Origin of the sequence: Streptomyces sp. NPDC101194, assembly GCF_044767885.1 — a bacterium.
In the GTDB taxonomy this organism is placed as follows: domain Bacteria; phylum Actinomycetota; class Actinomycetes; order Streptomycetales; family Streptomycetaceae; genus Streptomyces.
Genome location: NZ_JBIWOS010000011.1, coordinates 54614 through 167752 on the forward strand (window position 1 = coordinate 54614; position 113139 = coordinate 167752).

102 protein-coding genes, 3 pseudogenes and 2 riboswitches (2 of these 107 only partly in view) are annotated in these 113139 nt (G+C 70.6%); of the genes and pseudogenes, 52 read left to right on the forward strand and 53 right to left on the reverse strand.

What is annotated here, in order from left to right:
• On the forward strand, window positions 1-701 hold the 3' end of the coding sequence (locus ACIRP2_RS31820; RefSeq protein ID WP_404256372.1) for an amidohydrolase family protein. 832 nt of this gene lie to the left of the window's left edge; the window shows 701 of its 1533 coding nt (coding positions 833-1533); its start codon lies beyond the left edge, outside the window; its stop codon occupies window positions 699-701.
• A gap of 163 nt (window positions 702-864) precedes the next feature.
• Here ACIRP2_RS31820 and ACIRP2_RS31825 read toward each other — a convergent pair whose 3' ends face one another.
• Window positions 865-1830, reverse strand: a complete 966-nt coding sequence (locus ACIRP2_RS31825; protein ID WP_404256374.1) for a pirin family protein — start codon at window positions 1828-1830, stop codon at window positions 865-867.
• A gap of 167 nt (window positions 1831-1997) precedes the next feature.
• Here ACIRP2_RS31825 and ACIRP2_RS31830 point away from each other — a divergent pair, with 167 nt between their 5' ends.
• Together ACIRP2_RS31830 and ACIRP2_RS31835 are read left to right on the forward strand one after the other, a co-directional pair.
• A complete protein-coding gene (locus tag ACIRP2_RS31830; RefSeq protein WP_404256376.1) occupies window positions 1998-2366 on the forward strand; it encodes a tetratricopeptide repeat protein in 369 nt (122 codons plus the stop codon).
• Window positions 2367-2796: 430 nt separating this feature from the next.
• Window positions 2797-3306, forward strand: coding sequence for a GNAT family N-acetyltransferase (locus ACIRP2_RS31835; protein ID WP_404256378.1), 510 nt, complete (start codon window positions 2797-2799; stop codon window positions 3304-3306).
• Between the two features lie 108 nt (window positions 3307-3414).
• On the opposite strand, the gene ACIRP2_RS31840 is transcribed toward ACIRP2_RS31835, so the two are convergent.
• Window positions 3415-4188, reverse strand: coding sequence for a CbtA family protein (locus ACIRP2_RS31840; RefSeq protein WP_404256380.1), 774 nt, complete (start codon window positions 4186-4188; stop codon window positions 3415-3417).
• Between the two features lie 28 nt (window positions 4189-4216).
• The gene (locus ACIRP2_RS31845; RefSeq protein ID WP_404256382.1) at window positions 4217-4432 is read right to left on the reverse strand and encodes a CbtB-domain containing protein; all 216 of its coding nucleotides are present in this window, start codon (window positions 4430-4432) and stop codon (window positions 4217-4219) included.
• 3 nt (window positions 4433-4435) lie between these two features.
• A riboswitch (adenosylcobalamin (AdoCbl) riboswitch) is annotated at window positions 4436-4584 on the reverse strand.
• A 108-nt stretch (window positions 4585-4692) separates the two neighbouring features.
• Here ACIRP2_RS31845 and ACIRP2_RS31850 point away from each other — a divergent pair.
• The 3 genes and pseudogenes from ACIRP2_RS31850 to ACIRP2_RS31860 all read left to right on the forward strand — a co-directional run.
• Entirely contained in the window at window positions 4693-5322 is a 630-nt protein-coding gene (locus ACIRP2_RS31850; protein WP_404256384.1) for a histidine phosphatase family protein, read from the forward strand.
• Window positions 5323-5332: 10 nt separating this feature from the next.
• Window positions 5333-6799, forward strand: a pseudogene (gene metE, locus ACIRP2_RS31855) (5-methyltetrahydropteroyltriglutamate--homocysteine S-methyltransferase); the annotation flags it as partial.
• A 201-nt stretch (window positions 6800-7000) separates the two neighbouring features.
• Window positions 7001-7861 (forward strand): annotated as a pseudogene (locus tag ACIRP2_RS31860) (family 16 glycosylhydrolase); the annotation flags it as partial.
• Window positions 7862-8034: 173 nt separating this feature from the next.
• Here ACIRP2_RS31860 and ACIRP2_RS31865 read toward each other — a convergent pair.
• A complete protein-coding gene (locus ACIRP2_RS31865; RefSeq protein WP_404256386.1) occupies window positions 8035-9477 on the reverse strand; it encodes a dihydrolipoyl dehydrogenase family protein in 1443 nt (480 codons plus the stop codon).
• Between the two features lie 115 nt (window positions 9478-9592).
• On the opposite strand from ACIRP2_RS31865, the gene trxA reads away from it, so the two are divergent.
• Window positions 9593-9964, forward strand: a complete 372-nt coding sequence (gene trxA / locus ACIRP2_RS31870) for a thioredoxin (RefSeq protein WP_351084371.1) — start codon at window positions 9593-9595, stop codon at window positions 9962-9964.
• Between the two features lie 73 nt (window positions 9965-10037).
• On the opposite strand, the gene ACIRP2_RS31875 is transcribed toward trxA, so the two are convergent.
• Window positions 10038-10343, reverse strand: a complete 306-nt coding sequence (locus ACIRP2_RS31875) for a hypothetical protein (protein WP_404256389.1) — start codon at window positions 10341-10343, stop codon at window positions 10038-10040.
• 63 nt (window positions 10344-10406) lie between these two features.
• Window positions 10407-11429 (reverse strand): LacI family DNA-binding transcriptional regulator, encoded by a 1023-nt coding sequence (locus ACIRP2_RS31880; protein WP_404256391.1) that lies wholly within the window; start codon window positions 11427-11429, stop codon window positions 10407-10409.
• Between the two features lie 268 nt (window positions 11430-11697).
• On the opposite strand from ACIRP2_RS31880, the gene ACIRP2_RS31885 reads away from it, so the two are divergent.
• Complete coding sequence (locus tag ACIRP2_RS31885) at window positions 11698-12165, forward strand: type II toxin-antitoxin system PemK/MazF family toxin (protein ID WP_404256393.1); 468 nt, start codon at window positions 11698-11700, stop codon at window positions 12163-12165.
• Here ACIRP2_RS31885 and ACIRP2_RS31890 read toward each other — a convergent pair.
• Complete coding sequence (locus ACIRP2_RS31890; protein ID WP_404256395.1) at window positions 12150-12986, reverse strand: TIGR02452 family protein; 837 nt, start codon at window positions 12984-12986, stop codon at window positions 12150-12152. The two genes, ACIRP2_RS31885 and ACIRP2_RS31890, sit on opposite strands and share 16 nt — an antisense overlap.
• Before the next feature lie 148 nt (window positions 12987-13134).
• Here ACIRP2_RS31890 and egtA point away from each other — a divergent pair, with 148 nt between their 5' ends.
• Genes egtA through egtD form a run of 4 tightly spaced genes read left to right on the forward strand, consistent with a single transcriptional unit; the run spans window position 13135 to window position 17514 of the window.
• A complete protein-coding gene (egtA, locus tag ACIRP2_RS31895; protein WP_404256397.1) occupies window positions 13135-14451 on the forward strand; it encodes an ergothioneine biosynthesis glutamate--cysteine ligase EgtA in 1317 nt (438 codons plus the stop codon).
• Complete coding sequence (gene egtB, locus ACIRP2_RS31900; RefSeq protein ID WP_404256399.1) at window positions 14448-15800, forward strand: ergothioneine biosynthesis protein EgtB; 1353 nt, start codon at window positions 14448-14450, stop codon at window positions 15798-15800. Before egtA ends, egtB begins: the two co-directional genes overlap by 4 nt.
• On the forward strand, window positions 15800-16555 hold the full coding sequence (egtC, locus tag ACIRP2_RS31905; RefSeq protein WP_404256401.1) for an ergothioneine biosynthesis protein EgtC: 756 nt from the start codon (window positions 15800-15802) through the stop codon (window positions 16553-16555). The genes egtB and egtC overlap by 1 nt, the downstream gene beginning before the upstream one ends.
• The gene (egtD, locus tag ACIRP2_RS31910) at window positions 16552-17514 is read left to right on the forward strand and encodes an L-histidine N(alpha)-methyltransferase (protein WP_404256403.1); all 963 of its coding nucleotides are present in this window, start codon (window positions 16552-16554) and stop codon (window positions 17512-17514) included. The genes egtC and egtD overlap by 4 nt, the downstream gene beginning before the upstream one ends.
• On the opposite strand, the gene ACIRP2_RS31915 is transcribed toward egtD, so the two are convergent.
• The 3 genes from ACIRP2_RS31915 to ACIRP2_RS31925 all read right to left on the reverse strand — a co-directional run bounded on the left by ACIRP2_RS31915 (window position 17457) and on the right by ACIRP2_RS31925 (window position 20609).
• A complete protein-coding gene (locus tag ACIRP2_RS31915) occupies window positions 17457-18344 on the reverse strand; it encodes a lysophospholipid acyltransferase family protein (protein ID WP_404256405.1) in 888 nt (295 codons plus the stop codon). The two genes, egtD and ACIRP2_RS31915, sit on opposite strands and share 58 nt — an antisense overlap.
• Window positions 18341-19159, reverse strand: coding sequence for a GNAT family N-acetyltransferase (locus ACIRP2_RS31920; protein ID WP_404256407.1), 819 nt, complete (start codon window positions 19157-19159; stop codon window positions 18341-18343). Before ACIRP2_RS31920 ends, ACIRP2_RS31915 begins: the two co-directional genes overlap by 4 nt.
• Window positions 19160-19352: 193 nt before the next feature.
• Window positions 19353-20609: an extracellular solute-binding protein gene (locus tag ACIRP2_RS31925; protein WP_404256409.1), complete on the reverse strand. Its 1257-nt coding sequence runs from the start codon at window positions 20607-20609 to the stop codon at window positions 19353-19355.
• A gap of 201 nt (window positions 20610-20810) precedes the next feature.
• Between ACIRP2_RS31925 and ACIRP2_RS31930 the strand changes: the two genes are divergently transcribed.
• The gene (locus tag ACIRP2_RS31930; RefSeq protein WP_351084395.1) at window positions 20811-21026 is read left to right on the forward strand and encodes a dodecin; all 216 of its coding nucleotides are present in this window, start codon (window positions 20811-20813) and stop codon (window positions 21024-21026) included.
• A gap of 234 nt (window positions 21027-21260) precedes the next feature.
• Here the strand turns inward: ACIRP2_RS31930 and ACIRP2_RS31935 are convergent, their stop codons facing one another.
• A complete protein-coding gene (locus ACIRP2_RS31935; protein WP_404256412.1) occupies window positions 21261-21749 on the reverse strand; it encodes a hypothetical protein in 489 nt (162 codons plus the stop codon).
• 13 nt (window positions 21750-21762) lie between these two features.
• Complete coding sequence (locus tag ACIRP2_RS31940; protein WP_404256414.1) at window positions 21763-22131, reverse strand: hypothetical protein; 369 nt, start codon at window positions 22129-22131, stop codon at window positions 21763-21765.
• A 576-nt stretch (window positions 22132-22707) separates the two neighbouring features.
• Here ACIRP2_RS31940 and ACIRP2_RS31945 point away from each other — a divergent pair.
• From ACIRP2_RS31945 to ACIRP2_RS31955, 3 genes are all read left to right on the forward strand, one after another.
• Window positions 22708-24078 carry a polysaccharide pyruvyl transferase family protein gene (locus ACIRP2_RS31945; protein ID WP_404256416.1) on the forward strand — a complete coding sequence of 457 codons (1371 nt, stop codon included), beginning with the start codon at window positions 22708-22710 and terminating at the stop codon, window positions 24076-24078.
• A 219-nt stretch (window positions 24079-24297) separates the two neighbouring features.
• Window positions 24298-26721 (forward strand): excinuclease ABC subunit UvrA, encoded by a 2424-nt coding sequence (gene uvrA / locus ACIRP2_RS31950; protein WP_404256418.1) that lies wholly within the window; start codon window positions 24298-24300, stop codon window positions 26719-26721.
• A 238-nt stretch (window positions 26722-26959) separates the two neighbouring features.
• Window positions 26960-28723 carry a glycosyl hydrolase family 18 protein gene (locus ACIRP2_RS31955; RefSeq protein WP_404256420.1) on the forward strand — a complete coding sequence of 588 codons (1764 nt, stop codon included), beginning with the start codon at window positions 26960-26962 and terminating at the stop codon, window positions 28721-28723.
• A 72-nt stretch (window positions 28724-28795) separates the two neighbouring features.
• Here the strand turns inward: ACIRP2_RS31955 and ACIRP2_RS31960 are convergent, their stop codons facing one another.
• Genes ACIRP2_RS31960 through ACIRP2_RS31970 form a run of 3 tightly spaced genes read right to left on the reverse strand, consistent with a single transcriptional unit; the run spans window position 28796 to window position 32197 of the window.
• On the reverse strand, window positions 28796-29542 hold the full coding sequence (locus ACIRP2_RS31960) for a succinate dehydrogenase/fumarate reductase iron-sulfur subunit (RefSeq protein WP_356479051.1): 747 nt from the start codon (window positions 29540-29542) through the stop codon (window positions 28796-28798).
• On the reverse strand, window positions 29539-31488 hold the full coding sequence (locus ACIRP2_RS31965) for a fumarate reductase/succinate dehydrogenase flavoprotein subunit (RefSeq protein ID WP_404256423.1): 1950 nt from the start codon (window positions 31486-31488) through the stop codon (window positions 29539-29541). The genes ACIRP2_RS31960 and ACIRP2_RS31965 overlap by 4 nt, the downstream gene beginning before the upstream one ends.
• 1 nt (window position 31489) lies before the next feature.
• A complete protein-coding gene (locus ACIRP2_RS31970; protein WP_404256425.1) occupies window positions 31490-32197 on the reverse strand; it encodes a succinate dehydrogenase in 708 nt (235 codons plus the stop codon).
• A gap of 95 nt (window positions 32198-32292) precedes the next feature.
• Between ACIRP2_RS31970 and ACIRP2_RS31975 the strand changes: the two genes are divergently transcribed.
• Entirely contained in the window at window positions 32293-33183 is an 891-nt protein-coding gene (locus ACIRP2_RS31975) for a LysR family transcriptional regulator (protein WP_404256427.1), read from the forward strand.
• A gap of 49 nt (window positions 33184-33232) precedes the next feature.
• Here ACIRP2_RS31975 and ACIRP2_RS31980 read toward each other — a convergent pair whose 3' ends face one another.
• From ACIRP2_RS31980 to ACIRP2_RS31990, 3 genes are all read right to left on the reverse strand, one after another.
• Window positions 33233-35407 (reverse strand): putative bifunctional diguanylate cyclase/phosphodiesterase, encoded by a 2175-nt coding sequence (locus ACIRP2_RS31980; RefSeq protein WP_404256429.1) that lies wholly within the window; start codon window positions 35405-35407, stop codon window positions 33233-33235.
• The gene (locus tag ACIRP2_RS31985; protein WP_404256431.1) at window positions 35404-36222 is read right to left on the reverse strand and encodes an SAM-dependent methyltransferase; all 819 of its coding nucleotides are present in this window, start codon (window positions 36220-36222) and stop codon (window positions 35404-35406) included. The genes ACIRP2_RS31980 and ACIRP2_RS31985 overlap by 4 nt, the downstream gene beginning before the upstream one ends.
• Before the next feature lie 424 nt (window positions 36223-36646).
• On the reverse strand, window positions 36647-36826 hold the full coding sequence (locus tag ACIRP2_RS31990; RefSeq protein ID WP_404256433.1) for a hypothetical protein: 180 nt from the start codon (window positions 36824-36826) through the stop codon (window positions 36647-36649).
• Between the two features lie 900 nt (window positions 36827-37726).
• Here ACIRP2_RS31990 and ACIRP2_RS31995 point away from each other — a divergent pair.
• The 3 genes from ACIRP2_RS31995 to ACIRP2_RS32005 all read left to right on the forward strand — a co-directional run bounded on the left by ACIRP2_RS31995 (window position 37727) and on the right by ACIRP2_RS32005 (window position 39355).
• Window positions 37727-37858 (forward strand): hypothetical protein, encoded by a 132-nt coding sequence (locus tag ACIRP2_RS31995; protein ID WP_351084420.1) that lies wholly within the window; start codon window positions 37727-37729, stop codon window positions 37856-37858.
• A gap of 14 nt (window positions 37859-37872) precedes the next feature.
• Window positions 37873-38640 (forward strand): hypothetical protein, encoded by a 768-nt coding sequence (locus ACIRP2_RS32000; RefSeq protein ID WP_404256435.1) that lies wholly within the window; start codon window positions 37873-37875, stop codon window positions 38638-38640.
• Window positions 38641-38821: 181 nt separating this feature from the next.
• Window positions 38822-39355, forward strand: a complete 534-nt coding sequence (locus ACIRP2_RS32005) for a hypothetical protein (protein ID WP_404256437.1) — start codon at window positions 38822-38824, stop codon at window positions 39353-39355.
• 140 nt (window positions 39356-39495) lie between these two features.
• On the opposite strand, the gene ACIRP2_RS32010 is transcribed toward ACIRP2_RS32005, so the two are convergent.
• Window positions 39496-40335, reverse strand: coding sequence for a polysaccharide deacetylase family protein (locus ACIRP2_RS32010; RefSeq protein WP_404256439.1), 840 nt, complete (start codon window positions 40333-40335; stop codon window positions 39496-39498).
• A gap of 165 nt (window positions 40336-40500) precedes the next feature.
• Between ACIRP2_RS32010 and ACIRP2_RS32015 the strand changes: the two genes are divergently transcribed.
• The 3 genes from ACIRP2_RS32015 (at window position 40501) to ACIRP2_RS32025 (ending at window position 43368) form a co-directional block, all read left to right on the forward strand.
• Window positions 40501-40962: a universal stress protein gene (locus ACIRP2_RS32015; RefSeq protein ID WP_404256441.1), complete on the forward strand. Its 462-nt coding sequence runs from the start codon at window positions 40501-40503 to the stop codon at window positions 40960-40962.
• 109 nt (window positions 40963-41071) lie between these two features.
• Entirely contained in the window at window positions 41072-42520 is a 1449-nt protein-coding gene (locus ACIRP2_RS32020) for an amino acid permease (RefSeq protein WP_404256443.1), read from the forward strand.
• A 278-nt stretch (window positions 42521-42798) separates the two neighbouring features.
• On the forward strand, window positions 42799-43368 hold the full coding sequence (locus ACIRP2_RS32025; protein WP_404256445.1) for a sigma-70 family RNA polymerase sigma factor: 570 nt from the start codon (window positions 42799-42801) through the stop codon (window positions 43366-43368).
• Here ACIRP2_RS32025 and ACIRP2_RS32030 read toward each other — a convergent pair.
• Window positions 43302-43499 carry a zf-HC2 domain-containing protein gene (locus ACIRP2_RS32030; protein ID WP_404256447.1) on the reverse strand — a complete coding sequence of 66 codons (198 nt, stop codon included), beginning with the start codon at window positions 43497-43499 and terminating at the stop codon, window positions 43302-43304. The genes ACIRP2_RS32025 and ACIRP2_RS32030 overlap by 67 nt on opposite strands.
• A 125-nt stretch (window positions 43500-43624) precedes the next feature.
• On the opposite strand from ACIRP2_RS32030, the gene ACIRP2_RS32035 reads away from it, so the two are divergent.
• Window positions 43625-44137 (forward strand): hypothetical protein, encoded by a 513-nt coding sequence (locus ACIRP2_RS32035; protein ID WP_404256449.1) that lies wholly within the window; start codon window positions 43625-43627, stop codon window positions 44135-44137.
• 19 nt (window positions 44138-44156) lie between these two features.
• Here the strand turns inward: ACIRP2_RS32035 and ACIRP2_RS32040 are convergent, their stop codons facing one another.
• The 10 genes from ACIRP2_RS32040 to ACIRP2_RS32085 form a co-directional block, all read right to left on the reverse strand.
• The gene (locus ACIRP2_RS32040; RefSeq protein WP_404256451.1) at window positions 44157-45377 is read right to left on the reverse strand and encodes a sensor histidine kinase; all 1221 of its coding nucleotides are present in this window, start codon (window positions 45375-45377) and stop codon (window positions 44157-44159) included.
• Window positions 45374-46855 carry a cation acetate symporter gene (locus tag ACIRP2_RS32045; RefSeq protein ID WP_404256453.1) on the reverse strand — a complete coding sequence of 494 codons (1482 nt, stop codon included), beginning with the start codon at window positions 46853-46855 and terminating at the stop codon, window positions 45374-45376. The genes ACIRP2_RS32040 and ACIRP2_RS32045 overlap by 4 nt, the downstream gene beginning before the upstream one ends.
• The gene (locus ACIRP2_RS32050) at window positions 46852-47214 is read right to left on the reverse strand and encodes a hypothetical protein (protein WP_361444668.1); all 363 of its coding nucleotides are present in this window, start codon (window positions 47212-47214) and stop codon (window positions 46852-46854) included. Before ACIRP2_RS32050 ends, ACIRP2_RS32045 begins: the two co-directional genes overlap by 4 nt.
• A 65-nt stretch (window positions 47215-47279) precedes the next feature.
• Window positions 47280-48032, reverse strand: a complete 753-nt coding sequence (locus ACIRP2_RS32055) for a LytR/AlgR family response regulator transcription factor (protein WP_404256455.1) — start codon at window positions 48030-48032, stop codon at window positions 47280-47282.
• 282 nt (window positions 48033-48314) lie between these two features.
• The gene (locus ACIRP2_RS32060; RefSeq protein WP_404256457.1) at window positions 48315-49175 is read right to left on the reverse strand and encodes an Fpg/Nei family DNA glycosylase; all 861 of its coding nucleotides are present in this window, start codon (window positions 49173-49175) and stop codon (window positions 48315-48317) included.
• 36 nt (window positions 49176-49211) lie between these two features.
• A complete protein-coding gene (locus tag ACIRP2_RS32065) occupies window positions 49212-50066 on the reverse strand; it encodes an amidohydrolase family protein (RefSeq protein ID WP_404256459.1) in 855 nt (284 codons plus the stop codon).
• Window position 50067: 1 nt separating this feature from the next.
• Window positions 50068-50379: an L-rhamnose mutarotase gene (locus tag ACIRP2_RS32070; RefSeq protein ID WP_383077148.1), complete on the reverse strand. Its 312-nt coding sequence runs from the start codon at window positions 50377-50379 to the stop codon at window positions 50068-50070.
• 1 nt (window position 50380) lies between these two features.
• A complete protein-coding gene (locus ACIRP2_RS32075; protein WP_404256461.1) occupies window positions 50381-51370 on the reverse strand; it encodes an aldo/keto reductase in 990 nt (329 codons plus the stop codon).
• A 145-nt stretch (window positions 51371-51515) separates the two neighbouring features.
• Window positions 51516-52898, reverse strand: coding sequence for a wax ester/triacylglycerol synthase family O-acyltransferase (locus ACIRP2_RS32080; RefSeq protein ID WP_404256463.1), 1383 nt, complete (start codon window positions 52896-52898; stop codon window positions 51516-51518).
• Between the two features lie 120 nt (window positions 52899-53018).
• On the reverse strand, window positions 53019-55085 hold the full coding sequence (locus ACIRP2_RS32085; protein WP_404256465.1) for a SpoIIE family protein phosphatase: 2067 nt from the start codon (window positions 55083-55085) through the stop codon (window positions 53019-53021).
• Window positions 55086-55346: 261 nt separating this feature from the next.
• Between ACIRP2_RS32085 and ACIRP2_RS32090 the strand changes: the two genes are divergently transcribed.
• Window positions 55347-56714 (forward strand): FAD-dependent oxidoreductase, encoded by a 1368-nt coding sequence (locus ACIRP2_RS32090; RefSeq protein ID WP_404256467.1) that lies wholly within the window; start codon window positions 55347-55349, stop codon window positions 56712-56714.
• 94 nt (window positions 56715-56808) lie between these two features.
• Here the strand turns inward: ACIRP2_RS32090 and ACIRP2_RS32095 are convergent, their stop codons facing one another.
• Window positions 56809-57858: a chitinase gene (locus ACIRP2_RS32095; protein WP_404256790.1), complete on the reverse strand. Its 1050-nt coding sequence runs from the start codon at window positions 57856-57858 to the stop codon at window positions 56809-56811.
• 261 nt (window positions 57859-58119) lie between these two features.
• On the opposite strand from ACIRP2_RS32095, the gene ACIRP2_RS32100 reads away from it, so the two are divergent.
• The 6 genes from ACIRP2_RS32100 (at window position 58120) to ACIRP2_RS32125 (ending at window position 64497) form a co-directional block, all read left to right on the forward strand.
• The gene (locus ACIRP2_RS32100; protein ID WP_404256469.1) at window positions 58120-59175 is read left to right on the forward strand and encodes an iron-siderophore ABC transporter substrate-binding protein; all 1056 of its coding nucleotides are present in this window, start codon (window positions 58120-58122) and stop codon (window positions 59173-59175) included.
• An 11-nt stretch (window positions 59176-59186) separates the two neighbouring features.
• Window positions 59187-60224 carry a FecCD family ABC transporter permease gene (locus ACIRP2_RS32105; protein ID WP_404256471.1) on the forward strand — a complete coding sequence of 346 codons (1038 nt, stop codon included), beginning with the start codon at window positions 59187-59189 and terminating at the stop codon, window positions 60222-60224.
• Window positions 60221-61285, forward strand: a complete 1065-nt coding sequence (locus ACIRP2_RS32110; protein ID WP_404256473.1) for a FecCD family ABC transporter permease — start codon at window positions 60221-60223, stop codon at window positions 61283-61285. The genes ACIRP2_RS32105 and ACIRP2_RS32110 overlap by 4 nt, the downstream gene beginning before the upstream one ends.
• Before the next feature lie 383 nt (window positions 61286-61668).
• On the forward strand, window positions 61669-62523 hold the full coding sequence (locus tag ACIRP2_RS32115; RefSeq protein WP_404256475.1) for a YndJ family protein: 855 nt from the start codon (window positions 61669-61671) through the stop codon (window positions 62521-62523).
• On the forward strand, window positions 62520-63044 hold the full coding sequence (locus ACIRP2_RS32120; RefSeq protein WP_404256477.1) for a DUF1990 family protein: 525 nt from the start codon (window positions 62520-62522) through the stop codon (window positions 63042-63044). Before ACIRP2_RS32115 ends, ACIRP2_RS32120 begins: the two co-directional genes overlap by 4 nt.
• 37 nt (window positions 63045-63081) lie before the next feature.
• Entirely contained in the window at window positions 63082-64497 is a 1416-nt protein-coding gene (locus ACIRP2_RS32125; protein WP_404256479.1) for a lipase maturation factor family protein, read from the forward strand.
• A gap of 12 nt (window positions 64498-64509) precedes the next feature.
• Here ACIRP2_RS32125 and ACIRP2_RS32130 read toward each other — a convergent pair whose 3' ends face one another.
• The 10 genes from ACIRP2_RS32130 to ACIRP2_RS32175 form a co-directional block, all read right to left on the reverse strand.
• Window positions 64510-66876 (reverse strand): alpha-L-fucosidase, encoded by a 2367-nt coding sequence (locus ACIRP2_RS32130; protein WP_404256481.1) that lies wholly within the window; start codon window positions 66874-66876, stop codon window positions 64510-64512.
• Between the two features lie 140 nt (window positions 66877-67016).
• A complete protein-coding gene (locus tag ACIRP2_RS32135) occupies window positions 67017-68366 on the reverse strand; it encodes an ammonium transporter (RefSeq protein ID WP_404256483.1) in 1350 nt (449 codons plus the stop codon).
• 47 nt (window positions 68367-68413) lie between these two features.
• Entirely contained in the window at window positions 68414-69379 is a 966-nt protein-coding gene (locus tag ACIRP2_RS32140) for an urease accessory protein UreD (RefSeq protein ID WP_404256485.1), read from the reverse strand.
• Between the two features lies 1 nt (window position 69380).
• Window positions 69381-70001, reverse strand: coding sequence for an urease accessory protein UreG (gene ureG, locus ACIRP2_RS32145; RefSeq protein WP_404256487.1), 621 nt, complete (start codon window positions 69999-70001; stop codon window positions 69381-69383).
• A gap of 29 nt (window positions 70002-70030) precedes the next feature.
• Window positions 70031-70801, reverse strand: a complete 771-nt coding sequence (locus ACIRP2_RS32150; protein ID WP_404256489.1) for an urease accessory protein UreF — start codon at window positions 70799-70801, stop codon at window positions 70031-70033.
• A gap of 7 nt (window positions 70802-70808) precedes the next feature.
• A complete protein-coding gene (gene ureC, locus ACIRP2_RS32155) occupies window positions 70809-72533 on the reverse strand; it encodes an urease subunit alpha (RefSeq protein WP_404256491.1) in 1725 nt (574 codons plus the stop codon).
• Window positions 72533-73024 carry an urease subunit beta gene (locus ACIRP2_RS32160; protein WP_404256493.1) on the reverse strand — a complete coding sequence of 164 codons (492 nt, stop codon included), beginning with the start codon at window positions 73022-73024 and terminating at the stop codon, window positions 72533-72535. Before ACIRP2_RS32160 ends, ureC begins: the two co-directional genes overlap by 1 nt.
• Complete coding sequence (locus ACIRP2_RS32165) at window positions 73021-73872, reverse strand: cobalamin biosynthesis protein CbiX (RefSeq protein ID WP_404256495.1); 852 nt, start codon at window positions 73870-73872, stop codon at window positions 73021-73023. The genes ACIRP2_RS32160 and ACIRP2_RS32165 overlap by 4 nt, the downstream gene beginning before the upstream one ends.
• 5 nt (window positions 73873-73877) lie before the next feature.
• Complete coding sequence (locus ACIRP2_RS32170) at window positions 73878-74183, reverse strand: urease subunit gamma (protein ID WP_404256497.1); 306 nt, start codon at window positions 74181-74183, stop codon at window positions 73878-73880.
• A 61-nt stretch (window positions 74184-74244) separates the two neighbouring features.
• Window positions 74245-75207 carry an urea transporter gene (locus ACIRP2_RS32175; RefSeq protein ID WP_404256792.1) on the reverse strand — a complete coding sequence of 321 codons (963 nt, stop codon included), beginning with the start codon at window positions 75205-75207 and terminating at the stop codon, window positions 74245-74247.
• Between the two features lie 199 nt (window positions 75208-75406).
• Between ACIRP2_RS32175 and ACIRP2_RS32180 the strand changes: the two genes are divergently transcribed.
• On the forward strand, window positions 75407-75874 hold the full coding sequence (locus ACIRP2_RS32180; RefSeq protein ID WP_404256499.1) for a fluoride efflux transporter FluC: 468 nt from the start codon (window positions 75407-75409) through the stop codon (window positions 75872-75874).
• Window positions 75874-76248 carry a fluoride efflux transporter FluC gene (locus tag ACIRP2_RS32185; protein WP_404256501.1) on the forward strand — a complete coding sequence of 125 codons (375 nt, stop codon included), beginning with the start codon at window positions 75874-75876 and terminating at the stop codon, window positions 76246-76248. Before ACIRP2_RS32180 ends, ACIRP2_RS32185 begins: the two co-directional genes overlap by 1 nt.
• Window positions 76249-76338: 90 nt before the next feature.
• Here ACIRP2_RS32185 and ACIRP2_RS32190 read toward each other — a convergent pair whose 3' ends face one another.
• Both ACIRP2_RS32190 and ACIRP2_RS32195 read right to left on the reverse strand, forming a co-directional pair.
• Window positions 76339-76515: a hypothetical protein gene (locus ACIRP2_RS32190; RefSeq protein ID WP_351081417.1), complete on the reverse strand. Its 177-nt coding sequence runs from the start codon at window positions 76513-76515 to the stop codon at window positions 76339-76341.
• 344 nt (window positions 76516-76859) lie between these two features.
• Window positions 76860-78344: an SDR family NAD(P)-dependent oxidoreductase gene (locus ACIRP2_RS32195; protein ID WP_404256503.1), complete on the reverse strand. Its 1485-nt coding sequence runs from the start codon at window positions 78342-78344 to the stop codon at window positions 76860-76862.
• Between the two features lie 273 nt (window positions 78345-78617).
• On the opposite strand from ACIRP2_RS32195, the gene ACIRP2_RS32200 reads away from it, so the two are divergent.
• From ACIRP2_RS32200 to ACIRP2_RS32210, 3 genes are all read left to right on the forward strand, one after another.
• Window positions 78618-79886 carry a PP2C family protein-serine/threonine phosphatase gene (locus ACIRP2_RS32200; protein WP_404256505.1) on the forward strand — a complete coding sequence of 423 codons (1269 nt, stop codon included), beginning with the start codon at window positions 78618-78620 and terminating at the stop codon, window positions 79884-79886.
• The gene (locus tag ACIRP2_RS32205) at window positions 79883-81508 is read left to right on the forward strand and encodes an ATP-binding protein (protein ID WP_404256507.1); all 1626 of its coding nucleotides are present in this window, start codon (window positions 79883-79885) and stop codon (window positions 81506-81508) included. Before ACIRP2_RS32200 ends, ACIRP2_RS32205 begins: the two co-directional genes overlap by 4 nt.
• 99 nt (window positions 81509-81607) lie before the next feature.
• The gene (locus tag ACIRP2_RS32210; protein WP_404256509.1) at window positions 81608-82063 is read left to right on the forward strand and encodes an ATP-binding protein; all 456 of its coding nucleotides are present in this window, start codon (window positions 81608-81610) and stop codon (window positions 82061-82063) included.
• A 227-nt stretch (window positions 82064-82290) separates the two neighbouring features.
• Here the strand turns inward: ACIRP2_RS32210 and ACIRP2_RS32215 are convergent, their stop codons facing one another.
• A complete protein-coding gene (locus tag ACIRP2_RS32215) occupies window positions 82291-84900 on the reverse strand; it encodes a PA14 domain-containing protein (protein ID WP_404256511.1) in 2610 nt (869 codons plus the stop codon).
• 1139 nt (window positions 84901-86039) lie between these two features.
• On the opposite strand from ACIRP2_RS32215, the gene ACIRP2_RS32220 reads away from it, so the two are divergent.
• From ACIRP2_RS32220 to ACIRP2_RS32235, 4 genes are all read left to right on the forward strand, one after another.
• Window positions 86040-86285: a hypothetical protein gene (locus ACIRP2_RS32220; protein WP_404256513.1), complete on the forward strand. Its 246-nt coding sequence runs from the start codon at window positions 86040-86042 to the stop codon at window positions 86283-86285.
• A complete protein-coding gene (locus ACIRP2_RS32225) occupies window positions 86272-86748 on the forward strand; it encodes a Clp protease N-terminal domain-containing protein (protein ID WP_404256515.1) in 477 nt (158 codons plus the stop codon). Before ACIRP2_RS32220 ends, ACIRP2_RS32225 begins: the two co-directional genes overlap by 14 nt.
• 201 nt (window positions 86749-86949) lie before the next feature.
• On the forward strand, window positions 86950-88110 hold the full coding sequence (locus ACIRP2_RS32230; RefSeq protein ID WP_404256517.1) for a serine hydrolase domain-containing protein: 1161 nt from the start codon (window positions 86950-86952) through the stop codon (window positions 88108-88110).
• Between the two features lie 287 nt (window positions 88111-88397).
• Complete coding sequence (locus tag ACIRP2_RS32235; RefSeq protein ID WP_404256519.1) at window positions 88398-90044, forward strand: APC family permease; 1647 nt, start codon at window positions 88398-88400, stop codon at window positions 90042-90044.
• A gap of 51 nt (window positions 90045-90095) precedes the next feature.
• Here ACIRP2_RS32235 and ACIRP2_RS32240 read toward each other — a convergent pair whose 3' ends face one another.
• Window positions 90096-90776: a (2Fe-2S)-binding protein gene (locus ACIRP2_RS32240; protein WP_404256521.1), complete on the reverse strand. Its 681-nt coding sequence runs from the start codon at window positions 90774-90776 to the stop codon at window positions 90096-90098.
• 234 nt (window positions 90777-91010) lie between these two features.
• On the opposite strand from ACIRP2_RS32240, the gene ACIRP2_RS32245 reads away from it, so the two are divergent.
• Window positions 91011-92258, forward strand: coding sequence for a DMT family transporter (locus ACIRP2_RS32245; protein ID WP_404256523.1), 1248 nt, complete (start codon window positions 91011-91013; stop codon window positions 92256-92258).
• Here the strand turns inward: ACIRP2_RS32245 and ACIRP2_RS32250 are convergent.
• Window positions 92228-93562, reverse strand: coding sequence for a peptidoglycan DD-metalloendopeptidase family protein (locus tag ACIRP2_RS32250; protein WP_404256525.1), 1335 nt, complete (start codon window positions 93560-93562; stop codon window positions 92228-92230). The two genes, ACIRP2_RS32245 and ACIRP2_RS32250, sit on opposite strands and share 31 nt — an antisense overlap.
• 288 nt (window positions 93563-93850) lie before the next feature.
• Window positions 93851-94741 (reverse strand): sigma-70 family RNA polymerase sigma factor, encoded by an 891-nt coding sequence (locus tag ACIRP2_RS32255; protein ID WP_404256527.1) that lies wholly within the window; start codon window positions 94739-94741, stop codon window positions 93851-93853.
• A 73-nt stretch (window positions 94742-94814) separates the two neighbouring features.
• Between ACIRP2_RS32255 and ACIRP2_RS32260 the strand changes: the two genes are divergently transcribed.
• From ACIRP2_RS32260 to ACIRP2_RS32275, 4 genes are all read left to right on the forward strand, one after another.
• A complete protein-coding gene (locus tag ACIRP2_RS32260; RefSeq protein WP_404256529.1) occupies window positions 94815-95567 on the forward strand; it encodes an FMN-dependent NADH-azoreductase in 753 nt (250 codons plus the stop codon).
• Window positions 95568-95748: 181 nt separating this feature from the next.
• Complete coding sequence (gene gndA / locus ACIRP2_RS32265) at window positions 95749-97191, forward strand: NADP-dependent phosphogluconate dehydrogenase (protein ID WP_404256531.1); 1443 nt, start codon at window positions 95749-95751, stop codon at window positions 97189-97191.
• A 336-nt stretch (window positions 97192-97527) separates the two neighbouring features.
• Window positions 97528-98598, forward strand: a complete 1071-nt coding sequence (locus ACIRP2_RS32270; RefSeq protein ID WP_404256533.1) for a Dyp-type peroxidase — start codon at window positions 97528-97530, stop codon at window positions 98596-98598.
• Complete coding sequence (locus tag ACIRP2_RS32275; RefSeq protein WP_404256535.1) at window positions 98598-99395, forward strand: family 1 encapsulin nanocompartment shell protein; 798 nt, start codon at window positions 98598-98600, stop codon at window positions 99393-99395. Before ACIRP2_RS32270 ends, ACIRP2_RS32275 begins: the two co-directional genes overlap by 1 nt.
• Window positions 99396-99402: 7 nt before the next feature.
• Here the strand turns inward: ACIRP2_RS32275 and ACIRP2_RS32280 are convergent, their stop codons facing one another.
• Window positions 99403-100815 carry a M64 family metallopeptidase gene (locus ACIRP2_RS32280; protein WP_404256537.1) on the reverse strand — a complete coding sequence of 471 codons (1413 nt, stop codon included), beginning with the start codon at window positions 100813-100815 and terminating at the stop codon, window positions 99403-99405.
• A 315-nt stretch (window positions 100816-101130) separates the two neighbouring features.
• On the opposite strand from ACIRP2_RS32280, the gene ACIRP2_RS32285 reads away from it, so the two are divergent.
• The 3 genes from ACIRP2_RS32285 to ACIRP2_RS32295 all read left to right on the forward strand — a co-directional run bounded on the left by ACIRP2_RS32285 (window position 101131) and on the right by ACIRP2_RS32295 (window position 103793).
• Window positions 101131-102522: a tetratricopeptide repeat protein gene (locus tag ACIRP2_RS32285; protein WP_404256794.1), complete on the forward strand. Its 1392-nt coding sequence runs from the start codon at window positions 101131-101133 to the stop codon at window positions 102520-102522.
• Window positions 102523-102858: 336 nt separating this feature from the next.
• Entirely contained in the window at window positions 102859-103347 is a 489-nt protein-coding gene (locus ACIRP2_RS32290) for a MarR family winged helix-turn-helix transcriptional regulator (RefSeq protein ID WP_404256539.1), read from the forward strand.
• A 2-nt stretch (window positions 103348-103349) separates the two neighbouring features.
• On the forward strand, window positions 103350-103793 hold the full coding sequence (locus ACIRP2_RS32295; RefSeq protein WP_404256541.1) for a hypothetical protein: 444 nt from the start codon (window positions 103350-103352) through the stop codon (window positions 103791-103793).
• Between the two features lie 364 nt (window positions 103794-104157).
• On the opposite strand, the gene ACIRP2_RS32300 is transcribed toward ACIRP2_RS32295, so the two are convergent.
• From ACIRP2_RS32300 to ACIRP2_RS32315, 4 genes are all read right to left on the reverse strand, one after another.
• Entirely contained in the window at window positions 104158-104784 is a 627-nt protein-coding gene (locus ACIRP2_RS32300) for an aspartate/glutamate racemase family protein (RefSeq protein ID WP_404256543.1), read from the reverse strand.
• 33 nt (window positions 104785-104817) lie between these two features.
• Window positions 104818-105180 (reverse strand): GNAT family N-acetyltransferase, encoded by a 363-nt coding sequence (locus tag ACIRP2_RS32305; RefSeq protein ID WP_404256545.1) that lies wholly within the window; start codon window positions 105178-105180, stop codon window positions 104818-104820.
• A 30-nt stretch (window positions 105181-105210) separates the two neighbouring features.
• Window positions 105211-105636 carry an aspartate 1-decarboxylase gene (gene panD, locus ACIRP2_RS32310; protein ID WP_376279597.1) on the reverse strand — a complete coding sequence of 142 codons (426 nt, stop codon included), beginning with the start codon at window positions 105634-105636 and terminating at the stop codon, window positions 105211-105213.
• Window positions 105637-105978: 342 nt separating this feature from the next.
• Window positions 105979-106101, reverse strand: coding sequence for a hypothetical protein (locus ACIRP2_RS32315; protein WP_404256547.1), 123 nt, complete (start codon window positions 106099-106101; stop codon window positions 105979-105981).
• A gap of 129 nt (window positions 106102-106230) precedes the next feature.
• Here ACIRP2_RS32315 and ACIRP2_RS32320 point away from each other — a divergent pair, with 129 nt between their 5' ends.
• A complete protein-coding gene (locus ACIRP2_RS32320) occupies window positions 106231-108222 on the forward strand; it encodes a protein-arginine deiminase family protein (RefSeq protein WP_404256549.1) in 1992 nt (663 codons plus the stop codon).
• A 780-nt stretch (window positions 108223-109002) separates the two neighbouring features.
• Here ACIRP2_RS32320 and ACIRP2_RS32325 read toward each other — a convergent pair.
• Window positions 109003-109164, reverse strand: a pseudogene (locus ACIRP2_RS32325) (LLM class flavin-dependent oxidoreductase); the annotation flags it as partial.
• Between the two features lie 455 nt (window positions 109165-109619).
• Here ACIRP2_RS32325 and ACIRP2_RS32330 point away from each other — a divergent pair.
• From ACIRP2_RS32330 to ACIRP2_RS32340, 3 genes are all read left to right on the forward strand, one after another.
• The gene (locus ACIRP2_RS32330) at window positions 109620-110471 is read left to right on the forward strand and encodes an NmrA/HSCARG family protein (RefSeq protein ID WP_404256551.1); all 852 of its coding nucleotides are present in this window, start codon (window positions 109620-109622) and stop codon (window positions 110469-110471) included.
• A 572-nt stretch (window positions 110472-111043) separates the two neighbouring features.
• A riboswitch (cobalamin riboswitch) is annotated at window positions 111044-111196 on the forward strand.
• Window positions 111197-111234: 38 nt separating this feature from the next.
• Complete coding sequence (locus ACIRP2_RS32335; protein WP_404256553.1) at window positions 111235-112221, forward strand: ABC transporter substrate-binding protein; 987 nt, start codon at window positions 111235-111237, stop codon at window positions 112219-112221.
• Window positions 112218-113139 carry the 5' portion of a FecCD family ABC transporter permease gene (locus ACIRP2_RS32340; protein ID WP_404256555.1) on the forward strand. Its footprint extends 134 nt past the window's final position, so only the first 922 of its 1056 coding nucleotides appear in the window; the start codon lies at window positions 112218-112220; its stop codon lies off the right edge, out of view. The genes ACIRP2_RS32335 and ACIRP2_RS32340 overlap by 4 nt, the downstream gene beginning before the upstream one ends.

Consider the following 113139-nt stretch of genomic DNA (forward strand, 5'->3'; position numbering starts at 1 on the left):
CCAGCTTCGAGCGCTACGCGAGCTGGTTCCGGCAGGTGCACGCGGTGGAGTGGCGGGCGGTGCGGACGTACGACGTCGGCCGCACCCGCGCCCTCTTCGACCGGCTCGCCGCCAACGGCACCCGCGTCACACCGACCCTCACCGTCCACCACTCCTTGGAGCGCCCCGACCAACTCCCGTCCAATTCAACAGAGTTCAGGTATCTTCCCGGATGGATGACCGACTACTGGCCCATCATCTGGTCCGCCCTCACCGCCGGCCGCACCGCGCAGGACACCGCCAGAATCCATCAGATCTACGAGCACCGGCTGCGCCTCGTCGCCGAGCTCCACCGGGCCGGCGTGCAGTTGCTCGCCGGCACCGACACCGGCACCGGCTACGCGGTCCCCGGCTTCTCCCTCCACCACGAGCTGGAGCTGCTCGCCGAGGCCGGACTGCCCACCCGGGACGTCCTCCGCGCCGCGACCACCGCGCCCGCTCGGATGCTCGGCCTGCCCACCGACCGCGCCGACCTGCTGGTCCTGGACGCGGACCCGCGCACCGACATCCGTCATACGCGGCGGATCGATTCCGTCCTGGTCGCGGGCCGCTACCTGGACCGCGAGGAACGCCTGAGCCTGCTGGCCGACGTGGCGCGCGCCGCCGCCGCGAGCGAGCCCCCGGCCGCGGGGGCTGCGGCCCCCCACATCTGCGTCCACTGATCGCCCGGGGGGTCGGCACGTGCCGGATCAGACCTGGCCGCAGGCGCCGGCATCCGCAGGCACCCACCACATGAGGAGTCGGACCACGCCGCACCCGCCCGAGCCCCTTCGCCGTTGCGGCGCAGGGGCTCGGTGACGGCGCGTGGCGGGGGCCACCGGCGGGTCAGCGCACCCGACCCCGCGGTTTCAGCGCCACCGGCGGGAGTTCGGGGGCGGGCAGGCGGTCGCCGTCGTAGCCCTTCACCTCACCGAAACGGGACGTCTCCATCCAGGCCTGCCGGGCCTCCTCGATCTCCTCGTGGGAGCGCCCGATGAAGTTCCACCACATCACGATCTCCTCCTCGAAGGGCTCGCCGCCGAGCAGCATGAGACCCGCGTCGGTGTCCGCGCGCAAGGGAAGTCCGGAGCGCCCGCAGCCGAGGTAGAGCATGGAGCCGGGCAGCACGGGTACGCCGTCGACCTCGGCCTGGCCGGACATCGAGAGCACCGCGTACTCGAAGTCCGGATCGAGCGGCAGGCGGGCCTCGGCACCGGCGGACAGGGACACGTCGGCGCCGACGATCGGGGTGTAGGCGGTGCCGGGCGAGGTGGCGCCGTCGAGCTCCCCCAGGATCAGGGTCGCGGTGAGGCCGGGCGCGGTGACGGTCGGGAGTTCGGTGTGGTGCTGGAAGTGCGGTTCGACGTTCCGGTGGGGCTCCGGCAGGGCGACCCAGAGCTGGGCGCCGTGGAGAAACCTCGCATGGGACTTCGGGCTCTCCTCGGAGTGGCTGATGGCGCGGCCGGAGGTCATCAGTCCCAGCTCGCGCGGGCGGATCGTCCGCAGGCTGCCGAGGCTGTCCCGGTGCAGGACCTCGCCGTCGTGCAGCCAGCTGACCGTCTGCAGACCCATGTGCGGGTGGGGCGGTACCTGCATCCCTGGTTCGCCGGCGATGTCGTCGGGGCCGTAATGATCGACAAAGGCCCAGGCGCCGACCATTCTGCGGCCCAGGTTGGGCAGCAGCCTGCGGACCTCGGTGGACTCACCCAGCTGGACGTGGCGCGGGGTGAGGAGTTCCCGTACGGGCTCGGCGACGACGAAGCCCCGTCCTCCGCAGACGGAGAGTGCGGCCTGGCGATCGAGATTGCTCATGGCGCTCAACCTATTCCCGCACGGGCCCGGGGGTGCCGGTACCCACGCCGATATTTTAGTGGAATTTTCAACCAGAGTGCCGTGTTCGGGTGGGTGAAGCGTGACCGAGCGCATGGCGCGGTCGGCAACAGGGCGGGTCCGGGGACGGTCCGTGAAGGAGGAGTCAAGTGAGCGACACTTATTTCGAGTTCGGGACGGCCGCCGAGCGTTGGGACCGTGCGCAGATGTTCTTCGAGGCGAAGGAGTACATGACCGCGGCCCGGATTCTGGAAGGGCTGGTCGAGGAGGAGCCGGAGCAGGTCTCCCCGCGTCTGCTGCTGGCCCGGACCTACTACCACTCGGCGCGGCTCGGCAGGGCCGAGACGGAGCTGCGGGCGGTCCTGGAGCGCGACCCGGTGGAGCCCTATGCCCGGCTGATGCTGGGGCGCACGCTCGAGCGCCAGGGGCGGAGCGCGGAGGCGACCGGTCATCTGCGGATGGCGGCGGCGTTCTCCGGGGACTTCGACTTCGACCGTGACCGGAGGACCGGCGCCTGACGGTCGCAAGGGGTCTCGGCGGTCGCGAGGGCGTTCGACGGACGGTTCGGCCATTCCGTCAGGAGGGCGCCCTCGGCCGCGGTGACTGCCGGGTCGGACGACTGTCGCAGCCGTGCGTTCACCCGGGCCTCGGTGCCTGCGCCGGGCCGCGGACGCGGTGACCCCGTGTCGTCCTTGTCCGCGGAGGTGTGGGACACGTCCCGGGTGAGGACCGCGGCGTGCACGGCGTCGCGGCCCCGCCGCGACATGCTCGCGTCACCGAAGGCGGGGGCGGGCGACGAGCATCGGCCGCCATCCGCAACAGCGCTGCGCCCAGCGCTCTCCCGGGCCCGCGAGACCGCGCGCAGGACCCCGTCACGCTGCCCTGCGGACACCCCTCCCCGACAATCCGGATGCCGTGCGCCCGCTCCGCGTGATAGTCCACTCGGTCATGACCGACCTTGAGACTCCCCGCCTCCTGCTCCGTCCGATGAGCGCCTCCGACGCCTTGCAGGTGATGGCCGGCACGCCGGGCGAAGGTGCCCGCTGGGCGCCGGGGTACCCGCCCGCAGGCGAGACGGCTGCGGCCGAGCGCTTCCTCGACGCCTGCGCGACGACGGGGGATCCGAGCCCCTTCGGCTCGTACGAGATATGTCGCCGTGAGGACTCCGTGGTGATCGGCGGGCTGGGGTTCCATGGCGCCCCGGACGAGAACGGGCACGTCACGATCGGCTACGGCCTCGTTCCCTCGGCCCAGGGAAAGGGATACGCCTCCGAGGCGCTGCGTGCGCTGCTGCTGTTCGCCCGCGAACAGGGGGTGGTCTGCGTCCACGGTGACACCGACCGGGACAACCTCGCGTCGCAGCGCGTCATGACAGCCGTCGGCATGCGCCTGGAGAGGGAGGACGCGCGGCTGAAGTACTACCGGATCGATTGGGGCCGACAGGGCGAGGAGCAGTGAGTACACGTCCGTCCGTTTCCGGTTGCGGGCGCGGCGGGCAGGACGGCGGAACCCGCCGGGAGGCTCCCGGCGGGTTCCGATATCCGCTGGTGGTGAGTGGTTCGCCGGTCAGCCGGCTGCGGCGGCGACCCGGTTCGTCGTACCGTCTCCCGTGGCGACGGTGTCGGCCCTCGGTGCGAGAAGCCGTTCCGTCAGGTGGCCGAAGACGAGACCGAAGGTCACCCAGAGCGTGGCCTGTACCGCGAGGGTGGCGAGCCGGAACTCCCAGAGCAGGGTGGCCGGGAAATCCTTTCCGACCTCGTTGAACGAGGGCAGGAACGCGTAGGCGACCCCGATCACGACCGCATAGGCCGCCGATGCGGTGACCGTCGCGTTCCAGTTGCCCAGGCGTGGAGCCAGCCGCTTGCCGAGGATGACGGCGGCGACCGCCAGCAGCACGCTGAGGGCGACCATCAGGAAGAACAGGGCCGTACGGCGGCCGATGGTGTCGGGGTTGCCGACGGCCGGCGGGTTGGCCGGGTACTTCAGGAAAGGCACGATGTACACGGCCAGCAGGGCGGCACCCGCGATCAGGGCGGCTGTGGCCCGTGGACCGAATCGGCCGATCCGGCCGAGGGCGTAGCAGAAGACGAGGGCGGCGATCCCCCCGATCGCCACGCCGAAGACGAGCACACCGGTGGCGAGACCCGCGGTGGACTGCACGGTGCGGCTGACGAGCTCCTCACCGCCGCCGTGGTCGTGGCTGTGCGACTCCTCGAGGGCGATGGCCGCGTCCACCAGGGACTCGCCGAGCAGGTACGCGACGAGCAGTGCGAGCGCGCCCGCAACGAGGCCGGCCAGCATGCCGCGGACGAGCAGGGCTCTGACAGATATGGAGTTCATGAGGTCTTCCCCTGGATCGGACGGTACGTCAGTGACAGGGGAAACCGAGGAGGTGGCGGCCGTCGTGGACCCACTCGTGGACACCTTCGCCGGAGATGACCGCGGTGGCGCCCTGTTCCGCGCCGACGAAGTACAGCAGTACGAGCATGAGGACGCCGAAGAAGACCGCCCAAGGGGCGATGGACTTCAGGGAGATGGGGGTGATCGCCGGTACGGCGGTGGCGGGGACAGCACTCTGTGCCATGGCAGAACCTCCTGAGGGAACACGCGTCCCGATCGTGGTGCCTGAGACGAAGGTGCCGGGTCTGACTTCCCGTACGGGTACGGGTTCACAGTGGCGCGACCGTGCCGGATTCTCACCGGACTTCCGTCACACCTTCGTCATGCTCGTCGGACGATACTCCCTGGGCGCGGACAGGGCCACGGTGCCGTCGGCGGAACCGCGACGCCGGCATGCCATGGTGATGCACACGAGAGGCCACAGTTCAGGGGGTTGACCGGGTCATGACGGTACAGGTGATGTTGATCTCACCGGCGCTCAACGCCGCGCTCCGCGAGGCCCGCGTCGACGACGATGCCCCGCTGGACGCGGCCGGGGTCCGGCAGGCCCGCGCCGCCACCGCGGCGGTGCCCCCGGCCGACCGGTATGTGCGCGGGCCGTCCGAACGGTGTGCCGGGACGGCCGACGCGCTGGGGTTGCGCGCCGGTCTCGAACCAGCGCTCCGCGGCTGGGACATGGGCCGCTGGAGCGGGCGGAGACTGGCCGAGGTGAGCGACAGCGAGCCGGACGCGGTGTCGCTCTGGATGAGCGATCCTTCGGCGGCTCCGCACGGCGGCGAATCGTTGCTGGAGTTCTGCGCCAGGATCGGCCGCCTGCTGGACGCACTTGGGTCCGGGGACGGCGAGGAGGGCGGCCGTGTGCTGGCGGTCGTCGAGCCTGCCGTGGTACGGGCGATGGTCGTACGGGCGCTCGCGCTGCCGGAGGAGGCGTTCTGGCGGCTGGATGTCGCCCCGCTCACCCTGACCGGGCTCAGCGGCCGCTCGGGACGGTGGAACCTGCGCTGCGGTCGGCCGCTGTCCCCCGCTCCGCGGAGCCGGCCTCCTCGGTCCGCCACCACTCGCCGGGACAACTGAGGTGCAGGGGGCCGCGGTCGGCGGTCTGCCGGGCAAGCGGCTGGTCGCCGGAGTCGTCGACGGCCGCAACGTATGGATCGACGACCACCAGCGGTCCCTGGCCACGCTCGGCACCTTGCTCGGCCTCGCCGACCGGGTCGATGTCGCGGCCTCCTGCTCCCTGCTGCACGTTCCCCTCGATGTGGGCGCGGAGCGCGAACTCGATCCCCAGGTGGCCCGCTGGCTGGCCTTCGCCCGGCAGAAGTCCGCCGAGATCGCCACCCTGGCCAAGGGACTCGCACAGGGCACGGACGCGATCGCCGCCGAACTCGCCGCAAATCGCGCCGATCTGGCCTCGCGCAACCGATCGGTGCTCACCCACGACCCGGCAGTACGGGCACGGGCCGCGGCCGTCACGGAGCGCGACGTGCGCCGCGAGGCGTCGTATCCGCGGCGGGCGGCGGCACAACGCGAGCGACTGCGGCTTCCTCCGCTGCCCACGACCACGATCGGTTCGTTCCCCCAGACGTCCCAACTGCGCACCGCACGCGCCGATCTGCGGGCCGGGCGCATCGACAGCGCCACGTACGACGAGCGCATCGCGGCCGAGATCCAGGAGGTACTGGCCTTCCAGGAGAAGGCGGGCATCGATGTACTGGTGCACGGCGAGCCCGAACGCAACGACATGGTGCAGTACTTCGCCGAGCGGCTCACCGGTTACGTCGTCACCCGGCACGGCTGGGTCCAGTCGTACGGCACACGGTATGTCCGGCCGCCGATCCTGGCCGGGGACGTCTCCCGCCCGGAACCGATGACCGTCCGCTGGACGGCGTACGCGCGGTCGCTCACCGATCGTCCGGTCAAGGGCATGCTCACCGGCCCCGTCACCATGCTCGCCTGGTCGTTCGTCCGTGACGACCAGCCGCTGGGCGAGACCGCCCGCCAGGTCGCCCTCGCACTGCGGGACGAGGTGAACGACCTCGAGACCGCGGGTGGTTCCGTCATCCAGGTCGACGAGCCCGCCCTGCGCGAGACACTGCCGCTGCGGGCCGCCGACCGCGCCGGGTACCTGCGCTGGGCCACGGAGTCGTTCCGGCTGGCCACCAGTGGCGTCCGTCCCGAGACCCGGATCCACACGCACATGTGCTACGCGGAGTTCGGCGACATCCTCCGGGCCATCGCCGACCTGGATGCCGATGTGATCAGCCTGGAGGCGGCCCGCTCCCACATGCGGGTGGCCGACGAGCTGGCATCGGCCGGCTATCCGAGGGAGGTCGGTCCCGGCGTGTACGACATCCACTCCCCGCGGGTGCCGAGCACGGCCGAGGCGGTCGCTCTGCTCCGTAAGGGACTCGAAGCGATTCCGGCCGAACGGCTGTGGGTCAATCCCGACTGCGGTCTGAAGACGCGGAGCCGGCCCGAAGTGCGCGCCTCGCTGGAGAATCTGGTCTCGGCGGCGGTCGAGGTACGGGCGACGGTGGCCGGCACCGCCCACTGAGCCGCGGCGCGGCCCGGGGCGGGCGCCCGCCCCGGGCCGCGCAGAGCACATCTCCGTGCAAGAAGTGTGGTCCGTACCAAAGCCTTGACAGTGTGTTGGTTCACTTCTTAAATCGCATACGAACGAAGCCTTCTCCCCGCCCCCCACAACGAGGATTTGTCATAGGCATGACATTCCTCGATCCGCACGGGAAGGACCCCCATGAATTCCCCCCACCTCACCCGGCGCCTGCTGGTGTCCGCCCTCTCCGCACTCGCCCTCGTCTCGGCCTCCTCCGGTCCCGCGGCCGGGGTGTCCGTCCCCGAATCGCGGGCCACCGCCGCGGCGGGCTCGTTCACCGACGACTTCGACGGCCCCGCGGGCTCCGCCGTCGACGGTGCGAAGTGGCAGATCGAGACCGGCGACAACGTCAACAACCATGAACGGCAGTACTACACGGCCGGGAACGACAACGCGGCACTCGACGGCCAGGGCCATCTGGTCATCACCGCACGCCGGGAGAATCCGAACAACTACCAGTGCTGGTACGGCAGGTGTGAATACACCTCGGCACGGCTGAACACATCGGGCCGGTTCACCCGGACATACGGGCATGTCGAGGCCCGGATGAAGGTCCCGCGCGGACAGGGCATGTGGCCCGCCTTCTGGATGCTGGGCGACGACATCGGCCAGGTCGGCTGGCCCGATTCGGGCGAGATCGACGTCATGGAGAACGTCGGCTTCGAACCGTCCACGGTCCATGGGACCCTGCACGGCCCCGGCTACTCCGGCTCCGGCGGGATCGGCGCCGCGTACACCCTGCCCGGCGGCCAGGCGTTCGCCGACGACTTCCACACCTTCGCCGTCGACTGGGCCCCGGACTCGGTGACCTGGTCGGTGGACGGCAACGTCTACCAGCGGCGCACACCCGCCGATCTCGGCGGCAGCACCTGGGTGTTCGACAAGCCCTTCTTCCTGATCCTCAACCTCGCGGTCGGCGGCTACTGGCCGGGCGACCCCGACGGCGGCACCTCGTTCCCGCAGCAACTCGTCGTCGACCACGTACGGGTCACCACCAGCGATCTCCGGCCGCCGGTCTGACCGACCCACCCGGCTCGCCCGCCGGTCACCCCGTGTCCTCGCCGGCGGTTCCCGGCCGCGCCGGCGGCGGGGCGACCGTCGGGGACGCGCCCCGGCCGATGTACGCGCCGCCGCACGGCGCGTACATCGGCGCGTCGCCCCCGTCCGGCCGGAGCTCACGCGTCCCGGTACGTCTCCAGCAGGCGCAACCAGATCTCGCTGATCGTCGGATAGGAGGGGACGGCGTGCCACAGCCGGGCGATGGGGACCTCGCCCGCGACCGCGACCGTCGCCGAGTGCAGCAGCTCACCGATGCCGGGGCCGACGAAGGTGACACCGAGCAGGATCTCCCGGTCGAGGTCCACGATCATGCGGGCACGGCCCCGGTAACCGTCCGCGTACAGGCCGGAGCCCGCCACCGCGGCGAGGTCGTGGTCGACGGCGCGCACACGGTGTCCGGCCCGCTCGGCCTCGGCGAGGGTGAGACCGACCGAGGCCGCCTCGGGGTCGGTGAAGACGACCTGGGGAACGGCCGCGTGGTCGGCGGTGGCGGTGTGGGAGCCCCAGCGGTCGGTCTCCAGGTGCGGGGCGCCCGCCGCGCGGGCGGCGATCGCGGCGCCCGCGATGCGTGCCTGGTACTTGCCCTGGTGCGTGAGGAGCGCGCGGTGGTTGACGTCGCCGACCGCGTAGAGCCAACTGGTGCCGTCGACACGGCAGCTGTCGTCGACGGTGAGCCACGAGCCGGGTGCCAGACCGACCGTTTCGAGACCGAGGTCCTCGGTGCGCGGGGCGCGGCCGGTGGCGAAGAGGATCTCGTCGGCCTCGATGCGTTCACCTCCGTCCAGCTCCACGACGACCGGCCCGTCGGGGGCCGTACGCCGTACGGAGGTGGCGGAGACCCCGGTACGGATGTCGGCGCCGGCCTCCGTCAGCGCCCGCGCGACCAGCTCTCCCGCGAAGGGTTCCATCTTCGGCAGGAGCCCCTTGCCGCGGATCAGCATCGTCACGCGGGATCCGAGGGCCTGCCAGACCGTGGCCATCTCGGTCCCGACCACGCCTCCTCCGACGATCACGAGGCGGCCGGGCACCTTCTTGGCGCTCGTCGCCTCCCGGCTGGTCCAGGGACGTGCCCCGTCGACGCCGGGCAGGGCCGGTACGACGGCACTGCTGCCGGTGCAGACGGCGACGGCATGCCGGGCGGTGAGCCGGTGCTCAGTGCCGTCGGGGGCGGTGACGGAGACGGCCTTCTCGCCGGTGAGCCGGCCCCGGCCGCGGTAGAGGTCCGCTCCGATCCCCTCCAGCCAGGCGACCTGCCCGTCGTCCTTCCAGTGCGAGGCGTAGTCGTCGCGGTGGGCGAGGACCGCCGCCGTGTCCAGCGGTCCTTGTACGGCGTCGCTGAGGCCCGGGACATGGCGGGCGTCGGCGCGGGCGACGACCGGGCGCAACAGGGCCTTGCTGGGCATGCAGGCCCAGTACGAGCACTCGCCGCCGACGAGTTCCGTCTCGACGACCGCCGTGCTCAGTCCGGCGGCCCGCGCCCGGTCGGCGACGTTCTCGCCCACCGGACCCGCTCCGATCACCACGACGTCGTACTCGGCGTTAAGGGAAGCATCTGTCATGAGGACAGTTTGATCACAGGTGTGCGCGGTGGCCACATGGGCAGGCGGAATAGCGCAGGTCCGAGCACCGTTGTGCCGGACAGGTCCGAGCCGGTACAGGAAGAGGTAACAGAGCATGAGCACCGTAGAGCTCACCAAGGAGAACTTCGATCAGGTCGTCAGCGACAACGACTTCGTCCTGATCGACTTCTGGGCTTCCTGGTGTGGCCCGTGCCGGCAGTTCGCGCCGGTCTACGACGCCGCTTCGGAGCGCCACGACGACCTGGTCTTCGCCAAGGTCGACACGGAGGCGCAGCAGGAGCTGGCGGCGGCCTTCGAGATCCGCTCCATTCCCACGCTGATGATCGTCCGGGACAATGTGGCCGTGTTCGCACAGCCCGGCGCGCTGCCGGAGGCCGCGCTGGAGGACGTCATCGGGCAGGCCCGGAAGCTGGACATGGACGAGGTCCGCAAGTCCATCGAGGAGCAGCAGAAGGAACAGAAGTAGGCTCCGCGCGCAGCAGCGGGGTGAGGGGCCCGGTCGACTGCCGGGCCCCTTTCCACGGCCGGAAGCTGCCCGGTCAGCCGTCCGCGTCGATCTCGGCGTCGTTCCGGCTGTTCCTCCCCGCACCCTGCTCCTTGATCCGGACCGAGAGGCCGTAGTCCAGCTCGGCACCGTCGACCAGCAGGGCCTCGACCGTGTGGGTCGTCGTGTCGATGTCCGCCACGATGCCTTCGCCCGCATACCGGGGGTAGCCCGATGCCCCCGTCTCTCCGGTCGCCTCCACGACCGCCGAACGGATGGCACCACCGGGCTCGACGGCGTCGGTGGTGTCCTCGGCGAATCCGGGGACCAGCAGGATCTCGTAACTCTGCGGATGGCTCATGGTCCTGACGCTAGGCAAGCGGCGCGTGGTGCGCACGTTGCCGCTCCGTGCGGATACGGCTCCTCAGCTGGACTCGCGGTGGACGGCTCCGGCCCGCAGCAGGTCGTAACGCGCGGGGGCGCCGCCGGGGTGCCGCACCAGTCGGTCCACGAGGTCCGCGAGCGGCTCCGCCGTGGCCAGCTCCATCCGCACGGTGCTGAGCCGGGGCCGCAGCAGTCTGCCGAGCATCAGGTCCTCGGCGCCGACCACGGCCGCCTCGCGGGGCACCTCGACACCCGTGTCCTGAAGGGCTCGCATCAGGAGCATCGCGTACTCGTCGTTGTACGCGAACACGGCGTCGAGGCCCAGGGAGCGCCAGCGGGCGGCCAGCCGGGCCGCCGACTCCTCCTCGTACCGCAGCGGCAGCGGTTCGATACGGGCTCCGTGGTTCCGAGCCGCCTGCCGGGCCCCGGCCAGCCGGGACTCGGCGAACAGGCCGAGGCCGGATTCCTCCGGCACGACCACGCCGATGCGACGCCTGCCGCGCTCCAGCAGATGTCCGATCGCCCGGCTGCCGACCTCCCGCTGGTCCACGACCAGCGCGTGGGCACCGTCCACCGGCCGCGGGCCGAGCGTGATGACGGCCTTGGCTCCCGACCGTCTGAGTACCGCTATGCCCTGCGGGGTGAGGGCGATCGTGCCGGGCACGATGACGGCGACGGGGCGGAGCTCGGCCCAGACGCGGGGTGCGTCGTCGGCGTCCAGGCTCGTACTGCCGTACTGGACGACGGTGTAGTCCAGGCGTCGCAGCCCTGATTCCAACTCGTGGAAGAAGTGCTGGTGGAGCGCCCCGGCGGGGAGGTTCACGGTGGGCAGCAGCACCATGCGGGTGTGCCCGGCACGCAGGCTTCGGGCCGCCGCGTGCGGTACGTAGCCGAGTTCGGTGGCCGCCGCCCTGACCCGGCGGCGGGTGGTCTCGCTGATCCGTACGGTCGCGTTGTTGTTCAGGACGTACGACACGGTGGCCCGCGAGACCCCGGCGAGCCGTGCCACATCGGCACTGGTCGGAACGGGGCCTTCGGTGGGCTGGTTCGGTAACTGGCTCATGGCGTCGGGCAGTCTTCCAGACTCGTGCCCCATGGGTACGCGCCGGGGCATGGATGACCTCTTGATGACGGGCGGAGCGGGGCGACGGCATGCCGGACCGGCCTGCCGCCCTCGGCGCGGGCGGTGCTTGCGGTGACGGACGATCAGCGCGGCGGTGGTGACGGCGCGTCCGGCGCGGGCGGGGCTTCCGTCGCTCACGGTCCGGGCCCGGTGTCCGCACCCCGGACCCGCTCCATGGGTCGGGCCGTACAGGTCCTACGGTGGGGGGATGACCCTTCAGCACCGTGACGACAGCACCGACGCTGCGGCCGAGTTCCCCGGCCGTACCGGCCCGACGGCGACGTGTGAGGCCGAGCCGCACGAGGTGGGCCCGGTCCGCACCTCGTACGCACCCGACCGGGACGGCGACCCCGATCCCGGCGAGATCGTCTGGACATGGGTCCCGTTCGAGGAGAACGACGGGCGCGGCAAGGACCGCCCCGTGCTGGTCGTGGCCCGCGAGGCGGCGGGCACACTGCTCGCCGTACAGCTGTCGAGCAAGCAGCACGACCGGGACCGCGAGTGGGTGGCGCTCGGGGCCGGACCGTGGGACAGCTCGGGCCGCCCGTCCTGGGCCGATCTGGACCGGGTACTGCGGGTGCACGAGGACGGGATGCGGCGCGAGGCGTGTGCGCTGGACCGCAACCGCTTCGATCTGGTCACCGACCGCCTGCGGGAGCGCTACGGCTGGCGCTGACCGCCGAAAGTCCGGATGAAGGCGGACCGGGTGGCGGATTCGGGGCTCCGGTCGAGGATGCCGAAGACGATCTGCTCGAAGTGCCCGTCGAACCGGCCGCCGTCGAGGAGCAATGCCCGGAACGCACCGGCCACCTGCGCCGGATCGTTGCGGAACACACCACACCCCCAGGCGCCCAGCACCAGTCTGCGGTACCCGCGCACGGCCGCGACCTCCAGCACCCGTTCGGCCCGCGCCGCGAGCGCGGCGGGAATGCGGTGGGCCTCCTCGGGGGTGCGGCTGCGGATGACCCCGGCGTTGGGCGCCGGAGAGGTGAGGAAGCCCGCGGTGTACGGGGTGTCGAGCAGTCGGCCCCGGTCGTCGCGGAACACCGGCACGCCGGGGGAATGAATCACCCGGTCGGTGTAGAAGGCGCTGCGTTCGGCGCGGTGGTGGGCGTAGTACTCGGGGGCGCGCAGCAGCGTGGCGTACAGGGCCGAGCCCCGGCACAGGGCCTCCTCCTGGGCCTGCGCGCCGTTGAGGTATCCGCCTCCGGGATTGCGGGCGGAGGCGTAGTTCAGAACGGCGATCTTGCCCGGCCCCTCGCCGGTCATCCGGCGTGCCGCGCACAGGCTGCTCTCGTCGGTGACCTCGACGACCGGGGTGCGGTCGGAGTCGAGCGCCGCGACCGGTATCGGCTCGGGCCCGTACAGCCTGGTCCCCGAGAGTGCGGCGGTCAGCGCACGCTCGATGCTCACCTCACGCCCCTCCGGCGTGCGGTAGCGGCCGGCCGCCACGATGGCCTCGGTCTCTCGCGCGATGCCGCGCAGTCGTGCGCTCATCGGCGCTCCCCCGTGTGGTGCATACGGGGCATGCTCGGCGCTCCGGCGGCATGGATGCAACCGAATTTGTGACGCACGAGGGCACTCTTGTGCGATCCCCTCGTAAGGGTTTGGCTGGGACGGACGAACCAGACAAGGAGGCCCCGGCATGTCATCCGACACACCCGGCCACGGTCCGCCCGGCCAGGCCCCGCCCCTCGGCGAGGACGCGACGGAGGACTTACTTCGCTGCATCTGTTTCAAGACCGGACCGCCCCGGACGGTCGGCGTCGAACTCGAATGGCTCATTCACCACCGGGATCGCCCCGGCGTCCCCGTCCCCCACCACCGTCTCGACGCGGCCGCCGCCATCCTCCGGGCCCTGCCCCTGAGCGCGGCGCTCACCTTCGAACCCGGCGGCCAGCTGGAGCTCAGCTCGCGCCCCGCCGACTCCCTGATGGCGTGCATCGACGCCACCGCCGCCGATCTCGCCTCCGTGCGTGACGCCCTGGACCGGGTGGGTCTCGTACCGGTGGGGCTCGGCCTCGACCCGTGGCATCCCCCGCGCCGTCTTCTGCACGAGCCCCGCTACGACGCCATGGAGGTCTCGCTCGACCGGTCGGGACCGGCCGGCCGCGCCATGATGTGCACCACCGCATCCGTCCAGGTCTGCTTGGACGCGGGAGAGGAGGAACCCGGTCCGCTCGGCTACGCGCGGCGCTGGCAGCTGGGTCATCTGCTGGGCGCGGTGCTGGTCGCGGTGTTCGCGAACTCTCCTCTCCGGTGCGGGCGCCCGACGCCCTGGCGGTCCACCCGCCAGCACCTCTGGGCCGACCTCGACCCATGGCGGCCGCTGGCACCGTCCGGTCACCTGCCGCCCCGCGACGCCTGGGCCGCTCATGTCCTGGACACACCGGTGATGTGCATCCGGCAGGACGAGGGACCGTGGGCCGTACCGGAGGCTCTGACCTTCCGCGAGTGGATCCGTACCGGCGCGCCGAGACCGCCTGTGCGCGACGACCTCGACTACCACATCAGCACGCTGTTCCCGCCCGTTCGCCCACGCGGACATCTGGAGCTGCGCATGATCGACGCGCAGCACGGCCCGGACGGGTGGCTGGTGCCGCTCGCCGTCACCACCGCCCTGTTCGACGACCCGGAGGCCGCCGAGACCGTGTACCGCACCGTCAAACCACTGGCCGAGACGGCGGGGCCGTGGCCCGCGCCGCGCAATCCGCTCTGGACCGGCGCCGCCCGCGACGGCCTGACCGATCCCGAACTGCGGGCGGCGGCCACCGTCTGTTTCCGGCTCGCGCTGGAGGCGCTGCCCCGGATGGGCGCGAGCACGGCGGTGCAGGAGGCGGTGGCGGACTTCAACGACCGCTACGTCGCCCGGGGCCGATGTCCCGCGGACGATCTTCCGAATCTGCTCGCGCCGGGTGCGGCGGGCGGCTCGGGCCACCACGTCGAGGGGCTCCTCTCATGACCGACTCCCCCACACCCGCTCCGTCCGGCCCCACCGGACCGGACGAGGCGGACACCGAGGCGCTCCGGCGGCGTGCACTCGCCGCACTGCTCACCGCGCGCGAACGCACCACGCTTCTCACCGACAGCGTGGACGACCATGAACTGACCTCCCAGCACTCTCCGTTGATGTCCCCCCTGGTGTGGGACCTCGCGCACATCGGCAATCAGGAGGAGCTGTGGCTGCTGCGCGCGGTGGCCGGGAGGGAGGCGATGCGTCCGGAGATCGACGGGCTGTACGACGCCTTCGAGCACCCCCGGGCGACCCGCCCCTCGTTGCCGCTGCTGCCGCCCGCGGAGGCCCGCTTCTACGCCGCGGAGGTGCGCGGACGCGCACTGGACGTCCTCGACGGCACGGCGCTGCACGGTGATCGTCCGCTGGTGCGGTCCGGATTCGCCTTCGGCATGATCGCCCAGCACGAACAGCAGCACGACGAAACGATGCTGATCACCCATCAGCTGAGATCCGGCCCAGCGGTCCTGACCGCACCACTGCCTCCCGCCCCCACCGACGCGACGGAGCTCGCCACCGAGGTCCTGGTTCCCGGCGGTCCGTTCACCATGGGCACGTCCACCGAGCCCTGGGCGCTGGACAACGAGCGCCCCGCCCATGTGCGCGACGTACCGGGCTTCTTCATCGACACGACGCCGGTCACCTGCGGCGCGTACCAGCGGTTCATCGAGGACGGCGGCTACACCGAGGAGCGCTGGTGGGCCCCCGAGGGGTGGGCGATGGTCCGTGAGCACGAACTGACCGGTCCGTTGTTCTGGCACCGGGACGCCGGCCAGTGGCTGCGCCGTCGCTTCGGAGTGACCGAGGTCGTACCGGGGAACGAACCGGTGCTCCACGTCAGCTGGTACGAGGCGGACGCGTACGCCCGGTGGGCGGGACGCCGGCTGCCCTCGGAGGAGGAGTGGGAGAAGGCGGCACGCCATGACCCGGCGTCGGGGCGTTCGCTGCGCTATCCGTGGGGCGACGAGGACCCGACCCCCGAGCGGGCCAACCTGGGCCAGCGCCATCTGCGACCCGCTTCCGCCGGGGCGTACGCGGCCGGTCGGTCACCGCTCGGCGTGGGGCAGTTGATCGGTGACGTGTGGGAGTGGACGTCGAGCGACTTCCTGCCCTATCCGGGCTTCTCGGCGTTTCCGTACCGCGAGTACTCCGAGGTGTTCTTCGGCCCGGCCCACAAGGTGTTGCGCGGTGGTTCGTTCGCCGTGGACCCGGTGGCGTGCCGGGGCACGTTCCGCAACTGGGACCTGCCGGTGCGGCGCCAGATCTTCTCCGGTTTCCGTACCGCGAGGGATCTCTGATGTGTCGTCATATCGCCTACCTGGGGCCCCCGGTCGCTCTGGGCGAACTGCTGACACGCCCGCCCCACGGTCTGGTGCGTCAGTCCTGGGCGCCGAGACACCAACGGTACGGGACCGTCAACGCCGACGGTTTCGGTGTCGGCTGGTACGCGGACGGCGATCCGGTGCCCGGACGCTACCGGCGCGAGGGTCCGGTCTGGGGCGATCAGACATTCGCCGACCTGGCCAGAGTGGTGCGCAGTCCGGCGCTGCTCGCCGCGGTGCGCGACGCCACCGAGGCGGGCGCCGACGGCGAGGCGGCCGCCGCGCCGTTCGCCGACGGGCGGTTGCTGTTCAGCCACAACGGTGCGGTGAGGGGCTGGCCCGGCTCGGTGGCACCGCTCGCCGCCGCACTGCCCCCGGCCGAACTGCTCACGCTCACCGCCCGCTGCGACTCTGCCCTGGTCTGGGCCCTCGTACGGCACCGTCTCGCCGACGGTGACGAACTGCCGCAGGCGGTGGCCGACACCGTGCTCGACGTGGCGGCGGCGGCGCCGGAATCGCGGCTGAATCTGCTGCTCACCGATGGCACGGCGATCGTGGCGACGGCCTGGGGCGACACCCTGTGGTACCTCGCCGATCCCGGCCTGCGCACGGTCGTCGCCTCGGAGCCGTACGACGACGATCCGCACTGGCGCGCGGTCCCCGACCGGACGTTGCTGACCGCGACCCGCGCCGAAGTCCTGCTGACCCCGCTCAAGGAGCCCGCCGAGTGAGTCCCTTTCTGCTGACCCGCACCCTGCCGGTGGACGCCACGGACGCGGCGCTGCGCGCCGATGTCCTGCACGGTCTGACCCGGCGACCGAAGACGCTGCCGCCCAAGTGGTTCTACGACGCGCACGGCAGTGAACTGTTCGAGGAGATCACCCGGCTTCCCGAGTACTACCCGACCCGCGCCGAGCGCGAGATCCTGATCGACCGTGCCCGGGAGATCGCCGGGGCGTCCGGGGCGCGGACCCTGATCGAGCTGGGTTCGGGATCGTCGGAGAAGACCCGGCACCTGTTGGACGCGTTGCCCGAGCTGCGCAGCTACGTGCCGGTCGATGTGAGCGAGAGCGCGCTGCGCGGAGCCGCCGAGGCCCTGCTCGCGCAGCGGCCCGGCCTCTCCGTGCACGCCCTGATCGCCGACTTCACGGGCGGTCTCGCGTTGCCGGGCACCCCGGGGCCGCGGCTGATCGCGTTCCTGGGGGGCACGATCGGCAATCTTCTGCCCGCCGAGCGTTCGGTGTTCCTGAAATCGGTGCGGTCGCTGCTTTCCCCGGGCGACGCGCTGCTGCTCGGCACGGATCTGGTGAAGGACGAGGAGGTGCTGGTCGCCGCGTACGACGACGCGGCCGGGGTGACTGCCGAGTTCAACAGAAACGTACTGAGGGTGGTGAACCGGGAGTTGGGCGCGGACTTCGATCCGTCCGGCTTCGACCACGTGGCGCTGTGGGATCCGGAACGGGAGTGGATCGAGATGCGGCTCCGGGCCCGCGAGGCACTCACGGTGAAGATCCCGGACCTGGATCTCGTGGTGTCCTTCGAGGCCGGTGAGGAGTTGCGTACGGAGGTGTCGGCCAAGTTCCGCAAGGAGGGCGTGGGGGCCGAACTCGCTGCGGCCGGACTGCGGATGGATCAGTGGTGGACGGATTCCGCGGACCGGTTCGCGCTGTCGTTGGCGACGGCGGTCTGAGCGAGCCGGGCCAGGGCACGGCGGTCCGGCCCGCTGCCCGCCGGGATCGGCGGCAGGACGCAGATCTCGGCGGTCAGCCCCGCCGCCGTCACCACCCGCCACAGTGAGGCGGCCAGCGGATCGTCGCCGACGAAGGCGGCCGCACCGGCCGGAGCGTTGTGCTCCGCCGGTGCGGGGCCGTCGTGACCGATCGACCGGGCGCCGGCCGAGCCGCACGGCGGCGGGGTGCGATAGCTGATGCGTACCGGCCGGACGGTGGCGTCCGCGTCGATCGCGGCCTGGAACACGGCGGGTCCGAACCTGCCGCCACCGCGCCCGCACCAGGTGGTGCCCTCCGGGAAGACGACCACCCGTGAACCACCGCGCAGCGCCGCCGCGATGCGGCCCACCGTCGCGGGCAGCGCGCGGAACCGGTCGCGTTCGACGAAGAGCGTGCCGCCTGCGGCGGCGAGCCGGCCGAGCAGCGGCCAGTTGCGTATCTCGCTCTTGGCCAGCATCCGGCCGGGAAACACGGTCGCGACGAGCGGGATGTCCAGCCACGAGATGTGGTTCGCGACGACGAGCGCGCCCGGTGCGACCGCCTCGGGCGCGCCGACGACCCGCACATGCACTCCGAAGGCCCGCACGACCCCGTACGCCCAGCGCCGGATCAGCCTCTCCCGCGATGCCGCGCCGAGCATCAGCGCGAACGGGGCACCCAGCGCCCCGGCCAGGACGAACGCGCACCCGGCGAGCAGCAGGGCCACGGCCGCCGGCCGGCCGCGCACGCGGCCGTCGTGACCGGCGCAGGCGAGCGGGGTGCAGGGTGCAGGGTGCAGCCAGGGGTTCATCGCAGCGGGGCGAGGGCGAGGAAGTGACGCAGATAGCGGGGGTCGGTGCGGCGCAGCGACAGCAGCACGTACAGGTCGGCGACGTTGAAGTCCGGGTCGTACGCGGGGGCACCGCAGACCCATGCGCCCAGTCGCAGGTAGCCGCGGAGCAGCGGCGGGAGGGTGGCGAGGCCGGTGGGCACCGCTCCCTCTTCCGCGGCTCCTGCGGGGGTGTACTGCCAGAGGCGGTGCGGAGTGACCCAGTGGTCCTCGGGTGCCAGGTGCTTGGTGCGTACGGTCTCCCACGCCCCGGCCGCCGCGACGCCGCCGTCGGCGAGGGGGATCGAGCAGCAGCCGGCCAGCCAGTCGTGCCCGGTGCGTTCCATGTAACGGGCGAGTCCGGCCCAGATCAGCGCGATGACGGCGCCGTCCCGGTGGGCGGGGTGGACGCAGGACCGGCCGACCTCCACCAGGTCGTCGCGGATGGAGCCGAGCCGTCCGAGGTCGAACTCGCCCTCCGCGTACAGACGCCCGGCGATCCGGGCCCGGTCGGGCGGCAGCAGACGGTAGGTGGCGACGACGTCTCCGGTGGTCTCCTCCCGTACCAGCAGGTGGTCGCAGTACGCGTCGAACGCATCGCTGTCCAGCCCGGGTTCCGCTCCGTCCAGCCTGGCGCCGAGCTCACCGGCGAACACCTGGTGGCGCAGGCGCTGCGCGGCGCGCACCTCGTCCTGGTCCACGGCGAGGGACACCCGGTAGCGCGCCGGGGCGGGAGGGACGGGCTGCGCGGGAACGACGGGGGCGGCGGGGAGGGAGGTGACGGGCAGCGCGTTCATGACGGTCTCCGGGGACGGATCGGCAAGGGCGGCCGCCGGGCCGTCGCGCTGCTGCGAAGGCCCGGCCCCTTACTTCTTCCGTGACCGGCTGGATTCGACGTGACCGCATGGGAGAGCCGGGATGTGCGAAGGCTGAATCCCCGGTGTGCCCGGCCGGGGACCGGGTTCCCGCCACGGACCGGAGCAGCGCGCGTCAGCCGCCCGCGAGCTGTTCGGTGATCTTCTCAGACGCCGCCTTCGCCGCCGCCTGCGGGTCGCCGCCCTCCAGGACCGCCGTCATGTACGGCTTGATCGGATTGACGGCCTCGACATCCGCCCACTGCGGCGCGTTGGGGGTCGCACGTCCCTTCGTGGCTCCCCGGGCCATCGCCGCGGTGCCCTCCTGTCCCACGATGACACGTGCGAGACCGGGCTTGTTGGGCACGTAGCTCATGGCCTTCGCGAGCTCTTCCTGCCACTTCCGGCCGGCGAGCGCCTTGATCACGTCGATGCCCGCGGCACGCCGGCTCGCCTTCTCCGGCACGATCAGATCGGATCCGCCGGTGAAGACGGAGCCGGGAGACTTCGCGGTCTTGCCGGGGATCGGGAAGTAGCCCAGCTTCCCCTTGAGTTCAGGGTTCAGCTGCTCGATCTGCGCGGCGGCGCCGGGCACCGAGATGATCTGCGCGACGTCGCCCTCGGCGAAGACCTTGGCCTGCGGAGGTCTCTCCTCGTCCGCGTTCTTGGGGCCGTCACCGAGCGCCTGGAGCTGCTTGTAGAAACTCATGCCCCTGAGCGCGCCGGGGCTGTCCAGGGTGCCCTCCCAGCTGCCGCCCCTCTCCTCGGCCAGTTCGCCGCCCTCGTCCCAGATGAATCCGGCGAGGACGTACCAGTTCTGGCCCGCGAGGTAGATGCCCTGATTGCCGTTCCGGTTCAGCTGGGCGCTGTCCGCCATCCACTCGTCCCGGGTCTTCGGCGGGCTGGTGATGCCTGCCTGCTCGAAGAGGTCCTTGTTGTAGATCACCACTCGATTGGCCGCGTACCAGGGGATGCCGTACTGGACGCCCTCGATGCTGCCCGGGTCGGCGAGACCCGGCAGCCATTCCTCGCTGCCGAGGTCGCGCACGGACTCCAGAGTGAGGTCGCTCAGCCCGCCGCTCTCCGCGTACTGGGAGACCTGGGTGTTGCCGACTTCGATGACGTCCGGGGTGTCCTTGCCCTTGAGCGCATCGACGACCTTCGGGCCGATGCCGCTCCAGCTCTGGATCTTGAACTCCAGTTCGATGGAGGGATGCTCGTCCCGGTAGGCCTTCGTGAAGCGCTCCAGGAAATCGGCGGACACGCTGTCCTTCATCAGCCAGATCGTGACCTTCGTGCTGCCCGAGGCCTCCGAGCCCGAGACGAAGCCGCATCCGCCCAGCGCGAAGGTGGAAACGAGCGCGACGGCTCCGACGAGTATGCGGTTCTTCACCAGGTTCACCTTCTGCGAAACGGCACGACGAATTCCAGGACCCGGTGTGGGGGACTGCGGGCGGCGCTCGCACGGGCGTGGCTGGATTTTGGTATGGACCATTGGTTTGGTCAAGGCCCGTTCATCCCGCATTCCGCGCACCGACCCCTCGCGCACCCGGTTCGGGTGGGGCACCGTGGTAAAGAGGAGAGGAGACATAGCATGTCGAATCACACCTATCGGGTCACCGAGATCGTGGGAACCTCCCATGAAGGCGTCGACGACGCCATCCGCAGAGGCATCGCCAGAGCTTCGGAAACGTTGCACAATCTCGACTGGTTCGAGATCACGCAGGTTCGCGGAGAGATCAAGGATGGCCGAATCGAGCACTACCAGGTGGGCCTGAAAGTGGGCTTCCGACTCGACGAACCGAGCTGATCGGGCGCGACGGCATCACGAGGGCGCCACGACCGCAGCGGCCCGCCTCGGGCCGGTTCCGCGGGACGGGGTCGGGCACGCGGCACCGCGCAGCCGGCCGCGAGACTTCCGGTACGCCGTGCACCCCGCCCGGACAGGCGGGTTCAGGCACCCGATGCGCACGCGCCGGCCCTGCGACCCCGCTGCCGCGCACGGCACCAGCACCCCCGTCCACCACAGCCGGTCACATCGGATTCAGGTTCGGCCCTCACGCTCCTGTGCGTCCTTCAGGGCGGGCGACACCTGCGCCCAACGGGCCCGCACCACGGCGAATCCGGCCCGCTCCGCAGCGTCGCAGACGAGTTCGTCGTCGTCGACCAGCATCCGCACCTCACGTTCCCGGCCCAGCCGTCGCAGGATCTCCAGCTTGGTGTGCCGGGCGGGCCTGCGGTCGTCGTTGCGGCGCATGTACAACCGCCCCTCGGGCAGGCCCTGTTCCGCCAGCCATGCCACGGTGTCGTGACGGCACCGTTCCGGTCGACCGGTGAGATACCTGATCTCGCAGTCCTCGGCACTGCTCAGCACCAGCCGGACACCTTCGGGCAGCGGCGGGTCATCGACGGCGGCGGAGAAGAAGCCGTTCCAGTCGCGCCGGGATCCCTCCAGATAGTGCTGCCGGTGACCGCTGTCGGCGAGCGTGCCGTCCAGGTCGAATACGGCCAGGGGCCGGTGGTCGCTTCTCACACCCCTCAGCAAATCAGACCAACGCCACCATCAGCAGCACCAGCACGACCACACCGGCCACCACCGCGGCAACCCGCAGGGACCGGTTCCCCGACCGGATCGGGACGACCTCCGGCCCGTCGCGTCCGGGGAAGACGTGGAAGACACGGCCGGGATCGTCGGGAACGGCGACCGCGGCCGATTGCAGCCAGCCGATGTCGACACGTCCGGCCACCTCGTCCCGGCGCGGCGTCAGAGCCGATTCGACCGCGTGGAGATGGGCAGGGTCCAGCCCTTCGGGCAGCGAGGCACCGGCCGAGCCCGGAGTGACCCGCTCCCACGCGCCGGCGAGGTCGGCCCGCTGCCGGAAGCGCAGCGGCGGCGCCGACGCCGGCAGTTTCAACGAGTACCGGTCGGGGCCTGCCCGACCGATCCCCCCGTCCAGAAGGTGACCGGACCCGTGCCGTCGCGCCGGTGGTGCGCCGTCGATCTCCCACCCGAGCAGACCGGGCAGACCCGGAAGCCCGTGTCATCACACGTCGGACACCTCTTGACGCCCCATCCCTGACATTCCGGATAAGTGGTGCGGAGCTTGCGACATTTCACCCAGGCGGTCCGACCGACAGCGGGCCTCTCCCGCGTCGACTCGGACGGCGTTCGGTCCTCGCGGCGTTCGCCGGTGCCTTCGCACCAGGTGCACGGTTCGACGCCCTCGCAGGCCGGGCACACCGGGCCGATGTCGCGGAGGGCAGCGCACGGCGGGGCCGCCCGGCACTCAAGGGGGCGTCAGAAGAGCGTCCCCGACGCCCTGCGGGACGAGCCCGAGGAGTCGGACCCCGACACGCACGCCCGTTCGCGCGCGGATGTGTGATCATGTACTCACGTTCCGCGCAGAACGTAAAAGGTTGTACAGGATGCGCATGGAACCAAAAGCATTCGTAAAGCTATATTCAGCTTTGTGGCATCCAACGTTAATCATGTGAAGCGAATACTCCTGCGTTCAGGGAAGAGCCCCTACGACGTCGTCCCTGTCGAGCGCGCTCTCCACGAGGACGTGTTCGCCACCAACTCGGGCAACCTGATCTTCAGTGATGCCGCCCACAAGATTTTGGAGACGCCGCGTTCGGAAGTGGTTTCGAACGGCATCACCACCAGAGTCGCCGACGCCGACCGCATCAACAGCGAGTACGACGTCTTCGTCATCCCGCTCGCCAACGCCTTCCGGCCGTCCTTCGAGCGCCAGCTGGAGCGTCTGACCCAGCTCATCTCGAAACTCAAGATCCCGGTCGTCGTGCCGGGCGTGGGTGCCCAGACCGGCGTCAACTACTCCGCCGACCGGCTGCGTCCCATGCAGTCCACGGTCTACGCGTTCGTCTCCGCCGTGCTCGACCACAGCGCCTCGATCGGCGTGCGCGGGGAGTTCACGGAGCGGTATCTGCGGGACATGGGCTTCCGTGACGTGGACGTCATCGGCTGCCCCTCGATGTTCCTCCACGGCACCAGGCTCGACATCCGGGAGAGCGGCCGTGCGCTCGGGCCCGACTCGCGGATCTCCGTCAACGGATCCCACGACGCCATACGGAAGCACAAGCTCGGGCGGATCATCAACCGCGCCCACACCCGCTACCCCCATCTCCGTTTCATCGGCCAGAACCTTTCCGAAGCACGTCAGCTGCACTGGCGCGACATGTCCCACCAGAACGCCTCGCTGACCGACATCCCCACCCATCCCGACCACCCCATGTACCGGGAGGACAAGGCCCGCGTCTATGTCGACCCGTCCGCCTGGATGGACGACCTTCGGGGCTTCGACTTCTCCTTCGGCTCCCGGATCCACGGCAACATCGCGGCACTGCTGGCCGGCACGCCCGCCACCGTGCTCTGCGGCGACTCCCGGACGCTGGAGCTGTGCCGCTACTTCGACATCCCGCACCGGATGCTCGCCAAGGCTCCCTCCGATCTCGACCCCGCCGATCTCTACGCCGAGGCCGACTTCGGACCGCTGACACGCGGCCACCAGGAGCGGTTCGACCGGTTCATGAACTTCCTGGACAAGAACGGCCTGGAGAACACCTTCACCCACGGGGACGGCGGTGCGGCCTTCGAGGCACGGATGAGCGCACTGGCCTTCCCGCCGGGCATCCGCCCCTGGGTCGGCGCCGACGCCGCCACGATGAGCGCGCGCCTGGGCTGGCTCCAGTCCCAGCTGACGGACCTCACCGAGCAGAACAACCAACTCAAGCGGAAGCTCACGAAGAACTCCTCGGTGCCGGTCCAGCGCTCCACGTACCAGCGGGCCCGCAGCGTCGTCGGGCGGCCCATCAAGCGCGCGCTGCGTCCGTCCCGCTGAGGCCCTTCGTCCCCGTCCACCCCTGTTCCGTCGGCGGGCGACGGGAGGGACGGAGTGTGTCCGTCGTCGGGGGCCGGTCCGTTCAGGGCCGGCCTCCGACCTCTGCGGGCCCGTGCCCGGCGGCCTCGGCCGCCCCCGGACCGCGTCCGGAGCCTAGAATCGGAGTGTTTGCCCCCAGGCTGCCGCCTCTGCCCCGATCCGTACGGAGTCCACGCGCCCATGTCCACCCCCCACGATCCGTACGTCCGGGTGCGCGGCGCCCGTGAGCACAATCTCCAGGACGTCTCGGTCGACATCCCGCGCGACACCCTCACCGTGTTCACCGGCGTCTCGGGCTCCGGGAAGTCCTCCCTCGCGTTCGGCACGATCTATGCGGAGGCCCAGCGCCGTTACTTCGAGTCCGTCGCCCCGTACGCCCGCCGGCTGATCCATCAGGTCGGTGCTCCCGCGGTCGGCGAGATCACCGGACTGCCGCCCGCCGTCTCACTGGAGCAGCGCCGTTCGGCGCCCGGTGCCCGTTCCTCGGTCGGGACGGTCACCACACTCTCCAACTCCCTGCGCATGCTGTTCTCGCGCGCCGGGAACTACCCGCCGGGTGCCGACCGGCTGGACTCCGATTCCTTCTCGCCGAACACCGCCGCCGGAGCATGCCCCGAGTGCCACGGTCTCGGCCGCATCCACCGCACCACCGAGGAACTGCTGGTCCCCGACCCCTCGCTGTCGATCCGGGAGGGCGCGATCGCCGCCTGGCCGGGGGCCTGGCAGGGCAAGAACCTGCGCGACGTGCTGGACGCGCTCGGCCATGACGTCGACCGCCCGTGGCGCGAGCTGGACGCCGCGGACCGGGAGTGGATCCTGTTCACGGATGAGCAGCCGGTGGTGACCGTCCATCCGGTGCGGGACGCGGGACGCATCCAACGCCCCTACCAGGGCACGTACATGAGCGCCCGCCGTTATGTGCTGCACACCTTCGCGGATTCCAAGAGCCGCACGCTGCGCGCCAAGGCCGAGCGCTTCCTGACCAGTGCCCCCTGCCCGGTCTGCGGGGGCGGCCGGCTGCGGCCGGAGGCGATGGCCGTCACCTTCGCCGGCCGTTCGATCGCCGAACTGGCCGCGCTCGCGCTCACCTCTCTCGCCGAGGTGCTGCGCACGGCGGGCGGGAGCGACACGGCGCGGGTCCTGACGGCGGATCTGCTCGCCCGGATCGAGACGGTCACCGAGCTCGGCCTCGGCTACCTCAGCCTCGACCGCACGGCTCCGACGCTGTCCTCCGGCGAGCTGCAACGGCTGCGCCTCGCCACCCAGCTGCGTTCCGGCCTGTTCGGTGTCGTGTACGTACTGGACGAGCCGTCGGCCGGTCTGCATCCGGCGGACACCGAGTCGTTGCTGGGGGTGCTGGGCCGACTGAAGGAGGCCGGGAACTCGGTCTTCGTGGTGGAGCATCAGATGGACGTGGTGCGCCGGGCGGACTGGCTGGTCGACGTGGGTCCGCTGGCCGGTGAGCACGGTGGCAGGGTGCTGCACAGCGGTCCGCCGGCCGGGCTCGCGGAGGTGAGGGAATCGGCGACCCGACGCTTCCTCTTCGATGACGGGCCCGCTCCGGTGCGGCGGGTGCGCACACCGTCGGGGTGGCTGAAACTGAACGGCGTCGACCGCCACAATGTGCGAGGGGTGGACGCCGAGTTCCCGCTGGGGGTGTTCACCGCCGTCACCGGCGTCTCGGGGTCCGGGAAGTCGACCCTGGTCGGTCAGGTCCTGGCCGGTGTGCTCGCCGACCGGCAGGTCTCCGCCACCTCGGGTCCACCCGCGGAGCTTCCCCCGCCCTGGTGCGCGTCGGCGGAGGGGCTGGAGGCGGTGGACCGCCTCGTGCAGGTCGACCAGAAGCCGATCGGCCGCACCCCCCGTTCCAATCTCGCCACGTACACCGGGCTCTTCGATGTCGTGCGGAAGCTGTTCACCGAGACGGACACGGCGCGCGAACGCGGCTACAAGGCGGGGCGGTTCTCCTTCAACGTTCCGGGCGGACGGTGCGAGACCTGCCAGGGCGAGGGTTTCGTCTCCGTCGAGCTGCTCTTCCTGCCCAGTACGTATGCGCCCTGCCCGGACTGTCACGGTGCGCGGTACAACCCGCAGACCTTGGAGGTCACCCTGCGCGGCCTGGACATCGCGCAGGTCCTGGATCTGACGGTGGAGTCGGCGGCCGGCTTCTTCGCCGCCACGCCCGCCGCCGAGCGCAGTCTGCGGACGCTGCTCGATGTCGGACTCGGCTATCTGCGGCTCGGTCAGCCGGCCACGGAGTTGTCGGGCGGCGAGGCTCAACGGATCAAGCTGGCCGCCGAACTCCAGCGCACGCGCCGTGGCCACACCCTGTATCTGCTGGACGAGCCGACGACCGGACTGCATCCCGCCGATGTCGAGGTGCTCATGCGGCAGTTGCACGGACTGGTCGACGCGGGCAACACCGTCGTGGTCGTGGAGCACGACATGGCGGTGGTGGCGGGCGCCGACCGGGTGATCGACCTCGGTCCCGGAGGCGGCGACCAGGGCGGCCGGATCGTGGCAGCGGGATCGCCCACAGAGGTCGCGCGCGCGGAGGGCAGCCGCACCGCGGCGTACCTCAGGGCCTCCCTGCATCTGAACTGATAGCCCAACTCCTTTTCTCCAGTGGCGAGTTGCCGTATCAGGCAAGCAATGGGAAATGAAAAGGCAAAGAGCATTGACCGAAGGCTGGTCCAGACCAATTATGGGCATGCCTCACGGCCGCTCCATGCCGTGCGGCATGTGACCCCCGGCCGGGAATCACAGGAACGGGCCGCGCCCTCGACCGGGCGCGGCCGAGCCGTGCGATCCGCCCGTTGTCTCACCCCGCTGGGAGCACCCCATGAGACGTCCAAGAACACTCGGCGCAGTCCTGAGTGTCCTGGCCACGACCATCGCCTCCGCCGGTCTGGTCCTCGGATCAGGTGTCGGCGCCGAGGCCGCCACGACCGCCGCCACTCCTCTGCCCGCGCATGTCTTCGCCCCGTACTTCGAGGCGTGGAACGGCGACAGCCCGGCCGCACTCTCGCAGGCGTCCGGTGCCAAGTACCTGACCATGGCCTTCATCCAGACGGAGGCCCGCGGTTCCTGCACCCCTTACTGGAACGGCGATGCGAGCACCCCCATCGCCCCGTCCGAATTCGGCGCCGACTTCACCACCATGCGGTCGCGCGGCGGCGATGTGATCCCGTCGTTCGGCGGATACACGGCCGACAACGGTGGCACCGAGATCGCCGACAGCTGTACGAACGTCGACTCCATCGCGGCGGCGTACGAGAAGGTCATCACGACCTACGACGTGTCCCGCCTCGACATGGACATCGAGGACAACTCGCTGGAGAACAGCGCCGGTGTCGACCGCCGCAACAAGGCGATCAAGAAGGTCCAGGACTGGGCCGCCGCCAACGGCCGCTCGGTGCAGATCTCCTACACCCTGCCCACCACCACGAGCGGCCTCGCGGACAGCGGTCTGGCGGTGCTGAAGAACGCGGTGTCCAACGGCACCAGGGTCGACGTGGTGAACCTGATGACGTTCGACTACTACGACGGCGCCTCGCACAACATGGCACAGGACACGCAGACGGCGGTCACCGGTCTGAAGGGCCAGTTGGCGGGCCTCTACCCGTCGAAGACCGACGCCCAGCTGTGGGGGATGACCGGCATCATCGAGATGCCCGGCATCGACGACTACGGTCCGGCCGAGACCTTCACCACGGCCGACGCGACCTCGGTCTACGACTGGGCCGTCGCCAAGGGCGTCAGCACCCTGTCGTTCTGGGCGCTCCAGCGTGACAACGGAGGCTGCCCCGGCACCGGGGGCAGCGACACCTGTTCCGGGATCTCCCAGGACACCTGGTACTTCTCGCACACCTTCGCGCCGTTCACGAGCGGCGCCGGTCCGGTGACGGACGACTACTCGGTGGCCGTCGCACCCGGTTCGGCCACGGTCGCCCCCGGTGGCTCCACCACGGCGACCGTGAACACCGCGGTCACCTCCGGCAACGCCAGCACCGTGGCGCTGACGGCGAGCGGGGCTCCCGCCGGCGTGACGGCGACGCTCAGCCCGACCTCGGTCACCGCGGGGGGTACATCGAAGCTGACGGTCAGCGCGTCGGCGTCCGCGACTCCCGGCACGTACAAGATCGACGTGACCGGTACGGCGGGTGCGCTCAGCCGTGCGGCGGCCCTCACCCTGACGGTGTCGGGTCCGGGCGGCGGCACGGGCGCCCTGGTGAACGGCGACTTCGAGACGGGTTCGCTGAGCCCTTGGACCTGTGAGTCCGGTGGCTCGGTCGTCTCCACCCCGGTCCACGGCGGTTCGCACGCGCTCGCGGCGGCGGCCACCTCGTCGCGGACGGGCGAGTGCACTCAGACGCTCACCCTGGCCCCCCGCACCACGTACACGCTGAGCGGCTGGGTGCAGGGCTCCTACGGCTACCTCGGTGTACGGGGTGACGCCTCGGCGAGCACCTGGGGCTCGTCGAGCGGCTACGCCAAGCAGTCGGTGGCGTTCACCACGGGGTCGACCGGGGCGGTGACCGTCTATCTGCACGGCTGGTACGGGCAGGGCACGGTCTACGGCGACGACCTCGCCGTGACGTCCTGACCCGGCGGGAGGACTGAGACTTCCCGGCCCCGGAGGTGGGCGGCCTCCGGGGCCGGGAACTCGGCCGTCCTCTCAGCGGCGCACCTTGCGGGTCGCCCGCAGCCATTCCTTGTTCATGGCCGAGATGGACGGCAGTGGAATGCCCTTCGGGCAGGCCGTGGCGCACTCCCCGGTGAGGGTGCAGCCCCCGAAGCCCTCGCTGTCCATCTGCCCGACCATGTCGAGGACCCGGGTCTCGCGCTCGGGAGCGCCCTGCGGCAGGACATTGAGGTGGTTGATCTTCGCCGAGGTGAAGAGCATCGCCGAGCCGTTGGGGCAGGCCGCGACACAGGCGCCGCAGCCGATGCACTCGGCGTGCTCGAAGGCGAAATCGGCGTCCGGCTTGGGCACCGGTGTGGCGTGCGCCTCGGGGGCGGTGCCGGTCGGGGCGGAGATGTACCCGCCCGCCTGGATGATCCGGTCGAAGGCCGAGCGGTCCACCACCAGGTCCTTGACGACCGGGAAGGCCGAGGCGCGCCACGGCTCGATGTCGATCGTGTCGCCGTCCTCGAAGGACCGCATGTGGAGCTGGCACGTGGTGGTGCGCTCGGGGCCGTGGGCGTCGCCGTTGATGACGAGGCTGCAGGCGCCGCAGATGCCCTCGCGGCAGTCGTGGTCGAAGGCGACGGGGTCGTCGCCGGCGAGGATGAGTTCCTCGTTGAGGGTGTCGAGCATTTCCAGGAACGACATGTCCTGCGAGATGCCGTCCACCTCGTAGGTGGACATGGCGCCGGGGGCGTCGGTGTTCTTCTGGCGCCAGACGCGCAGGGTGAGCTTCATGCGTAGCTCCGCTGGGTGGGGTGGACGTACTCGAAGACGAGGTCTTCCTTGTGCAGGACGGGTGCCTCGCCGGTGCCGGAGAACTCCCAGGCGGCGGCGTAGGAGAACTCCTCGTCCCGACGGGCGGCTTCGCCGTCCGGGGTCTGCGACTCCTCGCGGAAGTGGCCTCCGCAGGACTCGGCGCGGTGCAGGGCGTCGAGGCACATCAGCTCGGCGAGCTCCAGGTAGTCGACGATGCGGTTGGCCTTCTCCAGCGACTGGTTGAACTCGTCGCCGGTGCCGGGCACCTTGATGCGGTGCCAGAACTCCTCGCGGATCTGCGGGATCCGGTCGAGTGCCTGGCGCAGCCCCTCCTCGGTGCGGGACATTCCGCAGTGCTCCCACATGAGTTCACCGATCTCGCGGTGGAAGGAGTCGGGGGTGCGGTCGCCGTCGACGGAGAGCAGCAGGTTCAGCCGGTCCTCGGTGTCCGCGACGACCTCTTCGACGGCGGGGTGCGAGGCGTCGACCTCGTCGTGGTGGGGGTTTCGGGCCAGGTAGTCGTTGATGGTCGACGGCAGGACGAAGTAGCCGTCGGCGAGGCCCTGCATCAGCGCGGAGGCGCCGAGGCGGTTGGCGCCGTGGTCGGAGAAGTTGGCCTCCCCGATCGCGAACAGGCCCGGGATCGTGGTCTGGAGGTCGTAGTCGACCCAGAGTCCGCCCATCGTGTAGTGCACGGCGGGGTAGATCCGCATCGGGGTCTCGTACGGGTTCTCCGCGGTGATCCGTGCGTACATGTCGAAGAGGTTGCCGTACTTCTCCTCGACCTTGGCCCTGCCCATTCGCCGGATGGCTTCCGCGAAGTCCAGGTAGACGCCCTGTCCGCCGGGGCCGACGCCGCGTCCCTCGTCGCAGACGTTCTTCGCCGCGCGGGAGGCGATGTCCCGGGGGACGAGGTTGCCGAAGGCGGGGTAGATGCGCTCCAGGTAGTAGTCGCGCTCGTCCTCGGGGATCTCGTTCGCGGGGCGGTCGTCGCCCTTCGCCTTCGGCACCCAGATCCGGCCGTCGTTGCGCAGCGACTCGCTCATCAGGGTCAGCTTGGACTGGTGGTCGCCGGTGCGCGGGATGCAGGTGGGGTGGATCTGGGTGAAGCAGGGGTTGGCGAAATAGGCGCCGCGGCGGTGTGCGCGCCAGACTGCGGTGGCGTTGGAGTTCATGGCGTTCGTCGACAGATAGAAGACGTTGCCGTAGCCACCGCTGGCCAGGACGACCGCGTCGGCGAAGTAGGTGTCGATCTTCCCGGTGACGAGATCGCGGGCGACGATGCCGCGGGCCCTGCCGTCGACGACGATCAGGTCGAGCATCTCGGTACGCGCGTGCAGTTCGACGTTGCCCGCGGCGATCTGCCGGGACAGCGCCTGGTAGGCGCCGAGGAGGAGCTGCTGTCCCGTCTGGCCGCGGGCGTAGAAGGTGCGGGAGACCTGGACGCCGCCGAAGGAGCGGTTGTCGAGGAGCCCGCCGTACTCGCGGGCGAAGGGGACGCCCTGGGCGACGCACTGGTCGATGATCTCCACGGAGATCTGGGCGAGCCGGTGCACATTGGACTCGCGGGCCCGGAAGTCGCCGCCCTTGACCGTGTCGTAGAAGAGCCGGTGGATCGAGTCGCCGTCGTTGCGGTAGTTCTTCGCGGCGTTGATACCGCCCTGCGCGGCGACCGAGTGGGCGCGGCGGGGCGAGTCCTGGAAGCAGAACTGGACGACGTGGTAACCCTGTTCGGCCAGTGTCGCGCCGGCCGAACCACCGGCCAGGCCGGTGCCGACGACGATGACGGTGTGCTTGCGGCGGTTGGCCGGGTTGACCAGCTTGGCCTGGAAGCGGCGGGTGTCCCAGCGTTCGGCGACGGGGCCTTCGGGGGCCTTGGTGTCGACGACGGGCGCGCCCGTCTCGTAGTGCGAGTAGTCGGACATGTCAGCTCACGACTCCGGTCATGACGGCGACGGGTACGGAGATGAAGCCCACCGTCAGCACCAGTGCGAGGACGTTGGCGATGGTCTTGAGGACGCGTTCACGGGTTGCCCTGCCCGCGCCGAGGGTTTGGGCGGCACTCCAGAATCCGTGCTGCACATGGAGTCCGAGGGCGAGCATGGCGACGATGTAGATCGTGTTGCCGTACCAGGTGGAGAAGGTGTCGATGACGTTCTGGTACGGGTGCCCGGGCTGGAACCCGCCGGAGTGCACGGTGCCCGTCGTCAGGTCCAGGATGTGCCAGACGATGAACAGGGCGAGGATGATCCCGCCCCAACGCATGGTCCGGGTGGCGTAGCCGGCGCGCGGCTTCTTGTGGACGTACTTGGCGGGGCGCGCCCTGATGTCGCGGCGGCTCAGCTGGTACGCGGAGACGGCGTGCAGCACCACGGCGAGGACGAGCACGACGCGGACGATCCACAGGGCCCACTCGTAGTGCAGGAAGGGCTCCCCCATGGTCCGCAGCCAGTGCGCGTAATGGTTGAACTCGCCGGACCCGAAGAAGATCTTCAGGTTCCCGACCATGTGGACGACCAAGTAGAGGAGCATGATCAGGCCGCTCACGGCCATGATCGCCTTCTTGCCGACGGACGAGTCCCAGAGCGTACGCGTCATGGACGGCCGTCGGTCCGTCCGTGTTGCCAATGCCATGGACACGACGCTAGGGCCGAACGGCCCCATCAGTCCAAGACATGGTGCGGCTCATGTTCATAGGCTTTGACTATCGCCGCCGTTAGGCTGCGTGTATGCAATTCCAGCAGCTGATGTATTTCGTGGCCGTGGCGGAGACCCGCCACTTCACCCGTGCCGCCGAGGAGGTGCACGTCTCGCAGCCCTCCCTCTCCCAGCAGATCAGAGCGCTGGAGAACGAGCTGGGGGCGGAGCTGTTCAGCCGGGCCCGCGGCAACATCACCCTCACCGACGCGGGCGAGGCCCTGCTGCCGCTGGCCCGCCGCATCCTCGCGGACGCCGATACCGCACGCCACGAGGTGCAGGAGCTGGCGCAGCTGCGCCGGGGCCGGGTCCGGCTCGGCGCGACACCCAGCCTCTGCACCGGCCTCCTGCCCGACGTGCTGCGCGCCTTCCACGACCGGCACCCGGGGATTCAGCTGCTGCTGGAGGAAGGCGGCTCGCTGGACCTCGTACGGGAGCTGGCGCGCGGCGCACTCGATCTCGCCCTGGTCGTGCTGCCACTGCCCGCCGCCTCCCCCGCGCTCACCACGGTCGAGCTGCTCCAGGAGGACCTGGTCGTGGTCTCGTCGGCGCGGGCGCCACGGCCCGGCCGGGGCGGGAGCGTACGGATCGCCGACCTCCAGGGTGAATCCCTGGTGATGTTCCGGCACGGCTACGACCTGCGCGAACTGACGGTCGCGGCCTGTCGCGCGGAGGGCTTCGAGCCGTCGTTCACGGTGGAGGGAGGGGAGATGGACGCGGTGCTCGGCTTCGTCCGGGCGGGGCTCGGGATCGCGGTGGTGCCCAGCATGATCGCCGTCCGGGCCGGCCACGACCTGCGGACCACACCACTGGCCCGGCCGGGGCTGCGGCGCACGATCGCACTCGCGCACCGCAGCGATGTGGCGCCGCCGCGCGCGGCACGCGAGTTGCAGAAGGTGCTGCTCGCCAGCCGGACGGGCTGATCCGGCCCGTCCGGCCTTCGAGAACGGCGCCGGCGCCCTCCCGCGTCCCTCACACCGCGTCGGCCAGCAGCAGTGAGTGGATCCGGTCGGGCGCTCCGGGCCGGGCGTAGTACCACCCCTGTGCCGTGTCGCAGCCCAGATTCCGCAGCTGCTCCGCCTGGGCCCCAGTCTCCACGCCCTCCACCGTGACCGCGAGGTCCAGGCTGTGCGCCAGCGAGACGATCCCCTCGACGATCTTCATGTCGACCGGGTCCACCGGATGCTGCTGCATTCCCCGGGTGAAGGAGCGGTCCAGCTTGAGCACGCTCACCGGGAGCCGGCGCAGGTTGGCCAGATTCGAGTACCCGGTACCGAAGTCGTCGAGCGCTATGTCGACGCCCATCTCGGACAGTTGCCGAAGCGGCTTGAGCAGATCGTCGTCCGCGCCGATGAGCGCGGACTCGGTGACCTCGAGGCACAGCGCCCCGGGGTCGAGCCCCGACCGCTCCAGTACGTCGACGGTCTCGGCGACCAGCCTCGGGTGGTGCAGCTGCGTCGGCGACAGGTTGACGTTGATTCGCAGCGGACCGCCGTCGCTGTGCCGCTCCTGCCAGAAATTGGCCTGACGCACGGACTCCTCCAGCACCCAGCGGCCGAGCGGCACGATCAGCCCGGTGTGCTCGGCGAGCGGGATGAACCGGTCGGGACCGAGCACCCCGTGCTGCGGGTGGCACCAGCGCACCAACGCCTCCGCACCGTGCACCGAGCCGTCGCCCAGATGTACCAGCGGCTGGTACTCGATGAAGAACTCACCGCGCTCCAGGGCCGCCGGCAGGGCGGTGGTCAGCCCGTGCCGGGTGATGGCACGCGCGTCCGCCTCGGCGTCGGCGAGCTCGAAGCGGTTGCCGCCCGCCGACTTGGCCCGGTACATCGTGATGTCGGCGCTGCGCAGCACCTCGGCGGCGCTGCGTTCGCCGGCGGGCCCCTCGACGACCCCGATGGAGCCGCGCACGGTCAGCTCACGGCCTTCCAGGCGGATCGGGGTGCTGAGCACGCCGAGGATCCGGCAGGCCAGCTCGTCGACCTCCGTCCGGGTGTCGGGGCCCGTGGTCAGGGCCACGAACTCGTCGCCGCCGAGCCGTGCCACCATCTCGCCGGGCGCCGTCGCGCAGCTCTGCAGCCGGTCGGCCACCTCGACCAGCAGCCGGTCGCCCGACGCGTGACCGAGGCTGTCGTTGATCGCCTTGAAGCCGTCGAGATCCAGGTAGCACAGGCCGAAGCGGCTGCCGTCGTCCGCTGAGAGCGCTTTCTCGAGCCGCTCGAAGAACAGCGTCCGGTTGGGCAGGCCGGTGAGCGCGTCGTGGGTGGCCTCGTACCGCAGCCGCAGGTTGAGCAGCCGACGCTCCGTGGTGTCCTCCAACAGCGCCAGTTGATACTCCGGTCTGCCCTCGGAGTCGCGCAGCAGCGACACCGTCAGATTGGTCCACAGGACCGTGCCGTCGTTGCGGTAGTAGGGCTTCTCGACCCGGTAGTGCTCGCGTGCGCCGCGTACCAGCTCGTTGTAGTACTTCCAGACCTGCGGCGAGTCCTCGGGGTGGACCCATTCGTTGATCTTGTGGCTGCGCACATGGTGCTCCAGCCCGCCGAACATCCGGGTCAGGGTGTCGTTGACCTCCAGCACATTGCCGTCCAGGTCGGCGATCCCGATGCCGATGGCCGCGTCCTTGAAGACGGCACGGAAGCGCGCCTCGGTGGCGTGCAGGGCCTGCTGGGCATTCGAGCGGGCGGTGAGTGCCGAACGGGCGATGGCCTCCTGCTCGGCGAGGGTCCGCTCGCGCAGCGCCCGGGTGAAGCCGGCCGCGAGGGCGTGCTGCGTCCGGGCGCAGCGGGCTCTGCTGTCCTCGGTCGACAGCGGCGTCTCGCCGTTGCCGCCGCAGTAGAGCACGAGGTAGGAGTCGACCACACCGAGCGTGCTGCTGAGCGCCTCGGGATCCGTGCAGTGTGCGGCGACGAGGGCGGCTCCCACCTCGCTCGCGGGCGCCGCGTCGAAGGGCCACGCGTGCAGGATGTCGCTGAGTGCACGGGCCAGCGGCAGCAGATGCTGTTCGAATTCCGGGCGCGTCATGGAGGTCGCCGTCGACGGGAAGATGGCCCGGCTCCAGATCGTGGCGAATCTCCGGAGCCGGTCCTCGGGGCCGTCGGGCTCCGTGTCGGGCGCTCCGGACGACTGGGCGGGAATGCTCACGCCTTGCGTCCCACTCCCGCGAAGCCCGAGAAGGCGAATGGGTCCTCGTGCTCCGGCGCCAGAGGGGTGTCGGGGCGCCAGTTCGGCATCGCCACGAGGCCGGGCTCGACCATCTCGTACCCCTCGAAGAACCGGCTGATCTCGTCGCGCGAACGCATGACCAGAGGGTTGCGGATGCTCTTGTAGACGCCGACCGCGCCGCCCGCCTCCTCCTGGGTGAGCGGAATCCCCTCGTACGACGCGTGGGTGATGACGACGAGGCTGCCGGGGGCCAGTGCCTCGCGCAGTTCGGTGAGCGCGCTCCGCGGGTCGTCTGAGTCCTCGATGAAGTGCAGTACGGCGACGAGCAGCAGAGCCACCGGACGCTTCAGGTCCAGCAGTTCGGAGATCTCCGGGTTCTTCACGATCTCCCGCGGGCGGCGCAGATCCGCGGCGGCGACCACCGCCCGGTCGTTGCCTTCGAGTACGGCCTGGCTGTGCGCGACCGCGACGGGGTCGTGATCGACATATGCCACCCGGGCCTCGGGGTCGGCCGCTTGCGCGACTTCGTGCACATTGCCGAAAGTCGGTATTCCGGAGCCGATGTCCAGGAACTGGGTGATGCCCTCACTCACCGCATATCGCACCGCCCTGCGCATAAAGGCGCGATTCGCCTGCATGATCTTGGGGAGTCCCGGCATGAACTCCATCGCCTTGCGAGCCGCTTCCCGGTCCACCTCGAAATTGTGCGATCCGCCCAGATAGAAGTCGTACATGCGAGACACGCTCGGCACAGTGATGTCGATGCCTTGCGGTGCCCAGGCGGGACGCTCCATCGATGTCTCCAACAAGTCGCCACGGCGATCCGGCCATGTTCATGGTCAGTGTTGTCCAGAGGCTACTGATCGACCGCCAGGAGAGCGAGCGGAAACGGAAATTAGCCGTCCGTTATTGGTCACACACCAGTGGCATGTGCGATCGGCCTGTCGCTACGTGTGACATTCGGCGACGAACCGGCCGCACAGAGGCACTTCGGGATACTCGGGGGGCGCCCGCAGTTCGGCGTCGACGGCACCGCGTACCATGTACCCCCGGCGCCTTGCTTGTTGGCGTCCGATCCGACTTCACCTCGCCCGTGAAGGTATGGACCTGACAGCAGCCGATGGCTCGTCCTGCGAGTGCGCCGGGTCGATTGAAAGCCGCAAAACCCTTGGTGGTGATGCCATTGCCGTCATTCATCACCAATGAAGCAACAACCGGTCACTTCCGCCGACGGGAACCCGCGCGGGCCGACTTCATCGGCTGCGCGACATCCTTCTTGAAGTGCCGGACCCCGTTGCCGCGCCTGTTCACGACAATCGCTTCGAGTTCCGGATCCTTCGGCGCCGAAAGCCCCACGAGTTCACCGGGTTCGGCGCCGGCCGGGCCCTCGGTGTCCACCGCGCGTCCTTCTCCTGGTCCGACACGGACATGAACCGACTGTCGCCCGCCTCCTGCCGCCGAAGGTTGTCCCGCAATACCCGGCGGGCGTACTACGACAGCGACGACGACTCGCCGCGTCGTCGCACCATCCGAATACCTCCGGTGCGCGGACACCCCTCCGCCTTGCGATGCACCGCGTCCGGCGCCACGCGCCCATCCACCAGGGATCACGGCCCGGACCTCGGGCGTCGCCGCCCGGCGCTACGCCTCCGCCCGGCCCGACCGCGCGCCTTGGCACGCGAGGGGGCGTCCGACGTCCTCATCCACGAGACGTTCCACCCGGACGCACGACAACTCCCCTTCTCCCCGGACAGGTTGTGACGCGCGGTCGCTCATCCACGGCTCCGGGGACGGATGGCGCCTCCCGCTTTGTCCAACGCGTTCCCAGAATTTCCGCGAGCCGCAAACATCCGGCGCTCCATGTCCCCACCATCAGGGGAATCCGGTCCGCCCCCGGCGTGTGCCGCGACGGGCCGGAACATGCTCCCCGTCGTGTACGGATCACTCATAGGACGGCTCGCGGCGGCCGTCGCACTCCTCTGGCTGCTGACCGCCCCGGCACCCGCGGTGGCGGACGACTGCGCGTACGCCTCCATCGGGGAGGACAGCGGGAGTTCGGCGGTCGCCGTGACGGGCGACGGCCACTGCCACGCGGGCCCGATGCCCGAGCCGACCCCACCCCCCAGACCCGCGCCTCCACCTCCTCCGCCGCCGCCTCCTCCGCCGCCGCCTCCTCCGCCGCCTCCTCCTCCGCCGCCGCCGCCGACCCACGCGCCACCGCCTCCGAAACCCGCGCCACCACCCCCTCCGCCCTCACCCTCACCCTCCGTACGCTCCACGCCTCCCGCGCCACGACCCGTGGCGCTTCCCACCTACCGCAAGCCGCCTCGCAAGGTCCCGCGCCGCGGCACCTCCCTGGTCACGCTCACCCTCATGATCACGGCCCCCGCGGTGTTCGCGGTCGCCGTACTGCGTCCCCGCTCCCGATGACCTTCGGAGAAACCATGTCGGAATGGCTTGTTCTCGCCCTCGCCATGATTGCGGCCAGCGCCGTCGTCCTGACCATCGCGGTACTCAGCAACCGCCGAATCGCGGACGACGACGACCCGTCCGAGACGCCTGACGTCATCGAGTACATGACGATGATGATCGGCGTGGTCTACGCGATCGTGCTGGGCCTCGCCATCGCGGGCGTCTGGGAGGGACGCAGCGCCGCCCAGGAGTACGTACGCCTGGAGGCCCAGGCCCTGCACGAGGTGAAGGCCCGCTCCGCCGTCTACCCGGCCGAGGTGCGTACGCGCATCCGCAACGATGTCGACGCCTACGTCCGTCACGTCCTCCACGACGAGTGGCGGTCCATGTCGGACCACGGCACCCTCACCGACGAGGGGGCCCGGCTCCTCGACCGGGTGCGTGCCGACGTCACCGACTACCGACCGAGGAACGACCACGAGGGGCAGGCATATCAGCCACTGGTCGATGAGGTCGCCGCGGTCGACGACGCCCGCAGCGGACGCGGCCAGAGCGCCGGTGCGACCATGCCGGGCGTGGTCTGGTTCGGACTGATCACCGGGGCGCTGGTGACCATCGGGCTGATCTTCACGCTGCAGATCCGCAGAACCTTCCGCGAACTGCTGCTGGCCGGCCTCTTCAGCGTCCTGATCGCCTTTCTGCTCTTCCTGATCTGGGACTTCGACTCCCCCTTCGGCCGCGGTATCTCGGCCACCTCGGCACCGTTCCTCGACCTGTTCCCCGGGGCTGCGGGCGGATAGCCGCCCACCGAAAGCCGGCATACGGGCCATGCGCCGCTCGGGCGAAACCGGTGCCCCGAGCGGCGCACTCGGATCGACGGAGGAATGTGCGACTTCTAGCGTTTGGCCCGTCGAGGCGCATTTCTGACTCTCTGTGGAAATCCGTTCCGCAACTGCTCCTCGGGGACCGGAGGATTCACCCATGCGCGCAATAGGTGTCGCACCCGTCGCCCTGCTCGGCGCCGCCGCACTCGTCCCGACCGCCGCGGCCGCATCCGCGTACGCCGCGACGTCGACAGGCGCGTCCTCCGCGACCGGATACACCGTCACTCCGTCGGTGATCGCGCCGGGGAGCCAGGTCGTCCTGGCAGCCCGGGGGTGCTCCACAACCGCCACGGCCGGCTCCGGAGTGTTCGACACGGTCACCATCCCCAGAGGCGGAACCGCCGCGGCCACCGTCGACCGGGACGCGCGACCCGGCGCCGCCTACGAGGTGACGTTCATCTGCGACACGTCACCGGGCTCCACGGCGAGGGTCGGTCTCACGGTCGGCCCGTCCTCCGGCGTACCCACCACCGGCACTCCGGTCGCTCCGGCCGGTCTGCAGGGCCCACCCGGTGACGGCGTCGACAGGACGAACGCCGCGAAGGTCGCCGCCGGCACGGCGGTGGCGGTGGTCACCGCCACCGCCACCATCCATGTGGTGCGCCTGCGCAGGGAGAGCCGCCCGCACTGAGAGCAGGGCAGTGCGGCCCGATACGCCCGTCGCCCCGGGTCCTGTCGACAGGCACCGGGGCGACGGGCGTGTCGAGCGCCGCGCCCACGGGAGACGCCACCGCGACGCCGCGACCGGCGATCCCGCCGCCGACCGCGTGCTCACCGGCGCTGCGGCACCGTGATCCGGTAGCCGTCGGCGAGCAGTTCGGGGAGGTACCGCCGCAGCGCGGTCACGCTCTGCGAACGATTGCCTCCCCCGTCGTGCGACAGCACGACGACGCCGGGTGCCGCCGCTTCCCGGACCCTGCGGACGATCGCGCCGACACCGGGTTCGGTCCGGTCCAGCGCGTCGACGGTCCACGCCATCGGTTCCATCCCCAGTTCGGCGCCGATCTCGAAGGAGTTCCGGTTCCACACTCCGTACGGCGCCCGGAACCAGAGCGGCGGAACACCGGTGATCCTCTCGATCACCTCGCTGGTGCGGCCCATCTCGTCGTGGATGCCGGCCCGCGAGAGCGTGGTGACCAGGGGATGCGTCCAGGTGTGGTTGCCGATGGTGTGACCGTCCGCGGCGATCGCCCGTACCAGGTCCCGATGGTCGTGGGCCATCTCCCCGCAGAGGAAGAACATCGCTCGGACATCGTGTTCGCGCAGTGCGGCGAGGATGTGCGGGGTGTGGAGCGGGTCGGGGCCGTCGTCGAAGGTGAGCACCATGGCCCGCCCGATCTCGGGCAGTTTCTCGAAGGGCCTGGTGCGGACGGGGGGCGCCGCGGGCCTGAAGCGGGGAGGGGCGCCCGCGGTCATCGGCCGGAGCCGGTAGGCGGAGGGCAGCGCGCCGGATGCGGGCCGGGGTTCCGCGGCACCCACGACCGGTCCGGAGGTCCGGGACGGTGTTCCGGCCGGGTCTGCGGCGAGCACACGCACGGCACCGGCCGTGCCGAGTCCGGCAGCCAGCCTCAGCAGCATTCTGCGTCCCGGTATCCTCTGATCATTTTTCATGACCAACTGCTCGCACGTCGGTGTGCGCGCCCCGGTCGACGACACCGGACGTGTGCGGTTTTGTACCCGATGGAGGGACCGACTCCGGAGCAACCGGCAGCCCCTTCCCAGGTCGCGCCGCATCCGCTCCCGGAGCCGGCTCCGGGAGCGGATAGCCTCACTGCCGTGACCGACCAGCAGCCCCACCAGTTCGAACGTGGCACAGACGGCCCAAAAGTGATCGTCTCCGGCCTCGACGGGTCCGATTCGTCCATGCGTGCCGCGGCGTACGCGGCGGGACTCGCCCGTCGGCAGGGAGCCATGCTCGCCCTCGTCTACGTCCAGCCCGTACTGCCCGCCGGGGCCGCGCTCGGCGCACCGGTCGCCGACACGACCGGAGAGGTCGCGGAGGGGCTGGTGAACGAGATCCGGGAAGCGACGGCGCGGACGAAGGACATATGGGATGTGCGCTGGGAGTTCCACACCTTCCGCGGTGATCCCTACAACGGGCTCGTGACGGCGGCGGACGAGCTCAAGGCCGATGCCGTCGTGGTGGGAGCGTCGGAATCGGCCGGGCACCGGTTCATCGGTTCGGTGGCCATCAGGCTGGTGAAGGCGGGCCGTTGGCCCGTCACGGTAGTGCCGTAACCGTCGCGGAACCCACACCTCCGCCGGACGGCACGCCGTCTTTCGTCCCTGCTCCGCCTGGGCCATCATGAGCGCCCGTCAGGGACATCCGTCAGCGAAGAGGTGACTCATGGCCAGGCTCCGAGTGGGCGAGGGTGTACTGCGCCGCAAACCGATCGAGCAGATCGACGAGACGAGGCCGACGGGGGATGTCACCACGCGGCTCACCCGATCGCTCGGTCTGTGGCAGCTCACGGCGATCGGCGTGGGCGGCATCATCGGCGCGGGCATCTTCACCCTCGCCGGCACGGTGGCGAACGGCACCGCGGGACCCGCGGTCCTGCTCTCCTTCCTGATCGCGGGTGTGGCGAGCGCGGCGGCCGCGTTCAGTTACGCGGAGTTCGCGGGCCTGATCCCCAAGGCCGGTTCCGCCTACACCTATGGATACGCGGTGCTCGGCGAGCTGGTGGGCTGGTTCATCGGCTGGGACCTGTTGCTGGAGTACACGGCCATCGTCGCCGTGGTCGCGATCGGCATCTCCGGCTACTTCAGCTTTCTGCTCGGGGAGATGGGGCTCGAACTGCCGAAGTGGATGCTGGGCGCGCCGGGCACCGGGCCGGGCCATCGGGTCGACCTTTTCGCCTCGCTGCTCTGCCTGCTCGTGGCGTACCTGCTGACCCTCGGCATCAAGAACGCCGCCCGCTTCGAGACGGTCGTCGTCGTTCTGAAGGTCCTGGTCGTCCTGCTGGTCATCGGTGTCGGCGTGTTCCACGTCGACACCGCCAATTACCACCCGTTCTTCCCGTTCGGCGTGAGCGGCGCCTTCACCGGCGCGGCCACGGTGTTCTTCGCGGTGTTCGGGTACGACGCCATGTCGACGGCCGCCGAGGAGTCCAAGGACGCCCAGCGCCACATGCCGAAGGCGATCCTGTACTCCCTCGCCATCTCGATGGTGCTCTATGTGGCGGCGTGCCTGGTGCTCACGGGGATGCAGAGCTACCAGGACATCGACCCGGAATCCGGGTTCTCCACGGCCTTCAAGTCGGTCGGGCTCAGCGGACTCGCCAATGTGATCGCGGTGGGCGCCATCATCGGCATCCTCACCGTGATGTTCACCTTCATGCTCGGCGTGACCCGGGTGTGGTTCTCGATGAGCCGCGACGGGCTGCTGCCCAAGTGGTTCGCCAAGACCCATCCGACCCGGCACGTACCGACCCGGGTGACCTGGATCGTCGGCGCGGCCTCGGCCGTGATCGCCGGCTTCCTGCCGATCGGCGAGGCCGCCGAGCTGACGAACATCGGCATTCTGCTGGCGTTCGTGGTGGTGTGCATCGCGGTGATCGTGCTGCGCTACAAACGGCCCGAACTCCCCCGTACCTTCCGCACCCCCGGCATGCCGTTCGTGCCGGCCCTGGGCGTGGTGTTCTCGGTCTGGCTGATCACCTTCCTGCAGTGGCAGACGTGGGTGCGCTTCGTGGTGTGGTTCCTGATCGGTCTGGTGATCTATTTCGGGTACTCGTACCGGAAGTCCGAGATGGCGAGGGCACCGGAGGCGGGAACGGGCACGGGAGCGGGTTGATCCGTCGCGCCGTGTTCCTTCGCCCCGTCCGCGCAGGGGACGGGGCGAAGGGCCGTCGGCGTCCCGCGAAGCCCCCGACGCCCGTACGGACATCGCGCCGGGCACCGTGCGCACCACCGAGCCGCCCGCCGCCCGACCGTTCACCGCACCATTCGCCGCACTGTGCGACCGCTCGTCGCACGGCGCCGCCCATCGACTGTTCCTCGGAGCCCCGATGCGTTCGTATACGCCAGTCGGCAGCGAAACGGCAGGGGCCACCACGGGGAAGGGCGTTCACGATGACCACCACGACGACCGACGAGCGGGCCCTCGCGGATGTCCAGCGGGAACACGGCCCCGCCCTGTTGCACTTCCTGCTCGGGCTGACCTTCGGCGACCGGCAGCGGGCCGAGGATCTGCTCCAGGAGACGCTGGTGCGGGCCTGGCAGCATCCGGAGGCCTTCGACGCTCCGTACGAGTCGATGCGGCCCTGGCTCTTCACCGTCGCGCGGCGCCTGGCGATCGATGCGCGCCGGTCGAGGCAGGCCAGGCCCACCGAGGTGGGTGACGTCGTGCTGGAGGCCGCCGCGGGCGAGGAGGACACCACCGAGTCCACGGTCTCGGCCCTCGACGTGCGCGACGCCGTACGCACACTCAGCCCGGAACACCGCGCCGTCCTCGTCCAGATATATTTCCGCGGCCTCAGCGTGGGCGAGACGGCCCGGGTCCTGGGCGTTCCGGCGGGCACCGTCAAGTCCCGGTCGTACTACGCGCTGCGGCAGCTCTCCCGCAACCTGCCGGGCTACTCCAGCAGATCGTCCGCGCTCAGCAGGGCAAGCAGCGACACGGCCTCCGCGACCTCCACGTAGTCGGCGGCGCAGCGGTCGCAGGACTGCAGATGGCGGGAGACCGTACGGGTCTCGTCGGTCGCGAGCGCATCGAGGACGTAGGCGCCGAGCAACTGCCTCACGTGCGGGCCCTCCCCGGGGTCGGCGGTCATCGCATCCTCGTGTCGTGGACGGGTCCGGTCGTGACGGATCCTGCCTTTCTGGCCACGCGGGGCGCGCTCCCCCGGTTCAATGCTCCGTGAAGCCCGGTGCCGAGAAGAGAAAGAGGCGAGACGGGATGCGCCCGGAACGTCAGGATGGAACCAGTGGGGGCGGGCTGCTGGTCCCGATGGCCTGGATGTACGCCGAGTACATGGCCGATGAGCTGCTGCGGACCGGCGACCTGATGGAGCCGTCCACGCTGGAGTACCGCGCGGGCCGCGACGCGCTCGCGCTCACCATCTTCCTCTCCGACGACGGTGCGGCCGACGCCCTGCCCGCGGCCCGGATGGACGAGTTGCGGCTGCTGACCGCGTACGGGACGGCCTGGCGCGGCTGGGTCTGTGAGCGGCTGGACGCGCCGGAGGCCTCCGCCGGGTCCGGCGGCGCGGACCCCGATCTGGCACTGGCCCGCGCGGCCTGGCGGTGGCTGGAGGAGACCGAACTCCTCGCGGCCGACCTCGACGCGATCGGTCCGCCGCCGTGGGAACCGGTGGGCGACGAGCCGGATGCGGACGAGACGGCCCAGGTGTGGACGCCCGCCTGGCAGCTGGGGCTGCCGCTGGGGCATCTGGCGATCCACCTGCACTGAACGCCTCCCCGCCCGGTGATCAGGAACCGTGCACCCCCGCACGGTACTTGGGCAGCCGCACCGTGATCCTCATCCCTGCCCCGAGGCCCGTCTCGATGACGAGTCCGTAGTCGTCCCCGTACACCTGACGCAGCCTTTCGTCGACGTTCAGCAGGCCGATCCCGGTGGAGTGGCCGCCCTCGCCGCGCAGAATGTGGCGCAGGCGCTCCGGGTCCATTCCCGCACCGTCGTCCTCGATGACGACTTCGGCCTCGGAACCGGCGTCGAGTGCGCTGATGGTGATCCGGATGGGGGTCTCCCCCGCTCGGCCGGAGCCGAGGGGCCGGGGAGGGCCGACCGCTCCTTCGAGCCCGTGCTTGACCGCGTTCTCGACCAGGGGCTGGAGGCAGAGGAACGGCAGGGCGACGGGCAGCACCTCGGGGGCGACCTGGAGGGTGACCGCGAGCCGTTCGCCGAAGCGGGCCCTCACCAACGCCAAGTACTGATCGATGGAGTGCAGTTCGTCGGCGAGGGTGGTGAAGTCGCCGTGTCTGCGGAACGAGTAGCGCGTGAAGTCGGCGAATTCCAGAAGAAGTTCGCGGGCCCGCTCGGGATCGGTACGGACGAACGAGGCGATGGCGGCAAGCGAGTTGAAGATGAAGTGCGGAGAGATCTGGGCCCGCAGCGCCCTGATCTCGGCCTCGATGAGCTGGGTGCGGGAACGGTCGAGCTCGGCCAGTTCCAACTGTACGCAGACCCAGCGGGCCACCTCCCCGGCCGCTCTCGCCAGCACCGCGGATTCGCGTGGGGCGTAGGCGATGAGAGTGCCGAGCACCCGGTGGTCGACGGTGAGCGGTACGGCGACGGCCCAGCGCAGCGGGCAGTCCAGGTCGTCGCAGTCGCTGTGGAAGGCGGTGTCGCGACCGCTGGCGAGAAGGCCGCGCACCTGGTCCATGACGTGCCGGCCGTGGTGTTCGCCCGCCCCGTCCCAGACCAGCACCCGGTCGCGGTCGGTGAGGCAGAGGGCGTCGGTGCCGAGCAGCGAGCGGAGCCTGCGGGCGGATTTGCGGGCGCTCTCCTCGGTGAGTCCGGCGCGCAGGGGCGGCGCGGCGAGCGAGGCCGTGTGCAGGGTCTCGAAGGTGGCGTGCTCGACGGGGGTCCCGACGTCGCTGGTGCGGACGGGGCGGGCGGTGCGGCGGCCGACCAGGAAGCCGACCCCCAGCAGCAGGAGGACGAGTACGGCGTATCCGGCCCCGGTCATCGGTGTCTCCCGGAGGTCAGCGCTTCCGGCAGGTGGAAGCGGGTCATGGCGGCGTTGGTGCCGGGAGGTATGCGGCCGGGCGTGGCGAGGGAGACCAGGACCATGGCGAGGAAGCCGACCGGCACCGACCAGACGGCGGGCCAGGCGAGCAGGGCGTGCGGCCAGCCCGGCGGGCGTACGGCGCCGCTGACGGTGATGGCGACGGACAGGAACGCGGAGCCCCCGCCCAGGAGGAGTCCGGCGATCGCTCCGGGCGGGGTGAGCCGCCGCCACCAGATGCCGAGGACCAGGAGCGGGCAGAAGGAGGACGCGGAGACGGCGAACGCCATGCCCACCGAGTCGGCCACCGGCACCCGGCTGACCATCAGCGAACCGGCCAGCGGCACGCACACGGCGAGGACGGTGGCCAGCCGGAAGTGCCGTACCCCGCGCGAGGGAAGCACGTCCTGGGTGATGACCCCGGCGACCGCCATCGTGAGGCCGGAGGCGGTCGACAGGAACGCCGCGAAGGCGCCGCCCGCGATGAGCGCGCCGAGCAGATCGCCGCCGAGCCCGCCGATGACCCGCTCGGGCAGCAGCAGCACCGCGGCGTCCGCGTCCCCGCCGTGGATCAGTTCGGGGGCGTACAGCCTGCCCAGGGCGCCGTAGACCGGTGGCAGCAGATAGAACACGCCGACGAGCGCGAGGACGGCGACCGTCGTGCGGCGGGCGTCGCGGCCGTTGGGGCTGGTGTAGAAGCGGACGACGACGTGCGGCAGCCCCATGGTGCCGAGGAACGTCGCGACGATCAGCCCGTAGGTGGCGTACAGCGGATGGTCGGCGCGGAAGACGGAGAGCTGCTCGTCGAACGTGACCCGGGGCTGCCCGTCCCCCTGCCAGGCGAGCACGAGGAAGATCGCGGGGACGAGGAGCGCGGTCAGTTTCAGCCAGTACTGGAAGACCTGCACGAAGGTGATGGAGCGCATACCGCCCGCGGCGACGGCGAGGACGACGACGGACGCCACGAGCACGTCGCCGAGCCATCCGGGCGCACCGGTCAGGATCTTGAGCGTCAGTCCGGCGCCCTGGAGCTGCGGTACCAGGTACAGCCAGCCCGCCGCCACGACGAAGACGCTCACCAGCCGGCGCACCTGTCGCGACTCCAGTCGCCCCTCGGCGAAGTCGGGCAGGGTGTAGGCCCCCGAGCGGCGCAGTGGCGCGGCGACGAAGACCAGCAGTACGAGATAGCCCGCGGTGTATCCGACCGGGTACCAGAGCATGTCCGGGCCGTGCACGAGCACCAGGCCGGCGATGCCGAGGAAGGAGGCGGCGGAGAGGTATTCGCCGCTGATCGCCGCGGCGTTGAGCCGGGGCCGCACGGTGCGCGAGGCGACGTAGAAGTCGGAGGTGGTGCGGGAGATGCGCAGCCCGAAACCGCCGACGAGGAGGGTCGCGGCCACGACCACGGCGACGGCCGCCACCGCGTACGTACGGCTCACTGCGCGGAGCGGCCTTCCACGAGCCTGGCGAAGTCGCGTTCGTTGCGCTCGGCACGCCGCACGTACCACCAGGCGGTCAGGGTCAGCGGCGGATAGGCGGCGAATCCGAGGACCGCCCAGACGAGCGCGGCGCTGTGCAGGGCCTCGAAGACCAGCGGCAGCGTACCGACGACCACGGCGAGGACGGTGAAGGCGGTGAGTCCGGCGCGCAACTGACCGCGCATCAGTGAACGTACGTACGCGCCGCCGAGCGCGGTCTGCTCGTCGATCTCCGACTGGGTGCGATAGCGGGGCAGCGGGCGGACCCGCCGGGGCTCCCCCGTCACCACTTCGCGCCGGGGCGCAGGCTCTGCGGACATGGGCTCGGAGTGTACGCAGCACCGGACCCCCGTGGGAAGAGCCTGCGAACCCGGGTACGTCCTGGTCAGCGGCCGGTCTGGCGCATCAGCAGATCGCGCAGCGCGCGGGTGTGGCGACGGCTCACGGCGAGTTCCGCGGTGCCGATGCGCACGCTCATACTGCCCGCGTCGAGGCGGAGTTCGTCGATCCGGCCCAGCGCCACGAGATGGCGGCGGTGGATGCGTACGAATCCGCGCGAGCGCCAGCGTTCCTCCAGCGTGGTGAGGGGGACCCGGACCAGGTGGCTGCCGGTGGCGGTGTGCAGCCGGGCGTAGTCGCCCTGGGCCTCGGCGTAGGCGATGTCGTCGATCGGGATGAACCGGATCACGCCACCGAGCTCCACCGGTATCTGGTCGTTGGCGGTGTCGAGCACGGGTGCGGAGCGGCCGCCGACCTGTTCGGCCACCCGGCGGACCGCCTCGGCGAGCCGTTCGCGGCGTACCGGCTTGAGGACGTAGTCGACGGCTTTGAGGTCGAAGGCGTGAACGGCGAAGCCCTCGTGCGCGGTGACGAAGACGATGAGAGGGGGCGCGGCGAATCCGGCCAGCAACTGGGCGACGTCGAGGCCGGTGAGACCGGCCATGTGGATGTCGAGGAAGACCACGTCGATCGCGGACGGGTCCTCGGGTCCCGCCTCGACGGCGCTGCCGATCCGGCGCAGCGCCTCGGTGGCCCCGGTGGCGCCCTCGGCGCTGCGGATGCGGGGATCGGCGCGCAGGAGGTAGAGGAGTTCCTCCAGGGCGGGTTCTTCGTCGTCGACGGCGAGTACGCGCAGCATGGGGCGGAGTTTAGGACGTGCCGGGGGGTATGGGGCCTCGCGATTCACCGCTTCTTCCTGTACCGGACGGTGTGCGCACCCCAAGGGCTCATCACGATGTCGACAACCGTGGGACGGGGGTGCCCGGACAGCCGGTGCCGTCGGGTTCGACGGCGCCCGGCGGAGTGTGCCGGGCCGGTGCCCGCGCTCGCGCGGTGCTCCGGGCGGACACCGCCGGGCGCCGCACCGTGAACAGATCTTCCCGGCTGCGCCGGGGCTACGGCGGACGCCCACCGGTCCGGGCTACTTGAGCAGTCTGGACAGGCGGCGGTCGGCCAGTCGCCTGCCTCCGGTCTGGCAGGTCGGGCAGTACTGCAGCGAGGAGTCGCTGAACGAGACCTCTCGCACGGTGTCCCCGCAGACGGGACACGGCTCGCCGGTGCGTCCGTGGACGCGCATCCCGCTCTTCTTCTCGGCCTTGAGCTTCCCGGCCGCCAGTCCGCTGGAGCGCGTCACCGCGTCGCGGAGCGTGGTGCGCAGGGCGGTGTGGAGCCGGGTGATCTCGTCGTCGGTGAGGTTCGCGGTGAGCAGATACGGCGACATCTTCGCGACGTGCAGGATCTCGTCGCTGTAGGCGTTGCCGATTCCGGCGACGAGGGACTGGTCGCGCAGGGCGCCCTTGATCCGTCGGCGTTCCCCGGCGAGCAGCGCGGCGAACGCATCACGGTCGAAGGAGTCGTCGAGGGGATCGGGGCCCAGGCGGGCGATACCGGGGACCTCGCCCGGGTCGCGCACCAGATGGACGGAGAGGCGTTTGGTGGTGCCCGCCTCGGTGAGATCGAAGCCGCCGCCGCCGACGAGTACGGTGCGCAGCGCCAGGGGGCCCTTGCCGGGACGCGGCGGCGCGGTGGGGAAGCTGTCCTTCCAACGCAGCCATCCGGCCCGCGCGAGATGGGTGATCAGGTGCAGCGGGCCGACGCCGATGTCGAGGAACTTCCCGTGCCGGGCGATGTCCGTGACCGTGCCGCCGTGCAGTGCGGTGAGCGGTGGTTCGTACGTCTTGAGGACACTGACGTTGAGCGGCAGGACCCGGTCGATCTCCCTGCCGACCAGGTGGTCGTCGAGGAAGACCCGCAGGGCTTCGACTTCCGGCAGTTCGGGCATGGTCCCAGACTGCCGGAACCGTGGGCCGGACGCCTGTCAGAGGCCGTACACGCGCTCCGCCGTGGTGGCGAGGACACGGCACCGCTCGTCCTCGGTGAGGGCGCCGATCAGGGTGCGTGCCGTGTCGACGACCTCCTCGTACGTCGCGGCGAGCCGGCACACCGGCCAGTCCGAGCCGAACATCGTCCGGTCCGGCCCGAAGGCGTCCAGGACGGTGTCGGCGTACGGGCGCAGATCGTTCACGGTCCAGGAGCGCACATCGGCCTCGGTGACCAGGCCGGAGAGCTTGCACACGGTGTTGGGCCGGGCGGCGAGCGCTCGCAGGTCGTCGGCCCAGGGACGCAGTGCGCCGGCTGCGACGGGCGGCTTGCCGGCATGGTCGAGCACGAAGGTCAGCTCGGGCAGCAGAGCGGCGGCCTCGACGGTGGCGGGCAGCTGGTGGGCCTGGACGACGAGGTCGTAGACGAGTCCCGCGTCGGCGACGGCGCGCAGCCCGCGCCGGACGTCGGGGCGCAGCAGCCACCTCGGGTCGGGTTCGCCCTGGACCTGGTGGCGGATGCCGACGAGCCGGTCCCCGCCGGGGAGTTCACGCAGGGCGGCGAGGGTGTCCCCGACGTCCGGTGCCGTGAGGTCGCACCAGCCGACGACGCCCGCGACCAGGTCGCTGTCATGGGCGAGGGCCAGGAATTCGGGGGTCTCCCCGGGCACGGTGACGGTCTGGACGAGGACGGTGGCGTGCACCCCCGCGGCGCGTGCCTCGGGCTCCAGTTCGGCGAGGGTGAAGGTGCGCCGGATCGGGGCGAGTTCGTCGCCGGTGATCCATTCCTGGTCGCGCACGGACAGGTCCCAGACGTGGTGATGGGCGTCGACGATCCGTTCCTGACCTGTCATGTCACAGCTCCCAGGCGACCGGCAGACCGGCTTCGGCACCGTCCGACGAGTAGTCGTGCGCCACGTCGAGGAGTTCGTCCATCCTCGCCTGCCAGGCGACGTTGACGGGGAGTTTCTCCAGCTCGGCCAGGAGTGCGGCGTAGTCCTCGCAGTCGATGACGTGGAAGAGATCGGTGCCGCTGCGCCAGATCGTCCAGGAGGTGGCGCCCGCCGCCCGGATCGCGGCGGTCAGCTCGGCGGGGACCTCGCGGTGGGCGGCCTCGTACTCCTCGATGCGATCGGCACGGACCTTGGTGTGCAGGGCGATCCTCATGTCAGTGTCCGTCCTCGGTCAGCAGGCCCTCGGCGCGCAGGTCGTCCCAGAGTTCGTCCGGGATCTCCCGGCGCAGCAGGGCGGCGGCGTCGCGCACCTCGTCCGGGGAACGGGTGCCGACGAGCACTCCGGCGACGGCCGGATGTGCCAGCGGGTAGTGGAGCGCGGCGGCCCGCAGCGGGACGCCGTGGCCTTCCGTGACGGCCTTGATGCGCAGCGCCCGGTCCAGCAGGGCGAGGGGTGCGGCCGTGTAGTCGTACGTGGCACCGGGGCGCGGATCGGCGAGCAGCCCGGAGTTGAAGACGCCGCCGACGACGACGCTGCGGCCGCGGGCGGCAGCTTCGGGCAGCAGCTCGGACAGGGCGGACTGGTCGAGGAGCGTGTAGCGGCCCGCGCAGAGCACGACGTCGACGTCGGTGTCGCGCAGGAAGCGGGTGAGCATCGCGGTCTGGTTCATTCCGGCACCGATGGCGCCGACGACACCTTGTGCGCGCAGTGCCTCCAGCTGCGGATAGGCCTCGCGGAACGCGGTCTCCGCGTGGTCGTCCGGGTCGTGCAGATATGCGATGTCGACCCGGTCGAGACCCAGCCGCTCCAGGCTGTCCTCGATGCTGCGACGTACGCCGTCCGCGCTGAAGTCCCAGCGGCGGCGGTGGGTGGCCCGTACGGCGAAGCCCTCCGAGAGCCCGTCGGACATGTTCTCCGGGGCGCCGTCGGCGGGCAGCGGGTCGAGCACCCGTCCCACCTTGGTGGACAGCACGTAGGAGTCGCGGGGCCTGCCCCGCAGGGCCTCACCGAGCCGTCGCTCGGAGAGCCCGAGTCCGTAGTGCGGGGCGGTGTCGAAGTAGCGGATGCCCTCGTCCCACGCGGCGTCGACCGCGGCCGCGGCCTGCGCGGGGTCCACGGCGCTGAAGAGATTGCCGATGGCGGCCGCCCCGAAGGACAGTTCGGTGACGTCGACCGCGCTGCTTCCCAGTCTGTTGCGCCGCATGCTTCCGCTGCCCTCCCCGATGATCGCTTCCTGCACAGAGCGAATATTCATCGGATCACTCGGGCACGTCAACACCTCGGGCACCATGAACTGCGGCTTCTTCTCGGAAATCTATCCGACCTATGGTCGACGCGAGGGCGGCCCGTCAGGGGGGCGGCAGCAGCGTGAGCAGATGCGCCACCTCGTCGTGGGCACAGCCCGCCAACCGGTCCAGATCGGGCAGCGCCTTGCCGTCGGCCACCAGGCCGACCTGCACCCGGCCGCCGTACGTGGACAGGGCGACCGCCAGGGACTGACCGCGCGCCAGCGGCGCCATGGGGTAGACGGCGCGCAGCGGACAACCGCCGAGCGAGAGGGCCGAGCGCGGCAGGGGCACGCTGGTGACCAGGACGTCGAAGAGCATCCTGGCCGCGTTCCCGGCGATCGGCGCGCCGAACCGATGGGCCAGCGAGGGCAACTGATCGGCGAGCACGGCGACCGCGCCGGCGCCGCGGAAGGGGCCCGCGGCCTTGTTCCGGTCCATGGCGGTGCGGACGGTGCGGAGCCGTTTCCAGGGATCGGGTTCGGAGACGGGGAGACCGAGCAGATACGCGGAGAGCTTGTTCCCGGTCGCGGCGGGCTGACCCGGACGTCGACGGGAGACCGGCACCAGGGCGCGCGGGTCCTCGGGAGGCAGCGCTTCACCGCGCTCCAGCATCCAGCGGCGCAGCGCCCCGGCCACGACCGCGAGCAGGACGTCGTTGGTCGTTCCTCCGGCGGCCCGCCGGATGCGCTGGACGGCGGCGAGGTCCAGGTCCGCGGTGACCAGCCGCCGGGTTCCGCTGGAGCTGGCGGTGAGTGCGGGTGCTCCGCGCAGATCCAGGCGGCTCGCACGGACCATGGAGGCGCCGACCCCGAAGGCCCGCCCGAGGTCCTCGATCCGGCCCAGCGCGAGACCGGCCACCTGACGGGGGCCGGGCATCCAGGAGCGGGGCGGGACCGCGCGCGACCGACGAGGGGATGCGGCGCCGCGGGCGCGGCCGGCCAGCGGGGCGATCTCGTCGAAGATCCCGGCGCCGATGGCGACGGCGCGCATCCCGTCGGCGAGCGCGTGGTGGAGCTTGACGAGCACGGCGAAGGGGCCGCCGTCCGCACCCTCGATCAGATACATCTGCCAGGGAGGCAGGCCCCGTTCGAGCGGCTGCTCCATCAGCTCGCCGGCGAGCCGGGTGGCGCCGGCCATGAATCCGCCGTCGTCCCGCGCCTCCACACCGCTCAGGCGTACCCGCTCAATGCGCCGACGCACGTCGAAGTCCTTGTCCACGAACCAGGCCGCGCCACCGACCGGCAGCAGCACGTCCCTGACGCGCATCCGCAGCCGGGGAATGGCGGCGGCGCGGGTGCCCAGGAGTTCCGAGACGTTCGCGGCGCCACGCGCCGGGCCGGGAGCCGGGGCGAACACGGCAAGCGCGCCGAGATGCATCGGGTGGGCATCGGATTCGAGGTGCCAGAAGGCGAGATCGAGGGGTGCCAGTAGCTCAGTGCCCAACGGATCCTCATGTCATCGAAAGACAGACTGCCGGAGTCGCAGTCAATCGCTTGCGGTCGGTTACGGTCAAGCACAGACATGTTACTTTCTGTTACTGTCGGGTAATGATCGACGCTGCTGTCATTCACGTTCCGGAATGACGAATTCACACCAGACGCACTTGCCGCCGCCGCGTGATTCCACGCCCCAGAGGTCCGCCAGCCGGTCCACCAGCATCAGTCCCCGCCCGGACACCCCGGCCTCGCCCGCGTCCCGGCGCCGGGGCAGCGCGCTGGACCGGTCCTCGACATCGACCCGCAGGCGGCGCTCGGGCCCGGTGAGCACCCGGATCGTGACGATCGCCCCGCCGTCGGTGTGCATCAGCGCGTTGGTGATCAGCTCGTCGGCGGCCAGCTCGACCTCGTCGGCCCGCGCCTTGGCGCCCCAGGCGCGTACGGCCGCCCTGATCATGTGCCGCGCGGAGCTCAGCGCCTCCGGATCGCTCTGCGCGACATGCTGTTGGAGACGGCCGCCCGGCTGGGGCGCGTGAGCGGCCTTGCGGCCGAGCAGCAGAACCGCCACATCGTCCTCCCCACCGCGGTCGTCGACCTCTTCGCAGAGCTTGTCGGCCAGCTTCTCCAGATCGCGCGGGCCGTCACGCACCATGGACGTGAGCAGCTGCATGCCCTCATCGAGATCGGCGCCGGGCACCTCCACCAGGCCGTCGGTGAACAGCACCAGCGCCTGACCGGGGTCCAGGTCGACCGTGCTGACGGGGTATTCGAGCCGCCCGAACTCGGCCGAGAGGCCCAGCGGCAGCCCGCCCTCCACGGCCAGCCCGCGGCAGCTGCCGTCGGTGTCGCGCATCAGCGGATCGACGTGGCCGGCCCGGACCAGTTGCACCACTCCGGTCGTCAGGTCGACCTCGGCGTAGGTGCAGGTCGCGAAGCGGTCGGTGTCCAGCTCATGGAGGAAGACGGAGGCCCTGGCCATCACCGTGGCGGGGCTGTGCCCCTCGGCGGCGTACGCGCGCAGCACGATACGGAGCTGCCCCATGACGGCCGCGGCGTGCGTGTCATGGCCCTGGACATCCCCGATGACGGCCCCGACCCGGCCGCCGGGCAGTGGGATGACGTCGTACCAGTCGCCTCCGATGTCCCGGCCCAGCCGGGCCGATCGGTACCGCACGGCGACCTGCGCGCCGGGCACCTCGGGGATCCGGCGCGGCAGCATGGCCTGCTGGAGTCCCTCGGCGAGGTCGTGCTCCTGCTCGTACAGCATGGCCCGCTGCAGGCTCTGAGCGATGGAACTCCCGAGCGCGACCAGGAGATTGCGTTCGTCACCGGTGAAGCCGCCCTTGTCGCTGTAGAGCAGTCCGATCGCGCCGATGGGCCTGGCCTGGGCGATCAACGGCAGATAGGCGGCGGACGTGATGCCGAGGTGGCTGATGTGGGGCCAGAGAATGGGGTACGAGGTGGCGAAGTCGGTGGCGGACTCGATGAAGCGGGGCATGAGCGTGCGGACCACTTCGCTCATCGGGTACGGCTCGTCCGTCCGGGTGTAGCGGGTGCCGGGGACGAACGAGCCCTCCGGGCCGTCCGCCACGAGATGGATGCGGCCGGACTCGATCAGCCCCACGACCAGGCTGGTCGCACCGAGATGCGCCAGACCCTGGGAGTTCTTCAGCACCTCGATGACGTCACGGACCGTCCGGGCGTGGGCCAGTGCGGCCGTGGTGCCCTCCACCAGGCTGGTGCGGCGCCGCCGCTCCGCGTCCAGTTCGCGGCGGGCGGTCGAGTCGACGAGCTCCTGGGTCGCGTCGCGGACGATACCGATGATGCGCAGGGGCCGGCCGGTCCCGTCGCGCCGGATGAAGCCCTGGGTGTGCGTCCAGCGCAGCGTGCCGTCGCGCCTCAGGATCCTGAAGTACGCGCCGTAGTTCCGCTGCCCGCTCTTGAGCGCCTGCGCGACCATGGCGTCGAGTCGCACACCCTCGTCCGGCGGCACCCGCGGGCCGAGCGACTCCGGCCTGCCGTCGTACTCCTCGGCCCGCAGATCGAACACGTCGAGTGCGGGCCGGTCCATGTGCATGAGGCCACTGTCGAGATCCCAGTCGAAGCTGCCCATACGGTTCAGGGCGAGACTGAGATCCGGGTGGGCGGGCCAGTCGTCCGGGAGTGACAGGGCACCCGCTACCCGATCATCCATGTGGGTCACTCTGCCATCATTTGTCCGATTCTTCGAGTGAACCCGAGGCCCTTGGAGGCAATCCCGTGCCGCCCGCACAGGCGGACGCCGGACGCCTGCCGGGCGCCGCGCCGCGGCCCACCGGGACGCCGGGAACCAGCGCCCGCCGAAAGGCCGCAGGTCAGCAGCGGCTACCGTGTCCCGTGGAGCACGGTAAGCCCATCCTTACTTCTACCCTGCGCCGCACTGCCCGCGTCACCCCGTTCTAAGGACCTGCACCCCATGACCCGCCCCGTCCGCGTCGCCATAGTCGGAGCCGGCCCCGCCGGTATCTACGCAGCGGACGCGCTGTTGAAATCCGAGGCCGCACAGGACCCGGGTGTTTCGATCGACCTGTTCGAGCGGATGCCCGCCCCCTTCGGCCTGATCCGTTACGGAGTGGCCCCCGACCACCCTCGGATCAAGGGCATCGTCCAGGCGCTCCACCAGGTGCTCGACAAGCCTCAGCTGCGACTGTTCGGCAACGTCGACTACCCCTCCGACATCAGCCTGGACGACCTGCGGTCCTTCTACGACGCGGTGATCTTCTCCACCGGCGCGGACGCGGACCGCGCGCTCGACATCCCCGGCAGCTCCCTGGCCGGCTCCCACGGCGCGGCCGACTTCGTCTCCTGGTACGACGGGCACCCCGACGTGGCGCGCACCTGGCCCCTGGAGGCGGAGAAGGTCGCCGTGCTCGGCGTGGGCAACGTGGCCCTGGACGTGGCGCGCATGCTCGCCAAGACGGCCGACGAACTGCTGCCGACCGAGATACCCGCCAACGTCCACGAGGGCCTCAAGGCCAACAAGGCCCTGGAGGTGCACGTCTTCGGGCGTCGCGGTCCCGCGCAGGCCAAGTTCAGCCCGATGGAGCTGCGGGAGCTGGACCACTCGCCGAACATCGAAGTCGTCGTCAACCCCGAGGACATCGAGTACGACGCGGGATCGATCGAGACCCGGCGCGGCAACAAGCAGGCCAACATGGTCGCCTCCACGCTGGAGAACTGGGCCATCCGCGACGTGGGCGACCGGCCGCACAAGCTGTTCCTGCACTTCTTCGAGTCCCCGGTCGAGATCCTCGGCGAGGACGGCCGGGTCGCCGGTCTGCGCACCGAGCGGACCGAACTGGACGGCACCGGGAACGTCAGGGGCACCGGGCGCTTCACCGACTGGGACGTGCAGAGCGTCTACCGTGCGGTCGGCTACTACTCGCGGGAGCTCCCGAAGCTCCCGTTCGACGTGGCCTCCGGCACCGTCCCGCATGCCGCGGGCCGGGTCGTCGACGGCGAGGGGCCCATGCCGTCGGTGTACGTCACGGGGTGGATCAAGCGCGGCCCGGTCGGCCTGATCGGCCACACCAAGGGGGACGCGAACGAGACGGTGGCCTGCCTCCTGGACGACCACGCCTCGGGCCGACTGTCCGTGCCCGACAACCCCGAGCCGGAAGCGGTCACCGCCTTCCTGGAGAAGCGCGGCGTCCGCTACACCACTCGCGAGGGCTGGCACCGCCTGGACGCGCACGAGCAGGCCCTGGGGGCCGAGCAGGGACGCGAGAGGATCAAGGTCGTGGAGCGCGAGGCCATGCTGGACGCCTCCGAGCCCCGCCCCTGACCGCGCGGACCGATGACCCTCCCGGCCCGGCACCGCGGCCGGCCCGGGAGGGCGGCTCCGTCCGCCTCGGCGGAGCCGCCCGGCTCACGATCGTTCAACGCCCCTGCAGTGCCTTGACGTTGTCCCCGAACGTCCACCCCTTCGACCCGTCCCAGTTGAGCGACCAGGTCATCAGGCCCTTGAGGTTGTTGCCGTAGTGGTTCCACGCCTGCGCCACCTGACCGGTCGACATGTGACCGCCCCCGGCGCCGGGCTGGGCGGGCAGCCCCGGAACCTGCTTGTCGTAGGGGACCTTGATGGTGGTGCCCTGGACGACGAGGCCCTTGTTCAGGCAGTCGGTCTGCGCGGTGAATCCTTCGACCGTGCCGGCGGAGTACGAATCCCCCGCGCAGCCGTACATGCTGCCGTTGTAGTACTGCATGTTCAGCCACCACAGGCGGCCGTTGTCCGCGTACTTCTTCACGATCGGCAGGTAGGCGCCCCAGATCGAGCCGTAGGTGACGCTCCCGCCGGTCACGTAGGCCGTCTCCGGGGCCATCGTCAGACCGAAGTTCGAGGGCATCCGCGCCAGCACACCGTCGATGATGCGGATGAGGTTGGCCTGCGAGGTGGACAGCTGGTTGATGTTGCCGCCGCCGGTCAGACCGGTCTCGATGTCGATGTCGATCCCGTCGAAGTTGTACTTCTTCAGGATCGGCACCACCGTGTCGACGAACCGGTCGGCCACGGCACTGGAGCCGAGGTCGATGCCGGCGGTCGCGCCGCCGATGGACATCAGCGTGGTGAGCCCGGAGGCCTTCGCCTGACACATCTCGGCGGGTGTCGGGACCTTCACGGTCGAGTCCATCCCGTCCTCCCACAGGACGGTGCCGTCCGAGAGGATGACGGGGAAGGCCGCGTTGATCACGTTGTAGCCGTGAGCCGTGATGCGGCTGTCGGTGACCGGGATCCAACCGAGCGGGGGGTGCACGCCGTTGGACGCGCCGTCCCAGTTCTCCCAGTACCCCTGGAGCACCTTGCCCGCGGGCTTCGACTTGACCGCACAGGTGTCCTCCTGCGCGGCGCTCGGCGTCGCGCCGACCAGCATCTGTACGACACATGCCGCCGCGAGGCCCAGCCCCAGCAGGCGCGTTGTCCGACCGATCATGTTCCGTTCCCTTTCCGGGCGAATCGAACGATGAATGTCATGATCCTGACAAGCACGCGAACATCACCGACCGCGAGGCTCCGTGCGACACGACGCACCCAACGTAGGTTGGTCCAGACCATTCGTCAATGAGTCCGGGCCGGGACCGGGAACCGAAGGCCGGTTGTGAGCGGAAGTTGACTTAGCTTAGGCTTACCTAAACCTTCGCACTCTGCGCGGGATCCGACTGCTCCGTCCACCAACCCCTGAGGAACACCCATGTCCCGGTTCACCCGCGTGCGTCGCCGGACGCTCGCCGCAACTGCCACCGCCGCAGCCCTCGTTCTCGTCCTCGGTGGCTGTTCGTCCGGCGACGACGGCAAGGAGACCTCGGGCGCATCCGGGAAGAGCAGCGGAGCGTTCCCCGTCTCCATCAAGAGCGCCCTCGGCACCGCGGAGATCAAGAAGCAGCCCGAACGGATCGTCACGCTCGGCCAGGGATCGACGGAGACCGCCATCGCGCTGGGCCACACTCCGGTGGGTATCGAGAGCTACGAGTGGGGTAGCGACAAGACGGGCTACCTGCCCTGGATCCACGAGGCGGTGGAGAAGAAGGGCCAGAAACTGCCGACCCAGTTCAAGGGCGGCGAGGACATCGACTTCGAGGCCATCACCGAGCTGGCGCCGGACGTCATCCTCGCGCCGTGGTCCGGGATCACGCAGAAGCAGTACGACATCCTCAAGGACATAGCCCCCACCGTGGCCTACCCCGATCTGGCGTGGAGCACGGACTGGGACCAGCAGATCGAGATCATCGCCAAGGCGCTGGGGCAGCCGGACAAGGCGAAGACCCTCATCTCGGAGATCGAGAAGCAGCTGTCCGACGCGGCGGCCACCCGGCCGAACTACAAGAAGTACAAGTTCTCCTACATCTACACCTCCGGCCCCGGCACCCTCGGCGTCTTCAAGCCCGAGGAGCAGCGCGTCAAGATGGTCTCCTCGCTCGGCCTCACCGTCGACCCGGTGGTGAACTCCTTCAAGGAGACCAAGGGCACCGACTCGGCACTCATCGGTCTGGAGAACGCCGAGAAGCTGAAGGACAGCCAACTGGTCTTCACGTTCTACACCGATGACAAGACCCGCAAGGAGATCGAGGCGCAGCCGCTGTACGCGGCGATTCCGGCCGTCAAGAACGGTGCCGTGGTCGCCGGCAAGGACAACTCCTTCGTCACCGCCTCCTCGATCATCAACCCGCTCACCGTTCCGTGGGTGATCGACCGTTACCTGCCGATGATCGACAAGGCGGTCGAGGCCGCCGACGGCAGCCGGGGCTGACCGCCACCCACATGGCCGCCACCACACACGCGCCGCCGAGCGGTGCCGGCACCTCACGGACCGGCACCGCTCGGCGGGTGTATTGCGTCGTCGTCGCACTCGTCGTGCTCATGCTCGCCGTCTTCGCGAGCGTCATGTTCGGCAGCCGGACCACCTCGTTCAGTGATGTGCTGAACGTGCTGTCCGGCACCGCCGACCCGAATGTCACCGCCATCGTCGAGAGCCGGTATCCCAGGACCGCGCTCGGTGTGCTCGCCGGCCTCTGCCTGGCCGTCGCGGGCACGCTCATGCAGGGGGTGACCCGCAATCCGCTGGCCGATCCCGGCCTCCTCGGGATCAACGCGGGCGCCTCCGCGAGCCTCGTCACCGCGACGGCCTTCCTCGGGGCGTCGGGCAGTACGGACACCATGTGGTGGGCGCTGCCCGGTGCACTGATCGCCGGCCTGCTCGTCCACGCGATCGGATCGGCGGGCTCGGGCGCGGGGCTGGTGCGGCTCGTGCTGGCCGGCGCGGTGCTCTCCGCCGTGCTGATGGCGTACATCCAGGCCGTGACGCTGAGCCGGCCCAAGGTCTTCGACAGCTACCGGTACTGGGTCGTCGGCGCCCTCGGCGGCCGGGACTTCGACGTCTTCTGGTCGGTCCTGCCGTTCGCGGGGACCGGTCTGCTGATCGCCGCTCTGCTGGGGCCGGGTCTCAACGCGCTCGCACTCGGCGACTCGACCGCGGCGTCCCTCGGGGCGCACCCGGCCCGAGTGCGGGCGGGCGGCCTGCTCTCGGCCACGCTGCTGAGCGCCGCGGCGACGGCGGCGGTCGGCCCGATCGCCTTTGTCGGCCTGGCCGTTCCGCATGTGGTGCGGGCCCTGGTCGGTGTCGAATTCCGGATGCAGATCCTGTTCTCGGCGCTGGTCGGCCCCGCGCTGCTGCTTCTCGCGGATGTCGTGGGCCGTGTGGTCATGCGCCCGCAGGAGCTGATGGTCGGTGTCGTGACCGCGTTCATCGGCGCGCCCGCGCTGCTGGTCGCCGTACGCAGGATGAGGGGCAACGCATGACGTCGCATCAGGCCGGGTTCCGCACCTCTTCTCCCAGGGGTTTCCTGAGAATCGGCAAGACCGTCGCGCTGCCGGTCCGCCGGGTGTCGGCGCTGACGGCCCTCCTGCTGTTCGTGCTGCTCGCGGTGGCCGCCGTCGCCACACTCTCGCTCGGCAGGCTCGGTGTTCCGCTCGCCGATCTCGCCGGGGCGCTGACCGGCGGGGCCGAGGGCAGGAACGCGTTCGTGCTGGAACGCCTGCGCGGCCCACGCCTGGTGGTCGCCCTGGGCACCGGTGGGGCGCTCGGCCTTTCCGGGGCGCTGTTCCAGTCCGTCACCCGCAATCCGCTCGGCAGCCCCGACGTGATCGGCCTGGCCTCCGGTGCCGGGGCCGGTGCCGCGATCGTGGCGCTGATGTTCCCGGACCGTGTGCCGGTGGCGCTCGGCGCGCTGCTCGGCGCCGTTCTTGCCATGGCGCTGGTGCACGTGTCGACCGGTACCGGATTCCGCAATCCCGCCCGGCTCGTCGTCGCGGGGATCGGTGTGGCCGCGATGGGCACGGCGATCACGCAGTACGTCGTCTACGCCATGGAACGGGACCGGGCGACGGTCCTCACCGCCTATGTCAACGGGAGTCTGTCGGCCCGGTCCTGGGACGACGCCACCACGATCTGGCTCGTACTGCTGGTGGTGGCCCCGCTCACCGCGCTGATCGCGCGGCGGCTGGACATCGGGGAGATGGGCGACGACATCGCGGGGGCGCTGGGCTCCGGACCCCGCAGCACGAAGACGATCGCCGTCGTCCTCGCGATCGTGCTCTCGGCGGGCGCCGTCAGCGTGGCCGGGCCCATCGCGTTCATCTCTCTGACGGCCCCGCAGATCGCCAAGCGGATCACCCAGGTCTCCGGCCCGCACCTGGTGCTCTCCGCGCTGACCGGCTCGCTGCTGCTGGTCCTCGCGGATCTCTGCGCCCAGCAACTGCCCTTGTTCGACGGTCTGCCCGTCGGCATCTACACGATGGCTGTCGGAGGCGTGTACCTCGGCTGTCTGCTGATACGGGAGTGGCGCCGGGGCGTCCTGTGAGGCCTGCCCGGTCCGTCACCCGCGGCTGAAGCGGGCCGTACGGCGCCGCCGGCACGCCCTCGCACACGACCCGTTTCGCCCCCGCGCCGCCCGCACGCCCTCACGCAGGGCCCGTTCCTCGCCCTCCGCGTCGTCCGCCCGCGGCGAGTGCGAGGGCACGGCTGCCGCCGGTTCGGTGGTGCGACGGCCCGGCGCACTCCCGGGCCCGGGAGCGATGGTCGCCGATCACGACGAGCCCGACGCCGGGTCCGGGGTGATCCCCCTGCGGGACATCCTGTCGGCCACGCCGAAGTCACCTTCCCCACCTCGCCCTTGAACACGTTCAAGAAAGGTCGTAGAGTCATCGCCGCACACAGTTGAACGCGTTCAAGTCGGGAGGCTCGGTGTCTCTACTGGTCGATCTGATCGTGATGCTGGGCATGCTGGTGGTGGTCCCCGCGGGGCTGCGGCTGACCGGAGCGCCCGAGCTGGACCGGATGCGCCGCCTGTGGCCGCTCTTCGCCGTGCCGGGCGCCGTCGCTCTCTGGCTGCCGCGCGGCGCACCGGCCACCACCCTGGCGGCCTGTTACGCGCTCGGCGCAGCACTTCTGGCCCTGCACGCCCCGGTGCGGCTGCTCCGCGGTCGCACCGCCCCCGGTGCGTGCGCCGTGGCACCCGCCGAGATCGCCCTGCTCACCGCCCTCGTCGCCCCCTCGATCGCGGCCACCGCGCTGGTCGCCGAACGCTCGGGGCACGCCCTCTTCGGCTTCGGGCTCGACATCCTCGCGCTCACCGTGCCGCACTTCCACTTCGCCGGATTCGCCGCCGCGCTCGTCGCGGGACTCGTCTGCCGGGTCACCGACGGCGCCGCGGGCAGGTTCGCCGCCCTGAGCGTGCCGCTGGGCACCCTGCTCGTCCTGGTCGGCTACTTCATCGGCGACCGGGTCGAACTGGCCGGGTCGGTGGTCCTGACGGCGGGCATGTGGGCCGTCGCCCTCCTGACCTGGCGAGCGGTCCGCGGCCCGCAACGGGACCGGATCACCCGCCTGCTGCTCGCCACCTCGTCCGCCGTGCTCGCGGTCACCATGGTGCTCGCACTGAGCTGGGCACTCGGCGAGGCCACCGGGCTCCCGCACCCCACACCGACCTGGATGGCCGCCACCCACGGTCTCGGCAACGCGCTGGGCTTCGCACTGTGCTCGGTGCTCGCCTGGCAGAGGCTCCAGAACCCCATCGATCACGAAGGCAGGACCGTATGAGCGCCCTCACCTACTCCGAGGTCGGAGCCACCCGCCTGGGCCCGCTCCCCGACGGCTACCACCACCTCCACCACCGGACCCGGGTCGGTCGCGGCCGGGCCGACCTGGCGGCGGCGGGCGCGGCGGTCACCGACTGGCGCATGCATCGCAGCAGCGGGGCCGGGATCCGCGCGTCGGCGGCCCGCGCCGTGGCCGGGGTCCTGGTCCGGGTATCGCTCGGCATCGGCCCGTTCCGGTTCACCGCGCCCTGCCGGGTCATCTGGGTGGCGTACGAGAGCGATCGCATCGGATTCGGCTACGGAACACTCCCCGGGCACCCGGAATGCGGCGAGGAGTCCTTCGTGGTGGAACTGACCGACGACGGGACGGTGTGGTTCACCGTCACGGCGTTCAGCCGCCCGGCAGCCTGGTACTGCCGGCTCGCGGGGCCGGTCGTACCGGTGCTGCAGCGGTGGTATGCCCGACGGCTCGGCACCACGCTGCGCCGGATCGTCGCCGAAGGGCGGAACGCGCCGGTCTGAGGGGCTGAGCCGGGCCGTCGGCCCGATACTGGAAGCGATGGAGTGGTTCACCGCAGACGGGTACTGGCTCAGCCGGCTGATCTTCCAGCGGGCTCTGGCCGGTGTCTATCTGTTCGCCTTCCTCACCGCCGCGCTCCAGTTCCGGGCGCTGATCGGTGAACGCGGCATGCTGCCCGTGCCCGCCTTCCTGCGGCGCACGGACTGGCGCAGCGCGCCCGGCCTCTTCCGGCTCCACTACTCCGACCGTTTCTTCGCCGTCGTCGCCTGGACCGGCTGCGCGCTCGCCGTCGCGCTGCTCGCGGGCGTGGACTCGTATGTTCCGCTCTGGGCGGCGATGCCGCTCTGGGCACTGCCCTGGGCGCTGTATCTGTCGATCGTCCAGGTCGGTCAGACCTGGTACGGCTTCGGCTGGGAGTCGTTGCTGCTGGAGACCGGCTTCCTCGCCGTCTTTCTCGGCAACGCGGACACGGCTCCACCGGTGCTGGTGCTGTGGCTGCTGCGCTGGGTGCTGTTCCGGGTGGAGTTCGGCGCCGGGCTGATCAAGATCCGTGGCGACGAGTGCTGGCGCAAGCTGACGTGCCTGTACTTCCACCACGAGACCCAGCCGATGCCGGGACCATTGAGCTGGTTCTTCCACCGGCTGCCGAAGCCCGTCCACCGGGCCGAGGTGGCGGCCAACCATGTCACCCAACTCCTGGTACCGGTGCTCCTCTTCACTCCGCAGCCGGTGGCGAGCGCGGCCGCGGGGCTGATGATCGTCACCCAGTTGTGGCTGGTCCTCTCGGGGAACTTCGCCTGGCTGAACTGGGTGACGATCACCCTCGCCCTGTCCGCCGTCGACTGGTCCCTGTTCACCGAGCCGCCCGCACAGTCCGCGCCACCCCTCTGGTACGAGATCGTCGTCCTCGGGGTCACGGCGCTGGTGGTGTTCCTCAGCTACCGCCCGGCGCGCAATCTCATCTCCCGCCGGCAGGTGATGAACCGCTCGTTCGACCCGCTGCATCTGGTCAATACCTACGGCGCGTTCGGGAGCATCAGCCGGGTGCGGCTGGAGGTCGTGGTCGAGGGCACGAAGGAGCGGGTGCTCCACGAGGGCACGGTCTGGCAGGAGTACGGGTTCCGCGGCAAACCCGGCGATCCGCGCCGGCTGCCCCGCCAGTTCGCCCCGTACCATCTGCGGCTCGACTGGCTGATGTGGTTCGCGGCGCTCTCCCCCGCGTACGCGGGGCCCTGGTTCGGACAGTTCGTGGAACGGCTGCTGGAGAACGACCGGGACACGCTGCGGTTGCTGCGTCACAACCCGTTCTCCGAGGCCCCGCCCACGCATGTCCGCGCCAGGGTGTACCGGTACCGGTACACGACCTGGCGCGAACTGCGGGCCACCGGACGCTGGTGGCACCGCACCTATGTACGCGACTTCATGCCCCCCGTCTCGTTGAGGGTCCTCCCGTAGGTCCCGTCCGGCTCAGCCCGACCAGGCGATCTTGAACACCCAGGCGTGCTCTCCGGTCCTGCGGGCCGCCGCCGGTACGTCGATCACCAGCGAGCCGCCCGTGGTCCGCCAGCCGAGCGGCCGATCGTGACCGAGCAGCGTGACCCGGTCACCGCTGCGGATCGGCACCGGCGCCTCGACGGTCAGGGTGGAGCCGGGCCGGGCCAGGGAGTGGATGTAGAAAGCCTTGTCGGGCCGCACGGTGAACCGCAGGTCCTCACCGAGCTGCGGCATCCGTGCCCAGTACGTGGTGTCGTAGATCGCCTCCCCGTTGGTCCTCAGCCACTCCCCCGTCTCGCGCAGCCTGCGCTGCATGATGTCGGGGATCGTGCCGTCGGCCCTCGGGCCGATGTCGAGCAGGAAGTTGCCGTTCTTGGAGACGATGTCGACGAGCGAGTGCACGATCTCCTCCGCCGTCATGTACTTCTCGTCGGGCGTCAGGGCGTTGTAGCCGTAGCTGTACGGGTCGAGGCCGCGGCTCGATTCCCACTTCGCGGTGACGATCTGGTCGTACGTCGTGTACTCGGGCGTCGTGAAGTCGTGCGGCCCGATCCCCGAGCGGTTGTTGACGGTGACCTCGATCGGGCGGGCCCGGTTCTTGGCATGGTTGAAGTACTCGGCGAGCACGCGGTGGCTGTCGTTGTCGCCACCGATGTCGCACCAGAGGATCTCGGGGCCGTACCGGTGGATCAGCTCCAGCATCTGCGGGCCCTGGAACTGGGTGACGTAGTCCTTTCCTGCCGTGTGCCCGGTGTAGGGGACGGGCTCCAGGGTGTACGGATTGCGCGGGGCGTGGCCCATCCAGGGGTGGTCGGGGTTGAACCACTCGGGCATCGAGAAGTACAGCCCGGGATGGAGTTCGGGGGTGTAGCGGCGCGAGGCGTCGAAGAGCTCCTTCACGAGGTCGCGCTTCGGGCCCATCCTGACGGAGTTGCGTTCGGAGAGCTTGGTGTCCCAGAGCGCGAAGCCCTCGTGGTGCTTCGAGGTGAGTACGTGGTACTGCGCACCCGCGTCCCGGAACAGTTCCACCCAGGAGCGCGGGTCGAAACGCTCGGCGCGGAACCGCGGGATGAAGTCGTCGTAGGCGAAGGACTCGCCGTAGGTGTCGCGATGGTGGGCGTAGGTGGGGTTGTTGGGGTCCTGCATCTGGTTCCAGTACCACTCGGCGTACTGCGTGCCGACCGGGGCCCAGGCGGGTACCGAGTAGACCCCCCAGTGGATGAAGATCCCGAACTTGGCCGCCTGGAACCAGTACGGCGCCTGATGGGTGGAGAGGGATTCGTCCGTCGGGACGTAGTCGGGGACGCCGAGGGTGAGCGACCGGCGGACGGTGGCGGCCTGCTGTCCGCGACCGCGGGCGACAACGTTGCCGTCCCGGGCGGTGCCGGGCGCCGTGCCGGGCCTGTTGCGGATGCCGATGCGGACACGGGCCTGGTCGCCGGGGGCGAGTCGGGTGATGCGGGCGGGCGCGACGGTACGGGCTCCTGGCACGTCCACGGCGAGCGTGAGGCCGTCCGCGGCGAGGATGCCGACCGTGCCCGCGTTGACGACGGTGGCCTCGACGCTCTGGGCGCCGGAGTCCAGCAGGGAAGTGGTGGAGTGGGCGTCCCGAAGGGTCAACGCACGCCCCTGGGCGGCCGGCTGGAGGGACAGCGCGAAGATGTGCAGGGACGACTTGCCGGCCTCGGCGGGCTGGGTGGTGGGCAGGGTGAGCGCGACGGCTTCCCTGGCCGGGTCGAGCGCGATCTCGCTCACGGCGATGGACACCTGGTGCCCGTCCTTGGCACCGTCGGCCCTGTAGCGGTACGCGGCGGTGACGGCGCCGCTCCCCGAGTACCAGTCGGCGCCGCCGAGGACCGGGGCCGAGGTGGTGCCGTCGGCGTAGTGGACCGTGGCCCTGCCGGATGCGGCGCCGTAGCTGCACGCGGTGAGGAAGAGGCCGGAGAGATAGCGGCCCGGCGGGAGGTCGATGCGCTGCCCGAGGGCGACGATGTTGTTCCTGGCACCCGCTCCTGAGCCGGGGAAGAGAAACGCGGTGCCGTCGATGTTCCGTTCCCCGGCGGGGAGTTCCTCGCCGGGGAAGGTGTAGCCGGAGCCGTCGAAGTTGCCGCCGCGGGCATCGGCGGTATCGATGCCGTCGTTGTCGAACCACCTGTCGAGGGGCACGGGGACGGCGGCGGGGACGGTGCCCCAGTCGCCGTCGTGGGCACCGGCCGCTGCGGGCGTACGGGCGACTCCGGTTCGCGGGGCCGCATCGGCGGTGGCGGGGGTGAGCAGGGCGGCGCCAACTGCCGCCCCTGCCGTCATTCCGAGTACATGGCGTCTGGGAAGTTCGGTCATGACGTCCGATGATTGGAGCACGACGCGAACCTGTCAATGCAATCTTCCAGACAGAACGAAACCCGTTCCCCACAACCATCCGATGAATGAACGGATTCACTGTCGGGCCGAATGATCCGCGCCGGCCCCGGCCAGGTTCCCTATCTCGATTCCTCCCGGGCCCGCAGCAGCTTGGTGATCTGTCTGACGAGCTCGTCGTCGCTGGTCACGGCCTTGCCCGAGATCAGGGCGCCGAGGCGCTCGGCGGTCTGGAAGTCGTACGCGCGCTCCACCTCCGAGCCCGGCACACGGTCGTACTCGTCCGCGGCGCGGAAGCCGACGGTCAGGTCGACCACCTTCGCGATGAGCCAGGTGAGGATGAAGGAGAACGCGATCACGGAGACGATCGCGACGAGCTGCTTGCCCAACAGCCCCCAGCCACCGCCGTAGAAGAGCCCCTTCTTGCCGCTGATGCGTGCGGTGGCGAACAGGCCGACCATGATCAGTCCGATCAGCCCGCCGACACCGTGCACGCCCACCACGTCGAGTGTGTCGTCGATGTCGAAGCGGAACTTGAGCGTGACCGCGAAGGCACAGACCGCCCCCACGACGAGGCCGGTGATCACCGCTCCGAGCGTGTTGATCTCACCGCAGGCCGGGGTGATGGCGACCATGCCCGCGACGGCCGAGGAGACGACGCCCATCGTGGTGACCGTGCCGGTGCGCCACTTCTCGACCAGCGGCCAGGTGATCATGGCGCCCGCGGCGCCGAGTTGGGTGTTGATGAAGGCACCGGCCGCCGTGCCCTGATCGCTCAGCGCGGATCCGGAGTTGAAGCCGAACCAGCCGAACCAGAGCAGCCCGACACCGATCACGACGAGCGGGATGTTGTTGGGCCGTTCCTCACGACGGGCGAAGTCGCGCGGCGCCCGCAGCACGAGCGCGACGGCGAGACCCGCGACGCCGGAGTTGAGTTCCACCGGCAGGCCGCCGGCGAAGTCGAGCGCGCCGAGATGCTTGACGATCCAGCCGTCCTGGTCGAACACCCAGTGCGCCAGCGGAATGTAGACGATGAGCAGCCACAGCACGACGAAGACGAGCCAGCCCTTCATCGTGGCGCGGTCCGCGATCGAGCCGCTCACCAGTGCGACCGTGATGATCGCGAAGCCCATCTGGAACGTGCTGAAGACATACGTGGGGATGTGACCGGACAGTGTCGTCAGCCCGATGTCGTGCATGAACACGTGATCGAGGTTGCCGATGAGTCCGGCGCCGCCGACGTCGGGGCCGAACGCCAGCGTGTATCCGATCGCCCACCAGACGAGTGTGCCGAAGGCGAGCGCGGCGAAGCTCATCTTGATCATCATCAGGACGTGCTTGGTGCGAACCATGCCGCCGTAGAAGAACGCCAGTCCCGGCGTCATCAGCAGCACCATGGCGGTGGCGGCGAGCAGCCAGGCGGTGTCCCCGGAGTCGTACGCGGGTGGCATCGGCGCGGGAGCGGTGTTCATCTGCGGATACCTCGTAGGGGTGTGGGGGTGGGGGCCGGTCGGTGGGGCTACGGTTTACGCGGGTCGGGTGCCGGATGTCCGGTGAGGAGCCGGTGCACGGACCGCCACGCGGCGGCATGTGCGGCGGCGACCTCGACCGGACGGTCGTCCAGGAGCCGGACCCAGGCGCCGCAGTCGCGGGGCAGCACGCTGACCCCGTACAGCACATCGAGCCCGGCCAGCGCCTCGTGCAGAGTGTCGGCGATCTCGGTGGCCGGGACGCGATCGGTGACCACGAAGAGCGATGCGACGTGGTCGTGTCCGGCGAAGACGCCCGGCCCGACGACGCCGTTTCCGGGTCCGCCCGCGCCCGGGGTCAGGCGCAGGGTGTCGATGGCGAGGAGGGTGCCGTCGGGCCGGGCGATGTGCAGGTCCGTGGCGAGGATCCGGTAGGCGTGGCGCTCGCCGCGGGCGAGCCGCCCGGCGGTGAGGATGTCGCCGACGACCACGGTGGCACCGTCGGCCACCGTGACCTCGGTCCGCTGGTAGAACCGCGAGTCCTTGAAGGGGATCAGCGGGTCCGGCAGATACTCGACGTAGGCGCCGGCCCCGGCCGTCAGATGCACGCGCTGGCTCGCGTAGTCGTGTTCCATCCGGAAGACCTTGGTGGCCGCCTGGGTGGTCAGATGCACCTGGGTGCCGGGGCCGCAGCGGAAGTCCATCCGGTAGCGGTCGGCCTGGGCGACACCGCCGCCGGTCGCCATCAGATAGACGTGGCTCATCCCCGGCATGGCGGGGTCGATCCAGAGCGGCCGCATGATCTGCAACGGGGTCTTCTGGTAGCGCTCGACGAGCTCGGTGCGCCCGCCCCGCACGGCGAAGGCCAGGTCGAGGATCCCCACCTTGGCCGGGGAGCCGGGGGCGAGCGTGTCGGGCACGGACGCCAGGGCCGCCACGTCCGGCGGGACACGGACCGCGGTGTAGTAGTCGGGGGCGAGACGGTCCGGGCCGGGGCGGGGCAGGGTGGGCCGCATGTCAGATCAGCGCCTTGCGGCGCGATTCGAGGAAGTCCGCGATGTCCCCGACGCCCACGCCGGTGAGGCAGTCGGTGAGAACCACCGGACGGTCGCCACGGACCCGGTGGGCGTCGGATTCCATGACGCCGATGTCGGTGCGCACATACTGCGCGATATCGATCTTGTTGATCACGAGCAGGTCGGAATCGGTGATGCCCGGCCCCCGCTTGCGGGGCATCTTCTCGCCCTCGGCGGTGTCCAGGACGAAGAGGAAGAGATCGACGAGCGCGGGGCTGAAGGTCAGGGTGAGGTTGTCGCCGCCGGACTCGTAGAGCAGCGTGTCGGTGTCCGGGAAGCGCTCCAGCATCTCGGCGCCCGCCGCCAGATTCATCGTCGGATCGTCCCGTACGGCGGTGTGCGGACAGGCGCCCGTCTCGACGCCGACGACGCGCTCGGGTTCGAGGACTTTGTCGAGAGTGCGGCGGATGTGCTGGGCGTCCTCCTGCGTGTAGATGTCGTTGGTGACGACGCTCGGGTGATGACCGCGCTCGATCAGTACCGGGACCAGCGCCTCGATGAGCGCGGTCTTGCCGGATCCGACCGGTCCGCCGATGCCGACCCGCAGTACGTTGTCGTCCATGGTTCTCCCTGTTCGTGGGGGTGGTGGGATCAGCTGGCGAAGAGCCGGGCCTCGGCGCGTTCATGACGGCCCGACATGACGTCCGAGGCGAAGACGGTGGCGCCGACATCGGCGAGTTCGCGCCGCAACGCTGCGTCGGCCGCCGCCTCGATGACGGGCGCGGCGCCCCGCAGCAGGGTCTGCGCCCTGCGGTGGTCGGTCAGCCGCAGTCTCAGGGCCGCACCTGCGAAGCTCGCGCAGAACGCGAACAGGTCGCAGGCGACGGCCTGACGGACCGGCACACCCATCGCCGCGTGGATGACCCCCGCGGCGACTGCCTGGGTTCCGGGCGCCTCCCGGCGCTCCACACGTCCGACGTAGTCATCGATCTCCGGGCGGTCGAAGACCTCCTGGGCGAGGTCGAGAAGCTGCCGGCCGGTCCGGGTGGCGGCCTGGCGCATCTCCCGGCCCAGCTTGGTGGCGAACAGATGCTCGTCGACTCCGGCCACGGTCTCCGGTTCGCCCGCCCGTGTCGCCCGGTGGGCGAGTGCGAGCGCGGTGGCGTCGGCCGGGCCGACACCGTGCAACAGCAGGTCTTCGAGCAGCGGCGGCAGGCTGCCGGGGTCGACCGCCCCGGCCTGGGCAAAGCCCTCAAGGCTGTGCGACAGCGTGTAGAAGCCGCTCGGGAACGCCGAGTCGGTCAGCTGGAGGCTGACCAGCAACGGCCCGAGCCCGGACCCGGGCGGCCGGGCCCCGATGGCGGCGAGCCGGGCCGCCGCCGGGGCCGGGTCACCCGGCGCATCGCTCTCGTCGCGGTACATCGATGCCCTAGACCAGGAAGAACAGGTGGTTGAGGGGCAGTTCCTGAGCCGGGTCGATGGTGGCGACCTTGCCGTTGAGGGTGACCTTGAACGTCTCCGGGTCGACCTTGATGTCCGGCAGCGCGTTGTTGCGGATCATGTTGTGCTTTCCGATGGTCCGGGTGCGGCTGACCGGCAGCACCTTGCGTTCCAGGCCCAGTTCGGCGGGGACCCCGGCGGCGATTCCGGCCCGGGACATGAAGGTGACATGGGTCGACGGCAGGGCCTTGCCGTACTGTCCGAACATCGGCCGGTAGATCACCGGCTGCGGGGTCGGCAACGAGGCGTTGGGATCGCCCATCTGCGCCCAGGAGATGATGCCGCCCTTGATCACCATCTTCGGCTTGGCCCCGAAGGAGTGGATGGGCCAGAGCACGATGTCGGCCAGCTTGCCCTTCTCGATCGAGCCGATGTGGTCGGAGATCCCGGTGGCGATGGCCGGGTTGATGGTGATCTTCGCGAGATACCGCAGCACCCGCTGGTTGTCGTTGCGGGCGGAGTCGCCCTCCAGCGTGCCGAGCTTGTCCTTGCAGTGGTGGGCGGTCTGGAAGGCCCGGGTGACGGACTCGCCGACCCGGCCCATGGCCTGCGAGTCGGAGGAGAACATGCTGATCACACCGAGGTCGTGGAGGACCGACTCGGCGGCGATCGTCTCGGCGCGGACCCTGCTGTCGGCGAAGGAGACGTCCTCGGGGATGTCGTGGCTGAGGTGGTGGCAGACCATGACCATGTCGAGGAGCTCGTCCACCGAGTTCTTGGTGTACGGCAGCGTCGGGTTGGTCGAGGACGGCAGGATGTTCGGCTCGCCCGCGACCCGCAGGATGTCCGGGGCGTGGCCGCCGCCCGCGCCCTCGCTGTGGAAGGTGTGGATGGTGCGGCCGTCGATCGCGGAGCGCGTGTCCTCGAAGAATCCGCTCTCGTTGAGGCTGTCCGTGTGGATGGCCACCTGGACGTCGTACCGGTCCGCGACGGCCAGGGCGTTGTCGATCACGGCCGGGGTGGCACCCCAGTCCTCGTGGACCTTCAACGCGCAGGCTCCGGCGACGATCTGCTCGCCGAGAGCCTCCGGCAGACTGCCGTTGCCCTTGCCCATGATGCCGAGGTTGACCGGGAGCGTCTCGGCCGCCTGCAGGAACCGGGCGATGTTGTAGGGGCCGGGTGTGCAGGTGGTGCCGTTCGTGCCGTCGGAGGGGCCGGTGCCGCCGCCGATGAGGGTGGTGATGCCGTTGGTGAGCGCCTGCTCGGCCTGTTGTGGGGAGATCAGGTGGACGTGGGTGTCGATGGCGCCCGCGGTGGCGATGAGGTGCTCACCGGCGATGGCCTCGGTCCCGGGCCCGATGACCAGGTCGGGGTGGACGTTGTTCTGGGTCTGCGGGTTGCCGGACTTGCCGATGCCCGCGATGAACCCGTCCTTGATGCCGATGTCGCATTTGACGACGCCGACGACGGGGTCGATGACGACGACGTTGGTGATGACGGTGTCGAGCGCACCCTGGGCGCTGGTGGCCTGCGGGTCGGAGGCCATGCCGTCGCGCATGGTCTTGCCGCCGCCGTAGAGGACCTCGTCCCCGTACTGGCCCTCGCTGAAGTCCTTCTCGACCTCGACGACGAGGTTGGTGTCGGCGAGGTGGAAGCGGTCGCCGACCGTCGGGCCGAACATGTCGGTGTACTGCTTGCGCGGCAGGATGGGCATCAGCGCGAACCCTTCTTCTTCTTCGACTTGGAGTCCTTGGAGTCCTTCGGGTTCTTCGGGCCTCCGGTGTCCTTGGTGTTCCTGGTGTTCTTCGGCGGAGTGCCGGAGCCGGTGTCGTTCCGGGCTCCCTGGAAGCCCTGCTCGATCGCCTTGCGGACCGCCTCGACCCTGGCCGGGTGGGAGGCGAGGCTGCCGTTGAGCAACCCGCTGAAGCCCACGAGGCGCCCGGTGCCGGCGTACGCGCACAGCTCCACCTTGCGGGAGCCGCCGGGCTCGATGCGCACGGAGGTTCCGGCGGGAATGTTGAGGTGCATGCCGAGCGCCTTCTGACGGTCGAACTCCAGTGCCGAGTTCACCTCGAAGAAGTGGTAGTGCGACCCGACCTGGACGGCGCGGTCGCCGGTGTTGCTGACGGTGAGCTCGACGGTGCGGCGACCTGCGTTGATCTCGATCGGATCCTTGCCGTAGAGGTATTTCTGACGGAACGTCATACGGTGCTCCTGATGACTGGGCCCGCGCCCTGAACCTGCGGGTGCTGACGCGCGTGCTGATGTGGGTGCGTGTGCGTGTGTGCATGTCCGTGACCACGGACGTGGTCGTGGCCCCCGCCCGGCGGATGGGTGTGCGAGTGGCCGTGCTCGTCGGCTGCGGCCAGCCCGGTCGCCATGCCGTCGTCACCGCGCTCGGTCCACTTCCGCCGGGCATCGGCCACGCGCTCGGCGAGGACCCGGGCCAGCGCGGCGGGAGACACCAGCGGACCGGCGCGTTCGACCGGGGTTCCCGGTACGTCCGGCACCTCGGGCAGCACGAACGCGGCCGGGAGCAGCACCACGCGGGACGCACCGAGCAGCATGCAGCGCCGCACCCCCTCGACCGGATCGGGATCGCCACCACCGAAGGCGACCTCGACCAGGGCGTGGCTGCCGAATCGGCGGACCAGGCTCGCCACCCGGTACAGCTCGGCGTCCTCGAACGGATCGCCGGACGGGGCGGTGACGAGCAGCGCCGCGGCATCGGGCGCGCGGACCGCCGCCGCCCGCAGCCAGGCGACCAGGTGCCCGGAGGTGCCGAACGGCTCGGCGAGCACGGTCCCGGAGCGTTCGGCGGCAGGCAGGGCGCGCAGGGTACGAGCGGTGTCCGCGACGAGTTCCGGGTCGCGGCCGAGCGTCATGGGGACGACGCACACCTCCTCGCCGCCACGCCTGTGTCCGGCAACGCTCCGGAACAGCTCGCGTCCGCCCGGCACGACGGTCACCGCCGGATCCACCAGGCCGTGCAGAGCCTTCCCGTACGCGGCTTCGTGCCCGCACACGGCGATCACCCGGCAGCGGTCGGACATCGGGCTCAGCCGCCGACGGGGTCGTGGCAGGACACCAGCTTGGTGCCGTCCACGAAGGATGCCTCGACCTGCAGCAGCCCGAGCATGTCCCGTACGCCCGGCATGGTGTCGTCCTCGCTGACGACCTGGCGGCCGAGCTCCATGCAGTCGGCGACACTCCTGCCGTCCCGGGCGGCTTCCAGGATCGCTTCGGTGATCAGCGCGACGGACTCGCTGTAGTTGAGCTTGAGACCGCGGCCCTGGCGCTTGCGGGCCAGGTCGGCCACGACGTACACCAGCAGTTTGTCGATCTCGCGAGGTGCGAGGTTCATCGTCAGTACCTTCCTCGGGGCTGTGCGGGCAGGGGTGGGGGACGTTCGTGGGCGGGCGGGGTCAGTCGCTGCGGCGAAGGCGCGTCAGCAGCGGGACGGCCGCCATGAACGCCCAGGTCGTGAGGATGAAGGGCCAGGTGAAGGTGTGGCCGCCGAACGGCTTGAAGAATGACGTCAGTGAGGCCGTGAGGCCGGTGGTGGCCGCGGCCCCGAAGAGCGCGTAGGCCCCGTTCCACACCGTGGCGGTGAGAAAGACCGCGCCGATCGCGATGGCGACGAGAACGGCGTTGTATCCGTAGATGCCTTCGGCGATCAGTGCGGTGGGGGCGCCGAGTGCCCAGGCCGCGAGAATTCCCACGACGCTGCCGGCCGCCGCGTACAGCACCACGCGCACTCCGGCGCAGGCCAGACCGACGAGCATGATGAGCCCGACGTACCACTCACCCACCAGGAAGATCTGCGACACATTGGTGAAGAAGGCGTGCCACAGGTCGTTCCACGAGATTCCGGTGTCCCCGCTGGTGGCGCTGGCGACGGCCTTCGGGGCGCCGTGCCAGATCCGGTCGAAGGACGGCGCGCCGAGCACCATGACGCCGGAGACCAGACAGAACGGTGCGGTGAGCGCGGTCAGTCCGTAGGGCGTGAGCAGGGTGGTCAGCGTCGCCGTCAGCAGGGTGCACATGATCGCGCCGACGACGGTGAGCACGTAGGTGGCGGGGTGGTGTCCGAGCGAGGTGACCAGTGCGATGCCGGTGAGGCAGCCGCTGTAGCCCTGGAGGCCGAGCGCGATGCCCGACCGGTCGACACCCAGCGCGTAGGCGGTCGCCGTGGAGAGCATCGTGCCGAGCGTGGCGAACAGGCCGGTCTGCCAGCCCGCGGCCCACAGCCCGGCGAGGATGAACGCGCCCGTCCAGATCCCGGGTTGGAGGTCGACCTGTCCGACTCCACGCACCGAGGCCAGGAGGTAGGCGGTCGGCCGGCGGCTTTCGAGCCTGCGGACGGCATCCGGCTCGGCGATGGACAAGGCGGGCTCCAGCGGTTGGACGGAGAGGGCCGCTCCCCATGACTGGGCGGAGAGGTCGAAGAACCACTCATCGCCATCCACACACACGGCAGGTCGCTTTTCCCGTTGTGAGGTCTTCAGGTGATCCATTCGAGTGCGCAGCGGCGTCGTTCAGCGCGCTGGGCATCCCGTGTCCGCCGGCGCTCATTACGTTCGCCGGATGTCCCCGAAGATGGCGCTTCACCGTTTCACCCACCCCGATCACCATCCCGGCGTGCAGTTCACCGTCGTCGCGGTCGTCGCGGTCGGCGGCGCAGCGGGGGCGGCGGCCCGCCGGGGCGCCGAGCTTCTCTGGCCGACCGGCCCGACGGCGTTCCCCTGGACGATCCTGCTGGTCAACGTGGTGGGCTGCTTCCTCATGGGTGTCCTGATGGTCACCGTGAAACTGCGCTTTCCCGGCGCGCCCCGGCTGATCAGCCCGCTCCTGGGCACCGGCGTGCTCGGCGGGTTCACCTCGTTCTCGCACTACACGGACGACGTCCGGCAACTGTTCGAGGTCGACCGGCCCGGCTACGCGGTCGGCTGCCTGCTCCTGACGGTCGTGGCCGCGCTGACCGCCGTGACGGTGGGTGCGTTCATCACCCACCGCGCGTTCGGGCGCGCCCACCGCACACAGGGCGGCGCCTGATGCTCGACTGGCTGCTCGTACTCGCCGGCGGGCTGGTCGGCGCGCCCCTTCGCTACCTGCTCGGGGTCGATGCCAAGTTCCGCCTCCACAGCGCCTTTCCGTGGGGTACGTTCGCGGCCAATGCCGGTGCGGCCCTGTTCCTCGGTTTCATCTCCGAGGCGGTGACCGACGGGGAACTCGGACCCCGGCTCCAGCTCCTGCTCGCCACCGGATTCTGCGGCGCCCTGTCGACCTGGTCGACCTTCTCGTACGAGCTGCTGACCCTCACCTCGGCTCGCCGTCTGGGCATCGCGGGCGGCTATCTGTTGCTCGGCGTCGGCGCGGGTGTGGGGCTCTCGTTCGCCGGGGCCGCGGTGGCGGACACGATCCTCTGACCGGCGAACGGGCCGGAACGACCGAGCTCCGGCCCGCCCCTTGCGGGTGCGGGCCGGAGCTCGGCGGTGAAGCGGTCGGACGCGAAGCGGTCAGTCGATGCCGGGCAGGATGTGCGGCTCGGCGAGGTCGTCCTCGTAGCCGGCCAGCCGGATCGGCGCGGACCTGGCCCAGACCTCGATGTTGCGGAGCTTCTCGGGCCTGCGGGCCCGTTCTCCGTATCGTTCGGCCGAAGGCTTCTCGTGCTTCGTCAGTTCTGGTGTCGTCACCGCGCACTCCTCTGTGTCGCGTGGCCCCCGGCATCGCCGACGCCCGGCCTCTGTGCCAGGAGTCGATCACCCGCGAGGGGCGGGGGAAGGAACAGTACGGTCGCGGTGGCGCCGGGTACGGGGCGGGACGGCGACTCGGTTGAAAGCCTGTCCCAGGACGGTCGGGGAGGGTTCGTGGACTCCCCGATGACGTCCGTTCACATCAGAGTAACCAAATGAGCGCGTTCCCGCTCGATGGAATGCGTGCTCTAGGTCACTTTCGGCCACGGCATACGGAAAGGACCCGGCCAGGAGCGGTTCCCGGCCGGGTCCACGGCGCCGCGCACACGCCGCGTCGCCCGTTCCTACCAGTTGGCGGGCGCGTAGTCCTTGAGGAAGCAGCCGTACAGGTCCTCGCCCTCCTCGCCGCGCACGATCGGGTCGTAGACCCGGGCGGCGCCGTCGACCAGGTCGAGCGGGGCGTGGAAGCCCTCCTCGGCGAGGCGGATCTTGTCGGGGTGCGGGCGCTCGTCGGTGATCCAGCCGGTGTCGACCGCGGTCATCAGGATGCCGTCCTTCTGGAACATCTCCTGGGCGCTCGTGCGGGTGAGCATGTTCAGCGCGGCCTTGGCCATGTTGGTGTGCGGATGGCCGGCGCCCTTGTAGCCGCGGCCGAACACGCCTTCCATCGCCGAGACGTTGACCACGTAGGCACGCTTGGCCGCGGTCGCCGCCATCGCCGGGCGGAGCCGGCTGATCAGGATGAACGGCGCGGTGGAATTGCAGAGCTGGACTTCCAGCAGCTCGATCGGCTCGACCTCGTCGACCGTCTGGATCCAGCTGTTGGTGTCGTCCAGGTCGGGCACGAGACCGCCCGCGTCGATCGCCGTTCCGGCGGCGATCCGCTCCAGGGAGGCGGACCCGGTGACCAGGGCGAGCTCGGTCACGTCCTGCGCGCTGAGGCCTTCCTTGCGGGCGGCCGGAAGCGCCGCGACCCGGTCGACGGTGCCGCTGCCGAAGGTGCCGATGACCTCGGCGGCGGGCAGTTCACCCGCCGGCAGAGGAGCGGACTCCGCGTGGACCAGTTCGCTGTACGCGTTGGCGGAGCGGCGTACCGTCTGCGCGGCGTTGTTGATCAGGATGTCCAGCGGGCCCTCGGCGGCGACCGAGTCCGCGAGCGCGACGACCTGGGCCGGGTCGCGCAGATCGATGCCGACGATCTTCAGCCGGTGGATCCACTCGTCGCTGTCCGGCATCGCCTTGAAGCGGCGGATCGCGTCGTTGGGGAAACGCGTGGTGATGGTGGTGTGCGCACCGTCGCGCAGCAGCCGCAACGCGATGTACATGCCGATCTTCGCGCGACCGCCGGTGAGAAGCGCGCGGCGGCCGGTGAGGTCGGTCCGCGCGTCGCGGCGCGCCCGGTTCTCCTGGGCACACTGCTGACAGAGCTGGTGGTAGAACGCGTCCACCTCGACGTACCGGGTCTTGCAGATGTAGCAGGACCGCGGGCGCTGGAGGACGCCCGCGATCTCGGCACGGGCCGAGGACGACGGCAGGATCCCCTGCGTCTCGTCGTCGATACGGTCGGCCGAGCCGGTCGCGGTGGCCTCCGTGACGGCCTTGTCGTGCGCGGTCTTGGCGGCGCGGCGCTCCTGACGGCGGCGCTGCTTCACGGTCCGGTAGATCCCGGCCGTGGCACGGCGCACGGCGATGGCGTCGGGGTGGTCGACCTCGATGGTGTCGAGTTCGTCGAGCACGCTCAGGCAGACGGCCAGCCGCTCCGGGTCGATACCGGGACCGAACTCCTCAGTGCCGGGAGCGATCTCCGGGCTGTCCTCTGTCACCGTCATTGCCGTTCCTCTGTCACTCGTCCCTCGTGGCGCCGACCGCCGTACCGGGTCCTGTCGGGCCGAACACCCCGGTCAAGTCTGCCATGCACCCGGTGCTGCTCCGTTCGGGTGACGTGTCCCGTGAGGTGCCCCGTGGTTCGCCGGGCACGTCATGGCGCGACCGCGAGCGCTCCGAGCCGCTCCGCCCATGGGTTCCTCCACGGATCGGTCACATATGCTTCCCTGCGACACGGCCGGAGCCGGGCCGTGCCGTCCGTACACAGGGGGTGGACAGTGGCCGAGCTCCCCGTGGGCGGATCTCCGGCGCAGCCCGTGCGCCCGGCCGCCGTCCCCGTGCAGAACGGGCAGTCCCCGGCCGACAGCGGTTCCGTCTGGGACGTCGATGCCGTGATCCTGCTGGTCGAGGACGACGCGGGTGACGCGCTCCTCGTCGAGGAGATGCTCGCGGACAGTGAGCTCGACTCGGCGTTGACCTGGCGCAGGACGCTGACGGAGGCGCGCCGGTTCCTGGCCGGCTGCCGGACCCCGTGCTGTGTCCTGCTCGATCTCCACCTGTCCGACGGGGACGGCCTGGACGCCGTCACCCGGATCGTGGAGTCGGCGCCCGACGCGGCCATCGTCGTGCTGACCGGCAGGTCCGAGGCCGACACCGGCCTGTCGGCCGTGGCGACCGGCGCCCAGGACTATCTCGTCAAGGGCCGGCTCGATCCGGAGGCGCTGGGGCGCTCGGTCCGCTACGCCCTCCAGCGCAAGCAGGTCGAGCGGGCCGCCGCCGCGTTGCGTGCCAACCGGCTCATGGCGCAGGAGAACGCCCGTCTGGAACGCGGTCTGCTGCCCGTTCCCCTGTTGCACGACGACTCCTTCGAAGCGGTGGCGCGGTACGCACCGGGCCGGGCCCAGGCCCTGCTCAGCGGTGACTTCTACGACGTGGTGCAGACGTCCGACGGCACGGTGCACGCGGTGATCGGCGATGTGTCGGGGCACGGGGCGGCCGAGGCGGCGCTCGGCGTCTGTCTGCGGGTGGCGTGGCGCACGGCGGTGCTGTGCGCCACCGGTCAGACCGAGCAGGTCCGGCTGCTGGAGGAGATCCTCGTCGCCGAACGCTCCGACCCGCATGTCTTCGCCACCGTCACCTCACTGGTCTTCGCACCGGACCGACGCGGGGTGCGGGTGGTGCGGGCCGGTCATCCCGGGCTGCTGCTGCGCGGCGGTGCCAGGGTGAGCTGGATCGAACCCGAGCCGGGCATGGCGCTGGGACTGCTGCCGGGTACGGGGCACTGGAGCGTCTCGGAGCTGTCGCTGCCGGGTGACGGCCGGATCGTCCTCTTCACGGACGGCCTCTTCGAAGGACGCACGGGGCCGAGAACCCGGCTCGGCGAGGACGGGCTGCTCGCCATGGCCCGCCGACACGGGTCACTGGCGGCCCGTGCCTTCGTGGACACCCTGGTCGACGAGGCCGCCGTGGCCGCGTCCCCGTACGGCGGCCTCGCCGACGACGTGGCCGTGCTCCACCTGGGCTGGGGGCGGGAGGAGCCGCGGTGAGCGGCAGGGACGCACCGCCGGCCCCCCGCCGCCGTCCGGCCTCCCGCCTGTCGGTCCAGAACCGGGTCCATCTGATTCTCGCCGTCTTCGTGCTGGTCGTCTGTGCCGAACTGACCGTCGGTGGCCTGGTGCTCGCCCGGATATCCGACCGCACCACCGAACTGGTGGACCGGATCCAGCCGGCGCGCTCGTCGTCCTTTCAACTGCAGAACGCCCTGCTGGACCAGGAGACCGGGGTCCGCGGATACGCGCTCACCGGTGATCCGACGTTCCTTCGGCCGTACGAGGCGGGGATGCGGGACGAAAAGCTGCGGCTGGCCAAAGTGCGCGCGCTCGTCGGGAACGAGCAGCCCTTCGCCGGCGATCTCGACCGGATCGCCGCGGCCGCGCGGGAGTGGCGCAGCCTGCACGCCGAGCCACTGGTCGCCGCGGTACGGCGGGACGGCCCCGCGTCCGAGTCCTCCGCCCCGATCCGGCGGAGCAACCGCGAATTCGACACCCTGCGGCGGCTGTACGCCACCCAGCAGGCACACCTCGACGCGGCGCGCGACCGGGCCCGCGCCGATCTGAGCACGGCCCGCACCACCCGCGACCAGGTACTGATCTCGTTGGTCGTGGGCTTTCTGATCGCGGTCACCTCACTGAGTCTGCTGCTGAACCGGATGGTGGGCCGGCCGCTGAGCCGGCTGACCGCTGCCTCCGAGACGGTCAGCTCGGGGGCGTTCCACCATCGGATCGAGGTGGACGGCCCGTCCGATGTGCGGGCGGTGGCGGCGGCCGTGGAGGACATGCGCCGTCGTATCGTCGAGGAGCTGGCCGAGTCCCGGGAGCGCGAGACGCTGCTGGCGGACCAGACTCGGGAGCTGCGCCGGTCCAATGGAGAGCTGGAGCAGTTCGCCTATGTGGCCTCGCACGATCTGCAGGAGCCGCTGCGCAAGGTCGCCTCGTTCTGCCGGCTTCTGGAGAAACGGTACGGCGCGGAGCTCGACGACCGGGCGCGGCAGTACATCGACTACGCGGTCGACGGCGCCGGGCGGATGCAGGTGCTGATCGACGATCTGCTCACCTTCTCCCGTACCGGCCGGGTGCACGAGAAGTGGAAGCCGGTCGGCCTCGACCGGACCCTCGACCGCGCGCTGGCCAATCTCGCGCTGGTCGTCGAGGAGTCCGGTGCGACGGTCGTACGGGAGGGCCCGCTGCCCGAAGTGACCGGGGACGCGACGGCACTCGCCATGGTCTGGCAGAACCTGATCGGCAACGCGGTGAAGTTCCGCCGCCCCGAGGTGCCGTGCCGGATCACGGTCGGCTGCACGCGGGAGGGCGACGACTGGCACTTCCGGGTGACGGACAACGGCATCGGGATCGCACCGGAGTCCGCGCAGGACGTCTTCGTCGTCTTCCAGCGGCTGCACAGCAGGGACGAGTACGAGGGGACGGGCATCGGGCTGGCCCTGTGCCGGAAGATCGTGGAATTCCACGGCGGCGGGATCCGGCTGGATCCGCAGACCGCCGAAGGCACCTGCGTCCACTTCACCCTTCCCGTCACCCCTGCCGCGGCGGCGTACCCGACGGCGCGACCGCTCGTCGTGGACCCTTCCGCCACGAGACCCGGCCATGGCTGAGATCTGCCGGGGTCTCCCCGGAGTGGGACCGTTCGTCGCGGGTAGGCGAACGGCGAGAAGCTGTCATCGAACACCCCTGCGTCGCCCTGGCTGGAGCACATGAACGAACAGGTCACCTCCCGACCGGCCGGTCGCCCCTCCCCGGACCGGCCCACGGAGGTTCTGCACAGCGCCGAGGTGTTCGACGGCGAGCCCGGCTGCATCGCGCAGGCCCGGGAGCTGGCCGACCGCTTTCTGGTCCGGCTGGCCGCCGAATGGCTCGCGGTGTTCGGCGAACACACCCGCGGCGATCTGATGCTGGCCGTGAGCGAGCTGGTCACCAATGCCGACCGCTACAGTCAGGGCCCGTATCTGCTGGAGCTGGAGGGCACCGCGGAACGCGTCAGCGTGACGGTGTACGACAGCAGTACGGCCCTGCCCCTGTTCTACTCGCCGGATCCCACACGTCCCGGCGGCCACGGCATGGAGATCGTCGTGGCCCTGTGCGACCGGCTGACCGCCGAGCGCGTACCGGTGGGCAAACGCATCCGGGCCGAGTTCGAGCTGAGCAGCTGAGCTGTGGGACGGGCGGGACGCCGGCCGCCCCACGACCACGGTCGATCCGCCGCCCAGGGTGTCGGACGCCGTGTCCCGAGCCGACGGCTCGCCGCCCGCCGGTACGCGGACGCTCACCGGAAGGCCGTTGCCGGGCGCGCTCGTTCCCGGATTCCCGTCGATCCGGGCCAGAGGTGCGGACGGATACGTTCCGGCCCGCCCCCGACGGGCCGGAACGCTGTCATGGATCAGGCGGTGGGACACCCCGCCACGACCGGATTCGACGCGTCGCGGACGAGCGCCTCCTGTGCCGCCCTGATGCGTTCGACATCGGGCTTGACGATCCGGCGGTCGTACGTGAGGAGTCCGTTCAGCTCTCCCTCGACATCCGAGATCTGGGTGTAGACGGCGCCGTTGCTGCCGTTGCAGGCGAGCCTTCGCACCTCCCCGAGCCGGGCCAGGTAGTCGTCGGTGTAGGTGGCCGGGTCGACCGCGATGTACGACTGCTGTACGGCCCAGGCGTGCCCCGGCACCGCCAGGCCGAGCCCGCCGTACTCCCCGCTGACCAGGGCGCGTCTCCCGTCGGGCCGCGGAAGCGCGGGACTCGGGTACCCGTGCGCGTCGGCGATGTCACCGTTGCCGCCGTCCACCGCGCCGCAGCAGTTGAGGCCGCTCATGTTGTTGACGAGCCGGGTCGGGTCCCAGGACTTGGCCTGCTCGGCGACGCGGGCCTGGTCGTACTGGCCCCAGCCCTCGTTGAAGGTGACCCACATGACGACGGACGGGTGGCTGGAGTGTTCGTCGATCATCTCCTTCATCTCGCGCTCGTACTCGGCTCGCGCGGCGGCGGACGGGTTGACGGTGTTCATCGCGGGCATGTCCTGCCAGACCAGCAGGCCCAGCCTGTCCGCCCAGTAGAACCAGCGGTCGGGCTCGACCTTGATGTGCTTGCGGACGGAGTTGAACCCCATCGCCTTGTGCATCCTCAGGTCGTACGCCAGCGCCTCGTCGGTGGGAGCGGTGTGCAGTCCGTCGGGCCAGAAGCCCTGGTCGAGGGTGGCCATCAGAAAGACCGGCTTGCCGTTGAGCACGGTGCGCGGGGTGCCGTTCACCTTCTCGACGGCAATGGACCGCATCCCGAAGTAGCTGCCGACCCGGTCCGAACCGACGGTGACCTCCAGCCGGTACAGATGCGGGTCGTTCGCGGACCAGAGGTGCGGGTCGGGCACACCGAGGTCGAGCGTCGTCCCGGTACGCCCGCCGACGCTCCCGACCTTGCGGTTCCCGTCGTAGGCCGTGGCCGTGACCGGCACCCCGTCCCGTACGCCGCGTACCTCGACGGCCACCTTCTCGCCCCGGACGTCAGGGGTGAGCCTCAACGAGTCCACGTGATCGGCCGCGACGGGCTCCATCCACACGGTCTGCCAGATCCCGGACGACGGCGTGTACCAGATGCCGCTCGGATCGAGGCGCTGCTTGCCCATCGGCGGGTTCTCACCGTTCGCGGAATCGGTCGGGTCGTGGACACCGACGATCAGCTCCTGGTTGCGTCCGGGCTTCAGCGCATCGGTGACGTCCGCACTGAACTTGTCGTAGCCGCCCTGGTGTTCGGTGACCTTCCTGCCGTTGACGTACACCTCGGACTGCCAGTCGACGGCTCCGAAGTTCAGCTGGAGACGCTTGCCGGATCCGATCTTCCAGTCCTTGGGAACGGTGAAGGTGCGGCGGTACCACATCCGGTCCTCGTGCCGCTCGACCCCTGACAGCTGCGACTCGACCGGATAGGGGACGAGGATCTTCTCGGCGAGTTCTCTGCCGACCGGTGGCCGCTCTCCCGCCCTCGCCGGGGCGAACTCCCAGGAGCCGTTGAGATTCTGCCAGTTCTCGCGGGTGAGTTGAGGTCGCGGGTACTCGGGCAGCGCGTTGTGCGCGCCCACCTCATCGGCCCACCTCGTACGCAGTTCGTGCCGGGAACGGTTGGGCCCGCTGGACCAGAAGGCGCCGACGGGCTTGCCGTCCTCCCCCGCCAGAGCCCCCGCACCGTCGTACCGGACATCGGCGAGCCCCTTGGCGTCACCGTTCTTGTTGCCGACGACCGGCTCCTTGAGCGCGACGGTGAGGCTGCGCGGGTCGGCCGGGTCCGCCTTGGCGGCGCCGAGCGGCCACGTGGCACCGCCGATCACGGCATCGAGATGGCCGGCCAGGCCGGCGGGCAGGGGCGCGAGCTTCTGCGCGAAGTCCAGCTTGAGGCTGCGGCCGTCGGCGAGCACCGTGGCGGCGATGGCTCCGTCGTACGCGAAGTCGTCGGGCAGCCGGAAGGCGGACTGCGGCACCGGTACCTTGCCGCCACCGGGTTCGGTCCACTTCAGATGAAGGTTGGACCCTCCCTGGTGCTCGAAGAACTCGACCCTGAGGTCGTAGGCCTTGCCCGCGGTCAACTCGACCGGCTGCGAGGTCTGTTCGACCTCCCAGTCGTCGACCCAGTGGTCGATGACCGGCTTCCCGTCGATCCAGAGCCGGAAGCCGTTGTCCCCGATCATCGAGAAGACATGCGCACCGGTCTTCTCCGGAACGATCTTTCCGGTCCAGCGGATGCTGACGTCGTCGCTCTGCCCGGTCGCCGCGACCAACCGTGGTTCGAGCGTGGGGAAGTCGATGTCGGGGTCGAATCCGGTGGCCTTGAGCTGCCCGAAGTCGAAGGCGCCGGGGGCGGTGTGCGTGTAGTACTCGCCCTTCAGCCCATGCACCTCACCGGTGCTCCCGGGGTCCGGAGCAGCCGAAGCGGCGGGCACCGCGGACAGGCCGGCCGCGCCGAGAACGGCGGCGAGAAGTAGAACCAGTTTCTTTCTGATGCGCACGGATCCTCCTTGTCGAGGAAGGGTGGCGGCTCGTTGCAGCAGGATGTACAACGTTGGAAGGAACGGTCGTTGGCATGACAGCACGACACCCGATCCACTGTCCAGGTGCATGACAAGTCAGGACCGGTCCGGGCCGTCCGCCGCGTCGTGGTGGCCGCTTCGTCAGCGGGGTTGCCGCCCCGGCGGTGGATGTCCGGGCCGTCCGTCGCCGGGTGCGCAGGCCGCGTCGCACTCGTCACCCCAAGAGGTGTCCCTGATCCCTGATACACCCGCCGCGCACCGAGCGGTCCCGTACGCCCGCGCCGTAGACTTGACAGGGAGCTTGAGCCCTGCCGGGCGTCCCGTTCAGGCGGGCCCCGCGAGATCGATCCGGCCAAGGGCGGCGGGATCGGAATCTCTCACGGCTCCAGCCGTCGCGGGCTCTCTCCAATGAGCGGAAGCCTCTGCCTCGCTTTGCGAGCGGTGGAATCCCCTCAGGAAGGACGTGGGCCAGATGAGCCACCTCGTGAGCCAGGTGCCCATCAGTGACATCACACTGGCGGCTTCGGCCGTGCGCTGGATATTCCCCGTCGGTATAGCAGTGGTCGTCGTCGCTGTTCTGCTCGGCCTCGTCCGGTGGGACGCGCGCCGTCGGTCCCAGGCACGAGAGCAGGGACCACAGGCCGAACATTCCTCCCGCAGCAGCGAGGACTTGAGGGCTGCGGATGATTTCGGGGAAGGTCTCAGCCCATATGAGATCAACCGGCCCTCTTCGCCGAGGAATGTGTCCAAGGATGACCATGGTGGGGCTTTCGGCACTGGAAGACGCGGCGCCTGACGGGGCTGCGGCATCGGTGACACTCGCCGAGATCACCGCGCGGTCGAGATCCACTTCCCCTACACGCCCCCGGTCGAGATGCCCGCGCAACCGATGAGCACGCCCCGGAATCCACCGGCCGGACAGTTCGTCCGCCGACGTCGATCCACGACGCGAGTCGCCGGCAGTTCCCACTCACGGGCGGCACATCGATCGCTTGGGGGTGGCGCCGTACGCCGACATGTCGGCCCGTGATCGCGAGTCCCCGACGCATCACCCCGCACGGCCTCGATCATTGGCAACTCGGGTTGACTATCTTCATTAGTCAACTACAGTTGCTTGCATGTCCGCTGCCAAGAATCCGCTTCCTCAAGAGCCGGCTGACGCCCTGGCGGCTGTCGTGGCGTTGCGGCGCCTTGCCGATCAGTTGGAGAACGCCGCTGTCGAGCAGGCCATGCGAGCGGGCTGGAGCTGGCCGCAGGTCTCCGAGGCACTCGGTGTCACCCGCCAAGCCGTCCACAAGAAGCACGCCAAGCGGCTCATCGCCGCCGGAGTCAGGCTGAGGAGGCGCGGCGATGAGCGCGTTTGACAAGTACCTGCACGCGGTCATCGTGCGGGCGACGCAGGAAGCCCACGAGGACGGGTCCGCGACGATCGACGCGCACCATCTCCTGTTGTCGATCGCCGCCGATCAGGGGTCTGCGGCACAGCAGGTCCTGGCCTCGGCCGGGCTCGATCACGCTGCTGTCCGCGAGGCGCTGGACCGAGAGTTCGAGCACAGCCTGAGCATGATCGGAGTGTCTCCGGCCGCCTATGACCTTCCCAGGCCGAGCCACGCTTCCCAGCAGCCCAGGATGGGCGCGTCCGCCAGACTCGCACTGGATCGGAGCTTCGCCTCCGCCCGCAAGAAGGACCTGCGCTCGACGCATCTGCTGCTCGGGGTCCTGCAGGCTCGCATCGGCACCGTGCCACGCGCTCTCGCCTTGGCCGGTATCGATCAGGTCGAACTGGCGGACCGCGTACGGCAGACGCTCAACAGCCAGGATCAGTGACCACCAAGAACAGCTGACACGGCCGATCCACCCCGCGGCCATGCCCTGACCGGGCTGATGAGCGAGCCCTGCGGGCTTGCGCGACGCATCGCACGCTGCGCCGGCCCCCAAGCCCCTGATGAGAGCCGGTGGGCCACCCCATCACGCTGTGAAGAGGGTCCGGGCGGCCATCCGCGGGCCGCACACGACAAGGAGAACCGTATGCACCGACACACCGCTCATACGGACAGCGACCGACCGGGCACCGAACCCATCGAGGCTGCGGGCGGCGTGTCCGAGTCCGCGCCGGCTCCAAGGGCCGAGAACCACGAGGCGATCCAGCGCTTACTCCGGCAAGCCGTGACTCGAGGCGGCCTTCCCGGCATTCTTGCTGAGGTCCGGGACGGCGACCGGCAGTGGTTCGGGACCGCGGGAGTGGCCGACACCCGAACCGGCCGCAAGCGCTCACTGCAGGACCGGTTCCGCATCGGCAGCATCAGCAAGACGTTCGTGGCCACCGTCGTGCTGCGGCTGGCGGCCGAAGGCAGGTTGAGCCTGGACGACACCGTGGAGCAGTGGCTGCCCGGCCTGGTCCACGGCCACCACCACGACGGCGCCAGGGTGAACATCAGGATGCTGCTCAACCACACCAGCGGGATCTTCAACTACACCGACGACCAGGAAGCACTCAACCGTCACGAGACACACACCCCCGAGTCGTCGGTACGGATCGCCGTATCCCATCCGCCCGCTTTCACACCGGGTTCGGGCTGGGCGTACTCCAACACCAACTACGTCCTCGCAGGCCTGATCATCGAACGGGCCACGGGGCGAACGCTGGCCGAGGAGATCACGGAGCGGATCTCCGGCCCACTCGGCCTGACCGGCACGTACCTGCCGCACGGCAGCGACCCGACGATCCACGGGCCACACTCCCGGCACTACACGAAGCTGTTCCGGACCGACCCGGGCGCGCCGGTCCACGACGCGACCGAGCTGGATTCGTCCATGTTCTGGGCAGCCGGCGGCATGATCTCCACCGCCGGGGACCTCAACCGGTTCTTCGGCGCCCTGCTGGGGGGCCGGATACTGCCACCGCGCGAGCACCACGACATGTTCACCACCGTGCCCACCCGCGACTGGATCTCCCATGCCGCCTACGGCCTCGGCGTTTCCTCGGTGAGACTGCCCTGCGGAAAAACGGTCTGGGGCATGGGGGGTGCGCTCTTCGGATCGTGGTCCTACAGCTACGGCGCTCGCGGTGGCGAACAGATGGTCACCACCAACGTCAACGGCGATTGGAGCGAGGGCGGTTGGGACGACCCCATCGGAATCTTCACCGATCTGCTCCAGGCGAGGTTCTGCCGCCGGAGCGGCACCTGAACCCCGGACTCACAACGTCGGCCGCGTGGTCCGCGCCACGTCCGTCCGCGGCCCGGCGGGGACGTGGCCCGGCGGGGACGTGGCCCGGCGGGGACGTGGCACGACCGCGGGGAGGAGGTCCGGCACCGCACCAGCAGGGCCTCCCGCTGAAGGACCACAGGGCCGAGTGGCGCAACTTCCACGTGCACCGGGAACGATTCACCGGGATCGGGGCATGTTGTTGAGGTCCCCAGAGGCACGTCTACACCCCACGCCTCATCCCCGCCGGAGCAAGGGGTGCATGCACCATGCGGATGTCCAGGCCGGTCGCGCCCACGGCGCCGACGAACCCGGGCCTCAAGCGGGAAATCGGGCTGATCGGTCTCATCTGGACCTCGGAGGGGTCCATCATCGGGTCCGGCTGGCTCTTCGGCGCGCTGTTCGCCGCACAGGCAGCCGGCACGGCGGCACTCGTCTCCTGGGGAATCGGGGCGCTCGCCATCATCGTGCTGGCCTTCGTCCACGCCGAGCTGGGAGCCATGTACCCGGTCGCGGGCGGTACGGCCCGCTTCCCGCACTACGCGTTCGGCAGCGCCGCCGGCGCGTCCTTCGGATGGTTCTCGTGGCTCCAAGCCGTCACCGTGGCACCGATCGAGGTCATGGCATCGCTGAACTATCTCAGCGTGCACGCCCCCTGGGTGCAGACCGGCAAGAATCATCTGACACCCGCGGGATACGGGCTCGCCGTCGCGTTCATGGCATTCTTCGTCGTCGTCAACTTCTTCGGCATCAAATGGCTCGCCCACACCAACAGCGTGGCGACGTGGTGGAAGGTGGCGGTCCCCGTCTTCACCATCGTCGTTCTGGCCGCCACCACTTTCCACGGCGCCAACTTCGGCTACCAGGGCTTCGCCCCCTTCGGCGCCAAGGGCGTGCTCTCCGCCATCAGCACCAGCGGCATCATCTTCGCGCTGCTCGGCTTCGAGCAGGCAGATCAGCTGGCGGGCGAGAGCCGCGATCCCGCCAGGGACATCCCGCGGGCCGTCATCGGTTCGATTCTCATCGGCGTCCTCATCTACGTGGCACTTCAGGTCGTCTTCATCGCCGCCCTGCCGCACAGCGCGTTCGTCCATGGCTGGGCCGACCTCACCTTCAGCGGAAAGGCGGGCCCGTTCGCCGGGCTCGCCACGTCCGTCGGACTCGGCTGGCTCGCCACGCTGCTGTACATCGACGCGGTCGTGTCACCGTCCGGCACGGGCCTCATCTACACCACGGCCACCTCACGGGTCTCCTACGGACTGTCCCGCAACGGCTACGTCCCGGTGGTCTTCGAGCGCACCACCAAGCGCGGCGTCCCGTGGTTCAGCCTGCTCTTCGCCTTCGTGATCGGGCTCATCGTGTTCCTGCCGTTCCCCACGTGGCAGAAGCTGGTCGGCTTCGTCACGTCCGCGAGCGTGCTGATGTACGCGGGGGCGCCACTGGCCTTCGGATGCCTGCGCAAGCAGGACCCGGACCGGCCTCGTCCGTACCGGCTGCGCGGGGGGATGTTCTGGGCGCCCGTGGCCTTCATCGTCTCGAATCTGATCATCTACTGGGCGGGCTGGGACACCCTGTGGCGGCTCGGTGTGGCCATCGTGCTCGGCTATCTTCTGCTGGGCGGCTCCGCCCTGCTCAAGCTCAACCCGAGGGTTCCGCACATGGACTGGCGGTCCGCGCAGTGGCTGCCGGTCTACCTCGTGGGCATGGGGCTGATCTCCTGGCAGGGCGGTTTCTGCAGCACGGGCCCGGCATCGTCCGCGTCCTGCGGTGCGACCGACGCGCTTCCGCTGTGGTGGGACATCGTCCTCGTCGCCGCCTTCAGTCTGGTGATCTACTTCTGGGCCCAGGCCGTCCGTCTCCCTCCGGAGGAGACCCAGGAGTACATCGGCTCCGTCGAGGTGGTACCCGGCGGGTGACCCGGACGCGCCGGTCCTCCGCCCACGGCGGCCTCGCGGCGCGTGGGCGTGTCAGGTGCTTTCGAAAACGCAGTCGCCGCACAGACCGCCCGCCGGGCATCGGTAGTACAGGCAGCAACTGCGGCGGCGGAACGCCGTGTCGTGCGGGCCGCCGGTGTTCCGCAGGTCCGGGTGGTCGAACAGTTCGGCGACCAGCGCACGGGCCCGGCCCGACACATCGGGGCGGCGATGCTCATGGGCCCAGGCGACCAGTTGACGCAGGGACCCTGCCAGCGCCGAACCCGCGTTGCCCCACAGCAGCCGGTCCGACAGGGGGCCGTCCCGGTGGATCGCTTCGGCGAGGGGAACGAGATGGCCGTACTGAACGGCTTCCCGGATGCGGTCGGCCGTGGCGGGCAGCGTGGCGGCGGAGCTCAGCCACAGGTCGTCGGGACAGGTGTGCCGCGGATCCCAGAGCAGGGCATCGGGAGAAAGGGCGGGGAAGCGTCCGGTCAGGGCCGCCGGGCCGAGCGCGACGGACCAGAGGCGGGCGGCCAGCCCCAGGTGTGCGACGGAGGCGGCGACCCTGCGCTCGGAGGTACCGAGCCGGTCGCCGACGGCGTCGATACGAGCCGTGAGCTGTGCGGACTCCCCCGCATACAGGAGGGCCAGCGGCCGGTGCGCCCCGTCGGGGGGCGCGGACGTCCGGAGAGCGAAGAATCCGGCCGGCGAGTCCGCCATGGGCTCGTCCATCACGCTGCTCCGTCCCGGCTCCCGGCCGCCACCTCGATGACATCGCGGGCGCTCGGAGTGCCGCCGCCCGGGCCCTCACCGTAACCCGTCGAAATGATCGCTCCGGGTCCCCGGGAGGGACGACTACCGTCGGGAGGAGGACACCGGGGCCGCTCCCGTACTACCAAGGCAGTACGCCGGATTGCCGCCTCAGGGACGACGACGCGGCCGCTGTGAAGAGACATTGTGGTGTACATGAGTTCCCTTGCGCTGTCCGTGCTTCTCTCACTGGTCTCCGCGGTCGCCTACGCGGCCGGGGCGATCGTCCAGGAGCGCGTGGCCACGGCTGGAGACGGCCGCTCGTTCGCACCCCTGCGCAACCCCGTCTGGTGGGCCGCCGTGGCGCTGAACGGCGTGGGGGCGGTGCTGCATGTCGTGGCGTTGGCCTACGGTCCGCTCAGCCTCGTCCAGCCCCTCGGTGCGCTGACCATCGTCTTCGCCCTGCCGATGGCGGCGCTCTTCGTACGCCGCAGGGCCGGAACCACCGCATGGCGTGGCGCGATCATGGCGGCCGTCGGTCTGGCGGGACTGCTCGCACTCACCGGGAACGCCGAGTCGCACAGCCTGAGCGGCCCGGATCAGCTGATGCTCGCCGGAGTCACACTCGGCGTGGTCGCGGCACTCGTCCTGATCGCCAAGGGGACGCACCGGCCGGTGGTGAGGAGCGTGGTCCTGGCAGGTGGCGCGGGCGTGGCCTTCGGCATCTCCTCGGTTTTCACGAAGACGGTGGCGGTGCAGTGGGCCTCCGGTGCTGCGGGGGCCGGGATGCCGGCGTTGCCGGCGATCGCCGTGTTCGCGTTTGCCGGGCTGCTGCTCTCCCAGGCCGCGTACCGGGGTGCCGGACTGACCGCGCCGCTGGCCACCGTGACCGTGGTGAACCCGGTGATAGCCGCGGCTGTCGGCATCACCCTGTTCGACGAGCGGTTCCGGCACGGTACGACGGGCACGATGCTCGCCCTCGCCTGCGGGGTGGTCGCAGCGGGTGGGCTGATCCTGCTGACGACGGAACGGCTGGGCGCGGAGCAGCGGGCCGGGAGTGCGTACCCGGTCGCCCCGGGCGAGCCGGCGGGCCTCGTCCCGGGCGACGTGACGTGCCCGGAGGACTCGGGCGCGGCCCCCGGCACCGAGGGCGCCGCGCAGCCGATCGGTGGTCCGCCTCAGCCTGCTCGGACGGTCCTGGCACGTCCCGGTCCCGCACCGTCGATGCCCGCCGGGGCCCTCGAAGCCGTCGAAGCCGTCGCCGAACGGTCCTCGGCGGCCCCGGCCCTGCAGCTGACGATGCCGCTGAAGCGTCGGCTCGGGCAGGTGGAGTTCACGACCGGCCGCTCCTCGCGTTCCCGCTCCGCGCGGCAGGACGGTACGTCGGCGGGATCCGCCGCGCAGGCTGATCCGGACGGGCCCCGGAGCTCCGTTCAGACGCTGACGCCGCCCGCTCTCAGGTAGGCCAGCGGGTCGACGTCCGAGCCGTAGCCGGGACCGGTACGGATTTCGAAGTGCAGGTGCGGACCGGTGACGTTCCCGGTGGAGCCCGAGCGCGCGATCCGCTGTCCGGCGGAGACGTGCCGCCCCTCACGGACGTGGAGCGCGGACAGATGCGCGTACTGGCTGTATTTGCCGTCGCCGTGCCGGATCACGATCTGGTACCCGTACGCCCCCGCCCAGCCTGCCGAGACGACCGTGCCGGAACCCACCGCCTTCACCGAGGTACCGGTCGGGACGGGGAAGTCCACACCGGTGTGATAGCCGCTGGCCCAGGAACCGGACTGTTGGTACGGGGTGCCGATCCCCGCCGCGACCGGCGCGACGAGGCCGGAGTGCTTCTCCGCCCGCGCCGGTTCATGGGCCTCGGCCCTCTTCGGCTTCGCGGTCTCGTGGTGCGGCCTCGCCGGTCGGTGCTGCGGCTTCGCGGTCTCGTGCCGGGGCGTGGTCGCTCGCTGCTTCGGTGAGGCCGTCCGGTGCTGCGGCTTCCCCTTCCCCTGCGGTGCGGTCGCCTTCTGTGTCTTCGCCGTCTGCGACTTCGCCTTCGGCTTCGCCGCCGGGGCCGAACCCGCTCGGGAACCCTTCTTCGGTGCCCGGGACGCGTCCAGGCTCAGGCGCTGTCCTGGAAGGATGAGATCCGGGTCGTCGCCGACGACCTCCCGGTTCCTCGCGTACAGATGCTGCCAGCCGCCCCGGACGTGCTCGGTCTCCGCGATGGCGGAGAGCGAATCGCCACGGGCCACGGTGTACATCTCACGCTTGCCGGGCACGGTGGTCGGCGTGGCGGACGCGGAGGTCCGCTTCGTCTCCGGCTTTCCGGCGGTGGCCTTGCCGGGCACCGCGGCATGACCGGTCCGCTCCGACTGCGGGCTGATGCCGGGGGCGTCCCCGCCGCTGGTCAGCCCCGCCCGGGTCGAGCAGCCCGGCCAGGCACCCGGCCCCTGCCCTTCGAGCACCTTCTCGGCGACCGCTATCTGCTGCCCCTTGGTGGCCAGATCGGCACGCGGCGCGTAGACCGTGCCTCCGTAGGCCGCCCACGTCGACCGGGTGAACTGCAGACCGCCGAAGTAGCCGTTGCCGCTGTTGATGTGCCAGTTGCCGGTGGACTCGCAGGCGGCGACCTTCTCCCAGACGTCCGTCGAGGCGGCGCCTGCCGAGGCGGCCGCGATGAGTGGGAGCGCGATGCCCGCACCTCCGGCGGTGACCGTGAGCGAGGCACGGTTGAGCCGACCGGGCTGGTATCTGCGGTGCCGTCCGTTCGCGGCCATGACTTGGCTCCCCCACTGGCATTAGGACACGTCGCAAGCGCCCAACTTATGGGCAGACAAAGCTCGGTGACAAGGGAGCGAGGACGTTCGGCCCGTCACGGACGGCTCGTCCGGGGGCGCGACCGGTGGGACGGGAACTCCCGCCTCGCCGGTCGCGCCCCCGCACTCCTCGGCTTCCGCGTACGGCTCCGGAGCCGGTGCGAAGTCGCGGCGAACCCAGGGGCGCTCGTCCCGCGCAGCCGTACGCCGACCGAGCCCGACGCCGGGTCGACTCGGGTCCTTCGCCCGTCAGTCGAGGACGGCGAGGCGGAGCCGTCGCAGGCGCACGGGATCGGCGATCACGTCGTACGCGGCGATCCTGTCGTTCTCGACGGTGAAGGTGAGCGCGAACAACAGCCGTCCGCGCGGGGCCACGACGACACCCACCGCACCGTCGACCAGGGCGAGTTCCGCGAGCCGGGACCTCTGCGCCAGTGCGGCGGTGCCCTCCGCCACGGCCCGCGCGCCGCGGACCACGGTCACTCCGCCCGGCGGCAGGGCGGCGGGATCGGCGCGTCGCACCACGTCGGGGTCCAGCACGGCGAGGATCGCGCCGAGATCACCGGCCCGCGCGGCGGCGAGGAACGCCGAGACGACCTGCCGGTTCCGGGCGAGCTCGGACGCCGGGACCACCGGCCTGCCCCGCACCTTGTGGCGCGCGCGGCTGGCGAGCTTCTTCGTGGCGACCGGTGTGCGCTCCACGATCGGGGCGATCTCGTCGAACGGCACGGCGTACATGTCGTGGAGCACGAACGCGACCCGTTCGGCGGGGCCCAGCGCGTCCAGCACGACAAGCAGGGCTCGGCTCACCGAGTCGGTCAGCAATGCCTCGCCCTCCGGATCTTCCCCGGGGTTCGCCCGCGCGGGGTTCGCGACGTGGTCGAGCGTCTCCTGCGCGGTCAGGTACTCCCGCCGCGAGCTGCGGGAACGCAGCATGTCGAGGCAGATGCGGGTCACCACGGTCCGGAGCCAGCCGCCGAGGTTGTCCACTTCGCCGGCGTCGATCCGGCACAGCCGCAGCCATGCCTCCTGCACGGCGTCATCGGCCTCGTCCAACGATCCGAGCATCCGGTGGGCGACCGCGCGCAGTCTGCCGCGCTGCGTCTCGAAACGTTCCGCCAGCCCGTCGCGCTCGTCCACCGGTCACCTTTCTCCGTCCAGCCCCGTCAGCTCTCATGACGAACGCAACGTAGCCGAAGTGACAGGAGAAGTGATGACGTCCTTGCTGCACCTGGATTCCAGTGCCAATCGTTCCGGCGAGTCCCTCAGCAGACAGCTGACCTCGCTGTTCGCGGACACCTGGCGGTCCGTGCACGGCACGGCCGGCTACCGTTACCGGGATCTGGCCGCCGACCCGGTGCCGCCGCTGGGCACCGCCTACTGCTCGCTCGGGCGACGCGTGGAGCGACACGGCCTCGTCCCGCCGCCCGAAGTCGACGCTCTGGCCGAGAGCCCGGCCGAGAAACGGGAGTGGGCACTGACCCGCCCGCTCGTCTCCGAACTGCTTGCGGCCGACACCCTGCTGGTCGGTGCCCCGATGTACAACTACTCGGTGGCCGCCTCACTGAAGGCGTGGATCGACCGGGTGGGCTTTCCCGGGGCTCTCACCGACCCGGACACCGGGGAGAGCCTGTTGCGGGCCACGCGGGTGGTGGTGATCACCACGCAGGGCGGTTCCTACGGTCCGGGCACCCCACGCGAGTCATGGGACTTCCAAACGCCCTACCTGCGGACGTACTTCGGCGGGCAGGGGGTGGCGGACGAGAATCTGAGCTTCGTCGGCGTGGAGATGACCATGGCCGGACTCGTCCCGCACCTGGCCCGTTTCCGGCCGCTGGCGGAGAGTTCGCTGGTCGCGGCGCGGGCCGAGGTGACCGCGCTGGCCACGGCCGCGCCCCGGTCGGCGATCGACGCGGACGTCGGGACCATGCCGATGGCCGCGACCCGACTCGGGGCTCCGGGCTGATCCGGTCCGGTCGGCCCGCGCCGGCGCACCCTCGCCCGCGGCCGCGCCGCTCGAAGGCCGGAGCGTGCAGGAGCCCGCAGCCCCGGCACGTCCATACGGCCCATCCCTGGCAGGCCGTTCCCCCGCCCCGTATCCATACTGGAGAACCCGGCATTCCCGACACAGATTGCAGAGCGGACAGATGAGCGGCACTGCGCAGATCGGCGTCACGGGCCTCGCGGTCATGGGGCGCAATCTCGCCCGAAACTTCGCACGCAACGGCTTCACGGTCGCCGTGCACAACCGGACGACCGCGAAGACGGACGCTCTGGTCGAGGAGTTCGGCGATGAGGGCTCCTTCGTGCCCGCGCGTACCCCGGAGGAGTTCGTCGCGGCTCTGGAACGCCCGCGCCGGCTCGTCATCATGGTCAAGGCGGGCGATCCTACGGACGCCGTGATCCAGGAGTTCGTCCCGCTCCTGGAAGAGGGCGACGTCATCATCGACGGTGGCAACGCGCACTTCGAGGACACCCGCCGCCGCGAGAAGCAGTTGCGCGAGCGCGGCATCCATTTCGTGGGCGTCGGCATCTCGGGCGGCGAGGAGGGCGCGCTGAACGGGCCGAGCATCATGCCGGGCGGCTCGGCCGAGTCGTACGCATCGCTGGGACCGCTGCTGGAGAAGATCGCCGCCAAGGCGAAGGACGGCACCCCGTGCACCACCCACATCGGTCCCGACGGGGCCGGGCACTTCGTGAAGATGGTCCACAACGGCATCGAGTACGCGGACATGCAGCTGATCGCGGAGGCGTACGACCTGCTGCGCGCCGTCGCCGGGTACTCCCCCGCGAAGATCGCCGAGACCTTCCGCGGCTGGAACACCGGCCGCCTCGACTCGTATCTGATCGAGATCACGGCGGAGGTCCTGGCCCACACCGACGCGGCCACCGGGAAGCCCTTCGTCGACATCGTGCAGGACCGGGCGGAGCAGAAGGGCACGGGCCGCTGGACGGTGCAGATCGCGCTGGATCTGGGAGTGCCCGTCTCCGGTATCGCGGAGGCCGTCTTCGCCCGCTCACTGTCCGGCCACGCGGATCTGCGCGAGGCGGCGAAAGGTCTGGCGGGCCCGTCGGCCACGCCGCTCGGGGAGGCCGAGGCCGCCGCCTTCGCCGACCGGGTGGAGCAGGCGCTGTACGCGTCCAAGATCGTCTCGTACACGCAGGGGTTCCACCAGATCCGGGCGGGCAGCGAAGAGTACGGCTGGAACATCGATCTCGGCGCGGTGGCGGCGATCTGGCGGGCCGGGTGCATCATCCGGGCAGCGTTCCTGGACCGGATCCGCGCGGCCTACGACGCCCGCCCCGACCTGCTCAGCCTGCTCTCCGACCAGCAGTTCGCTGCGGAGATCGGTGCGGCACAGGACGACTGGCGGACCGTGGTCGCCGAGGCCGTGCGGCAAGGGGTGCCGACACCCGGTTTCGCGGCCGCGCTCGCGTACTACGACGGACTGCGCGCGGACCGGCTGCCCGCGGCGCTCACCCAGGGACAGCGCGACTTCTTCGGCGCGCACACGTATCGGCGCACCGACCGCGAGGGCTCCTTCCACACGCTCTGGGGCGGCGACCGGTCCGAGGTCGGGGCGGGCTGAGGCGCGGGGCTCCGGGTCCGCCCCGGTGGGCGAGGGCCTTCCCGGTTCCCTGCCCCGTGCGCCGGCCTGGACGGGAACTGTCCGAGCGACACGGGAGAGCGCCGCGACGTCACATCTCCCTCCCGTCGCGGACGCCGGAATCGCGGGTCGTCGGGCTTCTCGGTGTCCGGGCGCGGGACCCGGGCCCCCAGGACATCCGACCGGGCGGTCGCCCGGTCGGATGTCCCGGGATGCGACGCCGCCGCACGTGTGCGTAAGTGGCAACGGGGCCTGTTGTCGCCCCCGCCCCGCGAGCTGTTGTCGTTCCGTACCGCTGACGCCCCATGGAGCCCCCGTATGCCCGACGCCACGCCGGAGCCGGTCACGGCGCAGCCCGTCGTCACGCCGCTGACCAGTGCGGCCCTGATCCTGGTCGCCACGATCGAGCCCGGTGGCGAGGCCGTCGTGCGCGAGGTGCTGCCGGATCTTCCGGCGATCGCGCGCTCCATCGGATTCCGGTTCCCGGCCACCGAGCTGGTCTCCGTGACCGGTTTCGGTTCCCACGCCTGGGACCGGTTGTTCGCGGGCCCCCGGCCCGCGGGGCTCCACCCGTTCCAGGAACTGCGCGGTACCCGCCACCATGCTCCGGCGACCCCGGGGGACCTGTTGTTCCACATCCGGGCCGAGCGGATGGACGTGTGCTACGAGTGGGCGTCCCAGCTCCTCGACCGGCTCGGCGGATCGGTGAAGGTCGTCGACGAGACGCAGGGGTTCCGCTACTTCGACCACCGGGATCTGCTCGGCTTCGTGGACGGCACCGAGAACCCCGTCGGGGCGGACGCGCGGTCGGCGGCCCTGATCGGCCCGGAGGATCCGCGGTTCGCGGGCGGCAGTTACGTCATCGTGCAGAAGTACCTGCACGATCTCGCGTCCTGGAACGCGCTGAGCACCGAGGCGCAGGAACGGGTCATCGGCCGCACGAAGTTCACCGACATCGAGCTCTCCGACGACGTCAAGCCCGCCGACTCGCACGTCGCCCTCAACACCATCACCGATCCCGACGGCACGGAACGCGAGATCCTGCGGGCCAACATGCCGTTCGGCAGCTTCGAACAGGGTGAGTTCGGCACCTACTTCATCGGCTACGCCGCCGACCCGGGCGTGACCGAGCAGATGCTCCGCAACATGTTCCTCGGCAGTCCGCCCGGAACGTACGACCGCATCCTCGACTTCTCGACGGCGGTCACCGGCACGCTCTTCTATGTCCCCGGCGCCGACTTCTTCGACGCCCCGCCGCCGTCGCCCGCGGCGACCGCCACCGAGACCCTGCCGGAGCCCGCGTCCGCGCCGGCGGCACGGCCCCCGGTCCCGGTCCGTTCGGACGACGGTTCGCTGCGCATCGGCAGCCTGCAAGGAAGCGCCCAGTGATGAACAACCTCCACCGCGAGCTCGCACCTGTCACGGAAGCCGCCTGGGACCAGATCGAAGAAGAGGCCCGGCGCACCTTCAGCCGCCATCTGGCAGGCCGCCGTGTCGTCGACGTCACCGGTCCGGACGGCCCCGAGCTGGCGGCCGTCGGCGACGGTCATCTGCGGGACATCGACCCTCCCACGCCGGATGTGCTCGCCAGGGCCCGCACCTCGATGCCCGTCATCGACTGGCGGGTGCCGTTCACCGTGACCCGGTCGGCCGTGGACGACGTCGAGCGCGGGTCCGACGACAGTGACTGGCAGCCCGTCAAGGACGCGGCCCGTACCTGCGCGTTCGCCGAGGACATGGCGATCATCGACGGGTACGCGTCGGCGGGCATCACCGGACTCCGGGACGGCTCCTCGCACGCACCGCTGCCGTTGCCGGCCGACGCCCGCGACTACCCGGCCGCCGTCAGCCAGGCGTTGACCCAGCTGCGGCTGGCCGGTGTCGACGGGCCGTACCGGTTGCTGCTCGGTGCGGACGCCTTCACCGAGGCGACCGAGACCTCCGACCACGGGTACCCGGTGGCCACACATCTGACCCGGCTGCTCGACGACCAGATCCTGTGGGCCCCCGCCGTCACGGGCGGTGTGCTGCTGTCCACCCGTGGCGGCGACTTCGAGCTGTGCCTGGGCCAGGACCTGTCGATCGGCTACCTGGACCACGACGCGACCAGCATCCGGCTCTACTTCCATCAGGCCTTCACCTTCCGGATGCTGACGCCCGAGGCCGTCGTCCCGATCATCGCCTGAGGACCTGCTACCGGTGCCCGGTCGCCGCGACACGCCAGGTGAGGGTCTCCGTTGCCAGGGCACGGACCGCGGGGTCGCGGATGGCTTCGGTGCGGTCGACCGCCTCGGCGGTCACGTTGTGGCCGCGGCCGTCCGCGCGGACACCGAGCGAGGCCGGGGTGACGAAGGTACGGCCCCGGGCGAAGACTCGTTCGACGCCGTCGACGTACCAGCGCAGATCGGTCCTGGCGAGTCCGTCGGCGCCGCCGGGCCGGTGTGCGTGGGGCTTGGTACCGGCAGCCTGGAGGCTCGCGAGCGTCACCGTGATACCGCGGCCCCGGCCTACGGTCGTCTCCCTGTCGACGGTGCTGCTCAGCGCGTTGCCCGCGCGGTAGAACCCCGCGATCATCGCCTCACGTCCGGGCAGGTTGAATTCGGTGTTGCTCAGCTCGCGCATGATCGATGAGGCGGTCGGGCGATGGATGCCGAACGGGTAGTAGGCGCTGCCCTCGTACGTACCGACCGTGCCACCGGCCGGGTCGTTCCGCCCCAGCCAGCGGTACCACTTGGCGCGCTTCTCGGTGAGCTGTGCCGGAGTGTATGTGGTGGAGTTGATTCCACCCGGCTCGCCTCCGGTCCAGGTGCCGTACGCGTCGTACGTGTACTCGTCGTCGAGCAGACCCACCGAGTGCCCAATCTCATGAGCGGCGATCAGGCTCGACGAGGCGTGGTCGGAGGAGAGCGTGGAGACCCCGCCGAAGGGGTACCCCTCGGCCTGCAGTCCGGAGTATCCCGCGCCTCCGTACTTGGTGGAGTTGGCGATCACCACCACGAGGTCGGCCGCCGGGGCCTTCGCGGCGTACGCGGCCACCTTGTCGATGTCGGTGCAGATCAGCCGCTCGGTGTCCGCACACCAGAAGTAGCTGCCGAGTGCGGTGTCCCGGGTGGTGTCCGCTCCGGGATCGCCACTGATACCGGATTCACGCGAAACGGCGTCGACGGTCCAGACGTTGAACAGCCCCTGGTAACTCCTGTACGGCTCCAGGGCGGTGATGTCCGCCCATTTGGCGGTGGCGTCCGCGTGGAAGTCGTCCTGCTGGTCCGCCGTGTAGCCGTCCCCGATGATCACGACGTCCAATCGGTCGCCGGTGGGGCCGGTCACGGCCTGTCGGCCCACCGTGCCGTCGACGGCGGCTCCGGCAGCGCTCAGCGGGGCGGCGGGACCCCTGCCCCGCTGAGCGGAGGTGGTCGCGGGGACCTCCACGGTCCTGCCCGGACCGCCGGGGTCGGGGAAGTACTCGGCCTGGACGCGTCGGCCGCCGTCGCCGTCCGCGGCGGTGACCGACGCGGAGGCGGGCGCGGCGGCCGCCCCCAGGAGGCCGACGAGAACGAATCCCGCCACCGTTCCCGTTGCTCGGCGCGCTCGGGAGCGTATGTGCATGGACAACCCCTCCGGTTCTCTGGGCACTTCGGGCCCTCCGTCGTCACATAACCCATGAGTTAAATCGACTTAAGTCGAGGCTTAACATAGAAGCGCGCGGCGCTCCCAACAAGACCGGGGTGCCTGTCGGTTGAGCCACCCAACCGGGCATTTACGATGCATGGGCCACATTTCGAGGCCGGGCGAGGCGGAAGGACGGGCGCCGTGAACGAGAAGCGCACAGCGGGACGAGGAGCCGGCACGTCCCCGGGAGACGGACCGCACGACGCCCACACCCCGAACTCCCCGCACGGACGGGGCAGCGACGCCGAAGCCATCGGGCGGCGCGTACAACGACTGCGTACCGAACGTGGATTGACTCAACGCCAGCTCGCCGAGCCCGCGTACACGGCGGCCTACGTCTCCACTCTGGAGGCGGGCCGGGTACGCCCGTCGGATGCGGCCGTGCGCCATCTCGCGGAGCGGCTCGGCGTGACGTACGAGGAGCTGGCGACGGGGCGCCCCGCCCATCTCGCGACCGATCTGCGACTGAGACTCGTGGAGGCCCAGCGGACGCTGGCCACCGGCGCCGCCGAGGACGCCGCCGTCGGCTACTCCCGGCTGCTCGCCGAGGCCGAGGATCTCGGCCTCGGCGAGGAACGCGCCACGGCGCTCCTCGGGCTCGGCCAGTGCGCGCTGGAGACGGGTGATCTGCCCGTGGCCCGTGAGCACTTCGAGGCCGCGGAGCGGATCCTCCGGGACGCACCGCTCCCCCGGCGCGCCCCGGCCGTCCGCGGCAGAGCGGTCGCCCATCTCCTGGCGGGCGAACTCCGTTACGCCTGCTACCTGCTGGAGAGCGCCATCGACGAGTTGAGCTCCTCCGGGCTGCAGGACCCCGGCGCGCTCCTGCTGTTGTACACGGCCTCGATCGCCCCGTACATGGACATGGGCGCCCACGCCCGCGCCGCACAGGCGGGTGAGCTGGCGCTGGCTCTCGCACCGCAGGTGTCCGATCCCGAGCTGGTCGCCGGACTGCACCGGAGCGTCGCCCGCACGCTGATCGCGGCGGGCCGCACCACGGAGGCGGACGCCTCCCTCGCGAAGGCCGCCGAGATCTACCAGCAGCTCCAGATCCGCACGGAGATGGCGCACTGCCACTGGATGCGTGGTTACGTGCGCGCACAGGACGGCGACCTGTCCGGCGCCGAGGCCGAACTGCGTGCCGCCCGCGACATGCTGGCGTCGAAGCGGGCCGCGCTGTACACGGCACAGGTGGAGGTGGAGCTGGCGGACGTACTGCGCCGAAGCGGCAGGACGGCCGAGGCCAGGGAACTGCTGCACCGGCTCCTGGGCGAACTCCACCCCGAACGCGGGTCGGTCCACGCCGGTGGCGCACACCGGCTGCTCGGCCTCGTCCACGAGGACGAGGGGGATCTCGAAGCCGCCGAGGAACACTACGTCACGGCACTGGCCCTGCTGGAACGGGCGGGCGCGGCGGGCGATCTCGCGGACATCTGCCGGCTGCTGGGGGATCTGTTGCGCCGCCTCGGCCGTACCGAGGCGGCGATGGACGCGTACCGGACCGGACTCGGGCACCGCGCCTCCCCCGGCAGCACCACGCTGGGACCGGCGCCGGTGCGCCCGCCCACGGCCCGGGTTCCGTCCGACGGGTCCGGACCGTCGGCCCGCCACACCCCCGCACCTGGAACGCCCCGACGGACCGGTTGAACGGACGGCACCCGCCGCGCCGGAGGCAAGGGCCCGTATCCGGCCGGACGGCCGGTTCCGGCCGGGGGGACCAGCCCACGATCCCGACGGCGGTACGGGACAGCGGACCGCCGCGCACGGCCCGGTCGCGGACCCGCGCGGCCTCTGATGCGACGCACCTGCCGCCTCCTGGAGGACGTCGTGCGGAAGTCGGGCCGCGGACCGGAAGGGCATGATCGCCGAGGTCCGTCGACGGTGCGGCCGGGACCGTGGAGACGGCACGGGGCCCGGTGATTCCCGGAGGGCTTCAGGAGAATTTAATAGCCATGTACATAGTATCCATGTACTTTAATTCTCATGAGCAGCACATCTGAGGGACCGACCCCCGGCTTCCTGGTCTGGCGCCTGTCCATGAAGTGGCGGGTGGCCGTCGACCGGGCGATCGGGCCGCTCGGCCTGACACACGCGCAGTACTCCCTGCTGGGATCCCTGCTCGCGATGCAGCGGTCGGGGCTGCGGCCCAGTCAGCGCCGACTGGCGGACCACGCCGGCCTCGAACCGCTCTACGTGTCCAAGCTCGCCCGCGCCCTGGAGGCCGCGGGGCTCATCGAGCGCACGACCGACCCCGGCGACACCAGGGCCGTCCAGCTCTCGCTGACCGACGCGGGGCGCACGGTCACGCTCCGCGCGGTCGATGTCGTGCGCGATCTCCTCGATCAGCAACTGGCCCCGCTGGGTGGTCTGGACGGTGCGGACACCGAGGCGTTCATCCGCACCGTGACAGCTCTTCTCGACGTTCCGATTCCCTCAGTCCCAAGCCCGTCCACCGACGAGACCCAGGAGTAGTCATGTCTGCCACACCGACCCTCAACGGCCAGGTCATCGGCCAGGCCCATTACGCCACCCGGGCCCTGCTCGACCGACTGCTGGCCGCCACGGGAACCACGTTCCACCAGTCGGTGGCACTGAACGCCACCGCGGACCGCGGCGCGGCGACGGAGCCTGCCTGGCTCGTCGACCGCATGACCGGCACACTGAAGATCGACGCGGAAGCCGCGGAATCGGTGCTGGCCGAACTGGCCGCCGCAGGGCTGGTGGCAGAGCTCCCTGGCGACACTCCGCACCTCGCGCTCACGGCAGCAGGTCGTGCCCTGCAGGAGGCGAACCGGGCCGGAATCGCCGAGATCACGGCCCGGCTGTACGGGGATCTGCCGGCCGAGGACCTGGCAGCGGCCGGCCGCGTGCTCACCGAGGTCACGGCGCGGGCGAACGCGGCGATGGCCGGGGTCTGAGACAAGCCGCCCGAGCGCCCCGGCCCCGTCGGGCACTCCCCGGCACGGTCATGCGGCCGGCTGGGGTGACGGCTGCGGTTCCGGTGTGGGCGGCTGCGGAATGGGATCCGGCGAGGGGCCGGGCGGAACGGGTCCGGGCGGCGGTGGCGGCGGCTCCGGAAGCGGTGACGGCGGCCCGGGCATCGGTCCGGGGGTGGGAGCCGGGGGGACGGGGTCGGGATACGGATCGGACATCGGGGGCCTCCGAGCGGTTCGGGGTGGATCTCCTTCCACCGTCTCCCGGAGCGGCTGCCCGCGCCCGGTGAGTCCATGCGTACGGGTTCGGGATGCTCCGCCCGGGTTTCTCCGCACCCCGTCCGGCGCCTCAGCGCGCCGCCGCGACGGCGGCGGTCAGGCCCGACCGGGGGCTGGAGAGCACCGGGATCCGGGTGACCGTCCGGGAAACCGCGTCGGCCATGGATGCCTGGGCCAGCACGATCACATCGGCCTCCGTCACCGCGTCGGCCGCGGCCGCGATCAGGTCCAGATAGCCGTCCCGGTCACCGGCCTCGAAGCACGCCCAGGCCCCGTCGACCACAACGGCACGGACGTCGACCGACCGCTCCCCCGCCTCCTCCGCCAGCAGTGCGACCGTCGGTGCCAGAGTGCCGGTGATCGCGGCGAGAACCACCACGCGCCCCCGCCGCGCGGCAGCGGCCGCCATCGGACGGTCGACACGCAGCACGGGGACACCGACGGCCGCCGAGACCGACTCGGCGGCCGCACCGATGGTCGAACACGTGCAGAGCACGGCGGAGGCCCCCTCCGCGACAACGCCCGCGAGCAGCGCCCGGATCTCGTCCGACACCGATTCGGGACCCGACTCCCCGGCCCGGAGCAGCAGATCCTCGTCCACGAGATGGCGCAGGGCGAGTCCGGGATGGTCCGCGTCCCGAAGGGCGTCGAAGACGGGGACGTGGACGGGCGAGGTGTGCAGCAGTGCGAGTGTCACCGCCCGAACGCTACAGCCTTCGCCCGCCGCCGATCAGTACAGCTCGGGTCGGGACGCGAGCTGCTTCTTCGCCTGCTCCACCAGTTCCTCCGGCGCCGCGGGAGCCTTGTCGGGGTGCCGCTCCGCCCACTTCGCGGCGTACGAACAGAGCGGGACGACGGGCACGCCCTCACGTCCCGCCATGGCGTAGAACTCCTCGACGAGAGCACCCGCGATGCCCTTGCCCTCGTGGCCGGGTTCGACGACGGTGTGCACGGCGACCAGTGCGGCCGGCTCGCCGTCCATCACGAAGTACGCGACGACTCCGACGGCCTTGCCGTTCTCGTGGGCGAGCAGATGTCCGCTCGCGCGGTCGTCGCGGACGTCGAGTTCGATCCGGCCGGTCCGTTCTGCCATGGCGGGTGCTCCCTCAGCGGTCGAGCCGGGTCAGCGCGCCGGGACGACGGCGCGCGGGCTCCGTTCGGTGGCGGTGCCGGGCACGGGTTCGGAGGCGTCGGCGCCGACCCCGACCATACGGTTGCCGGCGTCGACATGCACGACGCGCGGGGTCAACCGACGGGCCTCGGCGTCCTCGACCTGGGCGTAACTGATCAGGATGACCAGGTCACCGGGGTGGACGAGGTGGGCGGCGGCGCCGTTGACACCGATGACACCGGAGCCGCGTTCGCCCTCGATGACATACGTCTCCAGGCGGGCACCGTTGTCGATGTCGACGATGTGCACCAGTTCACCGGGCAGCAGATCCGCGGCCTCCATCAACTCGGCATCGACGGTCACGGAACCGACGTAGTGCAGGTCGGCCTGGGTGACGGTGGCACGGTGGATCTTGGACTTGAACATGGTGCGAAGCACGAAGAAACTCCCGATCTGTCTGCTCCCTGCCTGCTTTTGCAGGTCAAGGGCGGTCTTCGGAGGCTACATCGTTTCGCATGCGTGGTCAGCTGCCGCCGGGTGTTCGAGGACTCACACTGATCCGTTGCTGACTTCTCTGACGCCTCACCAGTCTTCCGGCCTTGTTCGACAGCGAGGTGGATCTCGCTGGTCAGCCCGCCTCGGGAGCGTCCGAGGCCGTGGTCTGCCGACTCGACGGCGTTGCCGCCGGGCAACTCCTTTTGCAGGTCCCCTTTTTCGACGCCCCGGCGGCGTGCCGGTGGGCCCGGCCGACGGTGGAGTCGACGTTCACGTCCCAGGTGATCAGGTGCCCTTCGCGTCCGCCTCGGCCTGGAGCCGGGTGACGAGCCCGGCCCAGGTGCCATCCCGCTGCCGGCGGCGGAACAGGTCGTGGACCCGGTCCCACGGGCTGTGGCGTTCCGGCACGTCCCGCCAGGGCGACCAGGAGACGGAGTACGGCCACCCCGCCGAAAGTATGAGGGGGCGCCGTCGTCCGCGCGGGGGACCGGCCATCGGACGGATGTCCCCTGCGCGGCCACGGGCGAGGGTGGAGTCATGGACGACGAGACACCGCCGGCCTTCCCGGCCGCCGCCTCCCTGACCCGCACCCGCACCCGTGCCCCCGGGCGCCCGCGTTCCCGCCGGATCCCCGGCAGCGCCGGGGCGCTGGGGTCGGCTCTTCTCACGGTCGCGGCCGGGGTGCTCCCGGCCCAGCCGGCCTACGCCACGTCACCCCGGCCGGTGATCCGTGTGGATAGCGACCGGGACGGTCTGCTCACTCCGGCCGACGACGCCGGAAAGGGCGCGTGGACCCAGGACCGCGGTGCGCTGATGCTGCCCAACGTGGATGACGACCAACGACGCTGCCCCGCCGCAGGCCCCGGCGGCGAACGCCTGCCCGACGAGCGGCTGGCGGGCTGCGGCGACGCCGCGGACACCGTCATCAACGGCGCCGCCGACCTCGCCGACCTCGCGCCGGCGTACCTCACCGCCGCACGAGTCACCGTCGGCACCACGGCCACCGTCGCCGCCGACCCGGCCTCCCGGGCGTACGTCCGGATCTTCGCCCGGCGCCACGGCCGCATGGTCCTGCTCAGCCCCGAGGACCGACTGACCGCCGACGAACTGCGCCACGGCATACGACTCGGCGTGGAAGCCACGGACTTCATCCGCGACCCGCGGACGTGGGCAGGCTTCACCGACCTCGTTCTCCGGGTGAACGGCGGTGGCACCACGACCGAGGACCGGGTCCGGCTCCGGGTCGCGCCGCTGGTGTTCCAGCACGACCTGATGCCGATACGGCAGCTGATGACGGCCGACCACACCACCGCGCCCGCCGAGGTCGAGCGCGGCAAGCCGTACGATCCCGCCGCGCAGCCCCGACCCGTACAGCCGGGGGAAGCCGCCTTCCGCCGCGATCTGCGCCGCGGACTCGACCGGGCCGGGCTGCCCGCACCGCTGTACAACTACCCCACCGGCGGGGACGTCTGGATGCAGGACCTCTTCAAGACCGCCTACGCGTCCATCCCCGCGCCGGGCGGCCGGGAACACCGGATCACCGTCCTCGTGCGGTCCGCGGACGTGATGCCCGGCACGGCCACACCCGCCTTCCCGCTCAGGGACGCCTCGCGGAGCGCGTTCTCGCTGCTCCGAGGCCCCGGTACGGGCGTGATCCAGCAGTACGACGCCACGCGCGTCGGCGGTGACGACAGCCAGTACTACGGTTCGTTCAGCTCCACAGGAAACTTCGGCATCCTCCCGCCGTACACCTGGCGGGGCCGACGCCACCCGGTGGGCCGGGTGGTCTACGGCGGGACGGGCGGCAAGGAGTCCCCGGACACGACCTTCACCCGGATGCTGGCGGCGCAGGGATACCAGCAGCCGATAGCCGTGGACACCAGCTGGCTGGGGGTCGGCCATGTGGACGAGTTCCTGTCCTTCGTCCCGGCCCGGAACGACCAGGGCTGGGTGGCCGTCGTCGCCGATCCCGAACTGGGACGGAAACTCCTGGAAGATCTCGTGGAAAAGGGCCGGGGCGGCGAACCGCTCGTCCGCGGAATCGCGCCGCAGGACACCGCGAAGCCCGGCCTCACCGTCGCGGGCGCCCTGCGCGACCCCTCGCTGACCCGCGGCACCGAGATCGCCCGGAAGGGCATCGAATCCGCCCTGCGCACCTTGAACGGAGAAATGGGCCTGATCTCTCGTCATGTCGTCCGTGTACCCGCCCTGTTCGAGGAACTCGACCTGCCCGCCGGATATCCGCGCCGGGACCTCGTCGCCAACTACCTGCCCGGCGCGGCCAACGGAGTGAGCACCGGCACCGGGGTCTACCTCGCGCCACGTCAGCACTCCCCGCTGGCTGACGGTCGCGACACCTTCGAACGAGCGGCGGAGAAGGCCCTGAGCGGTACGGGAACCCGGATCTCCTGGGTGGAGGACTGGGACTACTCGCACCACCGGGGCACGGTCGGCGGAGAGGTGCACTGCGCGACCAACGCACTGCGCGACCCGTCCGGCACCCGGCCGTGGTGGACCGAGCGGAAGTGAGCCCGACGCCGGGCCCTCGGGGCGTCGAACTGCCCTGTCTCATAAGGTCGGTGCTCATGAGCGACCGGTACCTGCCTCTCCAGCGCCTGTTCGGCGGGCTGCTGCTCGTGGGCCTGGCCGCCGCCGCATGGGCGACCGTGTCCACCGCGGGCGTCGCGATCGTCGCCGGGGGACTACTGACGTCCGGCACGGCGGTGGCCACGGCGACGCGCCTGCCCCTGCCCCGCGCGGCCCGGCGGTGGTCCTGGCTCACCGCCGCGGCCTCGCTGGTGCTGACCGTCTGCTACCGGGGTCCGGTCCTCGACGCCACGGTCCTGTGGTGGGTGCTGGAGACCTGCGCGCTGCTCACCCTTCTGGTGCCCGCGGTGCGCCGGACGAGCGGGCAAGTCCCATGTGGCCGGCCTCCAGCGCAAGTTGACCGTACGCAACCGCGTCGGCATCGCCGCCTGGGCCTGGGACAGCGGCCTGGCGTCCGCGGAACAGGTGTACCGGCGTGGTTGAACGCACCGATCACGGTCACCACCGACCGGAAGGGCCCCTCGTGCGGTTCATCCTCGACCCGCCCCGCGCTCCCTGCCTGCTTTTGCAGGCCAAGGGCCCTCTGCGGAGGCCACATCGATTCCCATGTCCGGTTCGCCGTCGGCCGGTCCGCCGGCTCCGGACATCACCCGGCACACGGCGCCCCCGGAACGGACGCAACCGTTCACGATGCTCCTTCCCGCTGCTCGCGGGCAGCGCGCGTGATGGCGCGTCGGATGGGCTCGTAGCCGGTGCACCGGCAGATGTTGGAGCCGGCCAGATCAGCCTCTCGGTGCGGGCGGCGACGTAGCCGAGCAGCGTCGTCGGGGACGACGGCACGAACGGCAGGTTGTGGTACTCACCGGTCGCGAAGACGTCCAGGCCCACGCCCTCCGCCTTGAGCGCGATGGCGACCATCGCCTTAGGGCTGTCCCGTAACCCCTGGCGGGCGCGCGACGACGGCTACGGCACCTCGCCGCGTTGTCGGAACATCCGCATACATCCAGTATGCGGACGTCCCTCCGCCTTGCGATGCACCGCATCCGACGCCGCGCGCTGATCCACCAGGGATGACGGGACAGCCCTTTGATGCGTTCGTGTTCCGACGGAGTGCGGCCCGTGGTCGGATCGGGCGTCACGTCCCCGACCGTGGATGAGAATGCCGAACTACACGGATCTCTCTTTCTTTCCGGTACTCGTGCGAGGTGAGGAACGCCAGGCGCCGATCGCACGAGCGTCGTGACTGTGCGTGCACGGATTCGAGTCCACCAGTGCCCTGCTCCCGCCTGTCGGCACCGTGCGCCGTCGTCCGGCGGGGATGATGAACGCCGGGCAGGCAGGCGATCCGCCGCCCCCGCTACTCGGAAAGGAGTTCTTCGATGGTCGACGAACCGGTCTTGGTGCTTGCGGCGACCGGTGGTCAGGGCAGGGCCGTGACCGACGCGCTGCTGGCCCGCGGGACCCGGATCAGGGCGCTGGTACGCGACCCCTCCCGGAGCGCCGCACGACAACTGGCCGAGAAGGGTGTCGAGGTGGTGGCGGGATCCTTGAGCGATCCCGGCTCGCTCGCCGCGGCCATGAAGGGGGCGGCCGGTGTCTTCGCGTTCACCACGCCCTTCGAGGCCGGGATCGAGGCCGAGGTGGAGCAGGGGCGGGCCATCCTCACCGCCGCGGCACGGGAGCGCGTTGCGCATCTCGTGTTCAGTTCGGTCGCCGGGGCCGACCAGGACAGCGGGGTACCGCATTTCGAGAGCAAGGCGCGCATCGAGGCGGAACTGATCGCGGGCGACGTTCCGTACACGATCCTGGGACCGACCTACTTCTTCGACAACGCGCTCGGCGGAGCGCGGCGCATCCTCGACGGCGTACTCGACCTGCCGTTGCCGCCCGACCGGCCGTTGCAGCAACTCGCCAGGCCGGACCTCGGCGCGTTCGCCGCGGAAGTGCTGCTCGACCCCGCTCGGTACGTCGGGCAGCGCATCGAGCTCGCCGGCGACGCGCCCACGCCCACGCAGATGGCGGCCGCGCTCGGTGCGGCGCTGGGACGCGAGGTCCGCCACGAGTACGTACCGCTCGCGGCCATCGGCAATCCGGACATGCACGCGATGTGGACGTTCCTGAACGGGCCCGGCTACCGCGTCGACATCCCCGCCCTCCACGCCGCCCATCCGGAGATCCCCTGGACCGGCTTCGCCCACTGGGCGCAGCACGCCTGGACCGCCGCCGGCTGAACCGGCCGGCCGGCTCGCCGGGCCGCGCGCACGAGCACGCCCGGCGAGCCCCGTCGCCCCCCGGATCTCAGTCCGGCACGACGGAGAAGGAGCCGGGGCCGAAGTCTGCTGCTTCGAGGGTCTTCTGAGGCTCCGTCGGCTTGCTGCGGCGCACGCGGGTGCGTGCGCGAGCCCACCTGTCGTGCCTTCACACGCCGCTTCGAACGCCGCACCGTCCGAGCGGCGTCGGGGATCAGCACCGCGTCCACGCAACGGCGGAAGGTCGGCAAGCGGGGAACTCGGCCACGACGCAGGCCGACCTGATGCCGACTCGACGGCACCACTCAGCAGGCCCACGACCTGTCGCGGGACGCACCCACCGCGCCAACGGCCGTAGCGCACGGCCGACCGCCGCCGTGGTGGACGGGCAGAGCGTCAATGCCTCGGGAAACACGGCTGTAGCGGGGGAATATCGAGAGACGCGGGCGACGCCTGACCACCGACACCACAGCAGCCCGAACCTTGATCGGATGCTGTCGGTCGCCGCGTACATCGGCCTCCGGGGCCGCCCGGCGCCGGCCGTGCAAGGGTCAGGCCCTGGCGGAATTCGCGGTCTGACAGAATGGGCTTCGAAAACTCGGGCGACGCATGTCAGGAAACCGGTGTGAATCCGGTACGGTCCCGCCACTGTGACCGGGCTGCAGCAGCCCGGAAGCCAGATACTGGCCGCGCCGCCTTCTCGTACGACCCAGGGGACGAGGACATCCCCCGGAAAGGCTCGGCCATGCCCCGGATCCGCCGTGTACCACTCGCGCTCATACCACTGCTTCTGCTGCCGCTCACCGGCTGCGGCTCCGGCACGGGAGGCGAGGGCGAGGCAGAGGCCGCACCGGCCGCCGACGGTTTTCCCTACACGGTCACCAACTGCGGTACGAAGACGACCTTCGACGCCCCGCCGAAGCGCGTCGTCACCATGAACCAGCACGTCACCGAGATCATGCTCGCCCTCGGGCTCCAGGACCGGCTGGCCGGGACGGCCTACCTGGACGACAGCATCCTGCCGGAGTACCGGTCCGCGTACGCCAGGGCCAAGGTGCTGGCGAAGGAGTACCCCTCCAAGGAGGTACTGCTCGGCGCCAACCCCGACTTCGTCTACGGCGGGTACAACAGCGCCTTCGACAAGGCCAAGGGCCAGGACCGGGCGGGGCTCCAGAAGGACGGCATCAACACCCGGCTGAACATCGAGAACTGCACCAGCGGCAAGGTCGGTATCGATCAGCTCGCCACCGAGATCACCCAAGTCGCCAGGACCTTCGGCGTACCGGAGCGCGGCGAGAAGCTGATCGCCGAGGAGCGACAGAAGATCACGGCGGTCGAGGCAGGGCTCAAGGGCTCCTCACGTCCCTCGGTGTTCGTGTACGACTCCGGCGACAGCTCCGCCTTCACGGCGGGCGGCAGGGGCATCGGCAACGAGATCGTCCGGCTCGCCGGGGGCAGGAACGTCTTCACGGACCTCGACGCCACCTTCGGCGACGTGTCCTGGGAGCAGGTCATCAAGCGCAAGCCCGAGGTGGTCGTGATCTACGACTACGGCGGCACCACGGTGGCGGCCAAGAAGAAGCGGCTGCTGAACGATCCGGCACTCGCGGACGTGCCGGCGATCAAGAACAAGAGGTTCGCGGTACTCCCGCTGTCCTCGGCCGTGCTCGGTGTCCGGGTCGCCGACGCCGTGCAGGACCTGGCCGGGCAGCTGCACCCCGGCACCCCGTGAGCGCGGAGTCCGCCCGCCCCGGTCCGAAGTCCGTCCTCCGCTCGACCCCCGTCGTGATCGGCGTTCTCACGGTGCTGCTGCTCGCGGCGGCGGTGGCCGGTCTGGCGCTCGGTCCGGTACGGATACCGCCGGGCGAGGTGTTGAGTACGGTCCTGGGCGGTGAACGCACCGGTGCGTACCCGACGATCGTGTGGGAGGTACGGCTGCCCAGGGTGCTGCTCGGGGCCGTCGTCGGCGCCGGGCTGGCCCTGTCGGGCACGGTGCTCCAGGCGCTGGTGCGCAACCCGTTGGCCGATCCGTTTCTGCTGGGCGCCTCGTCCGGGGCGTCGGCGGGCGCCGCCGTGGTCGTCGTGCTGGGGGTCGGCGCCGGAGCGGCCACCGACGTGGCGCTGCCCATTGCCGCGTTCGCCGGGTCCATGGCCGCGCTGGTCGCCGTCTACGCGATGGCCCGGCGCGGCGGCACCATGACGACGGGCCGGCTGATCCTGGCCGGGGTGGCGATCCAGTACGTGCTGTCCGCGTTCACCAGCCTGATCCTGGTGCTGTCCTCCCGGGCCGAGCATGTGCGGGCGATCCTGTTCTGGACCCTGGGCGGCCTGGGTGGCGCCCGCTGGGACCAACTGGCGCTGCCCGCAGCGATATTGGGCGTCGGGGCCGTGCTCCTGATCAGCCTGGCCCGCCCGCTGGATCTGCTGCTGACCGGAGAGGAAGGGGCCCGCAGCCTCGGCCTGGACCCCGGGCGTTTCCGGGGCGGGGTCTTCGTGCTGGTCTCGCTGATCATCGGCGTGCTGGTCGCGTACAGCGGGGCGATCGGCTTCGTCGGCCTGATGATTCCGCACGCCGCCCGGCTGATCGTCGGCGCGTCCCACCGCGGACTGCTGCCGGTGACCGCGCTCGGCGGGGCCGTCTTCCTGTTGC

Coding starts and splice junctions, on each gene's coding strand:
- ACIRP2_RS32135 (WP_404256483.1), bottom strand. CDS start 68,366: ATGAACACCGCTCCCGCGCCGATGCCACCCGCGTACGACTCCGGGGAC.
- ACIRP2_RS31890 (WP_404256395.1), bottom strand. CDS start 12,986: ATGAGCGCACGACTGCGCGGCATCGCGCGAGAGACCGAGGCCATCGTG.
- ACIRP2_RS32165 (WP_404256495.1), bottom strand. CDS start 73,872: ATGTCCGACCGCTGCCGGGTGATCGCCGTGTGCGGGCACGAAGCCGCG.
- ACIRP2_RS32250 (WP_404256525.1), bottom strand. CDS start 93,562: ATGGCCGCGAACGGACGGCACCGCAGATACCAGCCCGGTCGGCTCAAC.
- ACIRP2_RS32065 (WP_404256459.1), bottom strand. CDS start 50,066: ATGACAGGTCAGGAACGGATCGTCGACGCCCATCACCACGTCTGGGAC.
- ACIRP2_RS31825 (WP_404256374.1), bottom strand. CDS start 1,830: ATGAGCAATCTCGATCGCCAGGCCGCACTCTCCGTCTGCGGAGGACGG.
- ACIRP2_RS31850 (WP_404256384.1), top strand. CDS start 4,693: ATGACGGTACAGGTGATGTTGATCTCACCGGCGCTCAACGCCGCGCTC.
- ACIRP2_RS32090 (WP_404256467.1), top strand. CDS start 55,347: ATGACCCGCCCCGTCCGCGTCGCCATAGTCGGAGCCGGCCCCGCCGGT.
- ACIRP2_RS32260 (WP_404256529.1), top strand. CDS start 94,815: ATGACGTCCTTGCTGCACCTGGATTCCAGTGCCAATCGTTCCGGCGAG.
- ACIRP2_RS31840 (WP_404256380.1), bottom strand. CDS start 4,188: ATGAACTCCATATCTGTCAGAGCCCTGCTCGTCCGCGGCATGCTGGCC.
- ACIRP2_RS32130 (WP_404256481.1), bottom strand. CDS start 66,876: ATGACCGAACTTCCCAGACGCCATGTACTCGGAATGACGGCAGGGGCG.
- ACIRP2_RS32125 (WP_404256479.1), top strand. CDS start 63,082: ATGGAGTGGTTCACCGCAGACGGGTACTGGCTCAGCCGGCTGATCTTC.
- ACIRP2_RS32290 (WP_404256539.1), top strand. CDS start 102,859: ATGAGCAGCACATCTGAGGGACCGACCCCCGGCTTCCTGGTCTGGCGC.
- ACIRP2_RS32160 (WP_404256493.1), bottom strand. CDS start 73,024: ATGACGTTCCGTCAGAAATACCTCTACGGCAAGGATCCGATCGAGATC.
- ACIRP2_RS32020 (WP_404256443.1), top strand. CDS start 41,072: ATGGCCAGGCTCCGAGTGGGCGAGGGTGTACTGCGCCGCAAACCGATC.
- ACIRP2_RS31965 (WP_404256423.1), bottom strand. CDS start 31,488: ATGTCCGACTACTCGCACTACGAGACGGGCGCGCCCGTCGTCGACACC.
- ACIRP2_RS32305 (WP_404256545.1), bottom strand. CDS start 105,180: ATGGCAGAACGGACCGGCCGGATCGAACTCGACGTCCGCGACGACCGC.
- ACIRP2_RS31835 (WP_404256378.1), top strand. CDS start 2,797: ATGACCGACCTTGAGACTCCCCGCCTCCTGCTCCGTCCGATGAGCGCC.
- ACIRP2_RS31960 (WP_356479051.1), bottom strand. CDS start 29,542: ATGAAGCTCACCCTGCGCGTCTGGCGCCAGAAGAACACCGACGCCCCC.
- ACIRP2_RS32075 (WP_404256461.1), bottom strand. CDS start 51,370: ATGCGGCGCAACAGACTGGGAAGCAGCGCGGTCGACGTCACCGAACTG.
- ACIRP2_RS31885 (WP_404256393.1), top strand. CDS start 11,698: ATGACCCTTCAGCACCGTGACGACAGCACCGACGCTGCGGCCGAGTTC.
- ACIRP2_RS32040 (WP_404256451.1), bottom strand. CDS start 45,377: ATGACCGGGGCCGGATACGCCGTACTCGTCCTCCTGCTGCTGGGGGTC.
- ACIRP2_RS32055 (WP_404256455.1), bottom strand. CDS start 48,032: ATGCTGCGCGTACTCGCCGTCGACGACGAAGAACCCGCCCTGGAGGAA.
- trxA (WP_351084371.1), top strand. CDS start 9,593: ATGAGCACCGTAGAGCTCACCAAGGAGAACTTCGATCAGGTCGTCAGC.
- ACIRP2_RS32035 (WP_404256449.1), top strand. CDS start 43,625: ATGCGCCCGGAACGTCAGGATGGAACCAGTGGGGGCGGGCTGCTGGTC.
- ACIRP2_RS32105 (WP_404256471.1), top strand. CDS start 59,187: ATGGCCGCCACCACACACGCGCCGCCGAGCGGTGCCGGCACCTCACGG.
- egtA (WP_404256397.1), top strand. CDS start 13,135: ATGTCATCCGACACACCCGGCCACGGTCCGCCCGGCCAGGCCCCGCCC.
- ACIRP2_RS32010 (WP_404256439.1), bottom strand. CDS start 40,335: ATGAAAAATGATCAGAGGATACCGGGACGCAGAATGCTGCTGAGGCTG.
- ACIRP2_RS31880 (WP_404256391.1), bottom strand. CDS start 11,429: ATGAGCCAGTTACCGAACCAGCCCACCGAAGGCCCCGTTCCGACCAGT.
- ACIRP2_RS32070 (WP_383077148.1), bottom strand. CDS start 50,379: ATGAGGATCGCCCTGCACACCAAGGTCCGTGCCGATCGCATCGAGGAG.
- ACIRP2_RS32235 (WP_404256519.1), top strand. CDS start 88,398: ATGCGGATGTCCAGGCCGGTCGCGCCCACGGCGCCGACGAACCCGGGC.
- egtB (WP_404256399.1), top strand. CDS start 14,448: ATGACCGACTCCCCCACACCCGCTCCGTCCGGCCCCACCGGACCGGAC.
- ACIRP2_RS31845 (WP_404256382.1), bottom strand. CDS start 4,432: ATGGCACAGAGTGCTGTCCCCGCCACCGCCGTACCGGCGATCACCCCC.
- ACIRP2_RS32150 (WP_404256489.1), bottom strand. CDS start 70,801: ATGTACCGCGACGAGAGCGATGCGCCGGGTGACCCGGCCCCGGCGGCG.
- ACIRP2_RS31875 (WP_404256389.1), bottom strand. CDS start 10,343: ATGAGCCATCCGCAGAGTTACGAGATCCTGCTGGTCCCCGGATTCGCC.
- ACIRP2_RS32120 (WP_404256477.1), top strand. CDS start 62,520: ATGAGCGCCCTCACCTACTCCGAGGTCGGAGCCACCCGCCTGGGCCCG.
- ACIRP2_RS32320 (WP_404256549.1), top strand. CDS start 106,231: ATGGACGACGAGACACCGCCGGCCTTCCCGGCCGCCGCCTCCCTGACC.
- ACIRP2_RS32050 (WP_361444668.1), bottom strand. CDS start 47,214: ATGTCCGCAGAGCCTGCGCCCCGGCGCGAAGTGGTGACGGGGGAGCCC.
- ACIRP2_RS31970 (WP_404256425.1), bottom strand. CDS start 32,197: ATGGCATTGGCAACACGGACGGACCGACGGCCGTCCATGACGCGTACG.
- ACIRP2_RS31920 (WP_404256407.1), bottom strand. CDS start 19,159: ATGAACGCGCTGCCCGTCACCTCCCTCCCCGCCGCCCCCGTCGTTCCC.
- ACIRP2_RS32210 (WP_404256509.1), top strand. CDS start 81,608: ATGAACGAACAGGTCACCTCCCGACCGGCCGGTCGCCCCTCCCCGGAC.
- ACIRP2_RS31975 (WP_404256427.1), top strand. CDS start 32,293: ATGCAATTCCAGCAGCTGATGTATTTCGTGGCCGTGGCGGAGACCCGC.
- ACIRP2_RS32100 (WP_404256469.1), top strand. CDS start 58,120: ATGTCCCGGTTCACCCGCGTGCGTCGCCGGACGCTCGCCGCAACTGCC.
- ACIRP2_RS32270 (WP_404256533.1), top strand. CDS start 97,528: ATGCCCGACGCCACGCCGGAGCCGGTCACGGCGCAGCCCGTCGTCACG.
- ACIRP2_RS32025 (WP_404256445.1), top strand. CDS start 42,799: ATGACCACCACGACGACCGACGAGCGGGCCCTCGCGGATGTCCAGCGG.
- ACIRP2_RS32185 (WP_404256501.1), top strand. CDS start 75,874: ATGCTCGACTGGCTGCTCGTACTCGCCGGCGGGCTGGTCGGCGCGCCC.
- ACIRP2_RS31955 (WP_404256420.1), top strand. CDS start 26,960: ATGAGACGTCCAAGAACACTCGGCGCAGTCCTGAGTGTCCTGGCCACG.
- ACIRP2_RS32245 (WP_404256523.1), top strand. CDS start 91,011: ATGAGTTCCCTTGCGCTGTCCGTGCTTCTCTCACTGGTCTCCGCGGTC.
- egtC (WP_404256401.1), top strand. CDS start 15,800: ATGTGTCGTCATATCGCCTACCTGGGGCCCCCGGTCGCTCTGGGCGAA.
- ureG (WP_404256487.1), bottom strand. CDS start 70,001: ATGGACGACAACGTACTGCGGGTCGGCATCGGCGGACCGGTCGGATCC.
- ACIRP2_RS32230 (WP_404256517.1), top strand. CDS start 86,950: ATGCACCGACACACCGCTCATACGGACAGCGACCGACCGGGCACCGAA.
- ACIRP2_RS32005 (WP_404256437.1), top strand. CDS start 38,822: ATGCGCGCAATAGGTGTCGCACCCGTCGCCCTGCTCGGCGCCGCCGCA.
- ACIRP2_RS31865 (WP_404256386.1), bottom strand. CDS start 9,477: ATGACAGATGCTTCCCTTAACGCCGAGTACGACGTCGTGGTGATCGGA.
- ACIRP2_RS31985 (WP_404256431.1), bottom strand. CDS start 36,222: ATGGAGCGTCCCGCCTGGGCACCGCAAGGCATCGACATCACTGTGCCG.
- ACIRP2_RS32280 (WP_404256537.1), bottom strand. CDS start 100,815: ATGCACATACGCTCCCGAGCGCGCCGAGCAACGGGAACGGTGGCGGGA.
- ACIRP2_RS32060 (WP_404256457.1), bottom strand. CDS start 49,175: ATGCCCGAACTGCCGGAAGTCGAAGCCCTGCGGGTCTTCCTCGACGAC.
- ACIRP2_RS32275 (WP_404256535.1), top strand. CDS start 98,598: ATGAACAACCTCCACCGCGAGCTCGCACCTGTCACGGAAGCCGCCTGG.
- ACIRP2_RS32180 (WP_404256499.1), top strand. CDS start 75,407: ATGTCCCCGAAGATGGCGCTTCACCGTTTCACCCACCCCGATCACCAT.
- ACIRP2_RS32335 (WP_404256553.1), top strand. CDS start 111,235: ATGCCCCGGATCCGCCGTGTACCACTCGCGCTCATACCACTGCTTCTG.
- ACIRP2_RS32110 (WP_404256473.1), top strand. CDS start 60,221: ATGACGTCGCATCAGGCCGGGTTCCGCACCTCTTCTCCCAGGGGTTTC.
- ACIRP2_RS32170 (WP_404256497.1), bottom strand. CDS start 74,183: ATGAACCTCGCACCTCGCGAGATCGACAAACTGCTGGTGTACGTCGTG.
- ACIRP2_RS32030 (WP_404256447.1), bottom strand. CDS start 43,499: ATGACCGCCGACCCCGGGGAGGGCCCGCACGTGAGGCAGTTGCTCGGC.
- ACIRP2_RS32330 (WP_404256551.1), top strand. CDS start 109,620: ATGGTCGACGAACCGGTCTTGGTGCTTGCGGCGACCGGTGGTCAGGGC.
- ureC (WP_404256491.1), bottom strand. CDS start 72,533: ATGCCCATCCTGCCGCGCAAGCAGTACACCGACATGTTCGGCCCGACG.
- ACIRP2_RS32140 (WP_404256485.1), bottom strand. CDS start 69,379: ATGCGGCCCACCCTGCCCCGCCCCGGCCCGGACCGTCTCGCCCCCGAC.
- ACIRP2_RS32240 (WP_404256521.1), bottom strand. CDS start 90,776: ATGGACGAGCCCATGGCGGACTCGCCGGCCGGATTCTTCGCTCTCCGG.
- ACIRP2_RS32225 (WP_404256515.1), top strand. CDS start 86,272: ATGAGCGCGTTTGACAAGTACCTGCACGCGGTCATCGTGCGGGCGACG.
- ACIRP2_RS32295 (WP_404256541.1), top strand. CDS start 103,350: ATGTCTGCCACACCGACCCTCAACGGCCAGGTCATCGGCCAGGCCCAT.
- ACIRP2_RS32195 (WP_404256503.1), bottom strand. CDS start 78,344: ATGACGGTGACAGAGGACAGCCCGGAGATCGCTCCCGGCACTGAGGAG.
- uvrA (WP_404256418.1), top strand. CDS start 24,298: ATGTCCACCCCCCACGATCCGTACGTCCGGGTGCGCGGCGCCCGTGAG.
- ACIRP2_RS32085 (WP_404256465.1), bottom strand. CDS start 55,085: ATGGATGATCGGGTAGCGGGTGCCCTGTCACTCCCGGACGACTGGCCC.
- ACIRP2_RS31915 (WP_404256405.1), bottom strand. CDS start 18,344: ATGAACCCCTGGCTGCACCCTGCACCCTGCACCCCGCTCGCCTGCGCC.
- ACIRP2_RS31930 (WP_351084395.1), top strand. CDS start 20,811: ATGTCGAATCACACCTATCGGGTCACCGAGATCGTGGGAACCTCCCAT.
- ACIRP2_RS32220 (WP_404256513.1), top strand. CDS start 86,040: ATGTCCGCTGCCAAGAATCCGCTTCCTCAAGAGCCGGCTGACGCCCTG.
- ACIRP2_RS32000 (WP_404256435.1), top strand. CDS start 37,873: ATGTCGGAATGGCTTGTTCTCGCCCTCGCCATGATTGCGGCCAGCGCC.
- gndA (WP_404256531.1), top strand. CDS start 95,749: ATGAGCGGCACTGCGCAGATCGGCGTCACGGGCCTCGCGGTCATGGGG.